This is a genomic window from Roseibium sp. FZY0029 (genome assembly GCF_036350355.1).
Taxonomy (GTDB): domain Bacteria; phylum Pseudomonadota; class Alphaproteobacteria; order Rhizobiales; family Stappiaceae; genus Roseibium.
Genome location: NZ_JAZDVZ010000002.1, coordinates 512,526 through 627,868, shown reverse-complemented (window position 1 = coordinate 627,868; position 115,343 = coordinate 512,526). Strand labels below are relative to the sequence as shown.

Here is a 115,343-nt window from a genome sequence, read left to right as displayed (position 1 = left end):
GGAGGACTTGGTGAGGGAAGCTGGTGTCGCGATGGGAGAGGCGGCGCATCGAAGCAAGTCGGTTGTCCTCCGGCTTTCCTTCCCTGCAGTTCAAACCGGCCACCCACTCCGCCTCATCCTGAGGAGGGCCGATCAGGCCCGTCTCGAAGGATGGGCCACAAGCGCCGGACTATGCTGTCTATCCTAAAGACAGCGCTCCGCGATTTCTCAGTCGCGCGCTGTCTTGAACCGGTATGGTTTCAGGCCGGTCTTGCCGTGGCCTTCGACCAGGAACAGGCCGCCGGACAATGTGTCGGGCTCGATTGCCGTCGGGTCGGCAGGTTGTTTGATGCTGGTGACGATCAGGTGGTCGAGATCCGGGCCGCAGAAGCAGGGCATGGTCGGCTTGTCGACCGGTAGCTTGATGGCAGCTAGCAGGTTTCCGTCCGGGGCAAAGCAGTTCAGCACACCGGCGGAGACGCCCGCGCTCCAGTAATTGCCTTCGGTGTCGACCGTGGCGCCGTCCGGGCGGCCGGTGTCGTTGGTTTGCTGGGCGTAAAGCATCTTCGAGCCAAGTGCTCCGGTCTGCGGATCGAAGCCGTAGCATTCGATCCAGCCGGGGGAGGTGTCGGAGTGGTACATGTAGGTGCCGTCCGGCGTCCAGGCGAGGCCGTTGGAACATTGCAGTTCGTCCCTGATCTCGGCAACGTCGCCGCTGCCGTCCACCCGGTAGAGACCGGCAATCGGCTCGCGCGGCGAGCTTGTGTCCATGGTGCCGACCCAGAACGCTCCATCAGGACCGACCTTGCCGTCGTTCAGCCGTGTGTGCGGCTCGTCCGCCTGCACTTCGGCCAGAAGCTCGCTGGCACCGCTTTCAGGATCAAACAGGATGATCTTGTCCCAGACACTGACAATCAGCCGGTCATCGTCGGTCAGACCGAAGGAGCCGACCTCATTGTCGAAATGCCAGGTGGTGATCTCGCGGCTGGCCCAATCCAGGGACTGGATGGAGCGGCCCTGAATGTCGGCCCAGAGCAAGCGGTTCAGTCTGTCGTCCCAGGTGGGACATTCGGCAAGCTGGTAAGTCGTATTGATGAAACGGGTGATCGTATGTGTCACCGGAGCGGGTTCCTTGAAAAGTCAGGCACTTGAATGGATGCGGACTATACCCGCCAGCGTTGGCTGCGTCGAGACGCTGGAAACAATGGCGGAAATGCGCGTGGTTTGGCTGTGGACCGGCGGGCAGGAGCGTTCAGTTTTCGCCATTGAGGGGAATCGCGGTGCGTCTGACGATCGGCCGGATGGCGAAGGAGGATTTCATCCTGAGGACGCCAGGAAGCTGGGCAAGGTGATCGCGGTGGATACGTTCGAAGTCGATCGGGTCCCGGGCCGAAAGACGCAGGATGTAGTCTGCATCGCCTGCCATCAGGAAACACTCCATGATCTCTCCGGAACGGGCAACAGCGCGTTCGAAATTCTCCAGCGTCTCCTTGGATTGCCCGGTGAGCGATATTTCCACGAAAACGTCCATGTGCCTGCCCAGCTTCCTCTGGTCCAGCAATGCGACGTATTTCTCGATGATACCGGATTCCTCCAGAGCGCGCATACGCCGCAGACAGGCGGATTGCGACAGGCCCACCTTTTCCGCAAGGTCCGCATTGGCAATGCGGCCATCGCTTTGCAGCACGTTGAGGATCTTCTGGTCGAGACGGTCGAGTTTCATTTTGTTGCGCCGCACATAATGCCGGGTTGAAGATAAAAGGTTGCAGGATATTCGATAGAAAATCAAAATCACGCACGATTATTGCGTAAATGTGACCTGCAGTCCCCTGGAACGCAAGCACATTCGACAGAAACAGCGGTAGAATCTGCGCCAATAATAACGCTTCCAGAGGAGACAAGTTATGCGCATTGGTGTGCCGAAAGAAATCAAGAACCATGAATATCGGGTCGGTCTGACCCCGAACAGCGTCGTCGAAATGGTGGCTCACGGCCACGAAGTCGTCGTTGAAACAAATGCCGGTGTCGGCATCGGTGCCAGCGACGCCGATTACGAAGCGGCAGGCGCGAAGATCCTGGCAACTGCCAAGGAAGTCTTCGATGCCGCGAACATGATCGTGAAGGTCAAGGAACCGCAGGCCGTCGAGCGCGCCATGCTGCGTCCGGACCACATTCTCTTCACTTACCTGCACCTGGCGCCGGACGCGGAACAGACCGCCGATCTGGTGAAATCCGGTGCGACCTGCGTTGCATATGAAACCGTTGTCGATGACCGTGGCGGTCTGCCGCTTCTGGTGCCAATGTCCCAGGTTGCAGGCCGCCTGTCGGTGATTGCCGGTGCAAAGGCGCTGGAAAAGGCGCATGGCGGCTCGGGCACGCTTGTGGGCGGTGTTCCGGGTGTGGAGCCTGCCAAGGTTGTCGTGATCGGCGGCGGTGTGGTCGGCTCGCATGCCATCACCATGGCGCTCGGCCTTGGCGCGGATGTCACCGTTCTTGACCGCTCTACTACTGTTCTGGGCAATCTTTCCCAGACGTTCGGTCCGGCTCTGAAGACCGTTTACTCGACCAAGGCTGCGCTGGAAAAGCATGTGCTGGAAGCTGACATGGTGATCGGGGCCGTACTTGTGGCCGGTGCCGCCGCGCCGAAGCTGGTTTCGCGGGAACTGGTCAGCCGCATGAAGCCAGGCTCGGTTCTCGTGGATGTCGCCATCGACCAGGGTGGTTGCTTCGAAACGTCCAAGGCAACGACGCATTCCGAGCCGACCTACATTATTGATGAAGTCGTTCACTATTGCGTTGCCAACATGCCGGGCGCCGTGCCGAAAACCTCCACCTACGCCCTGAACAACGCCACGCTGCCGTTTGCTCTGGCGCTGGCCGACAAGGGCGCGAAGAAAGCGCTGCTCGACGATCCGAACTTCCTGCCGGGCCTCAACGTCATCGGCGGCCAGGTGACCTGTGAAGCGGTCGCAACCGCTCTGGGCTACGCCTACGTCGATCCGAGGGTTGCTCTTGAGCAGGCCAACGAAAGCGCGGCTGCCTGATCAAAGCTTTCCTTCAGACTACGAAAAAAGCCGGTCCCTTGGGCCGGCTTTTTTCTTTCACGTTGTTGCTCCGATTTTAGGCGTCATCGGCAAGCGCAAGGCAGTGTCTTCTGCGAGAGGGCAATTGGAGGAGACATGTAGTTCAGCAGGCTGCGGGATCCCTACCTTTGCAGGGATGGTGCGCATGAGTGGCGTGTACGTCACTTGGAGAAGCTGCTTACGGGCAGCGCACCTTGTAGGGGGTGCCCTGTTCATCCGTGGCTATGCAGTTGCGCGGGGTGGTGACGACGCCGATCAGGCCGCCGCCGACGGCGCCGAGCGCGGCGCCGGCAAGGGTCGCATTCACCGTTGAACCGGCAACAGCGCCAATGGTGGCACCGGTTGCCGCACCGAGACCTGCTCCGATCAGCATTCTGTCCCGTTGACTTTCGGTGTTTGCGCAGCCTGTCAGCACAACGGCGAGACTTGCGGCTGCAAGGACAGATCTCATCCAGAACCCCTTGGCGAAAAAATGCGTCCGGTAAGGGTGGCGATCTATGGTTAACAGTTTCTTACCAAGGCGGGTTTATCCAAGGCAGATCATGAAAGCAAAACGGCCACGCCCTTGAAATGAAGGGCGTGGCCGATGTCAGTCGCAAAGTCTGGTCGCTCCCGTCTGCCGTCAGGCGAGGGACCTGCAGATGTTACGGGCAGGCGACTCGATATGGATTGCCATAGCGGTCGTGTGCAACGCAGTTCTTTGGCGTGGTTGCAGCGCCGATCACGGCACCTCCGGCAGCACCGATGGCGGCACCGGCAAGAACCGGAGCTGCACCGGCACCGGCAGCAGCGCCGACAATGGCACCGGTCGCAGCACCCAGACCGCCGCCAACCAGCGCACGGTCTCTCTGGCTGCTCGATTGACAACCGGCAAGGGCGGCGGCCGCGAGGGCCACCAGCAGGATCTTTTTCATTTCGTAAACCTGTAAAGACCTGATTGCGTCAGGTCAGTTGAAGTCAGGGGCAGGCGACGCGATACGGATTGCCATACCGGTCGTAGGCGACGCAGTTCTTGGGCGTCGTCGCAGAACCGATAATGGCACCGCCTGCTGCACCGATTGCTGCGCCGGCAAGTGCCGGGCCAACACCGTTACCGGCGGCAGCGCCGATTACGGCGCCGGTGGCCGCGCCAAGACCGCCGCCAACAAGCGCGCGGTCCCGTTGACTGTCAGACTGGCACCCTGCCAGAAACGCGGCCGAAGCAGCAATCAGAAGGAGTTTCTTCATAGTTTTCTTCCCAACGGTCTATTACCGAAACGAAAAAGGATAGCCTGCGCTTACGGGCAAGCGACCCGGTAAGGATTGCCGTAGCGGTCGTAAGCGACGCAGTTCTTCGGTGTCGTTGCAGAACCGACGATGGCACCACCTGCCGCACCGATTGCACCACCGACCAGCGCCCCGCCGACATCGCCTGTTGCGGCGGCGCCGACTGCTGCACCCGTTGCTGCGCCAAGACCGCCGCCGACAAGGGCGCGATCACGCTGGCTATCGGACTGGCAGCCCGCCAGGGCAAGGCCAACTGCTGCAAGCAGAACGAGTTTTTTCATGAAATCAGTCTCCCTTTCGGACCGCATCCACGGCGGGTCGAATGTATAAAATCTTGCGAAGCCTAAGCTGCTTTGCACGTTGGGGCAATCTCTGTTTGCCACAGCCGGCCCTTCTTTATCGTGAATCGCAAAAAGAGTTCTTCAACGATGTGAACCAGATAGGGCCGGTTAGGCAAAATTATGACGAGAACGCCTCACCTATTAACTCCTGTGCGAGGCAGTGGTTCCCACGTCACTTTGTCAACGCAGCGAGAAGACCTTTCGTAGATGCATCCTTGGAATCGGGGGAGATTTCTCCCTTGACCATCGGCAGCAAAGCGGTGGCCAGTTCCTTGCCCAGTTCCACGCCCCATTGGTCGAAGGAATTGATCCCCCAGATGACGCCTTCGACAAACACGCGATGTTCGTAAAGGGCAATCAGTCGGCCGAGCGCGAAGGGTGTCAGCTGATCGTAGACCAGGGTTATCGACGGCCTGTCGCCTGGAAAGACCTTGTGCGGTGCCAGGCGGTCCACCTCGCTTGAAGCCATGCCGGAAGCGCTGAGGAGTGCCTTTGCCTCTTCCAGCGTCCGGCCCAGCATCAAGGCTTCGGACTGGGCAAGGCAGTTTGCTACCAGGAGGTCATGATGGTGCTTCAGGTCTTCCTCATGGCCGTTTGCGGCAATCAGAAATTCACAGGGTATGACGGTCGTGCCCTGATGCAGCAGCTGGTAAAACGCATGCTGACCATTGGTGCCAGGTTCACCCCACACCAACGGTCCGGTCTCCTGCGTCACGGGGCTGCCGTCCAGCATCACGCGCTTGCCGTTCGATTCCATGTCAAGTTGTTGCAGGTAGGCAGGCAGGCGCGACAGGCGCTGGTCATAGGGTAGAACGGCGCGTGCGGAATAGCCCAGCACGTCACGGTTCCAGACGCCGACCAAAGCCATCAGCACCGGCAGGTTCTGTTCAAGCGGGGTTTCGGCGAAGTGGGTGTCCATCGCGTGGGCGCCGCACAGGAAGTCGGTGAAGGCATCCGGTCCGATGGCGATCATCAGGGGCAGGCCGATGGCCGACCAGACGGAATACCGTCCGCCGACCCAGTCCCAGAAACCGAAGACACGGGTTTCGTCTATGCCGAAGGCTGCGACCTTATCCAGCGCTGTGGAAACAGCGGCAAAGTGGTCGCCGACCGCGCCTTCACCAAGTGCGCCGGCGATCCATTTGCGCGCGGTCTGCGCGTTCGTCATGGTTTCGATGGTGGTGAAAGTCTTGGAGGCGACAATGATCAGCGTCGTGGCCGGGTCGAGCTTTTCAAGCGTATCGGCAATATGGGCGCCGTCGACGTTCGATACGTAGTGTAGCTCGGGGCCGTCATGGTAAGGGCTCAGGGCAATGGTGGTCATGACCGGTCCGAGATCCGAACCGCCGATGCCGATGTTGACGACATCGGTGAACGCATCCCCGGTGGAAGATGTCAGATCGCCGGAGCGGACTGCTTCGGCAAAATCGGCCATGGCGGCCAGGACTGCCCGCACATCGGGCATCACATCTTCACCGTCGACCAGCACAGGCTGGTCGGACTGGTTGCGCAGCGCTGTGTGCAGAACCGCCCGCTGTTCGGTGCCGTTGATCTTTTCGCCTGCGAACATGGCCGCGCGTTTGCTTTCCACATCCGCGGCGCGGGCAAGGTCAAGCAGCAGGTCGAGCGCCTTGGCGTCGACCCGGGATTTGGAGTAGTCGAGCAACAGGTCATCCGTCCGCGCGGAGAACGTATCGAACCGGCCAGGGTCGGCTGCAAAGAGTTGGCGAAGAGACGTACCCTTCAATTGTTCCGCGTGCTGGTTGAGAGCCTCAAATGCTGCTTCTAGCGCCATGAACAATCCTCTTAAATCGATTTAGCGGCCTGGATACGCGCCCGTTGCGCAGGGCATCCATTAGCATACCCATCCATCGAGCGGGAGAGGAAATTCTGGAGCAGGCGCCGCCGGAAACGCAGTGGAGGTTGTCGGCGGCGGAAGGCGGGTCAATTGGAAATCGGGGCCAGCAATTCAGGCGCGGTGACCAGTTGGCGGACACCGTGGGAATGGTCTTCCTCGAAGACATTGCCTTGTTCCGCCCAGGCATTGAGCGAGTTGATATCCAGCTTGGCGCATTGCGGCTTCACGCTCCAGGTCACTTGCAGCGGGGAGCAGACCGCCTGCGTGTAGCTCGGGCCCGTCGTCGAGCCGATAAAGGTGACGGGTGTGCCCGTTCCCTCCGGCAAGGCCTTGGGCTGGTGCAGGCCATTCACGATGTTGCCGTCATAGGCGAAGTCGAGAAAATTCAGGGCATCGGTATCGTTCACCACCAGGAAGACCTGCGCTTCGACCCGAAGCTGCGGGTTTGCGCAGGCATCGCTCAGGCAGGATCCGAGCCCCTTTCCGGGCGTGGCGTTGCAGGACGTATAGACCCAATGAACTTCAATCGTGTCGCCGGGCTTCACGTCCTTGAAGGCTGAGCTGGCAGGGTCCTTCAGCTCGGCGTCACTCAGCTCGGCGGTTTCGTTACATTGATAGCCGCCATGTTCGCCGTCGCCCGCAAACACGGTAAAGCCCGGGCCTTTGTGTTCGGCATTCGTGTGCGTGTGGATGTTGCACAGGTTCAGTTTGTCGGCGGGTGGTGCAATCGAGACCGAGGATGTGTTCAGGCCTGCGGTCTGCGTGATGTCGCGCGGCGTTTGCGGACCGAAGCCCTGACACAGTTCTTCTGCATGTGCTGGCGCCAGAAAACCAATGCTTGCGACGGCCGCAAATGCCAGTCGGATATGTTTTGCCATGGAAAACTCCTGCTTAGAGGGGAAAGGCAGGTCGAGCGGCGCCCATGGCAGAAAAGCTACACAATGGACGTTTGTTACCAAAGCGCGCTTTTTGCGAACCCGACAATTGGAAAATTTGCTCATGTTGCCAGCGCAGGCAAAGCCGCTATGTGAAAACCTGGCGGAAAACAACGCCAATTTCGCGTTGGTGCGTCGCTGTTTTAAGTGAAATGAAAGTTTCCTGAGGGTAAACCAAATCTATGAGTTCCGAGAACAATTTACATGGTTTGTCCCACCTACTCGACCAGCCGGATGCCGAGGAAGAAGTCCTTGTGGTGGATTTCGACAACCTGTCGGTGATCAACGCAGTCGCGTCAAATGTCAGCGAATGGGGGTTCCGGTTGACCTCTCCGGACGTCGGCGAACTTTATAAGAATATCGGGGTCCGGCCGAAGGACGCGAACAAGCTGTTGAGGGCTCATGTTACGTCCGTCAAAGGCAATGACGCGGCTGTTGTGTTTTCCAAGAGCGAAAAAACCGTCTCGGACAAGCGCCGGGAAAAGCGGAACAATGTCAGCATACCGGTCAAGATCGCAGACTTCGACGGCATTACGGAAATCAGTGGCACGATTGTTGATGCGGGCAAGAACGGTTGTCGGATAACCGCCAAAGGACTGACAGCGCTTCCCGATGAAGTGCTGCTGACAATGAAGAAATTCGACCGGGCGGTCGTCGCCGAATTTGCCTGGCGCAATGATACCTCGGCCGGATTGCGTCTCCTTTGGGACAGGACGCTCGAGCGCGATGACGGTTACGACGAGAGCGACGATGATGTCGAAGTCGATGCCGAAATGGGCGCCGAAGAGAACCAGGACGCCTGACCTGACCCGACCTGAGCAGGCCTCCTCTCACCGGCCCCTGTTCATATCACTTGCCTGAAAGCGATTGCGTTGCGGTGCGGATACCTGGCACCGCATGGAAGGGGCATGTCTTGCGCGCCGGGTTCTGTGAGGCGCCGTCTTTGTTCCACCTGCGTTTGCAAAGGTGATGTTCGATTTTTTAAAAAATAGTGTTTTAGGTTGGAACTTCTTTCTCTCTCGGATGTTCTCACAGTAACCGTCTCATCACCAGAAATACTGATGTTGCCGGCGTGTGGAAAAACTTTGAGAGGATATAACATCATGAAACGGATTATCACCGCTACCGCTATGTCCTTGATGCTGACAACATCAATTTACGCGGCAGAGCAAGTAAAAGAGCTTCAGACGTACAAGTATACGGATGCGGCTTCTACCAGCGAAATTCTTGCTTCTGACCTGATCGGGATGCGTATCTACTCTGTCGAGCAGGATTATGACCGGTTCAACGACGAGTATCAGGCGCGAGCTGATGAAGAAAAAGAATGGGACGACATCGGCGAAGTCGACGATGTCATCCTCAGCTTCGACGGCTCTGTGAAGGCAGTCGTTCTGGGTGTCGGCGGCTTCATCGGAATTGGCGAAAAAGACATCGCCCTGCCGATGGATCAGCTGAAGGTGGTTCGCGAACAGGATGATCCGGACAGCTTCTTCCTGGTGGTCAACGCCAACAAGGACGTTCTGACCAGCGCAGAAGCCTACGAAAACCCGGATCGCTCTTCTGAACCGTCTGAAGCCATGAAGATGGCCGATTCAAACGCTGAAGGTAGCGATGCAAGCCGTCCGATGCTGCCGCGTGCAAACGTTCAGCGCGAAGGCTACAAGGAAGCGGCCATTTCCGAGCTGACTGCGGAAGATCTCCAGGAAGCGCGTGTCTATGACGCCAATGACGAAGACATCGGCGAAATCGACCAGCTTGTGATCTCTGAAGACGGCCAGATCCAGAAGGTGGTCATGGACATCGGTGGCTTCCTGGGTATTGGCGAAAAGCCGGTTGCCATGACGTTCGACGAGCTGCAGATCATCCGTGAAGATGGCGGTGACGACCTGCGCGTCTACGTTGGCGCCACCAAGGAACAGCTTGAAGCTCAGCCGACTTACGAAGCGGCTCAATAATTCAAGCGTCTGGCTGCCTGGGCAAAGCGCTCATGCAGCCAGGCCCTTCGCCCGAACGGGCGACTTCCTAACGGGAGCTGACGTGAAGACGTCTCCTGACAGTTGGTTCGAATACCCTCTTCAGAACGTCGAGACCCCGCAGCCCCGCAACAACCGACCGGAACACGTGCACATCATTTGACCGGCGGCTCATTAAAGGAGAAGCGAAATGAACTGGGATATCATCGAAGGCAATTGGAAACAGGTTAAGGGTAAGGCCCAGGAACAGTGGGGCAAGCTTACCGACGACGATCTGGACCGGATCGAAGGCAATCGCGATCAGCTTGCCGGTAAGATCCAGGAGCTCTACGGCAAGTCGCGCGAAGAAGCAGAGCGCGAAGTCGATGAGTGGGCAAGCCGCCACTAATCGTTGACCAGATGAAAAAGAGCCGGGCGATCCGTCGCCCGGCTCTTTTCGTTTGCGTATGGCATCCGCTGCCGAAAACCTAGATCTTGAGCGCAGCTGCCGCTTTTGCGCGTGCTTCGATCCCGGACCAGTCATTCTCAGCAATTGCCTTGGCGTCTGCAATCCAGGAACCGCCTACGCACAGAACGTTCGGCAGTTTCAGATAGTCCGGGGCCTTGTCGAGGCTGACGCCGCCGGTGGGGCAGAACTTGGCCGCAGCCAGCGGCGAGGAAAGCGACTTGAGATACGACGCGCCGCCAGCCTGTTCGGCCGGGAAGAATTTCAGTCGCTCATAGCCGCGTTCCAGCAGGAACATGACTTCGGAAGCGGTCGCCGCGCCCGGAAGCAGCGGTACGCTGTGCTGGTCGGCAGCATCCAGCAGGTTTGCGGTCGCGCCAGGTGAGACGATGAAACGGGCACCGGCAGAAACGGCGGCGTCATATTGCTTGCCGTCGAGCACGGTGCCTGCACCGACAATCGCGCCTTCCACGTGTTCGTTGACGGCGTTGATCGCTTCCAGGGCATGCGCCGTGCGCAACGTGATCTCGATCGCCGGCAGACCGCCGCGCACCAGGGCTTCTGCCATGGGAACAGCCTTCTTGGGATCTTCAACGATCAGCACCGGGATCACCGGTGCCGCGCACATCACTTTCTCTATTTTTTCAATGTCCTGGGCCATATCGTCTCCACAATCTCTTTTTTGCCGCGTCCGCACCGAAACCAATCGGAGCGGATCGCAAAATCTATCGTGCCAAAATCTTCCTGCCGGTCCGGTTCATCTGGCCGGGACGGCCTGAACCTTACTCACCGAACACATGCGCGCCAGTATCGGCCGTGCCGACAGCACCGCGGAAGGCGGCGAAGAGGTCCCGGCCGGTACCGAAGTGGCTCTCGCTCAGATCTGCTTCGGCCAGCGGACGGGCGTTGAATTCGGCTTCATCAACCAGCACTTCCAGCGTTCCGGCAACCGCGTCGACCCGGATCATGTCGCCGTCGCGGATCTTCGCGATCGGACCGCCGGCGGCGGCTTCCGGGGTGACGTGAATGGCGGCCGGCACCTTGCCGGACGCGCCCGACATGCGGCCGTCGGTGATCAGGGCAACCTTGTGGCCACGGTCCTGAAGGATGCCGAGGCACGGCGTCAGCTTGTGCAGTTCGGGCATGCCGATGGCTTTCGGGCCCTGGAACCGGACCACGGCCGCAACATCGCCGGTCAGTTCCTTGTTGTTGAAAGCGGTCAGGAAGTCGTTCTGGTCGTGGAAGACGCGGGCAGGGGCCTCGATGACATGACGTTCCCTGGCAACCGCCGAGATCTTGATGACGGCCTTGCCCATGTTGCCGGTCAGCATCTTCAGTCCGCCGGTCGGCTGGAAGGCCTTGGAGACAGGTGTCAGCACCGTCTCGTCTCCGGAGGTTTCAGGCACTTCCTCGCGGTGGACATTGCCGTCGGCATCGAGCTTCGCTTCCACTGTGTAGCCCGAAAGGTCGGTGCCGTAGACGGTCTTCACATCCCGGTGCAGGTAGCCTTCGCCCAGCAGTTCGCGGATCAGGAAGGCCAGACCGCCTGCGGCCTGGAAGTGGTTCACGTCGGCCTTGCCGTTCGGATAGACGCGGGCCAGAAGCGGCACAACGTCGGACAGGTCGGAAATATCGTCCCAGGTCAGCTTGATGCCAGCGGCAGCAGCAATCGCCACCAGATGCATGGTGTGGTTGGTGGACCCGCCGGTCGCGTGCAGGCCGACAACACCGTTGACGATCGCCTTTTCGCTGATGACTTCCCCAGCCGGCGTGAACTCGTTGCCGAGCGCGGAAATCGCGATTGCGCGTTTGGCGGCTTCCCGGGTCAGGGCGTCGCGCAAAGGCGTGCCCGGATTGACGAAGGAGGCGCCCGGCATATGCAGGCCCATGATCTCCATCAGCATCTGGTTGGAGTTTGCCGTGCCGTAGAAGGTGCAGGTGCCCGGCGAATGGTAGGCGCGGGATTCACTTTCCAGCAGGGCGTCACGGCCGACTTTGCCTTCGGCGTAGAGCTGGCGGATCTTGGCCTTCTCGTCGTTGGAAATGCCGGTCGGCATCGGGCCGGCCGGGACGAATACGGCCGGCAGGTGGCCGAAAGAGAGGGCGGCGATCGCAAGGCCGGGTACGATCTTGTCGCAGATGCCGAGAAAAACCGCGGCATCGAACATCTGGTGCGACAGGCCGACGGCGGCAGCCATGGCGATCACATCGCGGGAGAACAGTGACAGTTCCATGCCATCCTGGCCCTGGGTGACGCCGTCACACATGGCGGGAACACCGCCGGCCACCTGCGCGACCGCGCCGACATCGTGGGCGGCTTCGCGGATCAAAGCCGGGTAGGTTTCATAGGGCTGATGGGCGGACAGCATGTCGTTGTAGGAGGTGATGATGCCGAGGTTCGGCACAACGTCGCCGGAAAGGGCCTGCTTGTCGGACAGGCCGCAGGCGGCAAAGCCATGTGCAAGGTTGCCGCAGGAAAGGCGTGAGCGCTGCGGGCCCTTTTCGGCGGCCTTGCCGATCCGGTCCAGATATCTTGAGCGGCTGTCGTGACTGCGTTTGACGATCCGTTCGGTGACGTCGCCAATGCGATCCTGGATGGTCATCGTTTCAAATCCTTTGCTAGCCGCGCCGCGGCCTGGCTGGGTCTATGTCCGGTAACATAGGGCATTGCGGCAAGCCTGCCGCTCTCTAATCGATTTAAGAGGCCGGAAACGCGCAAGGCTGGGCCTTGCGCGAGAGGTGTCAGGTGCCGTCGTCTTCGGCCCAGGTGCGGCCGTCGCGCTCCACCAGTGCGATAGAAGCGGACGGGCCCCATGTGCCGGCGGTGTAGCCTTTCGGCGTTTCCTTGGAGGCGGCCCATGCGGCCTGGATCGGATCGATCCATGCCCAGGCGGCGTCGACTTCGTCGCGGCGCATGAACAGGGTCTGGTTGCCGCGGATGACGTCCATGATCAGGCGTTCGTAGGCATCCGGGTTCCGAACCTTGAAGGCTTCGGCAAAGCTCATGTCGAGTGGAACCTGACGCAGGCGCATGCCGCCGGGGCCTGGGTCCTTGATCATGATCTGCATCTGCACGCCTTCGTCCGGCTGCAGGCGAATGATCAGCCGGTTGGCGGTGATGGCGCCGGCTTCCGCGTCGAAGATCGAGTGGGGGATCGGGCGGAACTGGACGACAATTTCCGAGACCCGCTGCGCCAGGCGCTTGCCGGTGCGCAGATAGAAGGGTACGCCCGCCCACCGCCAGTTGGCGATTTCCGCCTTCAGGGCGACGAAGGTTTCCGTGCGGCTTTCGGTGTTGCCAAGTTCTTCCAGATACCCCGGAACCGCGCCACCGGCGGAAGCGCCCGCACGGTACTGGCCGCGCACGGTCAGCTTGTCGATGCTCTGCTCCTCGATCGGTGCAAGCGCCTTCAGAACTTTCAGCTTTTCGTCGCGTACGCTGTCGGCATTCATGCTTTCCGGCGGCTCCATCGCCACCAGGCAAAGGAGCTGAAGAATGTGGTTCTGCACCATGTCACGCAGCGCGCCCGCCGTGTCGTAGTAGCCAGCCCGGCCGCCTGTGCCGAGCGACTCGGCCACGGTGATCTGGACATGGTCGATGTGGGCCGCGTTCCAGAGCGGCTCGAACAAGGCATTGGCGAAGCGCAGGGCCATCAGGTTCTGCACCGTCTCCTTGCCGAGGTAGTGGTCGATACGGAAAATCTGGTCTTCGTTGAAGACAGCGCCGACGGTGTCGTTGAGCGCCCTGGCAGATGCGCCGTCCTTGCCGATGGGCTTTTCCATGACAACGCGGGAATGGTCGTTGACGACACCGATGCGGCCGAGGTTCTCGCAAATCGTGCCGAAGAGGTCCGGACCGACCGCGAGATAGAAGGCGCGGATGACGTCGGGGCGTTCGTCAAGGATGGTTCTCAGGTCTTCGAAGCCTTCGCCGGTCGCAATGTCGATCTTGACGTAGCGCAGGCGCTTCAGGAACTGCTGCAGATGCTCGTCTTCCAGATCCTTGACGTGTTCTTCCAGTGCAGCCTTGGCATAGTCGCGATAGTCGTCGTCCGAGTAGTCCCGCCGGGCGCTGCAGATGATGCGCGCATTTTCCGGCATCTGGCCATCCGCATCACGGTGGTAAAGGGCAGGCAGAAGCTTGCGATGGGCAAGGTCTCCGGAGGCTCCGAAAACGACGAGGTCGAATTCTTCAACTTCAATGACGCGTACCGCCATAAAACATCCCTTCTCACAACTGCCAGTCCGATTGGCCGCTCCAGTCTGGACCGTTTTCGACTGCCTTTTAAATCGATTTAATTCTCTTGTCAGCCCCTCATTTCAGGGCCGACCATTCTTTTTCAAGTTCGCTCCTGCGCGGCAGGTCTGCTCCACGCCGGGAGCAGGTAATGGCCGCAGCCCCGACGGCGAAATCAAGAAGACGATTTAGCTGGTCGGCGTCAAGGGCTGCAAGCGTGTCACGGCTGGTTGCGCCCAGATGCTTCAGTCCGGCAAGGAGGGCCGCCTGGAAGGTGTCGCCCGCGCCGACCGTGTCTTCAACCGCAACCTTGACGCCCGGACGGCTGACTTCAATGTCTCGGGCAAACGCGGTCGCACCGTTACCGCCACGGGTGACGATCACCAGCGAAGCGCCCATGCCGAGCCAGGAACGCGCAATGGTCTCGACAGGCTCGCCCGGCGCGATGAGCGCTAGGTCTTCGTCGGAGACTTTGACGACGTCCGTCAACGGCACGAGACTTTCGGTGTTGCGGCGCCAGAGCGCCATGTCCGGCACCACGGTCGGGCGGATGTTCGGGTCGAAAGAGACCAGCGTGTGGGCGCGCTCGCGTTCGATCAGTGCCTTGAAGGCATCCGAAACCGGCTCGACAAGCGCGGTGTAGGAACCGATGTGCAGAAACAGCGGCGGTTCATCGAAATCAGGCAGATCGTCCACGGTCACCATGCGGTCGGCTGCGTTTTCACCGTAGAACGTATAGGCCGGAGACCCGTGTTCGTCCTTCTGGACGAGGCTCAGGGTCGTCAGGTAGTCGGTCCGCAGGATATAGCGTTCCGAAACACCTTCGCTGCGAAACTTCTGAACCAGACGCTCGCCAAGCGCATCCCTCGAGATGCCACCGAAAAAGGCAGCGTCCTCTTCAAGGCGCGCCAGCCCCATCGCCACATTGAAGGGTGATCCGCCGATACGGGCATCGAAGGAAACACCATCGCCGGAACCGGCTTCTCCAAAGAGGTCGAACAGCGCTTCACCGCAAATCAAAAACATATATGTTCCGGTCTTTCGTCGTTTGTCAGGAGCCGCATCGACGGCGGGCTCATGACTTTATGTCATTTCGCGGCAGCGGCCTTGCAGACCACCGCCTCATCCGAAGGAGGTCCACAAGGCGCCGAACTTGCCGCCCATCCTTCGAGACCAACCTGTCGGTTCTCCTCAGGATGAGGGTGTGAGGGGAGGCGCCGGATGAAGGTGCCTCCCGTTTTTCGTTCGAGGCTTAAGCCGCAATGCTGTCCGGCGGATCCATGGCGCCCGTCATGATAGCCACCGCATCGGACATGGAAAAGTCCGACGGTTTGATGACGCAGGCCCGGCTGCCCAGCCGATGGATGTGAATACGGTCGGCGACCTCGAACACATGGGGCATGTTGTGACTGATCAGCACGATGGGCAAGCCCCTTGCCCTGACATCCTTGATCAGCTCCAGCACGCGCCGGCTTTCCTTGACGCCGAGAGCGGCGGTCGGTTCGTCCATGATCACGACCTTGGACCCGAAGGCGGCCGCTCGTGCCACCGCCACGCCCTGGCGCTGGCCGCCGGAAAGGGTTTCGACGGCCTGGTTGATGTTCTGAATGGTCAGAAGTCCCAGTTCGTTCAGCTTCTCGCGGGCGATCTCTTCCATCTTCTTGCGGTCCAGCTGGCGCAGCCAGGTGCCCCGGAAGCCGGGTTTCTTTATCTCGCGGCCCATGAACATGTTGTCGGTGATCGACAGGGCAGGGGACATGGCCAGGGTCTGGTAGACGGTCTCGATCCCGGCTTCGCGAGCGTCGATGGGCGAGGTGAAATGAACGGGTTTGCCATCCAGCAGGATCTCTCCACCGTCCGGTTGCACCGCGCCGCTGAGCGCCTTGATCAGGGTGGACTTGCCGGCCCCGTTGTCGCCGATCACGGCGAGGATCTCGCCGGGATAGAGTTCGAAATCGGCCCGGTCCATGGCCACGACACGGCCGTAGCGCTTGACCAGTTTACGTGCTTGCAGGACAGGTTCCATCACACAGATACCTTTCTGATCCATTGGTCGATCGCGACCGCACCGATGATGAGAATGCCGATCAGCAGATAGGTCCACTGGGCATCCGCGCCAAGCAGGCGCAGGCTGAGCGTAAACACGCCGACGATGAGCGCACCGAACAGGGTGCCGAGGACGGAGCCGCGACCGCCGAAGAGCGAGATTCCGCCGATCACCACAGCCGTGATGGATTCGATGTTGGCGAGCTGGCCGGTGGTCGGAGAGACCGAACCGATGCGGCCGATCATGGCCCAGCCGGCGAAGGCGCAGATGAGGCCGGACAGCATGTAGACCGAAATCAGCACCTTCTTCACCTGCACGCCCGAAAGCTGTGCTGCCTCCGGATCGTCGCCGACGGCGTAGACATGCCGGCCCCAGGCCGTCTGTCGCAGCGCGTAAGCCAGAACCAGCACCAGAACCACCATGAAGATGACGCCGTAGGTGAAGATCGCGCCGCCCACATTGACCTTGTTGCCGAAGAACTGAAGCAGTGGTGCGACCTCGGCAATTTCCTGCGAGCGGATGGTTTCGTTGGCCGAGTACAGGAAGTTGGTGGCCAGAACGATCTGCCACATTCCGAGCGTCACGATGAAGGGCGGCAGCTTGACGATGGCGACAAGGAAGCCGTTGAGATAGCCGCACAAGGTGCCGCAGATCAGGCCGCAGACGATGGAGATCTCCACCGGCAGACCGTACCGGAAGGTGAACTGCCCCATGACGACGGAGGACAGCACCATGATGGCGCCAACCGACAGGTCGATGCCGGCGGTCAGGATAACGATGCTCTGTGCTGCCGCCACGATGCCGACGATCTGGACCTGCTGCAGGATCAGCGTCAGCGCGAAGGGGGAGAACAGTTTCGATCCGAGCAGAAGCCCGAAAACGACAAGGGAGATTACCAGCACGATCAGCGGAACCAGTGATGGGGTCTGGTGCAGCGTGTGCTGAATTTTGTGCCCGATCCCATGACGTTGGTCATCGAATGAGGCGACGGCCTGCGGTCCGGAGGCGACTGCGGATTCATAATCCGCCGGCCCCTTTGCCGTTTTGCTTTCTAAGGTCATGCCCGTTTAACCTTCTCTACGCCGGTTTTGAAAAAAGGGGCAAGGTTGCCCATGCCCCTTTTGGTCTTGCCTGGAGGTGCCTTAGCCCCAGCAGAGATCCATACCCTTGGCAGTGTCGATGGATTCGACGCCTTCAACCGGCTTGTCGGTCACGAGGGCGACACCCGTGTCGAAGAAATCCTTGCCTTCGGTCGGCGCCGGCTTGGTGCCATTGTCGGCCCAGGCCTTGATGGCCTCGATGCCGAGGGACGCCATCAGCAGCGGATACTGCTGGGAGGTCGCGCCGATGACACCGTCCTTGACGTTCTGGACGCCCGGGCAGCCTCCGTCGACAGAGACGATCAGCACGTCGTTTTCGCGGCCGATCGACTTCAGTGCTTCGTATGCACCAGCGGCAGCCGGTTCGTTGATCGTGTAGACCACATTGACCATCGGATCCTTGGCAAGCAGGTTTTCCATGGCCTTGCGGCCGCCTTCCTCGTTGCCTGCGGTCACGTCGTTGCCGACGATGCGCGGATCGGTTTCGTCACCCCATTTGTTAGGGTCGCCCAGTTCGATGCCGAAGCCCTGCAGGAAACCCTGGTCGCGCAGCACGCCGACGGTCGGCTGGCTGATGCCGAGGTCGAGCATGGCGATCTTGGCATTGGCAGCCTCGTCGCCCAGGCTGGCTGCGGCCCACTGGCCGATAAGCTCACCGGCCTTGAAGTTGTCGGTGGCGAACGTCGCGTCTGCTGCGTCGATGGGGTCGAGCGGCGTATCGAGTGCAATCACCAGAAGGCCGGCGTCGCGGGCCTGCTTGACAGCGGGCACGATGGACGAGGTGTCGGATGCGGTCAGCAGGATGCCCTTGGCGCCGTCGGCAATGCAGGTTTCGATAGCTGCTACCTGGGTTTCATGGTCGCCGTCGACCTTGCCTGCGAAGGACTTCAGCTCGATGCCGAGTTCCTCCGCCTTGGCGGTGGCGCCTTCCTTCATTTTCACGAAGAACGGGTTGGTGTCCGTCTTGGTGATGAGGCAGGCCGAGACATCTGCTGCGGCTGCCGGAGCGGCAGCCATGGCAGCGAGAACGGAACCGGTCGCGAGTAGTTTGCGGATCATTTGCGTTTTTCCTCCCTGGCCAATTCAGGTTGAACGGTTGGGTGTGGCCAGATGTGACCCCAACCGTGCTGCCCGTGCCGGAAAGCTGGCTCGGTCTTCCGAGTTGCCTGCCCCGGCGGGTCCGGTGTCTTTCCCGCCGGTCAGGATTGCTGCCCTGGGCGAGAAATTAAAAAATTGCGGCAGGCTGGCTGCGCCGATTGCACCGGCGTCATGGCCAAAGCTGCCAATTTCGATGTCTGGGGAATGCCGTTTCTCCGGCGCGGCCTTTTCAACGGCCTTTCTCAGTGCGGCGCGGAAGCTTTCCGGGAAGGGGCCGCCAAGGTCGCCGTCGAGAACGACCAGCGGAACATCCAGAAGCGCATACGCCGAGCGCAGGGCAAGCGCGAGCGCATCGGCACAGTCTTCCAGCCATTCGATGTACTTCGGATCACCGGTTTCCACCGCATGCTGAATGTCGGACCGATTGAGTTTCGAGAAATCTGTTGGCGACATGTGCCGGGCAAGAGCCACAAGCGAGGCGCGCGACAGCAGCAGATCCCAGGCGTTGCGCGCTTTCGGGGCGGTGGACAACGTGCTGGGCGGAACGGGAATCATTGCAACGTCGCCGGCGTTGCCGGATACGCCGCGCACGACATCGCCTTTCAGGATCAGGCCGCCGCCGATTGCCGGTCCAAGGAACAGATAAATGAAGTTGTCGTTTTGTCGGCCCAGGCCATAAAATAGTTCGGCCACTGCCGCCGCCGTGCCGTCGTTCTCGCTGAACACGGGCAGGCCGGTGGCTTGCTCAAGGGCTTCGGCAAGATCGAAATCTTCCCACTTCATGAAGTCGGCCTGTGGCAGGCCGAGTTCATGCAGCCAAGCGCCGAGGTTGAACGGTTGTGCCAGGCCGATGCCGGTGATGCGGGACTGGTCTTCCTCACTCAGGTTCTGACGCAGAATATCCAGATCTTCCTTCAGGATTTCCAGCGCCTGCTCGGGAGCCGGCAGGATCATGTCGTGCAGCCGGCGCCCGATGAGCTGGCCGGAGAAATCCATCAGAACCGTTTCCATGTTGGTACGGTCCAGTCGCACGCCGAAGGAATAGGCGCCTCGCGGCGCGAGCCGGAGGATGGTGGCCGGTTGTCCGCGGCTGCCATCGTGGCGCTTGCCCGCTTCGACAATCAGCCCTTCCTCGATGAGATTCTGGATGATGGCGCCAATGGCCGCATTGGTCAGCTGCACCGCACGGGCGAGTTCCGCCTTGGATGCTTCGCCGGCCCGCCGAAGGATCTGAAGTACGATGCGTTCGTTATACCGGCGCAATTGCGCTGAATTCGAACCACGGCCGCTTTTACGCGTGTCCTCCACCGGTGTTGCTCCTCCCCAGGAACTGCCTGCTCTTGTCGGCGGCATCATAATAAATAAGTGTGATGAAATTATTCGTCCAATTGATGCTGCTGTCAATTGCTATTTGTTTTGCAGTGCACGTTTTCCGTATTGTGGCGCGGTAAGTTGCTGCGCAATAACACGAAAAAATTTGGTCTGCCCCGGCAACAAATTTGCGGAAAGTCCCGTAGCGGCAGTTTTTGCTGCCACTTGGGCGCGGCTGCGGATGGCCTTTGGCTTTCCTGTTCTTTCGGGCAGGGTCATCCTACCACAGGTTCGCGAAATCGTTGCCGGAGCTTTCAACATCCGTATTGTCGGGAATGGACGAGAATCGGAGACAAATAATGCCGGCCACACATGACGAAGCGTTTCTTGAACGGGCGATTGCCGCTGGAGCGGGAGAGCGCCCCGCCGATCTGGTTATAAAAAATGTCAGTCTGTTCAGCGTTGTCGACGGATCCACGGTCGAAACGGATATTGCGATCGTCGGTGACAGGATTGTCGGCACGCACGGGCAGTATGAAGCCGCGGAAACCATCGACGGCAGCGGACTTACCGCCGTTCCCGGCTTCATCGACACCCACCTTCATGTGGAATCGTCTCTGGTCACACCGTTCGAGTTTGACCGCTGCGTGCTGCCGCACGGTGTCACCACCGCCATTTGCGATCCGCATGAAATCGCAAATGTGCTGGGTGCCGAAGGGATCCGCTATTTCCTGGACAGTTCACTGGAAACGGTCATGGACCTCCGGGTCAACCTGTCGTCCTGTGTTCCTGCAACGGCTTTCGAAACCGCAGGAGCCTGTCTGGAGATCGAGGACCTGCTGCCGTTCCGCGACCATCCAAGTGTAATTGGCCTTGCGGAATTCATGAATTTTCCAGGTGTGCTTGCGCGCGATCCCAAGGTGCTGGCAAAGCTTGCCGCCTTTCAGGACGGTCATATCGATGGCCATGCGCCTCTGCTTCAGGGCATCGGCCTCAATGGTTATCTGGCGGCAGGCATCCGAACCGACCATGAGGCGACCTCCGCCGAGGAGGCGTTGGAAAAGCTCGCCAAGGGCATGACGATCCTGATGCGCGAAGGGTCCGTCTCCAAGGATCTGGAAGCACTGGCTCCGATCCTGACGCCGGATGTCTCGGCCTTTGTCGCGCTGTGCACGGACGACCGCAATCCGCTCGATATCGCCGAAGAGGGCCATCTCGACAGCATGATCCGCCGCCTGATCGCCAAGGGCATTCGTCCGCTTGATGCCTATCGGGCCGCAAGCTGGTCGGCGGCCAATGCGTTCGGCCTGAAAGACAAGGGGGTGATCGCGCCGGGCAAGCGCGCAGATATCGTGCTGTTGAGCGACTTCGCCGATTGCCGCGTGGCGCAGGTGATCTGCGGCGGCGTTCAGGCGACGGACGAAGTCTTTGCAAAAAGAACCATCGTCCCGCCGGTTGGCCTCGACAGCGTGCATGTCGGCGAGGTCACCGCGTCAATGTTCGACGTTCCGGCGCGCAACAGCGAAGCCGACGTCATCGGCGTGGTACCGGGCAGGATCATCACCGAACACCTGAAGCGCACCCTGCCTGTAACCGGCGGCAAGACGCTGGCCGATCTTGACCAGGATGTGCTGAAGGTCGCCGTTGTCGAACGGCACAAGGGCACGGGCAATATCGGCCTCGGGTTCGTCAATGGTTTCGGCATGAAACAGGGCGCAATTGCTTCGTCCGTCGGCCATGACAGCCACAACATCTGCGTGGTTGGCGCGGATGAAGAGGCGATGGCCCACGCGGTCAACCGGGTGATCGCCATGAAAGGCGGATTTGCGGTTGCCGACAAGGGCGGGGTGAAGGCCGAGCTCGCCCTGCCGCTGGCGGGGCTGATGAGCCTCGAACCGTTCGAAACGGTGAAGGAGATACTGGAGCACCTGCGCGCCGCCGCCAAGGATCTCGGCTGTACGCTTGCCGAACCGTTCCTTCAGGTCGCCTTCCTGCCGTTGCCGGTCATTCCGCATCTGAAGATCACCGATTTTGGCGTCTTCGATGTCAACAAGTTCGAACTGATCGATCAGGGGAGTTGATGCGCGCCTTCAGTACCGGTGCAATCCTGTTCGAAAACGTGCCCACTTCCGTGCGGCTCGCAACGCCAGGACCAAGAGGACAGCTCCGGCAACAAGGGACCAGAGCAGGATCTGGCTGTCGAGAGAGAACCTCTCCAAACTGCGGGTGGGATAGGCAATCTTCGGATTGAGCGGCAGATAAGTGACGTTCAGAGCCCCGTCTGTCTCTCGGATGAGCTCCTGAGGCTTTATCCTGAAATTCAGAGTTTCAACCGGTGCGTCCGCAGGCTTGATTTCAACGACGATTCTTTCATCTTGCCAGGCTGTGATGTTCTTTAAAGTGTTCCGCCTATTGGAACGAAGATGCCTCGAACCATCGTCCCTGTCGTCGATAATGACCAGAACCTTGCCGGGCGTGGTTTCGCCAAAGCCTTTTAAAAGCCAGTACTTCAAGCCGCTGTCGTGGTGGAAGTAAATTGTGATCGCGACAGCGCAGGCCGCAAAAAACAGGATGGCCAGGTTAAGCGCGTGGCTGTCTTCGACCGCTTCTTTCGGGTTATACAAAAGCAACACCTTTTATTCGAGCATCGCACCAGGATATGCATCTAGAAGTAGCATGACGCAATTCCTCAAGACAAAGATCAACGGGCCTGGCTCGCTCCAGCTTTCGGAATGCGCACGTCCCCGTCCTGCCGCTGACGGTCAATACGCACCTGAAGATCACCGATTTCGGCGTCTTCGACGTCAACAAGTTCGAACTGGTGGATCAGGAACGCAGAAACAGGTCTTTAGACGATGATCCTCACTCTTGCTGTTTCCGGATACCGCTCGCTGCGCGACATCGTCTTGCCGCTCGACCGAATCACTCTGGTGACGGGTGCGAACGGCAGCGGCAAATCGAGCCTTTACCGGTCGATCCGTTTGCTGGCGGAAGTCTCGCAAGGCCAGGCGATAGCCTCGCTGGCGGCAGAAGGTGGCCTCAATTCGACGCTTTGGGCCGGACCTGAAGCTTTCTCCCGTGCCATGAAACAGGGCGAGGTGCCGGTTCAGGGAACCGTGCGCAAAGGCGTGGTCAGTCTGAAGCTGGGCTTTGCCGATGAGGACTACGGCTATGCGATAGATCTCGGTCTGCCGGCTGATGCCGGGCGTTCGCTGTTTTCCATGGATCCGGAAATCAAGGCCGAGGCCCTGTGGGCCGGCGAAGCCTTGTCCCGCTCGAACGAGATTGCAGCCAGAAACGGCCCGACGGTACGGGTTCTCAATGCTCAGGGACAGCGCATACCGGTTTTCCAGAACCTTGCCCGCTTCGACAGCATGATGACCCATGCCGCCGACCCGAAAGACGGGCTGGAATTGCTTGTCCTGCGCGAACGCATGCGCGCCTGGCGTTTTTATGATCATCTGCGCACCGACAGGGACGCTCCCGCGCGGTTCCCCAAGATCGGGACACGGACACCTGTTCTGAGCGGGGATGGTGGGGATCTGGCGGCCGCTCTCCAGACCATCCTGGAAATCGGCGATGAGCGCGCGCTGGAAGAGGCAATCGACGATGCATTTCCGGGCGCTACCATCCGGATATCGGTCAATGACGGCTATTTTGAACTGCTGATGCAGCAGAAGGGCCTGTTGCGGGAGCTGCGGGCCAGCGAACTCTCCGACGGCACGCTTCGGTATCTGTTGTTGACTGCGGCGCTGTTATCGCCGCGCCCGGCACCTCTGGTGGTGCTGAACGAGCCTGAGACAAGTCTCCATCCGGCATTGCTGCAGCCTCTTGCCCGTCTGATCGCGCGGGCCGCGGAAAAGACACAGGTGATCGTCGTTTCCCATGCGGAAGAACTGGTGTCGGAGCTATCGGCGGAAGCAGGCTGCATGCGCTACAATCTGCGTAAGGACCTTGGCGAAACGGTTGTGGACAGTGCCGATACACCCCGTTGGAACTGGCCGAAGAGATAAGCCGCCGTCTGGTGGGGTCTTGATAAGTTTCTGATTTGACGGCTCTATTGCCAATTTCCCGAGCAGGCTTATGTTAACGGTATGGTTCTTCGCGCGCAAAAAAATGACCGGGTGTCGTTACGTCGCGAGTTGACGTGAACGGAAGGTTGCGTCATGTCAGGAAAGACCCAAAGAGGTGGCGCCTCATTGGTGGCCGGGCCCTGGAGGAGGACCATTTCGTGCCAAGGATTTAGTCCGGAGCGCGAAATTTCAGGATGAAGGCCCGTCCGCGCACTGAGGCGATAAAGCGCGTTGGAGAACGTAATGACGACTGCGGAGGAGTGGAACGCGGCGTTTAAGCCTCGTCCAGTACACGAGTATCTCGAGACGACCGTTGCTCAGTATGGCGCTCGTCCAGCCTGTGATTTCATGGGCAAGACCTGGAGCTATGCCGAAATCGGTGCCCTCGTCGACAGAACGGCCGCCGGACTGCAGGCAATGGGCGTTGGCCCGGGTGTTCACGTCGGCCTCTGCCTGCCCAACACGCCCTATTACACCATCTTTTACTTCGCGGTTCTGAAGATCGGCGGCACGGTCGCCAACTTCAATCCGCTTTATGTGGAGCGCGAACTGTCGTTCCAGGCGCGTGATGCGGATGTGCGCATCATGGTGACCATGGATCTGAAGGTGATCTATGACAAGGTCGAGGAGGTGCGTAAGGAACGCGTGCTCGACAAGATCATCGTCTGCCCGATGGCCTGGTGTCTGCCGACGATCAAGAAAGTGCTGTTCAGCCTGTTCAAGCGCAAGGAACTGGCCGACATTCCCCATGACGATGCGCATGTCCGTTTCGAGGACCTGCAGACCAAGGGCGATCAGCCAAAGCCGGTCAAGATAGATCCGGCCAACGATGTTGCCGTACTGCAGTACACAGGCGGCACCACCGGCGTTCCCAAGGGGGCCATGCTGACGCACCGAAACCTGTCCGCCAACATCGAGCAGATGCGCTGCGTCTTCGAAAAGGCGCGGCCGGGCGAAGAAAAGATGCTTTGCGTGCTGCCGTTCTTCCACGTTTTCGCGATGACGGTGGCGCAAAATCTGTCGATCATCCTGGGCGCGGAAATGGTGCTGCAACCGCGCTTTGACCTGAAGTCCCTGCTGGACGCGGTCAAGCGCAAGAAGGTGACCCTGTTTCCGGGTGTGCCGACGATCTATACAGCCATCAACAACTCCCCCATGACTGCGAATTACGACCTGACCAGCATCCGGATCTGCCTGTCGGGCGGGGCGCCCTTGCCGGTTGAGGTCAAGGAAAGCTTCGAAAAGATCACGGGCTGTGTTCTGGTGGAGGGCTATGGTCTGACGGAAACGTCGCCCGTTGCCGCGGTCAACCCGCTGGATGAAAGCCGCAGGGCCGGCTCCATTGGCCGGCTGGTTCCGGGAACAAGTGCCCGGTTCGTCAGTATCGAGGACCGCGAGACCGAGGTTACGGCCGGGGAAAAAGGCGAGTTGCTGCTGCACGGTCCACAGGTGATGAAAGGGTACTGGAAGCGGGACGACGCGACCGCAGAAACCATTACCCCGGACGGCTATCTTCACACCGGCGACGTCGGCTATCTGGACGAAGGCGGCTTCATCTATCTGGTCGACCGGATCAAGGACCTGATCCTGTGTTCAGGCTACAATGTCTATCCGCGTGTCATCGAGGAAGCGATCTATCAGCATGAGGCGGTCGATGAGACCATCGTCATTGCCGTGCCGGACGCCTATCGCGGGCAGAGCCCTAAAGCCTTCATCAAGCTGAAGGAAGGCCACTCGCTGACGGCGGACGACATGAAGACCTTCCTGAAAGACCATCTGTCGGCCATCGAGCTGCCTCGAGATTATGAGTTCCGTGACGAGTTGCCGAAAACCATGGTCGGCAAATTGTCGAAGAAGGAACTGGTCGAGGAGGAAGCCCAGAAACGGGCTGAGACGGAGGCAAAGAGCGCCTGAACCGCTGCTGTCTGACTACAGCGGAAGCGCTTCCAAATGGGGCGCTTCCATCAGGCAAGCTCCGCGTGGCGTGGTCTGCTCCCATTGCCGATTGAGGCAATCACTGACATGGTCTGTGACCCGCTTCGGGACCAGTTTGACCCTGCTGGCGTCGATGCGGATTTATGGCACTTGCCTGCCTGATGTGGCGGGCAACCTTCCCTCCTGACCCTCTAGCTGTTGTACCCACGTCCGTCCGAGGCCCTGGCGAGTTTCTGGCCGCGTTTGGCCTCGCGGCGGACCGTATAGATCGAGGCGGCGATGATGACGGCAGCCCCGGCCAGCGTTTCCACACGGGGCCACTGGTGGAACACAAGGGCACCGAAAATGGTGGCGTAGAGAAGCCGGGTGTAGTCGAGGGAGGCGATGGCCGTGGCTTCGCCTGCACGAAACGCCCGGATATTGGCCATCTGGGCGGCCCAGGAGATGATGCCGATACAAATCAGAAGCCCCCATTGTTCCAGCGTCGGGGGCTGCCACGTCATCGCGGCTGGAATGACCATGATCAGCCCGACGCCGAAAGCCTGGTAGGTCAGGATGGTGACCGGGGGATCCGTGCGCGTCAGCAGACGGACCACGATCATCACCATGCCGGCGCAGGCAGCCCCTGCAATGGCGAGCAGCGCATTAGGGTCGACCAGCCCGTCGCCTTGCGGGCGCAGCATGAGGACGACGCCCAGAAAGCCCACAATGGTCGCCCCCCAGCGGTGAACCCCGACCGTTTCTCCCAGAAACCAGATGGCGAAGATCGTCAGGAAGAAGGTCTTGGAGAAGCTGATGGCCGTGGCATCGGCCAGAGGCAGTTCGATGACTGCCGTGAAGCCGCAGAGCATGGCCGTGGTGGCGAACACAATACGGGTGAGTTGCAGCCCGGGACGCTTCGTTACAAGGGAGGTCGGCAGGCCGCTGAGGATCTTTGGAGCAACGATCGCCAGCATGACCACCTGGCGGATCACCAGGATCTGGAACACCGTCAGGTCCTTGCCCAAGAGCTTGATGAGGGTGACCATGATCGAGAACAGAAACGCGGCCAGAAGGATCCACAGGGCGCCGATGGTATTTGACGGAAGGTTTTCCGTCAGGCTTGTCACCTTGCGTCGAAAACGATTGCCGGTTGCCTCGGAAGGTTCCGGCTGTTGAGTGGGCATGTCCATCGTGAATCCTTGCCGAACGGCATGCGGATGCGGCGGCGCGTAGGGGGCCGGGGCACGGGCAAAACTCGGATAAGGCTGTTTGTTGCAGTTGTAACAAGCTTAGCGTTTTTCGCGCAGAAGGAAAGAGGGAGACTGTTTGCCTTTGCACGCAGATGCCCTTTAAACTGCACCCAACCGGGAGGAATTACATGGATAAAATCCAGACGCAGGGCGTGCATCACATCACTCTTGTAGGCGCAGACAGGCAGACATCCATCGATTTCTGGGAAGGTCTGCTGGGAATGCCGTTTGTGTTTGAACAGCCCAATCTGGACGCTGCCGACCAGAGCCATCTGTATTTCGACCCGGGCGATGGCCGCCTCATCACGATCTTCACCAGCGAAGACCGCAAGCCGGATCCGGAGCCGGCTCCGCAGACCATGGGCTGCGTCCACCATCTGGCCCTGGCCGTGTCGCAGGCGACCTTCCGGCAGATTGCCGAGCGGCTTGAGGCGCGTGGCATATCGCACAGCGGTCCGAAGGATCGAGGTTTCATGGATTCCATCTATTTTCGGGATCCGCTCGGGCTGCTGATCGAACTGGCCAGCTACCGCTTCGTGCCGCCGGAAGGCGTCGCCATGGGCGAGGTCATGCTGGAGGCACACAAGATCCGGGTGGCCCGTGGTGACTACAACATCCAGGAAGTTCACCTTGCCGATGCCATCGAGCAACTGACCCGCGACACGAGACGCAGCCTGTCGGACGACCGGAGCCCGAAGAACCCCTACAAAGGATAGAAAGACGGCCTGACGCGGCGGCTTTGCGGAGTTCTTTTTCAGCACTTGCAAATTCGCTTGCGTGCGGACGTGAATCATGATGATGAGCTGCGTCCGGAATCTTGTTTCCAGGCCGGACCGCAACCTCAGTTGCGATCTCCGGCGGGCCATGCAATGCTCGGTGAACAAGGTCGTTTGGGAAAGGTCCCGGCAAGGGGCCCCAGGGTTTTTTTGAATGACAATGGCTAAGAAGGGGCGTCCCCTGGCCGCTGCCGATATTATCGGCTGGCGTGAAATCGTGAGCCTTCCCGAACTGGGCGTCTTCGATATGCGGGCCAAGATCGATACCGGCGCGCGCACATCTGCGCTCCATGCCGAAGAGCAGGAAGTGTTCGAGCGCGATGGCCGGACCTGGGTACGCTTCCGTGTGCCGGCATCGCGTCATCACAGCGATTTCCGGGCCGAAGTTCCGGTGCTGGACGAACGCAACATCAAGAATACGAGTGGTGTTCCGGAGCGGCGGATTGTCATCCGGACGTTACTTCATCTTGGAAAACATCACTGGCATGTGGATGTGTCACTGGCGGACAGATCGAACATGGGGTTCGACATGATCCTCGGCCGGACGGCGATCCGGCGGCACAATGTGCTGGTGCATGCGGGCCGGTCTTTCCTGGCGGGAAAGCCCGCTTTGGCAACAAAACACTAGGCCGCGCGTTTACGCGGCAGAAAACAATCAATCATTGAAAATTCGGTGTCGCAACACCGGCTGGAACGAGGCTGAGACCGAGGGACTTGAACCTATGAAGATTGCTATGATGGCACGGAATCCCGAGCTCTATTCGCACAAGCGCCTGAAGGACGCTGCCGAGGAGCGCGGTCACGAGCTGGAAATCATCAACACGCTGCGCTGCTACATGAACATCGCCTCGCGGCGGCCGGAAATCTACTATAACGGCAGCAAGCTGACCGGCTTCGATGCGGTTATTCCGAGGATCGGTGCGTCTGTCACTTTCTATGGTCTGGCGGTTTTGCGTCAGTTCGAGATGATGGGCGTTTATCCGCTGAATGAATCCGTTGCCATCGGCAGGTCGCGCGACAAGCTGCGATCGATGCAGTTGCTGGCCCGCGACGGCATCGGCCTGCCGGTCACCACCTTTGCCCATGATCCGAAGATGACCGAGGAAGTGCTGGCGACAGCCGGCGGCGCTCCTGTGGTGATCAAGCTTCTGGAAGGCACGCAGGGCATCGGTGTGGTTCTGGCCGATACGGAGCGGTCTGCCAAGTCGGTGATCGAGGCGTTTCGCGGTGCCAATGTGAACATCCTTGTGCAGGAGTTCATCAAGGAAGCGGGCGGCACCGACATCCGCGCACTGGTGGTCGGCGGCAAGGTGATCGCCGCCATGAAGCGGACGGGCGCAGAGGGCGAATTCCGCTCCAACCTGCACCGCGGTGGCAGCGCGGCAGCCATCAAGATCTCTCCCGAGGAACGGTCGACCGCCATTCGCGCGGCAAAGACCATGGGGCTGAACGTTTGCGGTGTCGACATGCTGCGCTCCAATCACGGACCGGTGGTGATGGAGGTCAACTCCTCGCCCGGCCTGGAAGGCGTGGAAAAGGCGACAGGTATTGATGTTGCCGGCAAGATCATCGACTTTATCGCCAAGAATGCCCAGGTTGGCAAAACCAAGACCAAGGGACGCGGTTGAGCACAAAAGTAAAAGCCTTCGAGATCGGCGAGCACAAGATCGCGCCGGGAACACGGCGCACGGTCGACCTTCCGGTCAGCGTGCTGTCCGACCACACGCCCGTGACAATGTCTGTGCATGTTCTGCACGGAAGCAAACCGGGGCCCGTGATGTTCGTCAGCGCGGCGGTTCACGGCGATGAGGTCATCGGCGTGGAGATTGCCCGCCGGGTTTTGAAGGCGCCGCAGCTTGAAATCCAGGAGCTCGACAAGCTCAAGGGCACGCTGATGGTCATCCCGATCGTCAACGCGTTCGGCTTTCTGAATCATTCGCGCTACTTGCCTGACAGGCGCGACCTCAACCGCTCGTTCCCGGGCAGCCTGCGCGGTTCGCTTGCCGGGCGGCTGGCGCATCTGTTCATGAGCGAGATCGTCAACCGCTCGGACTACGGCATCGACCTTCATTCCGCCGCCATTCACCGGACCAACCTGCCGCAGATCCGCGTTTCCCCGTCCAGGGCCGATACGCTGGCGCTGGCGAAAGCCTTCGGCGCTCCGGTCATTCTGACCTCGAAAGTCCGCGAAGGGTCCTTGCGTCAGGCCGGTCATCTGAAGGGAACCGACGTCCTGGTGTTCGAAGCGGGGGAAGGCCTTCGCTTCGATGAAATGGCGATCCGTGCCGGGGTGTCCGGCGTCTTGCGGGTGATGCGCGCCTTGAAGATGCTGGGCGCCAAAGGCATCACGCGGCCAAAGGCACGCTCGATCCTCAGCAAGTCGAGCTACTGGGTCCGTGCCCCTGCAGGCGGTCTTCTGCGGCCTTTCAAATCGGTCGGCGATGTCGTTGAACCGGGCATGCTTCTGGGCATTACGTCGGATCCGTTCGGCGAAAAGGAACGGAACGTTCTGGCCGAGCAAGGCGGTCTGATCGTCGGCAGAACCAATCTGCCGGTGGTCAACGAAGGCGACGGTCTGTTTCACATCGCCGAGTTCAACGAACGCTACGATGCAGAAACCACACTCGACAGCCTCGCTTCCCAATTGGAGGCCGATCCGCTGTTCGATGAGGACGAGATTATCTAGAGACGCTCGGATTCAGGGTTTCTTCGGAGGAAGGGCGGTTTCTGTAACCACCGCCTTGTCCTGAGGAAACACGTTGGTGCTGTCTCCAAGGATTGGCCAAATGCGCCGAGTTTGCCGCCCATCCTTCGAGACGAACCTGTCGGTTCTCCTCAGGATGAGGTTGGGGGGAAGGGTGCCGTCCAGTCTGCGTTTGTTCCAACGAGCGCCTTCAATGTGCTCAATGAATGTGTGCTTTTTGATCCGACGACGTCTCCTCAAACCACCGCCTCATCCTGAGGAAGGCCGAGGGCCCGTCTCGAAGGATGGGCCACAGGTGCCGAATTTGGAGCCTATCTGGGGAGACTATTCTTTACGCAGGTTGAAGCTGGGGATGCACTTGTGACCAGCCTGCTTGCGCCGTCAAAATCGCGGGTATAGCAAACCATGTCAGCACCGACCGCGCACCAGGAAATACAAATGTCCTAAACAGAGTTGCCCAAAGCTCTGGTCACGTCGGCTTTCGGGCATTATGTTGGTGGAAACCGGCGCTCCCGGCGCGTGGATGTTTCCCAAGGGAAAGTCTTCCCAAAAAAGCAGGTCCAGATTCATGAACCAGATGGTCACTCCGAAATTCGGTGTTGGTGCCCCATTGCGCCGCAAGGAAGATGCGCCGCTCATCACGGGCAAGGGCATCTATACGGGCGATTACATGCCGGAAGGATGCCTGCATGGTGTCGTCGTTCGCTCCGCCATGGCGCATGCGCGCATCAGCCTTGGGAACGTGGACGAGATTCGCGAGATGGACGGTGTTCGTCTGGTGCTGACCGGCGCCGAACTCGAAGGCCGGACAATGCCTTGCCAGGCACGTCCGAAACAGATCGACGGCTCCAGTTTCAAAGCGCCCGATCAGCCGGTACTGTGTTCCGATGAAGTGCGTTACGTGGGCGATGCCATCGCCTTCATCGTGGCTGATGATGTCAATTCGGCCAAAAATGCCGCCGAGATGCTGGAAATCGATTATGATCCGCTGGATGTGGTGGTCGGGATCGAAGAGGCCCTGGCACCCGATGCCGTGAAGGTCTGGCCGGAATTCGGGACCAATGTCGCCTTTACCTATGGCCAGGGCGATCAGGCCAAGACCGATGCCGCGTTTGAGAAGGCTGCCAAGGTCGTTTCCATCGATGTGGTCAACAACCGGATCGTTGCCAACTACATGGAGCTGCGCGGCTGTGTTGCCGAGTTCGATGCGGCAAGCGAGCGTTTCAAGCTGACGGTCGGCACCCAGGGCGGTCATGGGCTGCGCGATATTATCTGCGGCATTCTGGATCTCGAAACTGACAGACTGCAGGTGATCACGCCGGAAGTGGGCGGCGGTTTCGGCACCAAGATGTTCTGCTACCGCGAATATCCGCTGAGCATGATCGCAGCCCGTGAACTCGGACAGCCAGTGCGCTGGACCGGGGAGCGCATGGACCACTTCGTCACCGATGCGCATGGGCGCGACAACGTCTCCCACGCGGAACTGGCGCTGGATGCCGACGGCCGGATCCTGGGGCTCAAGGTGCACGTCAAGGCCGCGATGGGCGCTTACCTGCATCAGTTCGGCCCGTTCATTCCTTTTGTCGGAACGTCCATGACCTCCGGCCTTTATGACATCCCGGCCGTCTTTGCGAAGGTCGAAGGCGTCTACATGCACACGGTGCCGACCGATGCCTTCCGCGGTGCGGGCCGACCGGAGGCCGCCTATCTGATCGAACGTCTGATCGAGAAGGCGGGTGAGGAAACCGGCCTTGGCTCCGTGGAAATCCGCAAGCGGAATTTCATCAAGCCCGAGCAGATGCCCTACACGACCCAGACCGGCCGCATGTATGACACCGGCGAGTTTTCCGGGCACCTCCAGAAGGCTCTCGAAGTTGCCGATTGGGACGGCTTCAAGGCCCGGCAGGAAGACAGCGCGAAGAACGGCAAGTATCGCGGGATCGGCATCTGTTCCTATATCGAGGCGTGCGCCTTCCCTGGCAGCGAGGAAGCCACGCTGGAGCTCAACGACAAGGGCACGCTGACGCTGCTGATCGGCACGCAGACCAACGGCCAGGGCCATGCGACGGCCTACAGCCAGGTGATCGCTGAGCAGTTCGGTATTACCATCGAGGACATCACCGTCATCCAGGGGGATACCGACCGGGTGCGCAAGGGCGGCGGCACGGGTGGGTCCCGGTCCATTCCCATCGGCCTGCCGTCCGTTCGCGATGCCGGCATTGCGCTGGTGAAAAAGGTAAAGGAACTGGCCGCCGACCGGCTTGAAGCCGGGATCGAGGATCTTGAACTCGACGCTGGAATGGTGCGAGTGGTCGGGACCGACCAGCAGGTGACACTGGCGGAGATCGCAGCCGGCGCGGGCGAAACCCTGACGGCCCGCGAAGAGGTCAAACAGGCCGAGGCAACCTATCCGAACGGCACGCACATTTGTGAAGTGGAAATCGATCCGGACACCGGTGACGTTGCCATCGTCAACTATGTGATCGTCGATGATTTCGGTGTCACGGTGAACCCGCTTCTTCTGGCTGGTCAGGTGCATGGCGGAGCGGCCTCCGCACTGAGCCAGGCCTTGTGCGAGCAGACGATCTACGATGAAGATGGCCAGCTTCTGACGGCGTCGCTGCTGGATTACCGCATGATCCGCGCGGCCGACCTGCCGGACATTCATTTCGAAACCCGCAATGTCCCCTCGACCACCAATGCCATGGGCATCAAGGGCGCGGGAGAAGCGGGAACCATCGGCGGCTGCGCGTCGATCATGAATGCCGTGCAGAAGGCCCTGAAGGATGGGGCAGGGGTCAGCGAAACAATCGACATGCCGGCAACGCCGTTGCGGGTGTGGGAAGCCATTCAGGCAGCAAAGTAACGAAGACTGAAAAAGGCGCCCTTTCGAGGCGCCTTTATTCTTTCCAAGTGGAAGTTGACACCGGTAAAGCCGGGGTCTCGTGATTGTGTCTGTGGTTTCTTTTAAATAACCGTATGAATAATCCGGTTCTTGCCGCAATCTTGCTGTTCATCGGTGCGCGAGAATCGTAGATCCCCAAGAACAGGACTGTCGCCTGTGTTTCAATCCTTCTTCCCTAGACCGAAGCTGTTTTTCACCTCGGCTTTGCTGTGGACCATCGTAACCGTCGCTTTCTGGTACGGTTTCGCAGATGAGTTGAGCGGTCCGCTCGGCTTCGGTGTTTCCGAGACCGATCCTAAAGAGATCGTGGGGCCAGGGTTTTTCGTTTCGCCAGAATTCATCTGGTTCTACTGTTACTACTTCATCTGTACGGTTCTTTTCGGTGGCTTCTGGTGGGTGTTTGCCAGAAACCATCGCTGGCAGGTCTGGTCCGTCTGGGGATCGTCCGCGATCATCTTCTCGACCTATTATTCGGTGCAGGTGTCGGTCGCCATCAACAACTGGCGCAGGCCGTTCGGCGATACGCTTCAGAACGCGCTGCCAGGCGACAAGGGTGTCACGGCGCTGGACTTCTATTCGCTCATGATTGTGTTCGTGCAAATCGTGGCGTTTCAGGTGGTTCTTTATGTCTTTACCCGGTTTTTCGTGAGCCACTACGTCTTCAGATGGCGTACGGCGATGAACGATTACTATGTCGAAAAGTGGTCCAAGGTTCGCCATATCGAAGGTGCCTCGCAGCGTATCCAGGAAGATACGATGCGTTTTGCCGCGATCATGGAAGGGCTTGGCGTCGCGATGATCGACTCCGTCATGACGTTGATTGCCTTCCTGCCCGTGTTGCTGTCGCTGTCGAGTTACGTCTCCGAACTGCCGATCGTCGGTGCCATTCCGGCCCCGCTGTTCACCGCGGCGATCTTGTGGTCGCTGTTCGGGACGGGTCTGCTGGCGCTCGTCGGTATCAAGCTGCCGGGGCTGGAGTTTCATAACCAGCGCGTCGAGGCGGCCTATCGTAAGGAGCTGGTCTACGGAGAGGACTACGAGCACAGGGCGCAGCCGATCACGCTGGCGGAACTATTTGCCAACGTTCGCAAGAACTATTTCCGGCTCTATCGCCACTACCTCTACTTCAATCTGGCCAGAGGCATCTATCTCCAGGCGGATAACCTGTTCACCTATTTCATTCTCGTTCCCACGATTGTCTCCGGCGCGATCACCTACGGTATCCTGCAACAGATCCTGACCGCCTTCGGCCAGGTGTCGAATTCGTTCCAGTATCTGGTCAACTCCTGGACGACGATCATCGAGCTTCTGTCCATCTACAAACGTCTGAAGGGTTTTGAGGTCTCGATTGCCGAGCACGAGAGAATGTCGCCGGAAGAACTGGCGAGGATCGTGGCGGAAAAAGAATCCCGGCTTTGAGGCTGAAGTTCGGGCGCGGAACGCCCCACATGAAGAATTGCCGCCGGTCTTTTGAGCGTGCGGCAAATTTCCTGCAAGTGGGCTTGCCGTAAGCCTCGTTTGATCAAATACTGTAGGCCCTTCACCTCATTCCCGCCTACGCGCATCCTGTACGCGGGACAATTCTTGATCCACTGCACTCGAAGGGCCAGTCGCACTGGTTCTTCCCACGGTTTTTGGACCGGTACACCGTGGGATTTATCTTTGAAAAGCCGGGCCTGGAAGTTGTCATGGCGTTCTTGAGCCAGAAGTCCCGTTTCTCCGGACCTCCGGCGCCCACCGGGATGACCCGGCAGGCACCTCTTATCGGAATATCCCTGAAAGTTGCGTCCACCATGGTGTTTTTCGTCATGGCAACGGCGCTGAAGATCGCGGCCGAGACGGTGCCTATCGGCGAACTGGTGTTCGCACGCAATTTCTTCGGTCTGTTTCCGGTACTGATCATGGTGGCGATGCGCCGGGAGCTGGGGCTTGCCTTCAGAACGGCCAATCCGCTTGGGCATCTTACCCGGGCGTCCGTCGGGCTGACGGCAATGGTCTGTGGCTTCACCGCGCTCTCGCTGTTGCCTCTGCCGGATGCGACGGCCATCGGCTTTGCCTCGCCGCTTTTCGTGGTGGTGCTGGCGTTCTTTCTTCTTGGCGAAAAAGTGCGGGTCTACCGCTGGAGCGCAGTCTGTGTCGGCTTTGTCGGCATTCTGGTGGTGCTGTCGCCGCACCTTGGGGATGCGGAACTGGACAACGATTCGATGATCGGTGCGTTGATCGGCCTTACCGGTGCGGGCTTTGCGGCACTTGCCATGATCACCGTGCGCAAATTGTGCGAGACGGAGCGCACGTCGACCATCGTGACCTGGTTCGCCGGCATGTCTTCCATTTTGTCACTGCTCACCCTGCCGCTCGGGCTTTTGCTGCCCGGACAGGCCTGGATCGTGCCGGATCTGCCGACAGCCGGGTTGCTTCTGCTGATCGGTCTTGCCGGTGGTGTCGGCCAGATCCTGCTCACGCAGAGCTACCGTTACGCCGACGCCTCAACCATTGCCCCATTCGACTATGTCAACATGCTGTGGGCGATCATTGTCGGCTGGGTGGTGTTCAATGAAACACCGCTGCCTGCGGTGGTGGTCGGGGCGCTGATCGTGATTGCCGCGGGTATCTTCGTCATATACCGCGAACACAAGCTCGGTCTGGACCGCACCAAGGCCCGCCGGGCGTCTTCGCCTTCGCGTTCGTGAGGAGGGAGAGACAAGAGGGCAGGCGACGCTGCCTTTCCTGAGTCATTCCGGACAAATGAGGCGAAGCCGAGCGCTGATCCGGAATCCAGACTTATTTCGCGCCTTTGGCGCGGCATTACGCGAAGAGAAAAGAGTTCGCTCCGCTCACGCTGATGCGCTGGATTCCGGATCTGCGCGCAGCTTCACCGCGCTTGTCCTGAATGACGGCGAATACGGGTGGTTTCTTAATTCAGCCTTACTGCGGCTTGTACTCGAACCGCTCGACTGCGCTCTTGGTGCCGTCCTTGAAGATGAGCTGCACGTTGATCGACTGGGCCGAACCGGCGGGAAGTTCCAGGTAGGGTTTGTCTTTGAGCACGACGTTCGGGTTGTCGGGGTCGCAGGCGTCCAGCTGCCATTCCTGATCAATCGGGCCATCGTTCAGCCCGTAGAAGACATAGTCGATGCCGCATTTCCAGGATTCCAGGTGGGTGAAATAGATTAGCTCCTGGCCCTGCCAGTCGCGGAAGGACACCCAGTTGGCCTTGGTCAGATCCAGGATCTGCTTGATCTGCTCAGGCGGCATGCCTTGCGCGGATGCGGTGGTGCTGAGAGGCGCAAGAGCAAGGCTCAGGCAAAGCGCTGCGGATTTAATGAGTTTCATGGAAATTGTCCGGGTCTGGCCTTAGAAGGCCTTGAAGGTAATGATGGTCTTGGTGTCCTGAATACCGTCGATCGGGTGGACCTTCTCGTTCACGAAATGGCCGATGTCAGAACCATCCTCGACATAGAATTTCACCAGAAGATCGTAATCGCCGGAGGTGGAATAGACTTCGGATGCAATTTCCGCGTCGGCAATTGCATCGGCAACCTGATAGGTCTTGCCCAACTGGCATTTGATCATCACGAAAAACGGTACCATGGGATGCTCCGGGCAGTTGGTGTTTGAAGTGGGTGAGCGTGTCACCAGAACCGTTCACCGGACCGTTCGGTTTCGAAAAAAGGCCGGGCGACAGATTCACGAAAAGCAGACTAGGACATCGCCCATCTCCTTGCGCCAGTCAATTGCGGAGTAGCTGCCCTGCACAGGCCGGGTCTTGCAATCGCGCTGCCAGCTTGTTAGCAGTGCAAACATCTCATGGGGGTGCCCGGCCATCCAGGACCGGGCTGAGAGGCCGCCTGCCAACTCCTTGAACCTGATCCGGCTGATACCGGCGGAGGGATTTGAGATCATGATGCACGAACCATTTTCCACAACACGTCCTATCCGGAAGACCGGCAACGGGCTTTCTTTAAAAGGAGAGCCGTCATGAGCTTGTCCGTTGCCGCATCCACGCAGGCGCTCAGCGCCGAATTGGTCTTCTCCCTTCTGGAACGGGTCCGGCAGAAAGCACCGCGCGTTCACACCATCACCAATGCCGTTGCGCAGAGCTTCACCGCCAATGTGCTGCTGGCGCTCGGTGCCGTCCCCTCCATGACCATCGCGCGGGAGGAAGTTGCCGCCTTTGCTGGCGGCGCCGATGCACTTCTGGTGAACCTCGGCACGCTCGACGAGGAACGCCGCTTGGCCATTCCGCTTGCCATGGACGCTGCAAGGAAGGCCGGCCGGCCGATTTGTGTTGATCCGGTTTTCGTCAACCGGTCGCCCGTGCGCTGCGCCTATGCGCGTGAGCTTTTGGACCTGAAGCCGGATCTGGTGCGGCTCAATTCGGAAGAACTTGCCGCCCTCCTGCCGGAAAGGGCGGATGTCGATGCGTTGATCGAGGCCGGAACGGTGTTTGCCGTCACGGGGCCGGAAGACAGGATCGAAAGCCGCGGCGAGGATTTTCTGTTGCGCAACGGCGATCCGCTGATGTCCCGCGTGACGGCCACCGGCTGCGCCGGGGGGGCGGTTCTGGCTGCGTTCCTGAGCGTCGAAAACGACCGGGCGCTGGCAGCGGCCTGCGGGCTGTCCGTCTTCAACATTGCCGGTGAAATTGCCGCCGGCCGAGCAGGCGGGCCGGGTAGTCTGGTGCCGGAATTGCTCGACGCGCTTTATTCCCTGACCGACCGCGACATTGAAGCCCGTCTCAAAACCGGCTGACGCGCGCTAGTCGTCCATCTTCTCCAGGAGGCTCTCATGACCGCAATCGCGGTGACCATTGCAGGATCGGATTCCGGCGGCGGAGCCGGGATTCAGGCCGATCTCAAGACCTTTTCCGCCAATGGTGTCTATGGCGCCAGCGTCATTGCGGCGCTCACCGCGCAGAACACGCTGGGTGTCAGCGCCATTCACGATGTGCCGCCGGACTTCATACGGGCCCAGATGACGGCAGTTTTCACCGACCTTGCCGTCAAGGCAACCAAGATCGGTATGCTGTCGCGCGTCGATACGATTGAGGCGGTGGCGGAAGGGTTGCAGACGCTTGAGACGGGCAAAGTGGTGCTCGACCCGGTGATGGTGGCCGCGTCCGGGGATCCCCTGTTGGCGGACAGTGCCGTGGACACCTTGATCAGCCTGTTGCTGCCACTGGCCGACATCGTGACGCCGAACCTGCATGAAGCCGCACGCATGTTGCAGGGCGATGTGGCGGCTGACGAAACTCAGATGCACGAGCAGGCTGAGCGGCTGCTCGGCCTTGGAGCCAACGCGGTTCTGCTCAAGGGCGGGCACGGGGCCGGCGAGCAAAGTGCTGACCTTCTGCTCGACCGTGAAGGCAATGCGATCTGGCTCCGGTCCGACAGGGTCAAAACCGACAACACGCACGGCACCGGTTGCACGCTGTCATCGGCCGTTGCCGCTGGCCTCGCCAAGGGGCAGGACATGGAAGCGGCTGTACGGTCTGCCAAATCCTATATTCAGGCCGCAATCGCTGCCGCCGATGAATTGCACATCGGCAGTGGTCACGGCCCTGTTCATCATTTCCACGCGTTCTGGAGCAAGTGAGATGACCCGTCAGCCAAAGACCGAAACTGGACGGATGAGCCGACGCCAACTTCTGGGGGCTTCCGCAGCCGCCGGAGCCAGTGCATTGGCCACCCCAGCGCTGGCGCAGGAGCAGGCGACGCTGGAATGGAAGATGGTGACATCCTGGCCGAAGAACCTGCCGGGGCCCGGGATGACCGCACAGCGTATTGCGGACAGGATCGAGCTGATGTCCGGCGGCCGACTGCGCGTCCGGCTTTTTGCCGCCGGTGAATTGGTGCCGGCTCTGGGCGTGTTCGAGGCAGTTTCCGCGGGCACGGCGCAGATGGCGCATACGGCCTCGTTTTTCTGGCAGGGCAAGATCCCGGCCTCGGTCTATTTCACCGCGATCCCTTTCGGCCTGCTGCCGCATGAACACATCACCTGGATTGAGCAGGGGGGCGGCCAGGCGCTTTGGGACGAGCTTTATGCCCCCTTCGGACTGCGCCCGGTCATGGCCGGCAACACCGGCGTCCAGATGGGGGGCTGGTTCAAGCGCGAGATCAACACGCTGGACGATCTCAAGGGGCTGAAGATCCGCATGCCGGGGCTTGGTGGCGAGGTGATGCGCAGGCTCGGGGCAACGCCTATCAGTCTGCCACCCGGCGAGCTGTTCCAGGCGCTGGACAGCGGGGTGCTGGATGCCACGGAATTCCTGGGGCCATGGTCGGACCGCGCGATGGGTTTCCAGAAAGCTGCCAAGTCCTACTACACGCCCGGGTTTCATGAGCCGAACGGTACCGGCGAAGCGATCTTCAACAAGGTCGCGCTGGAAGGTCTGCCGGAAGACCTTCGCGCGATCATTCTGGAAGCCTGCAAAGCCGAAAACGGCCGGTCGCTTGCCGAAAGCGATTGGGAAAATGCGGGCGCGCTGCAGCTGTTGCAGGAGGAAGACGGCGTCGTTGTCCGTCCCTATCCGGATGATGTGCTGGAGGCGCTGCGAGTGACCTCCGCCGAGGTGCTGGCGGAATTCGCGAGCAAGGATGCGCTCAGCCAGAGGATCTACGACAGTCACCTGGCTGCCCGGGCCCGTCTGGCTCCCTGGAGCGACGTTGCCATGCGCAAGTTCATGGAAGCCCGGGACGGTTAGACCTGCCGCCGGCTGCGGATTGCATCATGGCAACGTCCGCAGACGGTCTCTTTGCGAAACCTTGCAACCGACCGGTTCGGGGTTTGAATCCGCTGGGCTGGTAATGGACCGTTTCCAAGCGAAACGAAGGCGCCATCCGCCGGGAAACTTCCTGACAAAATGAGTTTTTAAGGCCGGAAACCGCGAGCATGCATACGGCCCGTCCGGTTTCCGCATGGAAAGCTGATTGGTGTTTTTACCAAGGAATACCAAGGGATTTGTCCTACAAGCCATCCACATTCCGTTGCGAGATCTGTGGCAAAGCCGCAACGATTCAATGCTAAATTACGTTATCGGAAACTGACATTCTGACTGCCTGTTTTTTGGGCAAATGTTTGAAAGTGTGTCGGTTCGATAACGAACACACTTTGAACTTGTCTGTTTTGAAGAGTTTCGAAGCTCCCGATAGCATTTGCGACAAAAAATGGCGCGTATTTCGCATTGCAGCATGAAAAATTGCCCGCCGGACTGACGTAATTATTCGGTTGAAACGATCCGCGTTCTCCTAAAATCCTGTCTCAGTTAGTCATGAAACATCCGGGGGCCAGGGGATGGGAGGAAACTTAATGCCGTGGGTAAACAAGAAATCAGTTCTACTTGCTTCTACAGCTGTGGTTCTATCAATGGTTGCAAATTCAGCGTTCGCAGGCGGGTTCGCGCTGAGAGAACAGAGCTCGTATTTTCAGGGCATGTCATTTGCCGGGTATGGGACGTCCGGCGGCTCGATTTCTTCGATGTACTGGAACCCCGCGTCGCTTATCGGCGCTCAGCAGGGCCTGACCATCGAAGCACATAATACGGGGCTCTTTCCGAGCTCAGACATCAACGGAACGTTGTCAGGCGGGTTCCTCGGCACGTCTTCGGTCGGCAGTGGTGATATTGCGTCCGATGCCTATATTCCAGCTTCCTACGCAGCCTACAGGCTGAACGACAAGCTGATTTTCGGTGTTGGTATCAACGCACCCTTCGGCTTGTCGACCAAACCGGAGCAGAACTGGGCGGCGCAGTTCTATTCGCGTTCGTCTTCCGTGTTCTCGTTGAACGTTAACCCGTCTGTCGCGCTTCAGATCAACGACATGTTCGCGATCGCAATCGGTATCCAGGCTCAATACCTGGATGTGTCGCTGAAGTCCGCCGACGCCACGTCCGGTGCGGGCTTCCCCCGTTCCAACCAGATTTCCGGTGATGATATCGGCTTTGGTGTGACGGCCGGTCTGACGGTGCGGCCGTTCGAAGGTACGGAAATAGGCCTCGGTTATCGATCCGGCGTTGGTCATGATCTTGACGGCGACCTGTTTGCCGGTGGTGTCACGACCGCAATCAGCCTGGGCGTTGTCACGCCGGACATGATCAACCTGTCCGCGAAACAGAAGATCACGGACAAGATCCGCGTTCTCGGAACGGTTGAATGGACTAACTGGAGCCGGTTGAAGTCACCACGGGCCATCAACGATGCGACGGGAACGACGGCTACTGTCCTGAACTTCAATTATGATGATGGCTGGTTCTTCTCGCTGGGCGGCGAATACGACTTCAACGACAAGCTGACCTTCCGGGGTGGTGTCGGCTACGAAATCTCGCCAATCGACGAAAAGATCCGCTCCACGCGTCTGCCTGACAATAACCGTTGGTGGCTATCGGCTGGTGCCAGCTACACCTTCAACGAGCACCTGGCGTTTGATCTCGGCTACACGCATATCATTCCGGAATCGACCGATATTAACATCGATTCCAATCACCAGGACTACAACGCGGCATTCGGTACCTATTCGGGGGATGTCGACAGCAGCGTCAACATCATCTCCGCCGCGTTGCGTTACAAATTCTGATTAGACTGGTACGCAGTTTGTGAAAGGCCAGGGCAAATGCTCCGGCCTTTTGCTATTTCGCCGGCTTTAAAAGGCTGCCGGATAGAGCCCGCCGTCCATCAGGATGTTCTGGCCGGTGATGTAGCCGGCGTGGCGGGAGCACAGGAACGCACAGGTCTGGCCGAATTCCTCTGCCGTGCCGAAGCGTCTCGCCGGAATTTCGGCAGCCTGTGCCGCGCGAACATCCTCGACGCTTTTTCCGCTCTGCTGCGCGGCGCGCTCAAAGCCGCCCTTCAGCCTGTCGGTGTCCATCTTGCCGGGCAGAAGGTTGTTGACTGTTACACCATGGGGCGCCAGCTGACGGCAGACACCGGCCAGGAACGCCGTGAGACCCGCTCGTGCTCCGCTGGACAGATCAAGCCCTTCGATCGGCATCTTCACCGAAAGCGAGGTGATGTTGACGATCCGGCCGAAACCGCGGTCCTTCATTCCCGGAACGACCGCCTGGATGAGCTCGATGGGGGTGACGAAGTTCTGCACCACGCCTTCCAGAAGTGCCTCACGGTCCAGCTCGGAATAGTCGCGCCGGGGCGGGCCACCATTGTTGTTGACCAGGATATCGGGGTTCGGGCAGGCGGTCAGAAGCTGCTCCTGACCTTCTCTGGTGGAGACATCGGCTGCGATCGCGGCAACGCTCACGCCATAGAGGTTCTGAAGCTGCGAGCGGGTTTCTTCCAGAACCGTTTCGTTGCGCCCGTTCAGGACGATGTCGCATCCGGCTTCCGCCAGCGCTTGCGCGCAGCCCTTGCCGAGGCCGCGGCTCGACGCACAGATGATTGCCTTTTTGCCCTTGAGGCCGAGGTCCATGAGCGATCTCCTTGCTGCAATTTGGATAGGCTTTGTGGCTGGCAAAACCGGGTGCTGTCAAATGCCCACAGGCCGGCGGAAGAGCAGCCGGTAACCGGCAGGTACTGGCGAACCGGCAGGAGGGCTGAGCGTCGCTTTTTTTTCCGGAAACCGCCGACGTTAATCATTAGGCTTGAAAACAACCGCTACCGGGGAAGTCCTGCCATTTGTCATAATAGTGATACTTGAATCGCGTCTAAAGCGCTCCAAAGGGAATTTGGAGAAGTGCTATGTCTACCGCTGAGGCATCGCGGCATTACCGGGCCTTGTTTATTTCCGACGTCCATCTTGGCACGCGCGGTTGTCAGGCGGAGATGCTGCTGGATTTTCTGAAGGATAATGAAGCCGAGACCATCTATCTGGTCGGCGACATTGCCGATGGCTGGCGTCTGAGGCGGTCGTGGTACTGGCCACAGCTTCACAACGACGTCGTGCAGAAAATCTTGCGCAAGGGGCGTAAGGGCGCGCGCATCATCTACATTCCGGGAAATCACGACGAGTTTCTGCGCAGTTTCCTCGGTACCCATTTCGGCGGTGTCGAAGTGACCGACAGCATCGTTCACGAGGCCGCCAACGGCAAACGCTATCTGGTCATACACGGCGATCAGTTCGATGTGGTGATCCGCCATGCCAAGTGGCTGGCGTTCTTTGGCGACAAGGCCTATGTCACCGCGCTCGGCATCAACACCTGGGTCAACATGCTGCGCCGCCGTCTTGGGCTGACCTACTGGTCGCTGTCCGCCTGGGCCAAACTCAAGGTCAAGAATGCGGTGAGTTTCATCGGCCGTTTCGAAGAGGCTCTGTCCGACGAGGCACGCCGGCAAGGTGTCGATGGGGTCATCTGCGGTCATATTCACCATGCTGCGGATCGTGATCTGGATGGCATTCACTACATCAACACGGGTGACTGGGTGGAAAGCTGCACTGCTGTTGCCGAGCACCACGATGGAACATTTGAGGTGATCCGATGGGTGGACCGTACCCAGGTGGAGGCCGTGCCGGCGAAAGCCAAGGAAGCGCCGGTCGCCGCATGAGTTCCATTCTGATTGTGACGGATGCCTGGCATCCCCAGATAAACGGTGTGGTTCGCTCATTGGAGCGGACGGCCGAGGAACTGGAAAAGATCGGCGTGCGGGTGGAATTCCTGACCCCTCAGGAATTCACAACCTTGCCATGTCCGACCTATCCGGAAATCCGGCTGTCGCTAACCCACCGGGGCATCGTGCGCCGCAAGATCGAGGATTACGGCTGCGAGCATCTGCACATTGCAACGGAAGGCCCGCTCGGCATTCTGGCAGCAAGCGTGGCCAAGAAGACAAGGCGCCCCTTCACCACCAGCTACCACACCCGGTTTCCGGAGTATGTGTCAGCCCGCTTGCCGGTTCCGCTGACCTGGTCCTACAGCTGGCTGCGCCGGTTTCACAATTCCGGCTGCGGCTGCATGGTTGCAACGCGGTCGCTGGAGCAGGATCTGCGCGACCGCGGCTTTACCAACCTCATGCGCTGGTCGCGCGGGGTCGATGAACAGCAGTTCAAGCCCTATGAAGGCTCCGTGCTGCCTGCCGATCTGCCGCGTCCGGTGTTCATGTATGTCGGCCGGGTTGCGATCGAAAAGAACATCAAGGCCTTTCTGGATCTAGACCTGCCGGGATCGAAGGTGGTGGTTGGGGACGGTCCCCAGCTCGACAATCTGCGCCGGGAGTATCCGGCAGTGCATTTCACCGGGTCGAAGGTGGGCGAGGATCTGGCAAGGCACTATTCCGACGCGGATGTCTTCGTCTTTCCGTCTCTCACAGATACCTTCGGCAACGTGATGCTGGAGGCGCTGGCCTGCGGCGTACCGGTTGCCGCTTTCCCGGTGATGGGGCCGCTCGACGTCATCAGTGATACGGGCGCGGGTGTTCTGTCCGAAGATTTGCGCGAGGCGGCAGAAGCGGCGCTCGATATCCCGCGTGACCATTGCCGGGCGATTGCCATGAACTACACCTGGGCGGCCAGCGCTCGACAGTTCCTGGACAATTGCATTGAGGCGCAGGATATTTTCAACGGCCGTTCGGTGCAGGGAAACGCTGCCGAATAAAGCGGTGCATCGCGTGTTTGCAGGCCTGCTGTGGGCCCGTACGCGAAATTGACACCAAGACAAGTTCCTGCTGGAACTGCCTGCTCTCCTGTGAAAACACTTGTATGAAGACCCTGACCCGAAGCAGGCCCGGTGCGATGCTCCGTGACCTGAGGCGGCCGGGTTACCGTGCAATGGTTTGATGTTTAGAGCGAGTTCCGATGACGACACCACAATCGCAGCCTGTGCTTGACGCTGGATCGAAGATGGACGGGGAAACCGTTTTCATCGAGGATGTTGAAGCTGCGGCAGAGCGGATCCGGGCCGAGGCGCTGGTGACACCGCTGCTGCGCCATCCCTTGCTCGACGAGATAACCGGCGCCACAGTCGTCCTCAAACCGGAAAACCTGCAACGCAGCGGATCGTTCAAGTTTCGCGGCGCCTTCAACCGCCTAAGCCTCATACCGGAGGCAGACCGTCCCAAGGGTGTGGTTGCCTGTTCGTCCGGAAACCATGCGCAGGGCGTTGCTGCAAGTGCGCAGTTGCTGGGCATGCCGGCAACCATTGTCATGCCGTCCGACGCTCCAAGGATCAAGCTGGAGCGGACACGCGGCTACGGGGCGAGCGTCATCACCTATGACCGGGAAACAGAGGACCGCGATGCAATTGCAGGAGACCTGTGTTCCGAGTCCGGAGCGACATTTGTCCATCCCTACAATGACATCGGTGTGATCGCGGGGCAGGGCACTGTCGGGCTGGAAATGGCAGCTCAGGCAGCTGCGCTGGGCCTTCACCTGGACGATGTGCTGGCCTGTACCGGCGGCGGTGGCTTGTCCAGCGGCATTGCGCTGGCGCTGGAGAGCAAATCGCCCGGTACCGTCTTTCATACGGCTGAGCCGGCCCTGTTTGACGATTACAAGCGTTCACTGGAGGCTGGCGAGCGGTTGTCGAACCCGGTCAAGACCGGGTCCATCTGCGATGCGCTTCTGTCGGATTCGCCGGGCGGTATCGGGTTTTCGATCCTCCAACGGGTTGCAGGCGAAGGCGTTACCGTCACTGATGAGGAAGCCCTGGCGGCCGTGGCTTTCGCCTTTACCGAATTGAAGCTTGTCGTGGAGCCGGGAGGCGCGGTTGCATTGGCTGCCTTGCTGGCCGGAAAGCTTCCTTTCAGGGGCAAGACCGTTGGTATTGTGCTGACTGGCGGAAACATAGATCCACAGATGCTGATGACGGCACTTTCCCGTTAACGCGCCCTTAGGGCCTATTCGCTAGAGCGGGGGCTACAAGCATGGTTTGCCGACGCCGGGTGGAGAGACCATCCGGTGCGGCGGTCTGTTTGTCTTTTCGTCGGGACGACGTGAACGGAATTGCTGAAAATCGAATTGCAGCGCGCATTGCCGGCAACGGTGCTGCGTCTTCTCCTTTCATCAGCTGGTCATAGCCAGTGTCCCCGATGCATCAAGCATGGCGCGGTTCGCCGTCTTTTGCCTTTCAAAAGTCTGAAGAGGCTTGGAAAAGGCCTGACGACACACGCTGAAATGGGTAGGGATCCCGTGCCTTTTCATTGGTAAGGCCCGGCGGTCCGGCAACTGTAAAGCGATCAGCTCATGAGGCCGGCCAGCCGGTCTTCAGCGTGCTGTTCCAAGGGGCATTCATGCAGACTAATACCTTGAAAGATCGGCTGAAGTTTTTCCGTTACACGGATGAGGATCGGACGTTGGCGCAGTCTGTCTGGCCGGCGATCAAGGATGCCTTGCCGAAGATTCTGGACCAGTTCTATGCGCATGTGAAAACGGTTCCGCATCTGGCAGCGCTTGTCGGCGATCAGCAGGCCCGACTGGTGAACGCACAGATGAGCCACTGGGAAGGCCTGTTCGCAAAAGGCCCCACTGAAGCCTATCTGGAACGCGCTGTGAAGATCGGCCTTACCCATGAACGGATCGGTCTCGATCCAAGCTGGTATATCGGCGGCTATTCCTTCGCCCTGACGCAGCTCACTGAGATGATCCTGACAAAGCGCTTCATGTCATCAGCCAAGCGCCTGCAGGCTGTTCAGGTGATGACGAAGCTGGTCATGCTCGACATGGATGTGGCGGTCTCCACCTATCACGAGAAGATGGTGACCGATGCTGTCGGTCGGGAGACCGAATTGAAGGCTGCCATTCAGGAATTTAAGGAAGTGCTCGGCGGTACCGTCGGCACGCTCGGCACGGCGTCCGAACAGCTTGAGGCGTCCTCAGGCAGTCTGCGCCAGGAGACCGGCGCCATTGGCGAACGCATGATCAAGATGGACAACACTTCCGCAGAGACGGCAAGCGGTGTGCAGTCCAGCGCGACGGCAACGGAAGAGATGTCCGCATCGATCCTCGAGATTGGCCGCCAGGCGGAGCAGTCGCGCGAAATGGCCATAAAGGCCGTGGCAGGTGCACGCAGCACCAACGATTCCGTCACGAAGCTTGCCGGCTTTGCGGACCAGGTCGGGTCGGTGATCGGTCTTATCTCGGAAATCGCGGCACAGACCAACCTGCTGGCGCTGAACGCCACCATTGAAGCGGCCCGTGCCGGTGAAATGGGACGCGGATTTGCGGTCGTTGCCGCAGAAGTCAAGGAACTTGCCAGCCAGACGACCAAGGCAACAGAAGAAATCACCGAGCAGGTCGCCAGCATCCAGCAGGCCACGAAGCAGTCTGTTCAGGATATCGACGGCATCACGTCGATCATCGGCGCGCTGTCCGAAATTGCGACCGGTATTGCATCGGCCGTGGAACAGCAGGCGGCAGCAACCGCCGAAATTTCCTCCAACGTGCAGATCGCTGCCCAGGGCACTCAGGCCTTTACTGATGAGATCACGGCCGTGCGCGGGTCGGTTGAAAACGTCGAAGGGGCCGTTGTCACCATTCAGGACATGTCGACGGCGCTGAAGGATCAGGCCGGTCAGCTTGGCCTGCAAGCGGAACAATTCTTCGCAAAGATAAACTCCCGGCACTGAGACCTGGCCGGCACACCGCTGTGGTTCGCCGTCTGATTGTTGTCCCGGCCTTGTGCCGGGACTTGGTCACTTCTATCCAGACGCCTTGGTGCCCTGATCCGGAACTCAGCTTTGCTGCGTCCGGGATGATTTCTTGAGGAGGGGCAACGCGAGCGCAGTGACGGAGCTTTGCCCGAGCCGCCTCCATGATTATTTCCTCTCCATCGTTATCCCGGGTGAGTGCAGCGCGAGCCGGGATCGGGGAGGCTGTGATCCCTCTGGTCACGAGCCTTATTCTCTTCGGCACCGGTTCAAAGCCTGACGCTTTGGAGGGGCGTGCGGGGGACTTACGCTGGCCGACGACATAAAAAAGGCGCCGCAAAGGGCGCCTTTTCGAATTTCCTGTCAGATCGACCTTAGTTGAAAAGGGCCTGACGCTCGGCTTCGGAGAGCTGCTTCAGCGGGTCTTCGCCATCTTCCTCGGCGACTTCCTCGGTCAGTTCCCATTCCGCATCGGCTTCAGCTTCGTCTGCGGTATCGCCGACTTCGCTGTCGAACAGCCGTTCGATGGCAGCTTCGTCCAGCGTAGCGTCCGGATCTGCACCGGCAAGTTCGGTTTCGTCTTCTTCTTCCTCGGCTGCGGGAGCGGAGGCAAACATGTCGTCGATTGCAGCAGCATCCATGGGCTCATCGCCGCCGGCCATAATGTCATCGACATCGGCCTCGGTTGCCATGATGGCATCGACATCGGCTTCGCTGGCATGAGTTGGAGCTTCAGGCGCTCCCTCATCCGCACCGGTTTCCTTCAGCGCGGCGTCGAACACGTCGTCGCTGACGGACATCAGTTCGTCGACGTTGGTCTGTGAAACGCCACCAGAAAGCTGCGGACCGTTCAGGAGATGCGCATCGGGGCGGTTGTCGACAGGACCGGCCGTTGCATCGGCGTCCATTTCCTGGATGCCCCAGATGTTGATCATCAGGTTGATGCGGCTTTCAAGGTAGCGCAGCACCTGGACCACCTTGTTCGTCCGCTGGCCGGTCAGATCCTGGAAGGAGCAGGCCATGAAGATTTCGGTCGCCTTGGCATCGATGTCGTCGCAGATCGCATCCTCGGCGCCGTTCTCGCGCAGCACCCAGGCCTTCTCCTGGATCTGCTCGGCAGCTTCCAGGATCGATTGAGTCGCCCCTTCGGTCTGGGTGACGATGGCATCGAGTTCGTGAGAGGCGTCTACAAAGCGATTGCTTTCCTCGCCTTCCGCCTTGATGTTGGCAATCTCCGCCTTGGTGCGCTCTATAGCCTCGTGCATGTCTGCAATGTCGAGACGGATCTTGTCGAGGTCCGGCACCTTGCGTTGCCGGGTCATCATTTTTTCCAGCCGACCAATCGCAGTCAGAATTTCGGTGGTTTCCGGTGTCTTGTTGCGATTGAGGAATTCTTTCAGGAACCTGCGCCCGCGATCGGACTCCATCAGGGTCTGTTCGAGAGTCTGATATTCGGCTTCGCCGATCAGCTCCGGCTGTTCCTGTGCTGCTGCCGCTTTCATGTGGACGCGATTCTCAACTTGCCTAAGGGTCGTTTATTGCCGTAACACGGACAACTTCGCCCCTAAGGTAAGGCGGAAATCGTTAACATCCTTTTAGGGCGATCCCGCGCCCGGTATCCCATGTCACTCGACCGTTCCAGCATCGGCAACCGTGTCTCGGCCCTGTTCGCCAGCCATTTCTTTGGCGTTGGCCTGTTTCTGCCGTTTATTCCGGTGGTGCTCGGGTTTCGCGGGCTGACAGCCGCCGAAATCGGATTTGTTCTGGGGATAGGCACGATTGCCCGGATCGCGGCAAGCCCGCTTCTGTCGAATCTCTCCGACCGCACCGGCCAGCGCCGTCTGTCGATCCTGATCTATTCTCTGGCGGCCGCGACCTTCATCGGGCTTTATTTCCTTCCCTTGGGGCTAGTGTTCCTTTCCATCGCCGTGATCGGCTACATGGTCATGAATGCGCCAGTGGTGCCGCTCAGCGATGCCTATGCGTTGGATGTTCAGCGCAATACCGGGGCCGATTATGCGCGGATGCGGCTTTGGGGCTCGGCCGGTTTTGTGGTCGCCAGCATTGTCGGTGGTTCGCTGGCCGCGGAGGGCACGTCCTGGCTCATCGTGGTTGCCGTTGGGCTGGCTTCGCTCGCAACGGGAGCCGTTGCCATGTCATTGCCCCGCCAGAAGCGGCGTGAAGCGCGCGCCGGGTCGGGTGACGAGACTGTCTCTGGAGCGGACGACGACGACAAGGACACGCCCTTCAAAAGCGTCTGGTTCTGGCCATTGCTAGTGGTGCTCGGTCTTTATCAGGCAAGCCATTCTGCTTTCTATGGTTTCGGCACGCTTTATTGGCAGGCCATGGACGTTCCGGATTTCGCCATCGGTCTTTTGTGGGCAACAGGCGTTGCGGCCGAAATCGCCCTGTTCACGGTTGCCGGAAAGCTGGCGCAACGGTTCGATCCGCCGCTCTTCCTGCTCGCTGCCGGCGCGGCGGCCACCGTGCGGTGGCTGCTGTTTCCCTTCGCCGATACGATTCCTGCCATGGCTGCTCTTCAGACATTGCACGGGCTTTCTTTCGGGGCGGCGCATCTTGGGGCTGTGGCAATTCTTGCGCGGGTCGTGCCCAGCCGTTGGGCGGGAACGGGGCAGGGGCTTCTGGCAACGTCCGTCGGCATTCAGATGGCGATCGGTCTCAGCATTTCCGGTGCCATTTACGAGATCAATCCGGACTGGCCCTTTTTCGTGATGTCGGTGGTCGCGGCAATCGGTACGCTGCTGACACTCGCCATGACGCCGATGCTGCGAAAGCGGATGGCGGTAGGCTAACACTGAAACAGACTGGGAATCGCCGCTGGCCAGACCAACAAAAAACGCCGGTCCCTGATCATGGGAACCGGCGTTTTTTGGTTTTTCGTCAGGCGGCTACCTTACCCCCACAGCTCCGGCTCAGGCGGGAAAAGGGTGCTGCCTTCGAACTTCAGGCCCGGTGACCGGTCTTCGGCCAGAAGCAGTGGCCCGTCGAGATCGACGAAATCCGCCTTCTGGGCAATCAGCACCGCCGGTGCCATGGCCAGAGACGTACCAAGCATGCAGCCAACCATGATCTTCAGATCCTGGGCGCGCGCATCTTCGAAAAGCTTCAGTGCGGCCGTCAGGCCGCCAGCCTTGTCGAGCTTGATGTTGACCGCGTCATACTTCGCGCGCAGTCCGTCGATGCTCTTGCCCGGATGAAGGCTTTCGTCGGCGCAGATCACTACACGGCGCTCCAGCCCCGCCAGAAGGCCGTCATTCTTCGAAGGCAGCGGCTGCTCGATCAGGGCAACGCCCGCGGCTTCACAGGCGGCCATATTGGTCTCGAAGCAGCTTTCGTCCCAGGCTTCGTTGGCGTCAACGATCAGTGTGCTGTCGGGGGCGGCAAGGCGCACGGCTGCAATCCGCTCGTCGTCACCAGGACCTGCAAGCTTGATCTTCAAGAGCGGACGATGCGCTGCGGCGCGGGTCTTTTCGGCCATCTTGTCCGGCGTATCGACGCTGATCGTGAAAGCAGTTGTGACGGGTTTCAACGGGCCGACACCGGCGATGTCCGTCGCTGCTCGGCCCGACCGCTTGGCTTCCAGATCCCACAGGGCGCAATCGACGGCATTGCGGGCCGCTCCGGCGGGCATGGCCTCCAGAAGCTGTTCCCGGCTGAGGCCGTCTTTCAAAAGGGGCGCGATTTCCTCGATCTGCGTCTGCACGGTTTCAAGCGACTCGCCGTAACGCGGATAGGGCACGCTTTCGCCATGGCCCGTCGCGGTGCCGTCGCTCAGGGTGACGACGACCACCTGGGCATGGGTGCGGGTCTCGCGGGAGATCTTGAAACCTCCCGCGATTTCGAAGCGCTGAGCCTCGATGCTGACCTCAAGGCTCATGGCGCACCGAATTCCGCCGAAACCTTGTCGACGATGGCTTCCATGCCGTAGCGCACCGGATCGGTTGCGGGCAGGCCGTGCTTTTCGCCGATCTTGGCCAGATACGCGAGGGCTTCGTCGTCATCGAGTGCGGTCGTATTGACCGCAATGCCGACGCAGCGGATGTCCGGATTGGTCAGCTTGCCGCAGGCGATCGTCATGTCGATGACCTGCTGGATCGTCGGCAGCGGGGTTTCGACACCGCGCATCTTGGTGCGGGTCGGTTCGTGGCAGACGATGAAGCCGTCCGGCTGGGAGCCGTGCAGAAGACCGAGTGTGACCCCGGCGAAGGACGGGTGGAACAGGGACCCCTGGCCCTCAATGATCTGCCAGTGATCGGGATCTGTCTCGGGAGAGATCCATTCGGCGGCGCCGGAAATGAAGTCGGCAATCACCGCGTCGAGCGCGACGCCGCGGCCGGAAATGAACACGCCGGTCTGGCCGGTGGCGCAGAAAGTGCTGGAGTAGCCGCGGTCGTTCATGGCCTTGTCCATGGCAAGGGCGGTGTATTTCTTGCCGACGGAGCAATCGGTGCCGACGGCCAGAATGCGCTTGCCTGCGCGTTTGGTGCCTTTGCCGGTGGCAAACGCCATGTCGCTGTGGCGCACGTCGTGAAGCTGGCGGCCGTTGCGCTCGGCGGCTTCCTTGATCGCCGGCACACTTGCAAGGCGCACGTGCAGGCCGGAGGCCACGTCCATACCTGCGTCGAGAGCTTCAACGACGGATTCGACCCAATGTTCCGGCAAACGTCCACCGGCGTTCACCGCACCGATGATGAACGTCTTGGCGCCGGCTTCCGCCCCCTCTGCAATCGACATGTCGGTGAGGCCGGTGTCGGCGGCGCAGCCCGGCATGCGGACCTGGCCCAGGCACCAGTCCTTGCGCCAGTCTACAATGCCAATGGCGGTCTTGGCGGCAAGGGCATCGGGAACATCACCGAGAAACAACAGGTAAGGACGTGCAATTTCCATGGATAGAGCTTTCAAGTGGCTGCTGGAGGGGTTACCAACTTCATGGTGAATGACGGTTGGTATTGAACTTCTCCATCAGGTATACGGGGGATGGTGAACCAGCGGCAAGAGGGCAGCCAGCCGGAATGGCATTCTTGGAAAAAAACATCGCGCCGAAATCGGCTCTGGAGGCAGATGGGCCTGATGAACAGTACCTTGCCCTTTCCGGTGACTGGACCGTCAGCACCATTGCCGACGCCGAAAGAGAGCTAACCGGCCTCACCCTCGACAAGAAACGGCTCACCTGCATCGATGTGTCCAAGATCGAACACCTGGACACCAGCGGCGCCTGGCTGATCCACCGCACCCGCGGACGTCTTGAATTCGAGGGTCGCAAGGTTGGACTGACCGGTGTTTCCCCCGTCCGAAAGACCCTGTTCGAAGAGATCGAAAACCACCATCCGCCAAGCTGGAAGCCGGATCGGGACGGGTTTTCCGTTGCAGGTTTTCTGGAAGCCACCGGCCGGCAGATGGTCGATGTTTACCAGGATGCTCTGGCGATGCTGCATATTCTGGGCTCGCTCGGCCTGGTCTTGTCGACGGTTCTGCTGCAGCCCAAGCGCCTGCGCAGTATCTCGATCGCAGTTCAGTTCGACCGGAGCTGCATCGGCGCGGTGCCGATTGTCGCACTGATGAGTTTTCTGATCGGGGCCATCATCTCGCAACAGGGTGGCTTCTACCTGAGACAATTTGGCGCCGATATCTTCGTGGTCGACCTTGCCGGAATTCTGGTGCTCAGGGAAATCGGGGTGATTCTGACCGCCATCATGGTGGCAGGCCGCTCGGGGTCCGCCTTCACGGCAGAGCTGGGGGCCATGCGCATGCAGGAGGAAGTCGATGCGCTGCATGTGATCGGCCTCAGCGTGACCGAAGTGCTGGTGTTGCCGCGCATTCTGGCGCTGATGATTGCGCTGCCGATCCTGACCTTCATTTCCGACGTCTCGGCCCTTTTCGGATCGGGAATCGTGACCTGGGCCTATCTCGACATTCCGCCCGCAGCCTTCCTGACCCAATTGCAGGCAGCCATCACCATCAATACGCTGGTCGTCGGCCTTGTGAAGGCGCCTTTCATGGCGCTGATCGTCGGCCTGATTGCCTGTGTGGAAGGATTGAAAGTCGAAGGTTCATCCGAATCTCTTGGCCGCCACACCACCATGTCGGTGGTGAAAGCCATTTTTCTTGTCATCGTGGTGGATGGTTTCTTCGCCATGTTCTTTGCCGCGATTGGAGTTTGACCAACCGATGACGCAAAGCCAAGGCGCGGCGCCCGCAAAAGAGATCGCCGAGACGGGAGAGGGGGCGGACAATGTTCTGTCCGTTCGCGATATTACTGTCGGGTTCGGTTCCAAGATCATCCTGCAGGATCTCGATCTTGATGTGCGCCGGGGCGAGGTGCTGGGGTTCGTGGGCGGATCGGGGACCGGCAAGTCGGTCCTGATGCGCACAATCCTGGGCCTGACGCCGCGGAGAAGCGGAAAGATCTCTGTATTCGGGCACGATCTGTCGACCGCAACCGCGAAGGAGCGCACGGCCATCGAGCGCCGCTGGGGGGTGCTTTTTCAGCAGGGCGCCCTGTTTTCGTCGCTGTCGGTCAAGCAGAACATTCAGGTGCCCATGCGGGAGCACCTCAAGCTTTCTCCGCAGTTGATGGACGAGCTCGCGACCTTGAAGCTGGAGCTTGTCGGCTTGCCGCAAGATGCTGCAGACAAGCTTCCGTCAGAGCTTTCCGGGGGCATGATCAAACGGGCCAGCCTGGCCCGTGCCCTTGCACTCGACCCGGATTTGGTGTTTCTGGACGAACCGACGTCCGGACTTGATCCGATCGGGGCGGCGGCCTTTGATTCGCTTATTGCAAATCTCAGTTCGACCCTCGGACTGACCGTTTATATGGTCACCCATGATCTTGATAGTTTGCATTCTATCTGCGATCGAATTGCTGTTCTTGGGAAAAAGCGGGTTCTGGCCATCGGAACGATGGACGATATGATGAAAAATGATGATCCCTGGATTAAATCTTACTTCAGGGGTGAACGTGCCCTGCGCCGAGCATAGGTTGGACTGAATGGAAACCCGCGCGAACTATATCCTGATCGGCGCCTTCATGGTGGCAGTCCTGATCGGTGCGTTCGGCTTTGTGTATTGGCTCGCCGTAACTGCGGACTCCAGGCAGAATGTTGAACTGAAGATTGTCTATCCCGGGCCTGTGACGGGTCTTCCCGTGGGCGGGCAGGTGCTGTTCAACGGCATCAAGGTGGGCGATGTGAAATCTCTGGACTTCGCGCCGGGCGATCCGACCAAGGTGGTGGCGACAATCGGCATCAAGCCCTCCACACCTTTGCGCGAGGACACCAAGGCAACGCTGAATTTCACAGGCCTGACGGGCGTCGCTTACGTCGATCTTAGCGGCGGGTCGTCCGAATCGCCTCTTCTGCTCAGCTCTAATGGCGGTCAGGACGAGGACAAGGTTCCGGTCATCTACGCCGAACGGTCCTTCTTCGACGATATCGTCGATGGTGCCCGCGATGTGCTGAAGCGTGCGGATTCGACCATGAAGACGGTCGATGACCTGCTCAAGGACAACGGCCCGGCGATCACCGAGATCGTCAACAACGCCGAGACGTTTTCCGCAGCACTTGCGGCCAATTCCGATGGCGTGAAGGATTTCATGGCCAGCATCGGCAAGGCATCCGAGGCATTCTCCAGCCTGTCCGCCCGTCTTGAGACGCTGGTGCAGGAAGGCGAGCGCATTCTGGCAGCCGTGCCGTCCGACAAGGTGACCGAGATTGTCGATGACCTGTCGAAATTTTCCGCAAGTCTCGGCAAGGCCAGCAGCGACATCGATCTCCTGATGGCTGACGCCCAGAGCGCGGCGAAGGAATTGCAGACCTTCACGGTGAACCTAAACGAGGGGCTGGACCGTGTTCACAGGATCGTTGGCGCCGTCAATCCTGAAGATGTCCAGAAAGTGGTGCAAGGGGCTGCGGCGCTTGGCGAGGTGCTGCAGAAGCGCACCGGGGACATCGACAAGCTGATCAGTTCCACCAGCGAAACCATGCAGAACGTAAATGCGGTGGTGGAAAACATCAGGAACCAGGAAGGCGCGATCAAGGATATCGTGCAGGGCGGGCGTGAGGTCGTGGTCAAGGTGGACGCCATCATGACGCGCGGCGTGGAAATCGCCGCTGCCATCGATCCGCTCAAGGTTGAAGAAGTGGTTGCCAATGTCGGCACCTTCACCGACAACCTCAACGCATCGCTGGGCAAGGTCGACGAGCTCGTGGCCAGTGTCGATCCGGAAAAGGTCAGCAAGGCCGTCGACAACGTTTCCAGCATCATCGACAACTTCAACAATCAGCAAAGCCAGATCAACGAGATCATCGCGTCTACCAAGTCCACCGTTCAGAACTTCGAGGCCGTATCGGCAACGGTTCGTGGCCAGGATGATCGGATCGCGGCGCTGATCACCGATGTTCAGGCGGCTGCGGAGCGCTTTGCGACGACGCTCCAGACCGCGAACGACCTGATGAAGGCCGTGGATCCGGAAAAGGTCGCGAATATCGTCGGTTCCGTCGAGACGGCGACCGCCGGTCTTGCAAACCCGGAAGACGGCATTCCGGCCATCCTGGAAAGCGCCCGCAAGGCAGCCGACAACGTTCAGAAGATGACGGAAGATCTCTCCAAGCGGACACCTGACGTCGACCAGATCATCACCGATGCCAAACAGATGACCGCGACGCTGAATTCCACCTCTGTTCGTGTCGAAAGCCTGGTGGAGAAGGTTTCCACCATGGTGGATGGCGACGGCGAGGGCCTGATCAAGGAAGCAACGCTGGCGGCGCAGGCGATCCGCAAGGTTGCGGTTGCGTTTGAAAGCCGGGCGGATGCAATCGCGGGCGGGCTTTCCAAGTTTGCGACGCAGGGCTCAGCCGATTTTGCTGCGGCACTGGCGCAGGTCAACCGGACACTGATCTCGATCCAGCGGGCGGCGGAAAGCTTTGAACGCAGTCCGAACCGGGTGATCTTCGGGGGTGAGGATGTGCCGACCTATAACGGCGGGCGGCGCCGGTGAGACTGAATGTGCAGAGGCAGGGGCGTATGACGAAGGCAACCACTGACATGACCCGCCGGGGCGTCTTGACCGCTCTCGGGCTCGGCGTGCTTGTGTCCGGATGCGCCAGTTCCGCGCCTTCGGCCTACTACAGCATCGGTGCGGCCGATGTCGGTGGCCTGCAGGGCCGCTCCAGTCGCGTCCAGGTTCTGGTAGCTGCCCCCCGGGCACTGAAGGCGCTGGATACCAGTTACATTGCCGTTGTCGACAAGGGCCCTGTCTACACCTACTTCCCGGATTCTGCCTGGGCGGATTCGCTGCCAAATGTGGTTCAGTTGAAACTGGTCGAAACCCTCCAGAACACCAACCGCCTGCGCGGTGTCGGTCTGCCGGGCGACGGGCTTTTGATCGACTATCAGCTGCAGACCGAAATCCGCGCTTTCGAACTTCAGCTCGCCGGTGCCAATCGCGGCGTCGTCGAAATTTCGGCCCGCATCGTCAACGACCGCAATGGACGAACGGTCGCCAACAAGGTCTTCCGCGCGGAAACCACTTCCGGAAGTACATCTGTCGACAAGGCGGTCGAGGCCATGAATGCGTCGGCTGACCGCGTGTTTGCCGAAATGGCTGCCTGGACGTTGCAGAACGTCTGACACCGTTACCCCTGACATGAGCAAGCACGTAGCCTTGCCCCTGGCACCTCCGGCTTTGAAGGCGAAGGGGAGCATTTCTCATCATCTGCCTGACCGGTGTTGCGCAAAAACCAGTGCCCTGAAAAAATTCGTTGCCGTCTTCCCTATCTGGGGGCAATGAAAAAAACAGCGGCCTGCTAGTCAGGTGGCCGAAGGTCAACGTGGGGCGAGACATGACGAGAGTTGCCGGTTCCGTCTGGTGCAAGGCTGGTGCCTTGCTTTTCATTTTGCTGCTGGGGGCTATTACCATGCCCTTTGCAAAGGCAGCCGACTTCAGGCTGCGGCCTGATCTCGAACCGCACCTGAGAAGCCTCAAGCTTATTTATCCCCCGGAAGGACCTCATAGTGTCCTGGCGCAGCTTCCAATCGTGGACGACGGAGAGGCTGGGCAGATCAATCAGTATGTGCTCCATCCAGCCGATCCTGACGTGGGGACGCATGTGATCGAGATTTCAGGTCCGATTGCAAAGGGAGATGCTGGCAAATTATCTGCCTTTCTGGACGCTATCGACGGCCCGTCAGTCCGATACCTTGTTTTCAACAGCCCTGGAGGCGATTTCCTCGAAGGGTTCAAGATCGCTGACAAGATCCGGTACAATCTTGAAAGTCAGGATCCGAACATCGGCGGTGTCTTCGTGCTGAAGAACTCCAGATGTCTGTCTGCCTGTGCTCTGGCGTTCTCACTCTCCGTGGACATGGTGTCTCCCTTTGCCAACGATGCCAGATATGTCGAAAAAGGCGCAGAGCTCGGCTTTCACATGGCGTATCTGGCAGGAGATCAGGGGGCGCAGGTCGAACGCATCGACAAGATCCTCGCCTTTGGCTACCAGGTGACCGAGCGTTACAGCAAGCTGATCGGATTCAATATCAATCCTCCTGAACTGATGATGGAGGCCTTGAAGCATTCGACGGCTGACAGCTTCTTCTATCTGCGCGGTGGAATTAACACCTGGAACCTCGGCTTTTCACCCGTTTCCAACGAAGCTGAAGCAAATCTTGTTCATGTGGGGGATGGCGTCGACTATGACGCCAACGAAGTCTGCAACACCGTCAATGTGGCAGGGCGATCCTTCAAGGCCTATTACGAGGTCGCCGACCTGTTTCAGTTTATGAACTCCGACTTCACCCTTTCGGACTTGAAGTCTCTGAAGGGCAGAACGGCAACCCTATATACGGACGCGTTCTCTTGCCAACTATCGATGACGCCAGAGGGCGCCTTGTCGGTTGCGCTGTGGCGCGGCAAACCTCTTTGCCTGCAACAGGGCCCCGGTAACGAGGAAGTCAACGGTGCGCTGCAGGGCTGGTGTGCGTCCAGGAAAGTCATTTCAGCGCCTGTAACGCTGGGTCTGATGGGGAACGTCCTAGGGTGCTCGGACAACCGGCTTGTTTCCTCAAGCGGATGGCTGTCAGAAAACGGTGGCCCTTCCGGCCGGGTGAAAAGCAATGTGAATTTCCGCTCCAGCCCCGATGTGGGAGGGCAGGTACTGGGCATGTTGCCTGCCGGGGCCACGCTGTCCCTGACTGGTTGCATGATCCGTGGAGACAAGGTCGGCATCTGGTACCAGGGGCAGTTTGAAGGGCAAATCGGCTGGGTCAGCGCGCGCTATGTATCGCCGAACCTTTACTACGAAGCCGGTGAGTTCCTGCCGATCACGCGCCGGGTGAAGCCTTCCTGGAGCGAGGTCCAGGAACAATAGCCGGATCAGCCTGTTGCAAGTGCCTTGCCGTATCTTGCCGGCGGGCAGCCAACATGGCGGGTGAAGGCTGTGCTGAAGGCGCTGGTGGAGCCATAGCCGGTCCGGCTGGATATCTCGCCGATGCTGTGAAGGCCTGATCGCAGCATGTGCTTTGCAAGTGTCATGCGCCAGTTGAGCAGATAACTCATTGGCGGCAGGCCGACGATGCGGTTGAAGCGGGTGAAGAACGCGGAGCGGGAAAGGCCGGCTTCGCCTGCCAGCGTCCGGATCGACCAGGCCTCATGCGGAGCGCTGTGCATCGCGCGCAGGGCTGGCGCAACCCGTGCGTCCGCCAGGCCACTGAGAAGGCCCTTGGAGGCCGCAGGCTGAATGGTGGACCGGAAGGCCTCGATCAGGAGGACCTGCAACAAGTTTTCCAGAACAACATCTCTTGCCGGACGATTGGCACGTGCCTCGTCGCGCACCAGGGCGGCCAGAGAGGCCAGGCGGTCTTCGCCGCGCACCACCACCATATCCGGCAGGAGAGAAACCAGAAGTTCGGCGTCCGGACTGCCGAAGCTGCAATGGCCAACCAGTTGCTGAACCTCAGGAGGCGTTTCATGCGGGGCCGCCATACCAATGCGCACAACGCCATCTTCACCGTACACCGGTTGGCTCAAGTGGCCCGGAGGCGGTGGCGGTTCGAGGCTGGAGACAGTCAGCCCGCCGACGGCAGGAAGCAGAGCAAAGTCTCCCGCCGACAAGATGACCGGTTCTTTTCCATCCACTTCCAGCTTCAGCCGCCCCATAAGCACGAGGCAATAGAACGCTTCGTTGATGTCGTCCCGCCGTAGCCGGAAGGGGCCGGCAGCCTCCGCGAGTTTCGAAAAGGGGGCCCTTGGCCGCAAAAGCGTGATCACCTCGGACAGTGGATCTGCCATTTCGGACTTTCGATAAATAAACTGAGATTATCCATGATAGAAAGTTTTGTCTGTTGTGTCGATATGGGGAGCATCAAACAACAGGAGACTTTGTCATGAAGACCATCATGATCACCGGATGTTCCTCCGGCTTCGGCCTGGAAACGGCGCGGCATTTTCTGAGTGAAGGCTGGCAGGTGGTTGCGACTATGCGCAAGCTGGACGCCACTTTGCTGCCGGCCTCCGAGCGGATTCGCATCCTGCCACTGGACGTGACGGACCGCACCAGCATCGCCGAGGCAGTGGCCGCTGCCGGGCCGGTGGATGTGCTGGTCAACAATGCAGGCGTTGGCTGGTTGTCGCCTTTTGAAGCCACATCGGAAGACGTGGTGCGCAGGATATTCGACACCAATACCTTCGGGACCTTCGAGATGATCCGTGCGGTGCTGCCGCAGATGCGGGAAAAGGGCGAGGGCGTTATCATCAACGTGTCGTCGAGCGTTACGCTGAAGTCTCTGCCGCTGTTGCCGGTCTATACCGCCAGCAAGGCGGCCGTGAACGCCTATACGGATTGTCTGGCTCTGGAACTTGCGCCGCTTGGCATCCGTGTTCAACTGGTCCTGCCGGGCCGCGCACCTTCGACCAGCTTTGGAAGCAACGCACGGGCGCTGATGGCGGACGCACAGGAAGCGCCTGCGGCCTACAAACCGTTTGTCGAGGACGTGATGAGCGCCTTCATGGCAGAGGCTTCCGGGGAACTGACCCGTTCGGAAGATGTGGTGAAAGCCATCTGGCGGGCGGTCACCGATCCGTCCTGTCCCGCTCATCTGCCTGCCGGCAACGATGCCGAAGCGCTTGTCGCCTGAAAGGCGATCTGCCGGGCGGCTTGAGTGCCGCCCGGCAGACCTATTCGGTTATAGCTTTCCAGATGCCGGGCCGAATGACAGGACCTCAGATGAGGGCGAGCGACAGCAGTGGAACGGCGATCAAGAGCGCCAGACGCAGGATGTCGGCCAGCCAGAACGGCATGATGCCGGCAAACATCGTCCGCAGCGGCACGTCGGTCAGCACCGAGCGCAGCACGAAGACGTTGAGGCCGATTGGTGGTGAGATCAGGCTGATTTCGGTGACCACCACCACGATGATACCAAACCAGATCAGCACCATCTCCGGATTGGCCAGCAGACCGCTCCCGAAGTCGAGCGAGCTGACCAGCGGAAAGAAGACCGGCACTGTCAGCAGGATCATCGACAGGCTTTCCAGCACCGCTCCCAGCACCACGTAGATCAGCACCAGAACCAGAATCACCACATAGGCGTTGACGTCGAGCGACTGAACGAAGGTCAGAAGCGCGTCGGGGACGCCGGCATAGCTGATGAAATTGGAAAAGACTTCCGCGCCGATGATGATCGCAAAGATCATGGCGGTGGTCCGAGCGCAGTTGATCGCAGCCGTGTAGAGCTTTTCGAAGGTCAGGCCACCGGACACCAGCGCGATCACGAAGGAGGTCGCCGCGCCGATGCCGGCTGCTTCCGTCGGGGTGAAAAAGCCACCGTAAATCCCGATCATGATGACGGCGAACAGGCCGACGACCGCCGCAACGCCCCAGACATCCCGCTTTTCGAGCTTCATGTCTTCAGACGCCTCGGGCGCCAGTTCGGGCTTCAGCCGAACGGTTACATAGATGGCAGCGAGATAGAACAGGACGCCAAGAAGACCCGGAATGATGCCGGCAATGAAGAGCTTGCCGATATCGGCCTCGGTGAGCAGCCCGTAGATGATCAGGATGACGGAGGGCGGGATCAGGATGCCGAGCGTCCCACCGGCCGCGATGGAGCCGGTTGCCAGGCTGTCGGCATAGCCCGCCTTGCGCATGGACGGCATGGCGACCTTCGACATGGTGGCCGCTGTCGCCAGAGACGAGCCGCAGACGGCGGAAAAGCCGCCGCAGGCGACAATTGCCGCCATTGCAAGGCCGCCGCGCATGCGGTGAAGCATGTGGTGAGCAGTGGAGAACAGCGACTGGCTGACGCCTGAGATGGTCAGGAGGTTGCCCATCAGGATGAACAGCGGGATCACCGACAGGGTGAAGGACAGGCCTGTCTCGAAAGCGGCATTGCCGAGCAGATTGAGCGCCGCGTTCCAGTTGCGAAGCACTGCGAACCCTGCCGTGCCGACGATGATCATGGCAATGGCAATGGGAACGCGCAGCAGCACAAGGGCAAACAGCGCAATGAAACCGATCAGAGCTTCAAGCATAATCAATACTCACTGGTTTCAGGCCTTTTCACGGAACCGTCTGACCGCGAAAACGATGGCGGCGAGGGCGGAAAGCGCGAAGGAGGCAGCGCCCAGCCAGCCGATCAGCGAGAGCGGGATCTGAAGGGAATCCGTCACTTGTCCGCGGCGGTCCATCTTTTCGGCATGTTCAAACAGCTTGTAGGCGATCAGTGCCAGAACGCCGACGGTACACACGGCGGCAACCAGGGTGCCGAACCGCTTGAGGAAGGTGCTCTTGAGCCCGTCCAGCAGTTCCACCTCGATGTGCTCGCCGGCGGCCGTTGTCAGCGGCAGCGCGAGGAAGATCAGAGTGGCCAGCAGAATCTCTGTCAGCTCATAAGCGCCGTTGACGGGGCTGTTGAAAGCATAGCGTGCGACGACGTCGACGCAGGTGAGCCCGATCAGTCCGGCCAGCACGAGTAAACAGGCCAGACCAAGCAGGAAACCGGCACCTCGCCGGATCGTATCGATCCGGCGAGGTGCCTGGCCATTTTGTTCGGCAGACATGTTTAGTGCTTGATGCCGGTTTTGTCGCGGAACTCGGCAAGCGCCGCTGTGCCGTCGAAGCCGGTTTCGGCAACGGCTGCCGCCCAAGCGGCCTCGTGCTTGGCTGCAAGGTCTTTCACAGCCTCCAGAACCGGTGAGGACGCGTCGTATACCTCGATGTCCTTGTCGGCGATGAAGGAGGCTGCACGTGCGTCAGCACCATCCCAGACGTTTCCGGCCATTTCGGCAAGGGCCTCACCGGAGATTTTCTCGATGGCCGCCTGATCTTCTTCCGACAGGCCGTCCCAGATGTCTTCGTTCATGACCATGAACCAGGAGGTGTTGTAGAAACCACCCGGAAGACGCATGGAGTATTTGGTGTAGTCGGTCAGGTTGAACGCCTGCAGAGCTTCCATCGGGAAGGTGACACCGTCGATAACGCCGCGCGACAGCTTTTCATAAACTTCGCCCGGGCCCATGAACTGGGTGATGATGTCGAGGTCCTGAGACAGGTCCGCGATATAGCCGCCCGGCGTGCGGATCTTCAGGCCCGCAAAATCTTCAGGCTTTTCGATCTTGCGCTGGTTGTTGTGGAACATGCCCGGGCCATGCACCCAAAGGCCGAGCAATTTGGTGCCCTTGTGCTCGCTTTGTGCGTCCAGCGTGCCGCCATAGACGTCCCAATAGGCCTTGGAGCCTTCGACGGCGGTGTCAGCGATGAACGAGAACTGGCCGATGCGCGAGCGCAGGAAGCGGTCATCGCGGGTAAAGGAATGCAGCCCGTAGGTGATGTCGACGATGCCTTCCGCGGCAAGGTCGAAATGCTCCGGCGGAGAACCAACCGGCTTGGGCAGGATGCGCACGGTTACACGGCCATCGGTAACCTTGGCGACTTCCTCGGCCCAGGGCTCCATCACCTCGGTCACGAGCGGATGCTTCGGCGGCAGCCAGGACGACATCACCAACTCGTCCGCTGATGCACTGGCGATGAAACCTGTCAACGCGGAAGCGGCGACGCCTACCAATATGGAAAGACACTTCAACTGTTTCACGATTTTCTCCTCCCCTCCATTTCATGAAGGCCGTTTCTGCCGGTATGATCCCGGACTTGAAACAAGATACCAAACATAGTTACATATGAAACAAAATAGTTACACATGAAACCAAGTCAATCGTAAAATCGTGCTAACGAGCTAACCGAACCTGTTGAGTGCCGATGCCAAAGCTGACCGAACCGGAAACCGACACCAAAGAAGTCATTGGGATTGAAAGCGAAACGCCGGACGCTCCACTGCCGGACTTTGAACTGGAATCGTTTTTTCCATACCAGGTACGTGTATTTTATTCCGATGTTACACGAGCCCTCTCGGCGGTATATCAACGGGATTACGGCATGATGCCGGCCGAATGGCGCACGATGGCCATCCTGGGATCTGCCTCCGGCGGGCTTCAGGCAAGCGAAATCGTCTCCCGCTCCAGCATGGACAAGGTGGTGGTCAGCCGAGCCGTGAAACGCATGGAAGAACGAGGCTTTCTGACGCGGGAAAGCAACGAGGCCGACGGGCGCAGCTTCCTGTTGCAGCTTTCCGATGACGGGCGGGCCGCCTTTGAGGATCTGGCCCCCAAGCTGAAAGCTGTCGAACAGAAAATGCTCAGTGGCCTATCAGCTCAGGAAATCGAGGGATTTCTCGCGATTACACGGCGGATCCGGGAGAACCTGGCGGACGAGCTGCAAGGGGTGATCGATTGAACGGACGGTCTGGTCTTGCATGATCATGCAGAACCGTGAGGGAACGCACCCAGCGCATCGTGTGAACCAGCGGATTTTCACTGCTTGGGAGAACCCACTCTCGCTCTGCAAATGAGTGGGCGCCGGGTCTCGCGATGCTCGCCCGGGGCTGACGCGTTGGCAGAGCGTTTGAAGGGATCACCAAAGTGACTGATAGCATTCAGTCAAAATGGTGCCGAGGGTCAATAAGATGCGGGGAGGGGCCATCAAAGAGTGCTGGCGAAATCCAGCCTTCCTGCGACAGAATAAAAAAGGCGGCCCGTGGCCGCCTTTTTCGTGTCTGTTTACCGGCTCTTAGTCGAGGCGGCCGCTGGCGTGGGCCAGCATGGTGTAGACCTTGCCGGTGTCCGACGTCAGGTAAGTCTGGCCGAGCATGTTGTCGCGGTCATTGCGCGACACCTGGGCCAGTAGCTGTTCGAAGTCGGCCACGTAGCGTTCCACAGCGGTGCGGAACTCCGGATCGCGCGCGTATTTCTGACGGATTTCGTCAAACGTCTGCTGACCCTGCAGCGTGTAGAGGCGGCGGGTGAACACGTGACGCTCGCCATTGCGGTAGCGGTTCCACAGATCAACGAAGGTTTCGTGATCGATGGCGCGGGCAATGTCGACCGAAAGCGAGTTCAGGCTTTCTACCGTGTGCAGCGGCGTGCGGCTCATGTCCGTGTCGGAACCGGCGTCGTCGTCGCGCGAGGCGCGGCGCAGCAGGTCTGCGACCCAGCCCTTGCCACCGGAACTCGTGTTTTCGGCAGCGGCAGGCTGCTGACGGCGCGTGTTGACCGGAGCCGGACGCGGCTCGCTGGCCGGAGCACTCTGCTGACGCGCAGGGGCCGCCGGAGCGTAGGTCACCGTTGGTGCCGGCTGCTGCTGCGGGGCAGGAGCGGCGCTTGCCGCTACTGCCTGTGCCTGCGGCCGGGAGATGTCCAGAGCGTTGGACTGCTTGGCAACAATCTCGGAGAGTTCCGTCAGAGCGCGGATCTGCTCGTTGACCACCTTGCGCAGCGCCGCGGAAGATTCTTCTGCTTCTTCCGGCAGGTTCAGGACGCCCTGTTTCAGTTCGCCGCGGGTTGCTTCCAGCTCGCGGTGAACTTCGCGGGCAACATCACGCATCCGGGCGGCCGCATCGTTGAAGCGATCAGAGGCTTCGGTGACGGTGCGGGTCATCTCGGCGATGATGTCGTCCTGTGCGGAGCGGATCGCGTCGCGGGCCTTCTGGCCCTCCATGCCTGCCGTCAGGCGCATGGATTCGAACTGCTCGGACACCTGCTTGGACGCAGCTTCAGCCGCCGCGGACAGCATGTTGGCTGCATCGCGTGCCTTGTCGTCTGCCGTTTCCAGCGTTTCCGACAGGGTCTTGGTGAAGGAGCGCATAAGCGTGTCGACGGCTTCGGTCTTGGCCAGAAGCGTGTCGGCAACTTCCTCGATCGCGGTCCGGCGCTCGGAGACACGGCTCTCGACGGAGCGGTTGGTGTCCTCCAGGTGACGGGCTGCCTTGGTCAGTTCCTCGGACTGGTCGCCGAAGCGGCCGGTGAGGTTCTTGATATCCGCCAGGGTGGTATCCGTCACATCGCGCAGGTTCGCGACCTGCTCGGTGATGAGAGCCGTGGTGGAATTGGTTTCCGAGACTGCCCGGTCAACGGCAGAGCGGAACTCGCCGGCGCGGCGGGCGAGGTTGCCCTCCACTTCGTTGAGGTTCTCGCCAGCAGTCGCCACGATACCCTGCAGGTTGGTGTTGGACGTCTCGATCTTGTTGAGGATCTCGGTAACGTCCGCTTCCAGGCGCCGCTTGGTGTCGGTGAGAAGGGTGGTTGCCTGTTCGCTGCGCTCGTTGATGCTGGCGACGATGCGGTCGCCGGCTTCCACCAGCGAGCGGGTGGCGTCGAGGCCGGTGTGGGCGAAGGTGTCGGTGACATCGCGGCCCTTGACCGTGATGGCTTCGAGGATCGCCGTGTGGACCTCGGACAGGCGTCCGGTGAGGTCGTTGGCCCGCAGTTCGATGGCGTTGATGAGTTCGTTACCATCGGTGCCGACGATCTTGGCCAGTTCGCCGGAACGGGCGCCGAAGGCCTCGTTGAGGGCGGTTGCCTTGTCGAGCAGTTCGTTGGCGACCTCGTTGCCGCGACCGACCAGAAGATCTGCCGCTTCGGTAACGGCGCTGTTGACGCGGGCACGAACCATGCCGGCTTCGCTCGACATCTGGCCGCGGATTTCCTCCAGCGTTTTTGCCAGCGTCATGCGGGCCTGCTCGCTTTCGGCGGACAGGTTGCCGGAGATCTCGGCAATCAGGCCGGAGAGCTCGTTGCGGACCTTTTCGCTTTCGCCGGTCAGGGAACCGGAGAATTCTGCCAGCGTGCCGGCATAGAGCGTACGGGCCTTTTCGCTTTCAGCGGCCATGGCACGGGCGGCATCGCCAACCGCGCTGAGGACCAGTTCGCGGATCTTGCCGCTTTCACCCGACATTGCGCCGGTTGCCTGGTTCATTGCGGAGGTGACAGCGTCTGCTGCCTTCTGGCTTTCGCCTACCAAAACGCCGCGGGCTTCGCCAACGGAGCCCAGAACGATCTGGCGCATGCGGTCGCCTTCGCCGGAGAGCTTCTCCGTTGCCTGGGTGAGGGCGCTGTCGACGATCTCGACGGTGCGGTTGCGCTCGTCGGAGAGGGTCTGGACGGCGGCAGTGACCGCTTCCTGAACCACGTCGCGCAGGCGCGTGCTTTCGGTGGAGAGCGTTGCTCCGGCTTCGGAGATCACGGCCGTGAGAATGTCACGGGCGCGCTCGCTTTCGCCGGTGAGCGTGCCGGAAATGCTTTCCAGGCGCTCATTGAGCAGCGTTTCGAGCTGGGTGGCACGGCTGTCGAGGGTTTCTGCAACCTCGAACACCTTGGCGCCCAGGGAGACGTTGATCTCGGCGATGCGTTCGGACAGGGATTCCGTCAGTTGCTCGCTCTGCTTGCCCAGAACGCTGCCGGCTTCCGCCAGACGGTTGTCGAGGGCAGAGGTCATCTCGTCCTGACCGTCGACAAAGGCCTTGGCGATTTCCTTGGTCCGGGAAATCAGGGTTTCGGAGATCTGGCGGGCCCGGGCGTCGAGGGTCTCGTCGATCCGGTCGGTGCCGCTGGTCATGGAGGCAGAGATCAGCTCGGCCTTGTCGGCCATTGCAGACGTCGCAGTGTCGACGCGCTCCGACAGGGACTGACCGATTTCCTCGGCGCGTTCGGCAAGCGTGTTGCCGGCCGCTTCGATCCGCTGACCAAGCTGCAGCGTGATGGCGTCGGAGCGATCCGCAAGCACATCGGTGATGTTGCGGGTCTTTTCCTCCAGTGCATCGCTGATGCCGGTGGTGCGGTTCTCGATGGCGTCGGACAGGATCTGCGTGCGGGCTTCCAGGGTTGCTTCGAAGGCCGCGGTCCGCTGATCCAGCGTCAGGTCCAGAGTGTTGATGTGGCTGCCGAGAGAGGCGTCCATCGTGGAGATACGCTCGCTGAGCGAACTGTCCATCGACGACAGGCGCTGCTCAAGCGAGGTGTCCAGCGTGCTGATGCGATCGGTCAGGGTCGCATCCATCAGGGAGTAGCGCTGTTCAAGCGAGGCATCCATGGTGCCGATCCGCTCCCCAAGGGTTGCGTCCATGGTCGTGAAACGGTGCTCCAGAGAGCTGTCCATGGTGGCGATACGGTCGGACAAGGTCGTGTCGATGGAGGTGTAACGCTGCTCGAGCGTTGCATCCATGGCCGCGATCCGCTCGCTCAGGCTCGTATCGATTGCCGTGTAGCGCTGCTCGAGCGATGCGTCCATGGCCGAGATGCGGTCGTTCAGGGTTGCATCGATTGCGGAGTAGCGCTGGTCGAGCGACGCATCCATGGCCGCGATGCGGTTGCCCAGGGAGGCGTCCATGGAGTCGATCCGGGTCGCGAAGGTCGTGTCCAGCGTGGACAGGCGGGAATCCAGTGCTTCGGACAAGAGCAGCGTCTTGGTATCGAAGGCGTCGATCAGCTGGCCACCGCGATCGGTGACGATGGTTTCCAGTTCGGAAAGGCGGCTGGACAGACCATCCTGCAGCGCCTGGCCGCGGACTTCCAGGGTTTCGGCAATCTTGCCGCTGATCTGGTTGATGTCTCCGGCAACGCGGTCGCCGCGGCTGCCGATAAGTTCGGCAAGCTGAGTTCCGGTTTCGGCTAGTTTCTGGGTAAGCGCGCCGGTCTGGTCGCCGAGGCTGGCGGAGAACTCGCCGGAAACGCTTTCCAGGGCTTCCCGGAAGCCGATGGTCTGCTGTTCCAGGACGGTGGCCATCTCGTTGCTGCGGGCGGCCAGACGTTCGTCCAGCTCGCTGCCGTTGATGGAGATGGCGGTGTAGATCCGCTCGGAGATATTGTCGAGTTTCTCTGCCAGCTCACCACCGCGAACGGAGATGGTCTGGGTGAGGGAGCCTGCAGTCTCGTCAAGCTTGGAGGCGATTTCACCACCGCGCAGCGACAGATCGACCACGATGCTTTCGCCGGTACCGCGCAGGATTTCCGCAACTTCCGTGGACCGGCTGGAGAGGGTTTCGACGATTTCCGCACCCCGGATGGAGATGGTGTCGGTGACCGCCTGGCCTTTTTCGGAAATGCTCTCGACAACGCGGTTGCCCGTTTCGGCAAGGGACTCGTCCAGCGTGGTGACGCGGTTGTCGACAGTGGCCACCAGTTCCTCGGTGCGCGAGGTGATGGTGTCGATGAGACGGCCGGAGGTGAGCGACAGGTTGGCGTTGATTTCCTCGCCGCGCGCTGTGATGACGTCGCCGACGTTGGTGCCGGTGGTTTCCAGGGTGACCCGGAACTCGTCCGCCTTTTCGCTCAAGGTGTTGATCACCGAGTTGCTGGACGATGCCAGGGTCTCGTTGATCGCCGTGCTGCGTTCGGACAGGGTTTCCACGAAGGTATTCGCCGTATTGGCGAAGCGTTCGTTGACCTCGTTGCCGCGCGCCGTGAGCGTTTCCCACATGGTGGCGCCGGTCTCTGCCAGGCTGTCGACCAGGTCGTTGCCGGTGGAGGAGAGGCGGGCAACATAGTCTTCGGCACGGACGGTGAGGCTGTCGACCAGTTCGTTGCCGGAGGCATTCAGCGTAGCGCCCAGGGACTCGATGCGGCTGTCGACGGTGGAGGTCAGTTCTTCGACACGGCTGTTGACCGCGTCGATCATGCGCTGCGTCGCATGGTCCACGGTGCTGCCGAGTTCGCCGGAGGTGCTGGAAAGCTGTGAGGCAAAGCTCTCGTGGGCACCGGCGATGGTCTCGCGGACGCGCTCGGCGTTCATGACGATGGACTCGCGCTGGCTGATCAGCTCGTCGATCAGAGCGCGGATCTTCAGTTCGTTGTCATTATAGGAGCGTTCCAGCGAAGACACTTCGTTATGGACGAGGACTTCCAGCTCGCTGGCGCGTGCGATCGCGCGTTCGATGCCGTCGCCCATGGCCGCGACTTCGCGGCGGATGGCCTGGCCAACGCTGAGGATGCTTTCCTTCGCCATGTCTTCCGGCTCGGCCAGACGCAGGGCGACTTCCGTCATGCCCCGGGCGACGATGCGCATTTCCTGCGCGCGCCAGATCATCATGGCCATGACGAAGAAGAAGATGATGGGGACGACAATGCCGACGACGGCCAGGATCATTTCCGGAGAGCCGATCAGGGTCTGGGGATCGGTCAGCGATCCGACCTTGTCGGAAAACGCGGTCATGAAAAGGCTGCTGCCGAGCGCGGCCCACAGGGCGCTGAGGGCAAGGGCGCCCCAGAACGGCGCGGACGAGGGACGGCGCTGCAAGGAATAGATCAGGTTGCCGATGTTCCGGCGGTCATCGTTGGCTGCGGGCGGGCGTCCGCCGCGGCCACGGCGCCTGGACTGGCGCTGTTCTTCGCGCTGGGACTGGCCGCGCGTTTCCCCCTGGGACCGGCGTGCCGGTTCCGCCTGGGCAGGGCTGGCCTCTGCCGCGGAGGTTGTTTCTGTGGTATCCGGGCCGCCGAAATCGAGTTTCAGGGCTTCTTCAACTGCTGAGAGAGCCGCTTCTGCCGGATCTTTCGCCTTTGTCGGATTTGCCATTTAGGGTCGCCTCACATCCGTACTCATTACACACCGGTAAACGCGCAGAGCTGCTGGCGCAGCTCTTTACAGTTATCTACCGGATGCGTCCTCGTTGCGGGCGCTGCTCAACTGTGGCAACGCCGCAAAACCTGTTCGTGAGGGAGGGCCGCCGCTGACCGACCGTGAACTTTCCGTTCGACGGTACACTCCCCACCTTGCCGCATCAGTAACTGTAATGGCACAATCTCTCCTAACGAACAAGAAACGGCAATAGCGTGAGTCACTTAGGGGGCGGATTGGATGCCGGATTCAAAGCAGGTTGACGCATCGTCAGATGCGGAAAAAACAGACTTGGAAGTTACGCTCAAAGCGGGAAATCTGACGGCGGCGCAAAAGCGTTGGTTGCAAAAGGGGCTTGAACAGGCTGGCGGCAAGCTGCCTCTGTTCGATGACAACGGCCGGGAAATTCCGGCCCGCACAATTCGTGCCTGCATCGAAGCGGGGTGGGCAGAGCCTTGGTTTTCCAACCCAATCAAGCCCGACTGGCTGGTTTGCAAGCTCACGCCCGCCGCTATCGACGCGCTCACCGCAAGTCAAAAAGTCAAAAAAAGTTAACGCCGAATCAGGTCGTTAAAATTTTAGCGATTCAGGAAATTGGCGGAAACGCAAGGACTTTCTTAATCCTGTTTCGTAACCTGCGTTAAAACGCATTAACCATGAAATCAATTTTTTGGGGACATGGCCCGAAAGGGAGGGTTTGAGCGACCGGTTTAACCGGGTGTTTGGGCTTCGGGCTCATTGTTGGAGCTCTACAGCTTGCGGCTGGGTGCCGTCAGGCAGGTAAAGAGTAACGTGGAGCACCCTTATGGCCCCTTCATCCATGGCCCGCGTCGCCGGACGCGCCGGTCCGGAGGCACCGATCGATCTGGTGCAACTGGCGACAAACACGCTCGGCAATCGGGATCTTGAAGTGCAGGTCCTGCATCTGTTCAAGTCGCAGTCCATCTCGACGCTGGAGCGGTTGAAGCAGGAAACCGACAACGCCGTTCGGCTTGACCTGGTGCACACGCTCAAAGGGTCTGCCCGCGCCATCGGTGCGGAACGGGTTGCGATTGTCTGCGAAAATCTTGAAGGCAAGATGCGCTCCAGCACGGATACGGCAACCGAAGGCCTGATTGCGGCGGTTGATGAGGCAAACCGTTATATCCGGGACCTTCTGGAAGGTTGACAGACAGTTCCCCGGCGAGAATGGGGAGAGGCAGATTGCCGCGCGGAAATGGCACGGTCCTTGACCTTTCGCCGTAAATCTTTATGTCGTGCTTCGAAGATCTGCAAATTCAGGCTTGGACGCGACATATGCCGAAAATCACATTTGTAAACGCTGATGGAAACCGGACCGACGTTGAGGCTGCCGAAGGCTCGACCGTGATGGAAAACGCCATCAAGAACATGGTTCAGGGTATCGAAGCGGAATGCGGCGGCGCTTGCGCCTGCGCAACCTGCCACGTCTATGTTGACGAAGCCTGGAGCAGCAAGACCGGCTCTCCGGAGCCGATGGAAGAGGACATGCTCGACTTCGCCTACGATGTGAAGCCGACCTCGCGCCTGTCCTGCCAGATCAAGGTGACTTCCGATCTCGACGGCCTTGTGGTGCATGTGCCTGAGCGGCAGGCCTGATCAGGTCAGTTCTGACAAGATTTCAAACAAAACGCCCGCCGGATCACTCCGGCGGGCGTTTTGTTTTGTCCAGGTAGAGATCACTCTGCAGGTTGGGCAGAAGGCTTGCGGTACCAGAAATCGACCTCGCGGCCTTCTTCCGGATTGCTCGGGATCAGTGTTGCCAGCACGAGGCTGACCACCGCCATGGCGGCACCGGCCAGGAAGACAGCGGCCGGGGACACCAGCCAGATGAGGCCGAAGGCCACCGGAATGAACACCGCGGCGATGTGATTGATGGTAAAGGCAACACCGGCGGTGGGTGCAATGTCGGCCGGATCAGCGATCTTCTGGAAGTAGGTCTTGATCGCAATTGCAATGGCGAAGAAGGCGTGGTCGATCACATACAGGCTGGCTGCCAGCGTCGCGTTGGTGACGAAGGCATAGCAGACGAACACCAGGATCAGGCCGATATATTCCAGAACCAGCGCCTTGCGCTCGCCGAAGCGGACGATCAGCCTGCCGATCTTGGGCGCCAGCACCATGTTGAAGGCGCCATTCAGAAGGAACAGCCCAGCGACCTCATGCACGTCATAGCCGAACCGTTCCACCATCAGGAAGCCGGCGAAAACCGTGAAGATCTGCCGGCGGGCACCTGCCATGAAGGTGAGGGCGTAATAGAGCCAATAGCGTTTTCTGAGGATCAGCTTCTTGTGCTGCGGCACGCCTTCGCGGAAATGCGGGTAGGCGAAGATCAGAAACACGAGGACAGCAAGTGTCAGACCGCCGGCAATGGCAAATACCACCGTGAACGACAGCTCGAACATCTTCCAGGCGACGAAGATGACACCATAGGCGATCAACTGGGCGAAAGCGCCGACAGACAGGATCTTGCCCATGCTGGCGGCGGCCGTTGCCTTTGGCAGCCATTGCAGCGACAGCGATTGCGCCATCGTCTCGTAGTAGTGGAAGCCGATCGACATGATGAGTGTCGTTACGTAAAAGCCGAAGGCGGTCGGGAAATATCCCGTGACGGCGACACCGACACCCAGGAGCAGCAACGAGACATAGGCCAGCGTCTGCTCGCGCATCATCAGCAGAAGATAGACCGCGAGGAAACTCAGGAAGCCCGGGATTTCCCGGATCGATTGCTGGATGCCGATCTCCCGGCCGGTGAAATCCAGCTCCTGAACGGCAAAGTTGTTCATCAGGTTCCACCAGGCAGCAAAGGAGAGCTGCATGGCACCTGCCATGATCATCAGGAGAACCACTGGCGACCGCCAGCCGGTCGCCTCGTTCGGATGGGCATTCTGCGTGAAGTAAGACATTCTGTGGCCGTGGGAAATTGATAGCGTTCGGCAGTGTTAAGAGCCGTTTCTAACGCCAATTGTATCTTGCGTGTTAGCGCTGTTTTGTCATGAGATGTTTCCGAAACGCCAAAATCCAGATGATAAGATCGTCGCAGGCCAGCGAGGTCGCGAAATTATCTCTGTGGCTCGTGATTTCGTAAAGGGGAGGCTTCAAGCATTGCCGGAGGTGACTGACCGCAGAACTCTTCCTGTCCAATTTCGAAGTGAAGGTATACGATCCCGCGCATGAGCATTCATCCCGAACTTGCCGAGTTTCCGAGAGAGGCGGTCGCTGCACCGATCATCGGTTATGCGCGCACTCAGCTTCAGGGCCGGAGCAATGGATGGCATGCCCATGATGCCGCGCAGCTTTTTCATGTGATCCGGGGATCGATTGCCATCGACACAGACATGGGTACCTACTTTGTGCCGCCCGAACGTGCCGTCTGGCTGCCGCCCAGGGTCAGTCACCAGACCCGGTATCTCACCGATACCGAACTGCGCTTCATCTACGTGCAGTATGACTACACGCGGGATTTGCCGCAAACGCCGCAGGTGATGCAGGTAACGACCCTGTTGAGGGCGCTTATCCTGGAGTTCATGTCCTACCCGCGGTCGGAAACGGACAAGGGCCCGGCGGCACGGATTGCCGCGGTTATCCTGGATCAGCTGAAGATGCTGCCGGTCGCCCCGCTGCAATTGCCGATGCCGCAGGATGCCCGGCTGCGCGACCTGTGCGAAGGGGTAGTGCGGTGCCCGGCGCATATTCCCTCGCTGAGCGAGGCTGCGGACCGCTGTGCGACGTCCGTTCGCTCGTTCGAGCGGCGGATCAAGGCGGAGACCGGCCTCAGCTACCGGACCTGGTGCCGGCAGGTGAAGCTGTTCCGGGCGCTCGAGCTGCTTGCCTCCGGGCGCAGCGTCTCCGACGTCTCTCACAAGCTTGGCTACGAGGGTCCGAGTGCTTTTGTTTCTACCTTCAAAAAGGCTTTTGGTGTCACTCCCGGCCGCTATTTCGACGGTGTCGAGGCGGATTGATCCTTGTCATGGCAGACCGGGTCGACCGGGCGCAAAACAGGATCACCTGCTTTTTGGGGAGACAAAAGATGTTCAAGAAAATCCTCGTTCCCGTTGATCCTGCCGAAACCGGCTTCGCCGCGGAAGCGCTCGCCCAAGCCTCGCAATTTGCCCGCGACTACGGCTCCAAGATCCACCTGATGGCTGTTTGCCCGGAGGTTCAGAGCTTCGTTGCAAGCCAGCTTCCGGAAGGCTGGCAGAAGCGGGAATTCGAGGAAACCTCGAAAATCCTCGACAAGATCGCCGGAGATCTTGACGTTCCCGAAGGCACCGTCGATCTGACTGTCCGCATGGGCTCGGTCTATCATGAGGTGATCGAGGAAGCGGAACGGGCAAACTGCGATCTGGTGCTCATGACATCGCACAAGCCGGGCCTTTCGACTTATTTCATCGGCTCGAACGCCGCTCACATCGTGCGGCACGCGCCGTGCTCGGTCATGGTGCTACGCGCCGGGTAAGCGAACAGCCCAAGGGAGGCGCGGAGCGGACCGTTGCCCGCGTTTGGCGCGCAACCTCAGCCTTCACAGGGCTGGATGCGTGACCTTCGGCACTTTCTGCCAGGCGCATCCCACGGCTTTGCTTTATCTGGCCAGTTCCTTCATGGCCTCTGTCAGCCCCTCGACTGTCATGGGGAACATGCGGCCCTCCATCAGTTCATGCAGCATCTGGATGGAATGGGTATAGTGCCAGTGTTCCTGCCGGACCGGGTTCAGCCAGACTGCGCTCTTGTAAAGCCCGGTGATCCGCTGCATCCAGTCGGCCCCGGCTTCTTCGTTCCAGTGCTCCACGGAGCCGCCGGGGTAGGCAATCTCGTAGGGACTCATCGAGGCGTCGCCGACAAAGATGATCTTGTAGTCGGCGGGATACTTGTGCAGCACGTCCATCGTTGGCATGCGCTCGGTGTGGCGGCGGCGGTTTTCCTTCCAGACATATTCGTACAGGCAGTTGTGGAAGTAGAAATGCTCCATCACCTTGAATTCGGACCGGGCGGCTGAAAACAGTTCCTCGCAGACCCGGATGTGATCGTCCATCGAGCCGCCAATGTCGAAGAACAGCAGCACCTTCACCGCATTGTGCCGCTCCGGGCGCATCTTGATGTCCAGAAGGCCCTTGTGGGCGGTGGCGCGGATCGTGTCGTCGAGATCCAGTTCTTCAGCGGCGCCCGTGCGCGCGAAGTTGCGCAGCCGTTTCAGAGCCACCTGGATGTTGCGCGTGCCGAGCAACTGGGTGTCGTCAAGATCCTTGAACTCGCGTTTGTCCCAGACCTTGACCGCGCGCCGGTGCCGGCTTTCGTGCTGGCCGATGCGTACGCCTTCCGGATTGTAGCCATAGGCACCAAAAGGGGATGTGCCGGCAGTGCCGATCCATTTGTTGCCGCCCTGGTGGCGCTTCTGCTGTTCCTTCAGGCGTTCGCGCAAGGTTTCCATCAGCTTTTCAAAGCCACCGAGCGCCTCGATCTGCGCCTTTTCCTCTTCGCTCAGGTGTTTTTCCGCCAAACGGCGCAACCACTCTTCCGGAATATCGGTGGTCGGCACCTCGCTCATGAGGTCGAGCCCCTTGAAGACATGGCCGAAGACGCGGTCGAACTTGTCCAGGTTGCTCTCGTCCTTCACCAGGGTGAGACGGGCAAGATAATAGAAATCCTCGACACTCTTTTCCGCCAGATCCTTATCCAGCGCTTCCATGAGCGTCAGATATTCGCGGAGCGAGACCGGAATGCCGGCCGATTTCAGTTCGGTGAAGAAGGTAATGAACATGATGCGAAAGGTAAGTTCCCGGCAGTTGCCTGTCGAGGGTCAAAAAGGACGCCAGGCGAGGCATTTTTGAACCGCCTTGCCGATAGCCCGCAAGGGGGCCGTCATCTTCCAGGATCTCGAGGCGACGAGGGCGTCGTGGCGCTGTTTCAACTGATCGAGTTCGGCTTGCAGTTGCCTGACTTTTGCCTGCTGCGCAGTTGCTGTTTGGGCATGTCGGGCGGCATTGCCCGCATGACGGCGGCTTTCAGACCTGAGGTGGTTGATCAGGTATTCATTGCAACCGGTCTGGAAAGCCTGCCTTTCCGCCGGATCGGCGAACCTTTGCACCAACGCTGCCAATTCGTCGTGTCTTTCAGTCAGTGACATGTCCTTACGGTGCACGGCGGAAGGCTTGATACATTGGACCGTGGGCCTGGTTGCAAAGGTGAAGTCCGTGCGCGCCAGGAACTTCCGCCACATGAAGAGGTCCGTCCAGAAGTCCGGTCGGGCCGGGCTCCAGCCGACGTCGAGCGACCGGTAGGCCTCGAGTGAATAACCGACCGTGGACGGGCCGAAGAAGTTCCATCTGGTTTCAAGCATCTTGCGGCGTGTGTCGGCGTCTGAAAGGTCTCCGATGTAAACCGTGAAAGCGCCGTTGGGCATAATTTCGGCCTGAAGCAGATTGCCGAAGTCACAGGTCTGTAGCAGGCGGTCGAGTTCGGAAAGATGTTCGGGAAACCAGATATCGTCATCGCCGATCTGGGCCACATATCTGCCGCTTGCTTGCAGAAGCGCCGTGTGCCTGTGCGCCTCGCCGTGCCTTTCGCCCTTGGGAAAGGAAAAAACACGGATCCTGTCGTCATCCGTTGCCAGCTTCTCCGCCACCTCAACGGTTTCTAGAGGCGCGCCATCGCAAACGATGAACAGTTCGAAGTCCTGCAGCGACTGGCTCAGAACGCTGTCGACCGCAAATGAAAGCAGCGCGGGCGGTCGGTTGACCGGCAGTAGGACAGTAAAGCGCGGCTGGGTCACGGCAAACCTGCAAGGGCTCTCAGTTCGGCAATACGTCTGACGATCAGCGCTCCTTCTGCCGCAGAGGACTTCGGAGGAGGTCCACCCTTCAAATGCGCCACAAAAGCTTCCAGTTCCGCAAGGAGGGGCATTTTTGTGCCGACCTCGATCTGCTGCGGTTTCCCGCTGTCCTCTCTCGGGGCAAAAAGAATACGGTCATCATAGGATGCTGCCAGTTGGGCAACCGCCTTGCTGCCGATCACGACGACGGAACGTGTAGGGGATGGATGGAGCGACGAAATCTCCATTGTAACGGTGAGCGGTTCGCCATCATTTTGAAGACGGGCGATCATGTCCTCGCCGCCCATGCCCGGGATCTGGGAAATGGCCGAACAAGCCTTCGGCAGCGTTCCCAGAATTTCCAGGGCAATAGAGAGGTCATGGGGTATCAGGATCCAGAGACTGTCAACATCCTGATGCGGATTGCCCCAGCCGAGGCGATAGGTGCGCAGGGCTTCGATCTGACCAAGTTCGCCAGACTTTGCCAGTTCTGCAAGTTTCAAAATGCCGGGGTGGTAACGCCATTTGTCCATGACGAAAAGGCGTTCTTTGAGTGTACCGGCAAGCTCTTGCGCCGCCCGCGCGTCGTTGGTGAGCGGCTTTTCACAGAAAATCGGACGGTTCCGGGGCGCAAGTGCCTCGAGGCAGGCACCGTGACGCACAGTCGGCGGCGCAACGATATAGCCCGCGCAGTCGGGAAGAGCGGCAGAGCTGTCGCACACCGAAGCGGCTCCAGCGTCAAGCGCTGCTTGCCGGCTGTCCCTACCCGGTACGGCCACATGAACTTCTACGCCCAGACTGCGCAAATCGCGGAAGATGAGTTTCCCCCATCGGCCAAACCCGACCAAACCGACATCAGTCATGATATTGCCCGATCATCGATAGCGGGAAAGGGCAGGGCGCCCTGTCATCAGGCATTGGCGTCCAAATAGAATTTATCAAGCATCTGCGCATAGCTGTCGGCTGTTCTGTCGCGAGCGGAAAGAACCGGGTCCTTCGTCGGCCAAGCCAGGTTCAGTTCCGGACTATCGTATTTGCAGCCGAGATCATCCGTCGGGTCGAAGTAGGTGGATACCGAATAAAGGTGTGTCGAGGCTTCGGGGTAATAGAACCCGTGGCACACACCCGGTGGGATGGAAACGGCACGTCTGTGTGCTTCGGTGAGATCCAGAATTTCCGATGTTCCGAACGTAGGGCTGTCACGGCGAATGTCATGCAGGCCAAGCAGCATTCTGCCGGCCAGAATCATCAGATAATCGTAGTGATCCTTGTGCACATGAACGCCGCGCAGGGTGTCCGCTCTTGAGGTGACGATGTTCCACTGGATCGATCTGAAATCGGTGAGCCACGTTTCCCGGTAAATCTCGGTGAAACTGCCACGCTCATCAATGTGGGCAACAAGGTCATGGACAATCACGCCCTCAATTGACGTTTCTCGGGTATCCATCGAATTGTCTGACCCCAGCAGCCGTTTCACCTTCGCCTAATTCGAGCCCCATCCAGACCCTGCGCCAGACTAACAGGTTTCTCCGGGATGTGGAGGTCGGGGGCCTGAAATTGCGCGTGAAGGCCTGTTTGGTGCCTAAGGCTGCTGCCGCGCGTGCCGGACGCAGAAGAACCGGGCAGCTTCGTCTGAAAGCCTCAGAAGCTGATCCTGGCGCCAAGGCGAACCGATGCCGAAAGGGTATCGGCGCTGTCGTAGCCGCCTTCTATGCCGGCGAGGAACCGGGTGCCATCGTTCACCTGCCACACGGCATCGGCAGCCGCAAAACCCCGGAGTACTGCATCGTCTCTGTCAACGGAAAGGTTCAAGGCAGCTCCTTGCAGGGTGCCTTCGACGCTGTCGTTCAGCGTGAAGATGCCATCGATACCTGCTTTCGCACCAAGATAAAGCGTTCCGCTGGTCTGGATGATGGGAGCATGATCGTAGGTGGCCTGAGCGCGCAGTTCCAGAACGTGCAACGAGCGGTCGGAAACGGAGAGGCCTGTCACTTCTTCCGCGGCGCTGCCGGTTTGCCAGAGACCGGAATAACGCACCCGTGCGCTGGGGGTAATGGTGCCGCCGGGCAGGGTATAGGTGTGGCCGAGACGGGCGGATGGCGTCACGTAGACGTAGTCATAGTCGATGGAGAGATCCTGCAAGCCGCCGACAACCATATTGTTGAGAACGGTGACGTCTTCATCGCTTTTGAGGTAACCGCCAAGAAGAGTGAATTGGGCAAAGGTCGCCTGCCAGGACCGGGTGACATAACCACCTGCGTGGATGCTGTAACTGGAGGCCGAGTGAATGTCGCCGTCGCTGGTTGTTCTGCCGAAGGTGAAACCACTCGCAAGACCGGCGGCAAGCCCTTCAGCGAATGTTTTTTCAGCCCCGGCGCTGAGGCCGCCAAAGGCGTGATCAAAGCCATCGCTTCCCTGGCGAGAAAGAACACCACCAAGTGGCGTGGCCCAAATCGATGTGGAATTTTCCTGGTCAGGAGCCGGACCGCTGGTTGCGACGAAGGACGTTCCGCTCAGTCGATTGAGGTCCATCTGCTGTTCGATGCTGCCGGTGACGGCCCGTGTCATCGCGTTGAAAGTCTGACCGGCCGTGTCCAACCTGAAATCCTCCGGATTGAGGATGGTGACCGTATTGCCGTTGGTCGAAGAGGCGAAACCCGCCGTGGTCAGCGTTCCCGGGACACCGCTAAAGGTCAGGATTGCGGTTCGCCCCGCGGCGTAGTTCAGGGTCGCGGTTGTCGGATCGGTGAAAGTCAGCACACCTTGAAGAATGGTGCCTTCGTTCAACGCAACTGTTGCACCAGATCCGTCGACATAGATAGAGGACCCGTTCGTGCTGTAGATGCTTCCGGAGTTGGTGATCGTGACATTGTCGCCGTCAACAGCGATGCCATGCCCGACGTCGTCATGATTTCCGGAAATCGTGCCGGTGTTACGAAGCGTGCCACTGTTGGAAATGGTGACATCGTCGCCGTTGGATTCGATCGGGTTGGCATCCTCCCCGGAAACGCTGATCGTGCCCGAGTTGGTGATGGTCGCACGGTCACCATCGTTGTCGATGCCGTCTGCCAGCCTGCCGGACATGGTCATGACGCCGGTGTTGATCAGGGTGACATCGTCGCCATCGCTGTCGAACCCGTCTGCGTCCTCACCGGACGTCGCGATCGTTCCGGCGTTGGTGATCTTCGCGTTGTCTTCGTCCGTGTCGATGGCATAGGCGTCGTCGCCAGTCGTGGTGATCGTGCCCGAGTTGAAAACAGTCGGCCGGTCTCCCTCGGCGTTGATGCCATAGGCAGCTTCGCCGGTGGTGGAGATCATGCCGGAGTTGGTGATGTCGGAACCTGCACCAAGGGAGAAAATGGCGTCGGATTCCTTGCCCGTCGTGGTGATTGTGCCCGAGTTGGTGACAGTGAAGTCGTCCCCGTCGCCAGCAATGCCGAAGGCGCGGCTGCCTGTGGTAGCAATGGACCCGCTGTTGTGAACTGTGGCGTCATCATCATTCGAGCCGATACCGGCAAGGTTCGGCGTGCCGGTGGTCGTCTTGGTAACGGTGATGGTGCCGTTGTTGGTTGCCGTCTGATCGACATTGTCCAGGACGATGCCGTCCTGATTGGTCACGTCGATCTTGCCACCGCTTTCGACCGTTCCGGTGTCACCGACATCCGACAATGTCTGTGTTGTGGTGACTGTGCTGCCCGCGGCCACGGTAACGTCACTGGCTAAAGCCTCGCCCGAAGCGAGCAGGGCCATTGCGCCACTGCAAAGCAGTAATCCCTTGAGTGGGTGGCAAAACGAAAAGCGGATTTCTGCTGGGGGCGACAACGGCCTATCGCTGCACAAGTTAGCGTCTCACCTGATTATTTCTGTTTTTTTCGTTCGAAACGCTACGGCGGCTTCCGAAGAAACATTAATGATCAAGACGTGTATGTGCCGTCGGTAGAAATAGCAATTGGCTTGATCGCACTGTGCGCAGAACTTTGCCGTGTACTATTTTAAATCTAAACTTTAAGACTTGCCGGACGGGTCTTCTTTTTTGGCGAACGAGACCAGTTCTCCCATGAAATCGGAAATGGTGGGGCCGGTGCCGGCCACAAAGGGTGCTGGTCTGCACACGGCAATTGCGGCAATGCCGATGCGGGCTGTGAGCAGCCCGTTGACCACGCCTTCGCCCAGGCGGGCGGAAAGCCGGGCTGCCAGCCCGTGGCCCAGTACCTGCGACGCGAGGCTGTCGCCCGCGGCCATGCCGCCGGTCACCGCCAGATGTGCCATCACGTGTTTGGCAAGCCGCAGGAAGCCAAGCGTTCCGGGCCGCCCGCCATAGAGGGCGGACAAGCGCCGGATCGTCCGGAGGTTTTCAAACAGGACCGCCAGCAGATCGACAAGGGCTCTCGGGCTGACGGCCGTGACGATGGAGACGCGCTTTGCGCTGTTCATTACGATGCGCCGCGCTTCAAGGTCGAGCGGGCCGAGGAGGTCGCGCTCGGCCAGTTTGACCAGGTCGCGGCCGTCGATCACTTCCCGCATATGCCCGGCGAGGGCCTTGCGGCCCTGGGCGGTTTCAGGACGGTCCTTGTAGAGCGCGAGCAGCTCCTTCAGGCCGGCTGTTGCTGCCTTTGCGTCGTCCGCATCGGCGGCGCTCTGCAGCCCGTCGCGCAGATGGTCGATGCGGCCAAGGCGCATGAGTCCGGCAATTTCGCGGACAACCATTCCCAGCAAGCCAAGGGCCGCCAGTGCGGCAAGGGCAACGCCCAGCCAGCCAAGCCAGTCGGTCCGGGCAAAGAGATCCCGTATCAGACTGTCGACCGCAAGCCCAACGGCCAGCGACACGAGGCCCGACAGGCCGATCATCATCCACTTGCCGAAGCGAAATCCGGATCTGGGCGTGCTGGCGGCGCGGGGAAGGCGTGGCTCTTCCTCGTCGACAAAGGCCTGGGTTATCAGGGCTTCGCCGGAGCCGGGGATCCGCGTGTCGTCATCTGTCATCCGCACCTTGGCATCGTCGAGCCGAAAGGCAGCCGGTTTGCGATGGGACGGGGGCAGGGAACCGGTCATGCCAGGCGATCTCCGATCAGGAATTCAAGGGCGCGGTCAAGCCGGATATGCGGCAGTGACAATGTCAGGCCTTCGGCGGTCTTGTCGAGCTCCGGGGGGCGGAATCGCAGGAACTGAAGATCAGCCTGAGCGGTTTGAAAACTTGCTCGAAGCGCTTCAGAAACTGATTCAGCTTGTCCAAAAAGTGATTCAGGATCGTCCGGCAAGTCACCGGGAAACATGGCGATTTCGGTCTTGCCATCGTAGGTGTCGCCGTTCAGCCGTTCCCCAGGCAATGGCGTGCCGAGGATGGCGGGAAGGGCTTCGCCGCAATGTTTGACCGTCGCCTCGCGCGTTGCCCGGACGGCGGCCATGGCGAGAACCTCGACCTCGGCCCCCTTGAATGTCGCGCGTTCCTCGGCCCGCGCAACCAGCCGCTTCAGGATCAGTTCCAGCCGGTCATGGTCCGATCTGTGCAGGTGGTCTGCCTTGGTCGCCGCGAACAGGATGCGGTCGATCCGGCGTGACAGGATAGAAGACAGCCAACTTCGTTTGCCGGGACGGAAGGCCCCCAGAACTTCGGTGAGCGCTGTTTCCAGATCCGCGATTGCGTGCGGGCCCGCGTTCAGGGCATGCAGCACATCGACAAGCACGATCTGACGGTCGAGGCGTGCGAAGTGGTTTCGAAAGAACGGCCGCACCACGTGGGTCTTGTAGGCCTCGTACCGCCGCTCCATCATCGCGCGCAAGGTACCGGCTCTGGCGGGGGAGGTATCTGCGGGAATGTCCAATGGGGCAAAGGTCAGGGCCGGGGAGCCGTCCAGATCGCCCGGCATCAGGAAGCGGCCAGGAGGAAGCATCGACAGGGCGTGGGCATCCGCGCGACAGGCCGCCAGATAGGTCTTGAAGCTTGCCGAAAGTTCCTGTGCCGCCGGTTCGCTTTCCTGCCCGTTGGCATCCGTGGCCGCGAGGATCTTCAGAAACGGTTCGGCAATCTCCGCCCGATTGTCTGCCCGGGCGCGCCGCATCGCTTCGGCGGAAAAGGTGGCGTAATCCTTGCCGAGCAGGGGCAGGTCCAGCAGCCATTCGCCGGGATAGTCGATCAGGTCGAGATGCAGGCGGCCGGGACCGAGCTTGCGGTAGAAGTAGGAGGCACTTTCGTAATCGATCGTCAGGCGCAGTTCTGAGACCTGACGGGTCGACTCCGGCCAGATCCGCTCTCCGACAAGGGCGCGCACATGCGCCTCGTAATCAAAGCGAGGCACTGCATCATCCGGTTGCGGTTGAAGCCTTGCGCCGGTCATCCGGTGGCCGGAGGCAGCGCTGAACAGCGGCAGGCGGCCGCCGTGAACGAGATTATGCACAAGCGCGGTGAGGAAAACGGTCTTGCCCGCTCGCGCAAGTCCGGTCACGCCCAGCCGGACACTTGGCACTGCCAGATCGGTTGCCGCATCGGCAAGGTTGGCCAGTGTCAGCCGGGTTTCTTCTGCAAGTGTCGTCAATGGGTTCACAAAGGCCTCCAGCGCGTTCATGTAGGCGCGGGCGAGGCCAAGTGCAATCCGGATTTAAGTCCGAAGCCCTAGCCGGTCTCGCCCTTCAGGTCTCGCGGTTTGACGAAACGCTCCAGATGTCCGGTCTTGGGCTGCAGCTCCGACCAGTCGGCAATATCGAAATCAATCACCGCAAGAGCACCGGTCGGAAATTTTTCCTGGATGTCGGTAAGCGCACCGGAAGATTCCGTGCCAATCAGGTCCAGCGCCGTGTCCTGGGTGGCGGGGTTGTGACCGATGACCATGAGGTTCTGCGCACGGCCGCCGTAGCGACGGATCAAACCAGCATAGTTGTCTTCGCTTTGCTGGTAGAGGTCGGACACCAGGTGGATCTGGGTTTCCTGCGTAAGCGTGGGCAGAAGGCGGGCCAGGGTCTCTCGCGTACGCTGCGCGGTGGAACACAGGATCTGGTTCGGCTTCAGGCCCTGTTCCTGCATATAGCGGGCCATCTTGAGGGATGCGGTTTTGCCGCGGCTGTTCAAAGGCCGGTCAATATCGGCCAGGTTCGGATCGCCCCAGTCTGATTTCGCATGTCTGAACAAAAGGAGCCGCATCGTCTTTCCCGGTTCTGTGGATGTTGGAGACGTGCCGGCGCACAAGGGCCGGACTGCCGGTCAGTTCTGGTTGGCAAGCGCCATGGTGAAGGCGGTGACAGCCGGTCCGATCTCCACCTCTTGAGTCGGCAGCGTGTATGACAGCCACAATGTATAGTCCGATGTGGCACCGGAAAAGTACCACAAGGTTTCGCACAGGCTCGTCGGTGTCCAGCTGCGTGTCCGGAACGATATGCCGGAAGCACCGGCTCCGGTCAGCTTGATCGGCTCAAAGCCGGCCGCCTTGTAATTTCGGGAGAAGGTCAGGGCTTCACGGCGGCCGGTGCCCTGAAGATGCTTGCGCAGGACTGCGGTTATGCCGTCACGGCCCGTGTAGATGCATCCCGCCTGGCTGACGGCGTCGCCTTCCATCACCTTGATGCGGTAGTAGTCGCCTATCATGTCGGGGCAGCGCAGGCCGGTGAAATGACGCAATCCGCCGACATCGCTTTGCCAGCCAGCATCTTTTTCCGGTGGCACCTGTGCGTAAGCAGACCCGCCCGCGGCGATAGGCAGCGCGAACATTGCCAGCACTAGAAGGGTGGCGGCCTGTTTCGCCAAGTCAGTCTCCTCGTCACCCGATCCCGGTCGATCCGTTTTTCCGTTCGAAGGCCCGGACTTCAGGACCGTTCCCGGCGTGCCATGAACGCCAGGCGTTCGAACAGATGCACGTCCTGCTCGTTCTTCAACAGCGCGCCGTGCAGCGGCGGTATCAGTTTGGAGCTATCTTGTTGACGAAGGGTTTCGGGGTCGATGTCTTCGTTCAAAAGCAGCTTGATCCAGTCGATCAGCTCGGAGGTGGATGGCTTCTTCTTCAGTCCCGGAACGTCACGAACATCATAGAACAGACGCAGGGCTTCCGACAGCAGCCTTTGCTTGATGCCCGGGAAATGCACCTCGACGATCTCCGTCATGGTGTCGGCATCGGGAAACTTGATGAAATGGAAGAAACACCGGCGCAGGAAAGCGTCGGGCAGGTCCTTCTCGTTGTTGGACGTGATGATGACGATCGGGCGCTGCTTGGCGCGTACGGTTTCACCGGTCTCATAGACATGGAACTCCATGCGGTCGAGTTCCAGGAGAAGATCGTTCGGAAATTCTATATCGGCCTTGTCGACCTCATCGATCAGCAGAACCGGCCTCTGCGCAGAATCGAATGCTTCCCAGAGCTTGCCCTTGCGGATGTAGTTGTTGATGTCCTTCACGCGCTCGTCGCCGAGCTGGCTGTCGCGCAGGCGTGAAACAGCATCGTATTCATAAAGGCCCTGCTGAGCCTTTGTCGTGGATTTGACATGCCATTCGATCAGCGGGGCTTTCAGGGCTGCAGCAACCTGTTCGGCAAGTACGGTCTTGCCGGTGCCGGGTTCTCCCTTGATCAGCAACGGCCGCTCCAGGGCGACCGCGGCATTGACCGCAACCCGCAGATCTTCCGTGGCGATATAGCTTTCAGTTCCTTCGAAGCGCATTTGGCCGTCCGTTTTTCCTCAATCGGGCGCAAGGTGGCAGGCCGCGCGCGGCTGTGCAAGCCCGTAAAAGGCAGGAGTGCCGGGGCGCGGCAATTTTGAACCTCTCTTGCCGGGTTGCGCGGTAGTTTTTGCCTGTTGGGTCATGACCTGCCGGGTTGGTTTTTCCGCTTTCGGCACAAGAAGTCTGCCTAAGTATCTGAAATATAGCGAAAATGAATGATTTTCCCAAACTGGCACGGCCTTTGCGGAGGAAGGCCGATCATGGGCGCAAGCCCGCGTCGCAGTGCCCGATCTATAAAGAGGACCGAAAATGGGTATTTATGGGGCTATCAACTCGGCTGTCTCAGGACTGGCTGCGCAGGCTAAGGCTCTCGAAAATATTTCCGGTAACGTCGCAAACTCGCAGACGACCGGTTACAAACGGCTCGACACCACATTCTCCGATCTGGTGTCCGGTGGCGGGTCCAAGCAGGCTCAACAGGTGTCCGGAACCACCTTCGCCACATCTCGTGCCACCAACACCGTGCAGGGCGATATCACGTCGGTCGACGTCGACACCTACATGGCCATCAATGGCCCGGGCTATTTTGTCGTGACCAAGGCGTCCGATGTCGTCGATGGCTCGACCACCTTTGCTGACGAAACCTACTACACCCGCGCGGGCGACTTCGAGCGCGACAAGGAAGGTTATCTGATCAACAGCTCCGGCTACTACCTGCAGGGCTTCCCGCTGGATCCCAATACCGGCAACGCGATCGGCGACAATCCGACGGTGATCCAGATCGAGAACCAGCCTTTGGCCGCCTCTGCCACCACGACAGTTGATTACCAGGCCAACCTGCCGCGTGTTCCGGCTACCAACGACTACGATGGTGCTGATGAAACCACGGCTCTGCTGAACGCCACCGTCGGTGCCGGCAACGTTGCTGTCGCGAACGAAGCGGACTTCCTGAACAGCTCCATTTCCGGTGGGTCCATCACGATCTATAACCAGAACGGCACGGCGATGCCCGTCGAAGTTCGTTATGCCAAGACCGCGAACTATGATGCCGGTCCCCCCGTCGTGGAAGATGCCTGGACGATGTATATCGGTACCGGCGGCGATGCGACCGATGCCTGGTACGATGTGGGTACGATCCAGTTTGACGATACCGGCGAGATGACCACCCTGACGGCCGGTGCCATGACCGGTTCAGCGGTGAACGGCTCAGGTGACGGTTTTACCATTTCCTCGCTCACCATTGGCGGTACCACTGCGGCGAACGTTGAATTTTCCTTCGCCGACGGGTCCCTGACCCAGTATTCCGACAAGGATGGCAGGGCCAGCTCCGTGTCGCTGGACCAGGACGGTTTCCCGGCAGGTGAACTGACTGGCGTCGCCGTGGATGCTTCCGGCCGCGTGATTGCCAGCTATTCCAACAACCAGCAGCGCCCCGTTTACCAGATCCCGCTCGCGACGTTCCAGGCCGAACAGGACCTGCAGCGCGTTGACGGTGCCGCGTTTGCGGCAACCGCCGGATCGGGCGACGCGGATCTTTCCGGCGGCGGGCAGATCCTTGCCAAGAAGGTGGAACTCTCCAACGCCGATATTGCTGACGAGTTTTCCAAGCTGATCATCACCCAGCAGGCCTATTCCGCAAACTCGAGGATCGTCACGTCCGCGGACGAGATGCTCGATGATGCCTTGAATATGGTCCGGTAATCCCGCCCTGGCCGGCGGGGTCTTTACCCGCCGGCCGGCCTGGCCTTGTCGCGTAGTACGAAGGAGAAGCCGCCATGGGTCTTACAAGCGCCCTCAATACCGCGGTTTTCGGAATCACCTATAATCAGCGTCAGCTGGACGTTACCGCGTCCAACATCGCGAACGCGGATACGGCCGGCTATTCCAAAAAGACAATTTCGGCGAATGTCTATTTCGACGGAAACGGCAATGTTGCCGGGCTGAACGCAACTGAAGTGCGCCGGATCGTCAACGAGCAGATCCAGTCCGACTATTTCAACTCACTCGCCGACACCAGTTATTCCCGCCAGATCGCGGATTTTACCGATCGGCTGGACGATATTTTCGGCACCATCGATGACAAGAGCTCCTTGTCATCGCTTGCTGGCAAACTGTCTACCGCCCTTTCCAGCCTGGTGAACGATCCGGGCAATTATGCCATTCAAAAGGATGTGGTCTCGGCCGCGGAAGCTTTTGCCCGGGAGATCAACTCGTCCTATGCGCAGATCGCGGACCTGCGTCAGGAAGCGGACAACGCACTGGCTTCGCAGACAGACAGCGTGAATGGTCTGCTCTCAAGCATCGAAGACATCGACGAAGCCATCCAGAGCGCGACCCAGTCCGGGGTTTCGACTGCGGACATGGAAGACGAGCGCGACCGGCTGATCGAGCAGCTGTCCGGTTATCTCGATATCGATGTTTCCAAGAACGACAACAATTCGATTGCCATCCGCACCGCAGGCGGCAACCAGCTCTACGCTGACGGCAAGGCCTCGACACTGACCTTCAATGCCACGCACCTGCTTCAGCCGGGCCAGGCCGGCAACTCGGTGATGGTGAGAACACCGGGTGGCACCCAGTATGATCTCATCGCGTCGTCGAAATCCGGTTCAATGCTGGCGACCGCTGAACTTCGCGACGATATTCTGGTCGAGGCCCAGACACAGCTCGACACGATCGCTGCCGAACTCTCACTTGCCTTTTCCAATGTGGATGTTGAAAGCACGGCTGCGACGGTCGGACTGGACAGCGGTTTCGATCTCGATGTGTCCGCGCTTCAACCGGGCAATACGATCACGCTGGATTATACCGACAGCAGCGGCAATCCGCAGACCGTCACGCTGGTGGCCGTGGACGATCCCACCTTGCTGCCACTGGACGATTCCGCGACTGCCAATCCGGGCGATACCGTCTTCGGTATCGATATTTCCAGCGGCGTTCCGGCAACCTATATCACCAACATCACCGCGGCGCTGTCCGGGACCGGCCTTCTGGTCAGCAACGACGGATCGGACAACCTGCGCGTTCTCGGCGACAACACAGCGCCGACCAGCGTCGAGAGCCTGAGCGCGAATGTCACCGTGACGGCCAATTCCGATCAGGGGCTGGGGCTTGCGATCTTCGTCGACCAGCGGGTCGGAACAGACCTCTTCACCGATGCGCTTGAAGGCGGTGGTCAGCGGCTCGGCTATGCGTCCGGGATCAGCGTTAATCCGGATCTACTGGCCGACAGTGCGCTTCTGGTGAATTACCAGACCACGCCAACACCGAACACATCCAATGATCCGGCACGGGCCAAGTACCTGTCGGATGCGCTTAGTGTGGGTACCAAACATTATGATCCGGGTTCGGGGATCGGCAGCGCGTCGACCCCGTTCCAGGGGACGCTGGTGGACTACGTCAACCAGACAGTCGCGTTTCAGGGCAACCAGGCGGAAGACGCAGCCACATATGCGGATTCCAAGGAGGCGCTGACCATGAATCTCGCCATTCGCTACGAGCAGAGCTACTCGGTCGATCTCGACGCCGAACTGGCCTTCATGGTTCAGCTTGAAAACGCCTATGCGGCCAATGCCCGCGTCATGCAGACCATCAAGGATCTCTTCGAAGAGCTCCTGAACATCGTTTAAGGTTGGGTGCGTTATGGCAGTTTCGAATATCACCACCTCCCGGACTTATCTGACCCGCCAGCTCGGCGAGCTCAACGATATGCTGGCAAGCAAGACCACACAGCTTGCCAGAGGCAAGGTCGGCACAACCTACGGCGAGGTGGGCGACCGCCGGCTTCTGGATATTCAGCTGACCCAGAAGGTCAGCATGATCGAGAGCTATCAGGACACGATCACTATTGCCAATCTGCACCTGAAAACGTCCACCATGTCGCTGGAACGCCTGGAGGACATCCGTCAGGATGCGAAATCCGCGCTCGACACCAACGACTTCGTGCTTCAGGACGACGGGCAGACCCAGACCCAGTCTCGCGCCAAATTGCTGCTGAACGAAGCGCTGAACATCCTGAACACGGAAGTCGCCGGATTTTACGTCTTCGGCGGCACGGATGCCGTTCAGGATCCCGTTGCCAGGATCGACGACATTCTGGACGGAGCAAACGGTCGTGACGGGCTGAGAACGGTCATGAGCGAGTATTCCGAGGCGAATCTCGGGGCAGGCAACAACGGCCGCATGACGACCTCAGCGCTGACCACAAATTATGCGGGCGCGGTGCCGACCGATTCCACCTTCACCATCGCGGAAGATGGGGCGCATGATTTCGGCTTCGACATCGCTTCGGTTGCATCGACCCTGACCAATGTTTCCATTACCGGGCCTTCGGCGACGGACCCGGACAGTTTCGATGTGCAGTTTACCGGGCAACCGGAACTGGGCGAGACCATCACGGTGGAGCTTTCCCTGCCACCCGACCACAGCGAGACGATCTCCATAGAGCTGACGGCTGCCAACAGCACCGCTGAAGAGGGCACGTTTGCAATCGGGAGCGATCTTGAGGAAACCGCGCAGAACCTGCGTGATGCGCTGACGGCGGAGATCGAACATCAGGCGCAGACGACCCTTCGCTCGGTGTCCGACGAATGGGCGGCGGAAGAGTTCTTCAAGACTTTCGGCGGCGAGGAGCCGCAGCGTGTCGACGGGCCGCCGTTCGACAGTGCAACCGCACTGACCGGCGGCGGATCGACGACTGTCGCCTGGTACACCGGCCGCAATACGCCAACGGACGATCCGCGCACGGACAAGAACGCGGTGATCGACAGCAATCTCACGGTTCAATACGGCATTCGGGCCAACGAGAAGCCGCTGCAGGAACTGGTCCAGTCTCTGGCGGCGTTTATTGCCGCGGATTTTTCCGGCGGCACGACGATTGACGAAGAATACTACAACACGCTGTCGACAAATCTGCGCACCACCTTGCAGCCCCCCGGTGTCGATCAGTCGGGGATCACCGACATTGCCACGGACATCGCCATCACGCACCGGACGGTTTCGTTGACCGACGAGCGGCATGTGCAGATGAAAAGCAGCTATCAGGGCACGATCGCGGATATCGAAGGCATCGACCGGGATCAGGTTGCGGCCGAGATCCTGCAATTGCAGACCAATATCGAGGTTTCCTACCGGGCCTCGTCGATCGTGTTCAATCTGACCCTGTCCGATTACCTGTAAGATCTCCCAATCTCGCTTTCCCTCCGCAGGCGTTTTGCGCCTGCGGATACACGCGCCTTTGTGTCGGGCGGCGAAAAGTCTTGAAATATCCCGCCTTTGGGGGAACACTCTTTCTGTCGCTTTTGTCCCGGCCGATCTCTAAATGGCGTCCACAGCCAGCCTGACCCGGGCAGGACGGTTTTGGCGACGGCCTGAATTTTTCTATTCCTTTTCCAAGAAAACACCGCGGCACACCGCGTAAAGATCGACACCATGGGAGGGAGAGCCGATGTGTCATGTATTCGCCGGACAGGATCCGGAACGCTACGCCAGCCAGACCCGGCGGTTGCGGCTCAACGGACAGAGCACGAGTATCCGTCTGGAAAATTCCTTCTGGGCGATTCTGGATCAGATCGCCGCTTCGGAAGGGGTGACGACGCCTCATTTCATCTCGACGCTTCATTCCGAAGTGATCGAATTGCGGGGGGAGCCGAAGAACTTCACCTCGCTGTTGCGCTGCGCCTGTCTGAAGTTCCTTGAGATTTCGTCGAACCAGCATGCGGCTTCGATTGCCGCGGAATGATATTTTGCATTGCAACGCAAGTTTTGCCGCTCGCAGTATAAGCATACTACCCAGGCGATAGTTGCCACGCGCTACGCTTCACTCATGCCAATTCAAGCAGAGCGGAGTAACGCGTGGCGAAAGCAATTCATTCCATGATCCGTGTTCTGGACGAACACAGGTCTCTTTCCTTTTATGAAAAAGCATTCGGACTGACCGTAGCGGATCGTCTGGATTTCCCCGATTTTACCCTGATCTACCTGAGCAACAGCGAGTCCGGCTTCGAGCTGGAACTGACGGTCAACAAGGGGCGGACGGAGCCCTATGACCTTGGCGACGGCTATGGCCATCTGGCGTTCAGCGTCGATGATCTCGACAGCGAGCACGCACGGTTCGAAGCCGCAGGTCTCAATCCACGAAAACTGGTCGATTTCGCTCCCGGGGGAGACGTCATTGCGCGCTTCTTCTTCGTTGCGGATCCCGATGGCTATCAGATCGAGGTGCTTCAGCGCGGCGGTCGATACGAGTGACTTGAATGGGAGGAGAGCATGAAAACCGAAAACAGTCCGAGAGGTTTGACCAGACGGCAGCTTCTGGCCCGGGCGACGGCGGCAGGAGCCGCCTTCGTCACCGGATCGGGATTTCTGGCGGCCAGGGACGGAGCCTGGGCGACGGAGCTGAGCGCGCTCAAGCCGGACAGCTTTGCCACGCTGGTGCAGATGGCACGGGACATCTATCCGCATGACCACGTCGGCGACGAATATTACGTCATCGCCGTCAAGGGATACGACACGCCCGACCTTGCCGAGGATATCGAAGCCGGTATCGAGGCTCTGAATGGAGCAGCCCAGGGGAGAGGGCATGCCTCCTATCTCGCAATCGGTTGGGAGCGCGACAGAGCCGATCTGCTGCGGTCGATGGAGGACAGCCCGTTCTTTCAACGGATCAGGGGCGGTCTCGTGACCGGTCTCTACAATCAGAAAGCGGTCTGGCCGTTGTTTGGTTACGAGGGAGCTTCCTACGAGTTGGGTGGCTACATCGACCGGGGCTTCAATGACATCAACTGGCTTTGAGCCTGAGGGAGGAAACCATGGCTGCACCTTTTGACCTGAATGACGACACGGTTGTCGTTGTGATCGGAACAGGCGCCGGCGGCGGTGTGCTTGCCAACGAACTGGCGCAGAAAGGCGTGAGTGTCGTGGCTCTGGAGGCGGGCGGACGCTACCTGCCGGAGGACTATGTCAACGACGAATGGGAAAGTTTCGGGCAACTTGCCTGGGTCGATCCCAGAACCACATCGGGCGACTGGCGGGTTGCCAAGGACTTTTCCGGACTGCCGGCCTGGATCGTCAAGGCTGTTGGCGGCACCACCGTTCACTGGGCGGGGGCCTCGATCCGCTTCCAGCCGCATGAATGGAAGGCAAAGACGTCTTACGGCAACGTTCAGGGTGCCAACCTGCTCGACTGGCCGATCGATGCGGAGGAAATGGACCCCTGGTACACCCTTGCCGAAACCAAGCTGGGTGTGACGCGCACAGGTGGCCGCGCAGGGTTGCCGGGCAACAACAATTATCTGGTTTTCGAGAAAGGTGCCAAGGCGCTCGGTTACAAGGAAGTCCACACGGGCCGGATGGCCATCAACTCTGGCGACTATGACGAGCGTATCTCCTGTCAGCAGACAGGCTTCTGTTTTCAAGGGTGCAAATGGGGAGCGAAGTGGTCGGCCGCCTACACGGACATTCCCCGCGGCGAGGCAACCGGAAATCTGGAAGTTCGCGACCACGCCCATGTCGCGCGCATTCTTCATGACGACACAGGCAAGGTGACCGGGGTCGAGTATTTCGACAAGGACGGCAATCTGCAGCTTCAGAAAGCCCGTGTCGTGTGCGTTGCCGGCAACTCGTTCGAGAGTCCGAGGCTCTTGCTGAATTCTGCATCTTCCATGTTCCCGGATGGTCTTGCCAACAGCTCTGGTCAGGTGGGACGCAACTACATGCGCCACACCACAGGGTCGGTCTATGCCATTTTCGACAAACCCGTGAAGATGTGGCGCGGAACCACCATGGCCGGCATCATTCAGGATGAGGCCCGTCACGATCCGTCACGTGGCTTCGTCGGGGGCTATGAGCTGGAAACCCTCTCGCTTGGACTGCCGTTCATGGCAGCTTTTCTCGACCCGGGCGGATGGGGCCGGGAGTTCACCAGTGCGCTCGACGGCTATGAAAACATGGCCGGGATGTGGATCGTCGGCGAGGACATGCCTCAGGAAACGAACCGCGTCACGCTCAATCATGATGTGAAGGACAAATTCGGCCTGCCAGTTGCGAATGTTCACTTCGACGATCATCCCAATGACGTCGCCATGCGCAATCACGCCTATAAACAGGGAATAGCCATCTATGAGGCAGTTGGGGCGACCCGGACCTTCCCGACACCGCCATACCCGTCGACCCACAATCTGGGCACCAACCGGATGTCGGAAAACCCTCGCGACGGCGTGGTCAATCGCTGGGGGCAGACCCACGATATAGCCAATCTATTCGTGTCGGACGGGTCCCAGTTTACCACGGGCGCTTCTGAAAACCCGACCCTGACGATCGTTGCGCTGGCAATCCGTCAGGCCGATCACATCGCCCGGGAAATGAGTACAGGCAATCTGTAGTCATGCGCAGGCGGCCTTCGGGACGGTTCCGCTTTCCAGGCCGAACGTCTCGGGGGCTGAAGGCATTGCCTGCGCTCACTTCAGCGCAGGCCGTTCAGGACGTGCTTCATGTCTCATGGCTGCAATTCCTGCCCGCAGCTTGAGGACCCGCTGATCCCCGGCGGAGACTTCCTCCGTTTCCACCGGGGGAGGGCAGGCTGACGTTGCAGTCAAGAGAAAGGCCGCCAAGGTTACCCTGGCGGCCTTTCTTGATGTCTGATCGTATTTTCTGAGGCTGTTCTATAACCGGGCTTGCCGGGATCAGGACCTCAGACCCTCGGCGATCGAGCGATTGATGCTGATGAGGGTATCGAGCTTTTTATCATCGTCAGTCGTCATGACTGCGATGGTCTGCTTGAACACGAATATGCCGAGCGTGGCGATATTGTTCTTGATGTCCTGAGGCAGTTCGCTTTCAGCACTGGTCGCGGATGTTACGAGAATTGTCCAGAGCTTGCGATTGTACACCAGGGCGTCATCTTTTTCCGCAAGAGAGGAATTTGCCCATTCATCCTTGATCAACTGAAGCCGGGCTGCGGCCTTCATCAGCAGATTCGCTTCCAGCTCCCTCGGTGACATCGCCACCTGGCTTGTTTTCTGGTAAGCCTGCGCTGCCTGTTTGTACATGACTGATCAGCGTCCCTTCATACTCGATGAGCTTACGTGCTTCTTTCAGTGCTTTATAGAAGGCGCCGGTTAGTATGGCGTTACTAATCCTGGTGACAAAAGGAATTGTACTCGGCGCGGCCTTCACTATGTCATTGACGAGGCTGAAGTAACTCTCCTGTATCTTCTCCAAGTCAGTTGACAGATACATCAGCTGGACAGCCAGGTAGACCCGTTTCGCTGGTGTATCCGCAGTGGCCGGCGTGAGAATGTCCTTTTCTCGCAGAATGGGAGCCTGGCCTTCGATAAAAAGGCGAGTGCGCTGATTGTCATTGGTGATGACACTTTCCCCAATGATAATTCGCTCGCCCGGTTTCAACTCGACCTTGAGCGCCATTCCGTGACCTCCACGCAGAAGTATCGCCATGAAACGTTAACGAAACCGTTAACGATTTGCCCCCGATACCTTAATGATAAACGCCTCCGGTGTTAACCGAACAGGCTCAAGACGCTCTGATCTGCCTGGTTGGCGAGAGACAGAGCCGTCGAAGAAAGCTGCTGACGGGTTTGCAGCGCAAGCATGTTAGCACCTTCTTCATTCATGTCAGCAATTGTCAGGTGGCCTGCGCCAACCTCCAGCGTGTTGATCAGATTTTGTGTGAAGTCGGTTCGGATTTCCACAGTCGAAAGCGCCGTGCCCATGGACCGGGCCGCGTTGCGAAGCTCATCGAGCGCCGCGTTGATGGCCTGCAGCGTTCGATCGATATCCGTATCCGACTTGAATTCGGAGGCGGCGGCCGTCAACGACACGATCCCCGACGTTGATCCGAGCGTCGTCCTGTTGAAATCGCTGTTGCTGCTGGAAATGTCGAACGAGACTTCGCCGATAAGGCTGATGCTGCCGCCGGAGAAGGTCGCATCCAGACCCTTCACGTTGTTGATGAAGGTCACGAGATCGCTGACCGTGGTTTCTTCATCAATCTCCAGCGAAGCCGGCTCGAAGCCGTTGCCGTCAGTGATCGTGATCGTGTCGCCAGCCTGGAACCCACCTGAGGTGATCAGTGTCGCCGTAGAACTGAGAGGAGACACCGTCATCGTGGTCGTGGTGCCGCCGGTGTCGCCACCGTCCGTCGCCGCGCCGCCGCCGGTGTTGTCCTTGGAGATATAGAGAGCGTTGTCGAGACCGGACGTGATCGTGATGGAATCCGTCGCTTCGTCAAAAGTCGCACTAACGCCGTTGAGATCGTTCAGCGCATCCACGTAATCCTGCACCGTGGTGATGTCGGTGCCGACCGTCAGGTTTGTGGTGCCGGAGGAATCGGTGATGCTGATAACGTTGCCGGTCGCCCAGTCGGCCAGATCCGTCAGGTTCGACGAGGCCTGCATTCCCGACAGGGAAATGGTGGTCGTGCCGCTGTAGAGGTTGAAGGACGATGTACCGGTGCCGCCTGCATCGAGATCATCCAGATTGAGCCCGTCATCCAGAGAGGTGTCGGTAAAGTCGACCGGGTTGACGGTGAGGTTCGAGGTGCTGTCCTCGTTGAAGATAACTTCAAGCTCGTTACCGGCGCCGGCAAGAAGGTTCTTGCCCTTGTAGCTGGAGTCCCGTGCCATGTCTTCGATCTGTTCCAGCAGATCGTTGTACTGGCTGGTGAACAGCTTGCGTTCATACTCGCTGGACGTCTGCAAGGCCTGGTTCGCGATGGCCTTTGCCGATTCCACCAGCTTGGTGATCGATGTGATGCCCTTGTCCGCGGCGCGGATCGTCTGCACCGCCTGGCCCATGTTGTCCAGAAGGTTGGACAGATCGCTTGCCCTGTCGTTGAGCGATTGCGCCGTGAAATAGGAGTTCGGATTATCGAGCGCTGTGTTGACCTTCAAACCCGTTGCCAGGCGTGTTTGCGTGATCGATTGCAAATCAGCCGTCTGTTTCAGCGACAGGAGATTGTCCCGGACAGCACTGGAGAGAACAATATCAGGCATCAGACTTCACCGCTTTCCCTATTCAGGTCTCGCCAAAGGCATCATGCAGCTATTCCAAGTCGAGCATGCACCTTTGTCGTAAAACTAAATGGAAAGTTAATCGCTGATGCACGTATTAACGTCTCGTAAATAAAAGTTACCAAAAGCTTTCTTTTAAAGCATTGATTTTTAACGATAAAAAATTTCGCCTTCTGACAGTAATTCAGGCCTGAAACGAAAACGGCGGACCAGTGGCCCGCCGTTTCCGTTGCTTGTTGGTGAGTCGTGCGTCCGACTGATTCTCTTTGAATTAGAAGAGGGATAGCACCGTCTGGTCCGCCTGAGAGGCGAAGGACAGAGAGGTGGAGGCAAGCTGCTGACGGGTCTGAAGGGCCAGCAGGTTTGCGCCTTCCTCGTTCGTATCGGCCAGGGTCAAAAGACCAGCACCTTCCTGCAGAGTATTGATCAAGGTCTTCGTGAAGTCTTGCCTGATCTCTACAGTGGAGAGGTTGGTACCGAATTCGGACGCCTGGGACCGCAGGTTGGACAGGCTGGTGTTCAACCGGTCAATGACACGGTTGATGTCACTGTCTGTCGCAAACCCGCTGTCGGAAATCGCGGAGAGCGTGATTCCGTCGGCATCCGCAGCAAAGCCGGAGCTGTTGAAGTCGGTGTTGTCGCTGGTCAGGGCTAAGTCTGTTTCGGACGTGATGGTGATCTTGCCCGAGCCGGTGTCGAAGTTTGCGGTGACACCGTTGAAGTCGTTGATGAAGTTTTCCAGGTCGTCAACAGTGCTGTCGTCTTCGATCTCGAAGGAGCCGAGTTCATAGCCGTTGCCGTCGGTCAGTGTCAGCGTGTCGCCGACAGAGAACGAACCAGATTCGATCAGCGAGTCGGTTGTAGACGTGAAGGCCGTGGCGTCGACGCTAGAACCCGTCAGAACAGTCGTTGTCGAATTGTTGCTGATGTAGAAGTCTTCATCCGAGTAGATGTTAAGTTCGCCGGTGTTATTGTCATAATCGGCGCGTACGCCGGCAATGGCATTGAGACCATCAAGGAGGTCCTGAACCGTTGCACCACCGGACACACCGCTCGTACCGGAGACAACGGCCGGAGTGGTCGCGGTGTTGTCGATGAAGCTGAGGGAGCTCGTGGTGGAGGCAACCAAAGTTGAGTCAACGAGTGTTGAGCTGGTGTTCAGAGCCGAACCGCCGGCATCCTGCAGGGTGAGGGTCGCTTTGCCACCCCGAAGCTGCAGGGTTGTGGAGGATCCCACACCTTCTGCCAGGTCGGAAAGGTTCAGACCGGTGGAGAGAGCGGTGTCGGTGTAGTCAACCGCTTCAATGGTCAGCTTGGACGTTGCATCTTCGTTGAAGATCGTGGTCAGGTCGTTACCGTCGCCGGCAAGCAGGTTCTTGCCTTTATACGAGCTGTCCTTGGCAACATCTTCGATCTGTTCCAGAAGGGCGTTGTACTGTGCTGCGTAGGTCTTACGCTCATACTGGCTCTGGGTCTGCAGCGCCTGGTTGGCTTTCGCCTTCGCGGTTTCGACCAGATCCGTGATGGTCTGAATGCCTTTGTCCGCAGATTTGATTGTCTGCAGGGACTGGCCCATGTCGTCCAGCAGGGTGCTGAGATCGCCTGCGCGGGAGTTCAAGCCGGACGCCGTGAAGAAGCTGTTCGGATTGTCCAGCGCAGAGTTGACCTTCATGCCGGTTGCCAGCTTGTTCTGGACGCCCGACATCAGGTCTGCAGTAGATTGAAGTGTGAGGAGGTTTTGCCGCACGGCGGCTGACAGCGTAATGTCACGCATCGGTTTATCCCTTTCCTGGGTCAAATTTCAACTGCTCTTCCTGAGCAGGTTGGGACCGATCATCAGGCGTTAACCTTAATCAATGGTTAAGCGCCTGAAAAATAGGGTTATCAGCACGTTAATGTCCTTCGACCCCTTGTCTGATGTGGCAGGGAGATCGTCTTGCTGGCCCACAAGAGGGGACCGAAAAGTATCACTGTCGTTTTCGCGAAAGGAGCGGTGTCGAAGTCGACCGCCGGCGGAAAAAGCACGGAATCCAGCGGGCTTTGTCCAGGCCGCATCCCAGTGGCTATAGCAATCGAAAAAAAAATCAAATCTCGCTTTCAAGCCTGCGAAAGCAGACGAAGGCCAGTTGCTCAGATGTCTGGATGAACTTTTTAGGCAACACTCCCGTCAGGAAGTTTGCGCAGACTGCAAGCGGGGCTTTCGTCTGCCTGCGCTGGGATCTTAACGGTTGGCCATGCTGAATACGTAGGTGTTCTGGAAGGACAGGGCGGTCTCTAGCCGGGGAGATGAAGGGAACCGTATTTGCGCCGGTCGGCGGGCTCTATCATCAGGGCGAGGTGCCACGCACGTTTCTCCTACCTGAAATGAGAAAAGCGGGCCGGAGCCCGCTTTCCAATGTCGTCTTAACCGGAGTTTCTGGCTTAGAAGAGACGCAGAACGTTCTGGTCTGCCTGCGCTGCGAAGGACAGCGAGGTAGAAGCCAGGCTCTGACGAGTCTGCAGGGCCAGGAGGTTCGCACCTTCTTCGTTGGTGTCGGCCAGCGTCAGCTTGCCTGCACCTTCTTCCAGCGTGTTGATCAGGTTCTTGGTGAAGTCCTGACGGTTTTCAACGATGGAGAGGTTGGTACCGAAGGACGACGCCTGGGTTCTCAGGTTGCCAAGAGCTGTGTTCAAGCGGTCAACGACCCGATTGATGTCGCTGTCAGTCGCAAACCCGCTGTCGGAAATCGCCGCGATATTGATCCCGTCAGTATCCGCCGCAAAGCCGGAGCTTGCGAAGTCCGTGTTGTCACTGGTCAGCGACAGGTCGGTTTCGGACGTGATGGTGATCTTGCCCGAGCCGGTGTCGAAGTTTGCGGTGACGCCGTTGAAGTCGTTGATGAAGTTTTCCAGGTCGTCAACAGTGCTGTCGTCTTCGATCTCGAAGGAGCCGAGTTCATAGCCGTTGCCGTCGGTCAGTGTCAGCGTGTCGCCGACAGAGAACGAACCAGATTCGATCAGCGAGTCGGTTGTAGACGTGAAGGCCGTGGCGTCGACGCTAGAACCCGTCAGAACAGTCGTTGTCGAATTGTTGCTGATGTAGAAGTCTTCATCCGAGTAGATGCTGAGCTCGCCGGTGTCATTGTCGAATTCGGCGCGTACGCCGGCAATGGCATTGAGACCATCAACGAGATCCTGGACCGTTGCACCACCGGACACGCCGCTCGTACCGGAGATAACGGCCGGAGTGGTCGCGGTGTTGTCGACGAAGCTGAGGGAGCTCGTGGTAGAAGCAACCAGCGTGGACTCGGAGAGAGTAGAGCTGGTGTTCAGAGTGGAACCGCCTGCATCCTGCAGCGTGATGGTTGCTTTGCCGCCCTGAAGCTGCAAGGTTGAGGAAGCACCTTCGCCTTCTGCCAGGTCGGAAAGATTCAGACCGGTGGAGAGAGCGGTGTCGGTGTAGTCAACGGCTTCAATGTCGAGCTTCGATGTGGAGTCTTCGTTGAAGATGGTTCTCAGGTCGTTGCCTTCACCTGCGAGCAGGTTCTTGCCTTTATAACCGGAGTCCTTCGCCAGATCTTCGATCTGCGTCAGCAGGTCGTTGTACTGAGCAGCAAACTGCTTGCGTTCATACTGGCTCTGGGTCTGCAGGGCCTGGTTGGCCTTTGCTTTTGCAGATTCAACAAGCTTCGTGATGCTCTGAATACCCTGATCGGCTGCCTTCAGGGTCTGCGTGGACTGGCCCATGTCGTCCAGAAGCGTGGACAGGTCGTTTGCACGGGAGGTCAGGCCGGAAGCAGTGAAGAAGCTGTTCGGATTGTCCAGAGCGGAGTTCACTTTTTTACCGGTCGCCAGTTTGTTCTGGACGTCCGACATGAACTGTGCGGTGGACTGAAGGGTGTTCAGGTTTGCGCGAACTGCGCTGGACAGAGTAATGTCGCCCATAATGTTTCCTTTCTAGGAGTACAAGATACTCGGACCCTTCCTGGGTCGAGGAACATCTATCGGCAGTTTCTTGTAACAACTTCTAAACAAAGATGGTTAGCGTGAATTAACCTTAACAGCACCCTAAGCCGAGCAACTAAAATCATTGCCAGAATGAGTTGAGCGAATTGTTTTTAAAGAACTATTTCGGTCTTGCAAAAGTTCTTAACGGTGCAGATTGAATGCTTGGCGGTTGTGTTTGAAAAAGACCTTCTGCGATGGAAATTTGCCTGAAGAGAGACCGCCGGTCTGAAAGCTGATGGATCTGTTAACCCGCGCTCGAAACGAGGGCTATGGCAGCGCTGACATTGCGGGGCAACCAAGGGCGAAAGGCGGGAAGCTGTTTAAGTGAAGACGAGCAGATTTGCAGAAGCGGTTTGCCGGCAGGCTTTCAAGAGAGCGTCTTGCGGGACGCGTCATGTAGCGAGTTATGTCGGCCAGGTTCTTTTGGGCAAGCCTGGCAGGGAAGGTGACACGGGGGCGCGCGAAGGAAGACACGCAACTTTGCTAGGCTAGAGAAACTGGAGACAGACCCCGCAAGCAAATCACCGAAGAAGATGAATGGGGCTTAGCTGGAACCGGAAGGTGGAGACGATGGCGAGCAGCGGTGTGCCGAAGGCGCAGCCAAAAGGTGTCGCATGCCGGAAAGGGAATGGGCGCAGGAAGCTGCGTCTTGTCAGATGACGCGCTGCACCGGTTCCGTCGGGGGCTGGCTCTGTTGCGATTGGATGGACTCGTTGTATGCCCGCAGCCGCAAAAGGGTTTCGGCCGGGATCTGACGGACGACCTGACCGGTTTCGGTGTTGGTCGCGACGTAGACCAATGCGTCATATTCCGGATCGATGATATTCTGGCGTTCGACCGAAGAAGAAAAGCGATCACCCAGCGAACGCTGCTCGCGTTCGTTGTTCGCAGTGCGCTGTCCATTTTGCGTCTCTGTCGACGGCCTGACGGTCTCCTCGACCGGAAGGTCCGTATCAACAGATGGAGCGTTGCGCTCCGGAGCCCGCGTAACCGGCGTGATCGCCGTATATGTCGGCGATGGCGGCCGGGCCAATCCCGTGTCCAACATCTTTTCCTCCGGGTGACTAACAACTTTTACCCGATAGACAGAGAAAAGTAACGTAAGGGAATGAATCCTCCGTTAACGGAATGATTAGACTTTTAGGGATTGCGATCTATGCGGTTGTTGCCGTTCCTGATTCGTTGCTGTTGGCAGATTTAGCCTCAGCAATCGGCAACCGGATGAGCTTAGGGAGCCCATCAAATACACGAAAAGCTCCCGATGAGGGAGCCTTTCTTTAAGCACCGCATTACTTCGATCTTCTTACAGCCTGACCGAAATCTTTACAGCGACTGATTGACGGCGATGCCGCGGGCAGACTGAGGACCGACCGGTGCGGAACCGTTGCGTCCATATGTTGTCGGCGCATTGGCGTTTTTCGCGCCGGCCGCCTTGGCAACACTTGCGACGATGTTGCTGGCAACTTCCCTCGCGGTTGAAAGCACTGCCAGATTGATGCGCAGAACCGGCTGGAACTCGGCGTGCTGCCTGCGGAGTGACTGGGTGGAGGCAGGGGACAGATTACCCAGGGCCACAGCGTGTTCCTTGGCGGTCATCATGCCGCGCGTGTACTCATGGATCAGCCGGGCCTTGTCCGGCTGAAGTTCGCCGGCTTCGCGGAGCTTGCCAGCCCTGACCAGGTCGGTCTCCATTTCGATAACGGACAAGAGGGCTTCCATTGTGCCGGAAAGGGCGGAGCAGAACTGCTCGGCTTCCTGCTGGCTGGTGGGCCGGTCCAGTGAAAACGGAAAGGTGGAGGCGTTGGGTTGTGCGGTCATCTTGACCCCTCTTGCAATGCGAGCAATTCACGTTCCACGCTGTCGGCAAGGCCGATGCCGCCGCTCGCGGCGATGTTGCGTGCATATTCGTCGACCAGAAGGCTCTGCCAGGCATCCGCCCCGTGGCCCTTGCCCCAGGTGCCGCCATTCTCAAGGCCAGTGAACATGTTCTGGAGCATGGTGTTCAGGAAAACCGCCTCGAACTCCTCGGCTGCCTCGCGAACCCGGGTCTTGTTTGTCCGGTCAACGCCGCGCAGCGTGTCCAACGGGCTTTGTTGAAAGGACTTCGGAGAAACCAGCTCGGCCATCAGAGCACCTCGATATCGGCCTGGAGGGCGCCTGCGGCCTTGATGGCCTGCAGGATGGAGATCATGTCACGCGGACCGATGCCCAGGGCGTTCAGCCCGTCGACAAGCTGTTTCAGCGTGACGGTCTGCGGAACGATGGCGAGTTTGGAGCCTTCCTCGTCAACGCTCACGTCGGAGCGCGGCACCACGGCAGTCTGGCCATTGGCGAAAGGCAGAGGCTGAGAGACCTGCGGAGATTCGGCGATGGTCACGGTCAGGTTGCCCTGGGCAACGGCGACCATGGACACTTTCACATCCTGGCCCATGACGATGATGCCGGAATTCTCGTCGATGACGATCCGGGCGGCCAGATCCGGCTCGACGATCAACTGTTCGATATCTGTCAGAAGGTCGACGATGTTGCCGTCATATTGCTGGGGCAGGTCGATGCGCACGGTGGCCGGGTCGAGAGGCTCGGCCGTCGGCATGCCGATCAGTTCGTTGACGGACAGGGCAATGCGCCGCGCTGTCGTCAGATCCGGATTGCGCAGGGCGAGGCGGAGCGTGGTCAGGGATGCCAGTTTGAAATCCAGCTCGCGTTCCACCAGGCCGCCGTTTGCGATGCGACCTGCGGTCGGGACACCGCGGACGACGGACGCGGCATCTGCCTGAGCGGAAAAACCGCCGATGGCGATCGAGCCCTGAGCGATGGCGTAGACCTCACCGTCTGCGCCGACCAGCGGCGTGACCAGAAGCGTGCCACCCTGGAGGGATTCAGAATCGCCAAGCGCACTAACGTTGACGTCGATCCGGGTGCCCTGAGTGGAGAAGGGCGGCAGGTTGGCGGTCACCATGACGGCGGCGACGGTGTTGGTATTGAGGTCGATATTGCGGGTGTTGACGCCGAGGCGTTCCAGCATGGCCTGCAAGCTCTGCTGGGTGAAAGGCGAGTTGTTGAGCGAGTCACCGGTTCCGTTCAGGCCGACCACAAGGCCGTAGCCGATGAGCTGGTTTTCGCGAATGCCTTCGAAATCGGCGATGTCCTTGATGCGGGACGCGGCCTGGGCCGGCGCCATCAAGGCCGTTGCAGCAACTGCGGCGGCAGCCCCCAGAAGTGCCAGCCGCTTGAACCCTCTGCAGATCATGTCACCAACTTGTTGCATTACCGATCTGGCCCGTCTTTGTGTTTCCGGCGCGGGGCCGGGAGACAATTTTCTGAGATGCGCAATGCGAGAGCCGTGCCACTTTTTGAAAAGCGGTGGTTCTTTGCATCAAAGTGACGGAATTCTGCGCCCTTTGCTGGTATGATGGCGAGTATGTTCACGTAAAACTGTCGTTTGGGGTTAAAGAAATGCACCTGCCGGTCGGCAAATATTGCCTCACCCCTAAGGACTCATTTACCCTTCCCGGCAGAATCTGACGGGCTGAGCCGCTCCATACGCCAGAATGACCGTCAGACCGACCGAAAGATCGATCATGCGTATTACAGGCAATAAACCCATTACCGGCGTTCAGGGCCGCGGTGCCAAGAAGAGTGTCTCATCTGGCGGCAACCAGTTCGCACCGGATCTGGGGGGAGAGGTCTCGCAGTCTTCCCAGACCGCAGGCGGCGCGTCCATTCAGGGCATGGATGCCTTGCTGGCTCTGCAGGAGGTGGACGACCGCGCCGAGCGCCGGTCCCGGGCCACAAAGCATGGACACAATCTGCTCGACACGCTGGAATCCGTGCGTGCCGATTTGCTCGCCGGGCATGTGTCGGAAGACAGGCTGGAACTGCTCGCCAGGCAGGTTTCCAAACGCCAGTCGAGCGGCGATCCTGAGATCGATTCGGTGCTGGAGGAGATCGAATTGCGGGTCAAAGTCGAGCTCGCAAAGCTTGGGCGATTCCAGGACTAAGAGGACTCTAAAACGGTCAAAATTTGCCATCTTAATGATCAAAAATTACGCAACGTCTTGAAAGGTATAAACTTTCTTTGATGCCATTTTTCGCAAATGAACCGTTGTCGGTTGAAGGAACGGTCTATATATTGCGCCCGGCATAACGGTAATCCGGAGCTATCGATGACGGTAGAAATTGAGTCTGAATATCGACCCTCGGAAGACGAGCCGTTCATGAACGACAGGCAGCGCGAATACTTTCGCAACAAGCTGCTTGTGTGGAAAGAAGAGATCCTGAAGGAAAGCAAGGAAACCCTCGCCAATCTTCAGGAGGAAAGCCAGAACCATCCTGACTTTGCCGACCGTGCGTCATCCGAAACAGACCGCTCCATTGAACTGCGTGCCAGGGACCGTCAGCGGAAACTGATTTCGAAGATCGATGATGCGTTGGAACGCATTACAGACGGAAGCTATGGCTATTGCGAAGAGACCGGCGAGCCGATCTCTCTTCGGCGCCTCGAGGCGCGCCCGATCGCAACTTTGTCGATCGAGGCTCAGGAAGCCCACGAGCGTCGGGAAAAAGTGTATCGCGACGACTGATTTCCAGAAACGGCCGGTTTGCCGCACAGACGGCAGATCCGTAACGACTTTCAAGACCTTCCCCTCGCGGGAAGGTTTTTTTATGGTCAGCGAGCTCAAGCCCCGAGCCGGCAATCCCACACCACCTAATCCTGGGGAGGGCCTTCAGGTCCGTCTCGAGGGATGGGCAGTACACTCAGAAGCATGCGGCCCAACTTTCGAGACAGCGCGCAATGCACTTCCTCAGGATAAGGTTTTGGGAGTGTCGCCTGCTCGTTAAAGCAGGCTCACGTCAGTCGAGGACGTTCAAAGCGTGATCCGGTAACGGGCGAAACCATCTGCGCCGTCACCCGCCGGTTCAATCCTGACCCCTTCCACCGAGGCAGCGTGCTGCGTGCCGCCTGGGCCGGTTTCGAACAGGACGGTGGTATCCGGCATGGATTTGAATGACCAGTTGGCGTCTGCCGACGGGTTGATCGTGCCTTGTTCGACGATGTAGCGCACCAGAACGTCGCGGTTGGTGTCCGGGCCGACAAAGATGACGACATCGTCGTTGATGCCCGGGAAATTGCCGCCGCCGCCTGCGCGGTAGTTGTTGGTTGCGACCACGAATGTGGCATCCGGTTCGATCGGTGCGCCGTCAAACTGCAGATTGACGATGCGGCTCGCGTCCGGATTGATGACTTCACCCTTGGAGTCATATTTCGACGGCTGGCTCAGATCGATCTGATAGGTGACACCGTCGATCACATCGAAATTGTAGCTTGGAAACTCCGGGTTGATCAGCGTCTGGTCGGCTTTGCCCGGCTCGATTTGCTGGAAAATTCCGGCAGAGCGCTCCAGCCATTCCTTGACCGTGCTGCCCTTGATGGCGACCGCGCGAACGGTGTTCGGATAAAGATACAGATCGGCCACGTTCTTGATGGCGACATCGCCGACCGGAACGTCGGTGTAATAGTCGGGGCCGCCGCGACCTCCGGCCTTGAAGGGGGCTGCGGCCGAGAGCACCGGCAGGCCTTCCCACTCGGTGCCCTTCAGCATCTGTTCGATGTACCAGATCTGCGCCTTGGACACGATCTGGACGCTCGGGTCGTCCGCAACCAGGGCAAAATAGGAATGAAGCGGTGCGGATGTCTTGCCGACGGGCCGGCGGACATAGGCAAGGGTTGCCTCGTGGTCTTCCTGCACGGCGTCGAGCACATTCTGCTGGCTCTCCACCAGAGGCGTTACGGTGCGGCCGTCCTTTTCGTAGATCGGGCGTGCTTCGGTCATGAAATTGGCGACACGCCAGCCGTTGCCATCACGCTCGATCATCAGGTCGATCACGCCCAGATGCGATCCCCAGAAACCGCCCATGGCGGCCGGTTTGCCGAACAGGGTGCCTTTTTCGCTGTCGACACCCGGCACACCCTCAAATTGCGGGCCCGGGAAAACCAGATGCTGGTGACCGGTAAAGACGGCGTCGATGCCGTCGACACCGGCAAGGTGCAGCGAGGCGTTTTCCATTCCTTCGGAGTAGTCGTTGGCGTCAATCCCCGAGTGGGAGAGGGCGATCACAAGGTCGCAGCCCTGTTCGCGCATTTCCGGGACGAAGGCCTTGGCGGTCTCTACGATGTCGCGCGCATTGGCGTTGCCTTCCAGATGGCGGCGGTCCCAGTTCATGATCTGCGGCGGCACAAACCCGATGAAGCCGATCTTGATCGGGTAGGTCTTTCCGGCACCGTCCGTGACCTGCTTTTCGACGATCACATAGGGTTTCAGGAACAAGGCGTCGTCGCGCGGATTGCCCGCAAGCGTGCTTCCCTTGACGAGGTTTGCGCAGACAACGGGAAAATTGGCACCGGCCAGCACTTTCATCATGAAGTCCAGGCCGTAGTTGAATTCATGGTTGCCGAGCGTTGCCGCGTCGAAATCAAGAACGTTCATGCCCTTGATCACGGGGTGCAGGTCGCCTTCGTGCATACCGCGTTCATAGGCGATATAGTCCCCCATGGGGTTGCCTTGCAGGAAGTCGCCATTGTCCACCAGGACGGAATTGGTCGCCTCGTTTCGGATGTCGCGGATCAGTGTGGCAGTGCGGGCAAGTCCTGCGGTATCGACCGGTTTGTCGCTGTAGTAGTCGTAAGGGAACACATGAACATGGAGGTCGGTGGTCTCCATCAGGCGCAGGTGCGCCGTGCCTTCCTGGGCCAAAACGGAATAGGGGTGAAGCGCAGCCGTGAAGCCTGTTGCCGCTGCGCCCATCAGGAGCGTGCGCCGGGAAATCGAAAAGTCTTTGAAAGTGGACATCGGTTGGCTCCTGTTCGGCTACTCTAGGGTTTGTGTCGTTGTTGCCCGGTGGGAACAGCGCATGGCATGCTCGCAGCCGCCAGCGCCCGCTGTGCAGCATGTGTCCGCATCCAACGGTATTGGTCCGCAAGGGTTACACCCGTGTGACAGAAATTGCTGCCCGGATCGGCAGTTTTGTCAAGCTGGATTGTGAGTGGTCAACGCGGGTTTATTCGCTGATCTGGCCAGCCATGACCGAGATCGTTTCCACGTAGACGCTGGCCTTGTTCCATTGTTTGAGAACGTTGTAATTGGCCGTGCCGGGGGCCCAGCCCTGGCCGCGCCGCCAGCCTTTCTGAGCCAGGTAGTTTGCGGTGGAAGCCAGCACATCCGGGATGGAGCGGATCAGATCCTTGCGGCCATCGCGGTCATAGTCGACTGCATAGCGCACATAGCTGGTAGCGAGAAACTGGGTCTGGCCGAGTTCTCCGGCCCAAGCGCCCTTCATTTCCGCCGGCTGCATGTCCCGCCGCTGAACGATCGTCAGCGCGGCAACCAGTTCCGCGGTGAAGAAATCGGACCGGCGGCAATCATAGGCCAGTGTTGCGAGAGACTGCAGAACCGGCATATTGCCGGAGAAACTGCCGTAGTTGGTTTCAAGGCCCCAGATCGCAAGCAGGATGGGCGCTGGTACGCCGTATTTCTTTTCAATGCCCCGGAAGATGCGGGCGTAGGTCTTGCCGAGTTGCTTGCCACGCCGGATCATCGCGTTGTTGACCCGCTTGGCATAGAACTGGTTGAAGCTGAGCTTGAAGGATTTCTGGTTGCGGTCCAGCGAGACGACCTTCTTGCTGTATTTCACGTTCTTGAGAGACGATTCCACGACCCTTTGCTTGAGGCCGTAGCTTTGAGAATTTGCGATGAAAGCCTGTTTCCAGGCCTCAAAACCGCCCGGTCCGTTGCCGCATGAGGCACTCCAGGCGGAGGGTGCGGAAAGAAGAACAAATCCAAAGACGACTGCTGAAAGAAGGCGCATCGAAACCCCGTTGTGCCAATAAGAAGGTTGTCACCATTCTATCTGAAAAACCGCTAGCGTCATCCGCTAGATAGACGAAAATCGGCCCCGGCGGTGGACAAATCTAGCGCCGGTCTTTGCCTTGCACCGTGAAATCAGGGCGTGTGCCGGATGAAATGGCTGTGAGAGGGTGCTCCGGGGTCAAGTGTGCCGGCGCTGTCGAAGTCGCTGTCGGCGTTGAATTCGATTTTCGGCAGAGTTTCGAAACGGGCAATCGTTTCCCGGTGGCGATCGATCTCGTGTTGAAGGCGTGTTTCCAGGTCTTCCTTTGCCGCCCCTTTGTGATAGCCGTGCACTCCGTGAACGATCCGGGGCACCAGAACACTGAAGCCCAGATAGCGCAGGGTGTAGGCCATCGGCCATAGCAGCATCTGAATGTCGCCTTCCTTGCCGTTGTGGGCGCTTTCGCTGGCCTTGGATCCGGTCGTGACGCAGAAAAGCACCGGCTTGCCCCTGAAGTGTCCGGTGTCGAAACGGTTGGAGGTGTCGTGCAGGCCGCCGTTGGTCAGAACACGCTCGCACCAGCCTTTCAAAATGGCGGGCGGTGCGAACCACCAGACCGGAAAATGGAACACGATCCGGTCCGCCTTGCGCAGCTTTTCGACTTCGTTGGCAATAACCGCAGGAAGGTTTCCGGTTCTGGAGGCGGCTTCCTGGGTTTTCAGGACGTCGTAGGGATCGGTAACGATGTCCGCTGCGTAGTGTTCGGCCCGTTCCGCCGGATCGAAACCGAGCTGATAGAGGTCGGACCAAAGCACCTCTTCCCCTTCGGCCTGGCAGGCGGCTTCGGTTGCACGCGCCCAGGCGGCGTTGAAGGAGGTTTCAGCAGGATGGGCAAGAACGATCAGGGTGGTGGTCACGCGATTGGACTTTCCGGAAAGGGTAACAAAACACGCAAAAGTTCTAACCGGTCTTCTCCGGTCTGGAAATGAGAACGGGCACGATGCTCGGGGAGCGAGACATCGTGCCCGTCATCAGCCGGTCCTGAGGCGCTTCTAGAACACGCCGCAGATTTCGGCCGGGGGACTGAGAAAGGCTAGGGATCAGAACGGCAGCAGGATATCCAGGACCTGGTTGCCGACCCGGGGCTGTTGAACGTCGGTAATCTGGCCGCGGCCGCCATACCCGATCCGCGCTTCGGCGATCTGCTCGCTGGCGATGCGGTTGTCGGACGTGATGTCTTCAGGCCTGACGATACCGGCGACGATCAGCTCGCGGACTTCGAAGTTCACGCGGACTTCCTGCCGGCCTTCGATCACCATGTTGCCGTTCGGCAGAACCTGGGTCACCACGGCGGCGACTGTGGTCTGCAGGGTTTCGTTGCGGTCCACACTGCCGTCTCCGGAGAAGCTGGAGTCGCTGTTGACGTTGGCCAGATCGCTGGCAGCGGAACTTGCGGGCAGGAAGATGGTGTCGATCGCTGTGCCAAGAGCACCGCCGACGCCAGCGCCGCTGGATTCGCTGCGTTTACGCTCCGTCTTGTTCTCGATCTCGGCCTGGTCGTCGATGGTAACGACAACGGTCAGGATGTCGCCAACCTGGCTGGCGCGCTGATCCTTGAAGAAGGCACGGCTGCCGGACTGCCACAGCGAGTTGGGATTGTAATGGGCCTGCTGCGGTTCGGGCATCGGCATCTGCACCGGCCGGTAGCCCGGGGTGGTGGTCGGATCCTGAATGGCATTCAGGGCGGGTTGCTGGCCGACGTTCGCCAGTTTGTCGGCGGTGCCGCACCCTGCAGCGAGGGTGGAAAGGGCGATGCTTGCCAGCAGGTGTCTGGGAAATGTGCTCAGCATTTAATTTTTCTCGCTGTCCAAGCTTGCGACAATCGGATTGGTGGCGTGAACGCGTACCTGGCCGCGTGAGGTGATCGTCGCCGGCACGATGCGCCGTGATTGCAGGTTCATGACATCGATCACGTCGCCCTTGGCACCGGTATCCATGGCCTGGGCCCGCGAGGTCAGTTTCATGCCCGGCATGACGTATGTCACCGTGATCTTCTCGCCGCGCTCGATCAGGATCGGGCGCTGAAGGTCGTTGCGGGACAGCGGGGCATTTGCACGCAAGGTTGTGCGGGCCTGCTTGCCGACGATGTCTTCGACCTCGGTGAGGGCACCTGCCGGCACCTTGGTGCGGGCTTCGCGAATGATGTTCAGGTCTTCTTCGCGGACAATGTCGCCGCGGCGCACGGGCTGCACCAGAACCAGCACATCGACCATCTCGGTGGCAACACCTGTCAGGGTGAGCGGTTCGGTGCCGACTTCGACCGCCACGGTTGCCTGGATCGTGAAGCGGCCATTTGACTGGTTCCACTCAACCCGGTCGATCCGGATCGGGTCGTGGACCTTCGGATCGGCGAGAACCTCGTCAGGAGCCTGCAGCAGGCGGATGTCGAGGCGCTCGGAGTCGAGGCCGGCATTGCGTTCCGCCAGGGCCTTGCGGGCAAGACCTGCGAGCTGGTCATGGTTCAGCCGTGTTGCCCCCCGATAGACGACGACAGTTCTCAGCCCGTCGGTGCCTGCGGTTTCCAGTCCGGCCGCGCGAGCACGCTCGGCAACGACATCCGCTGGCACATTGCCGGAAGTCCCCATGTCAGGAGACCGGAACAGCGGCTTGGATGCCAGAAGACCGGCATTGGAGTAGAAGTCGCCAACGGTCACGATGTCCGACAGGGTCATGACCTGCGACCGCAGGACCGGCTTTTCGTCCGCCGCGGCGGGCAGGGCCAGCAAGCTCGCCAGCAACAGTCCGGATGCAGCTTTCAGCAGATGTCTCATCATCGTCTCAAGCCTCGGTCTTAGCGGAGGTTGGTGGTGGTGGAATACATCTCGTCGGCGGCCTGGATGATCTGTGAGTTCATCTCGTAGGCGCGCTGAGCGGAAATCAGGTCGGCGATTTCCGTGACTGCATCCACGTTGGCCATTTCCAGGAAGTACTGCTGCACTGTGCCGTAGCTCTCGTCGCCCGGATTGCTCGTTTCCGGTGCGCCGCTGGCGTCGGTCTCCAGGTAGAGGTTGTCGCCGATGGCTTCGAGACCGGCCTTGTTGACGAAGCGGGCAAGCTGGATCTGGCCGAGCTGCACCGTGTTGCCGGCCTGGTCGACGCCCTGAACGACACCGGTGTTGGATATGGTGACGTCCTTCACCGCTTGCGGAATGTTGATGCCCGGATTGACGGTGTAACCGTCAATGGTCACGAGCTGTCCATTGGCATCGCGCTCGAACGACCCGTCGCGGGTGTAGGCCGTCGTTCCATCCGGCATGTCGATCTGGAAGAAGCCTTCGCCGCGGATGGCCAGATCCAGTTCCTTGCCGGTCTGTTCCAGAGAGCCCTGGGACATGATGCGGCCGGTGGCCGCGATCTTGACGCCGGAGCCGATCTGGATACCGGTCGGGACGATGGTGCCGGAGTCGGACGTTTCCGTGCCCATGCGCCGGAGGTTCTGGTAGAGCAGGTCCTGGAAGTCGGCACGCTGTTTCTTGAAACCCGTCGTCCGCATGTTGGCGACGTTGTTCGAGATGACTTCGACGTTCAGTTCCTGGGCCTTCATGCCAGTTGCGGCGATATGAAGTGCTTTCATGGTAGTGATCCCTTAGAGGCTCTTAGGCCTGCAGCTTGCCGAGGGTGGAGATCGCCTGCTGGCGCAGCTCATCCAGGTCTTTCACGATCTTGGCCGTGGAGTCGTAGGCGCGTGTCACTTCGATGAGGCGCGTGACTTCCGTGATGCCGTAGACGTTTGACCCTTCGACGGCGCCCTGGACCATCCGGACTTCCTGGGCCGGTATCGGGTTTTCACCCTTGAACATCGTGTTGCCGATCTTCTCCAGGGTCCGCGGGTCTTCGAAATCGACGACCTTGATGCGGCCCCGAATGCCCAGGCGTGTCGAGATCGTGCCGTCCTGGGCGATCTCGACGCGGCCGTCATCGGCGTTGAAGGAGATCGGTCCCTGGTCCGTCATGACCGGGCTGCCATCCGCGGAAATCAACTGCCCGGTCGAGTCGAGCCGGAACGCGCCGCTGCGCGTATAGGCTTCGGTGCCGTCGGGCATCTGCACAGCAAAAAAACCATCGCTGTTGAGCGACAGGTCGAATTCATTACCCGTCATCTTGATCGGACCATGCGTGAAGTCGGTCCGCGTCGTGAACATGTCGACGTAGGAAATGGCGCGGTCCTGCGGCTCAAATACCGAGCCGTCTGCCACTGGCATGATGTATTCCGCAAAATGCAGATTCTGCGACTTGAACCCGGATGTATTGATGTTCGCCATGTTGTTGGCGATCACATCCAGATGGTTCCGCAGGATCGATTGCCTTGATAAGGCAACTAGTTGAGCGTTCTCCATAGTGAACGGTTCCCTTCGTGCTCCCCGAGTAAGCCGGCTGATCTCCCCAGATCCGCTGGCTCGTTAAGGTTAATGCACGAGGCGTGCCAGTTTTTAAATCCTTGGGAAATCTGGGTAAAAAACAAATGGGGCGGGTGCATGCGGCAAGAGATTCCGGCAGAAGTTAACCACTTGGCAATTTTTGCCCGGTGACTCGCGTTAATGGCTCGGTAACCATTCGTTAACCATTAACTCTTTAGTAATAAATAAGCGCGCGCGAGCGCCTGCAGATCGGAGTGCGGAATGACGGATGAAAATGCCGCAGCCGGAGAAGACGGCGAGGATGGAGCTGAAGCTGGCGGCGGTGGCCGCAAGAAGAAGCTGATCCTGTTCGGCGGCATCGGTCTGGTGGTTCTGCTGGCCGCGGGCGGGGCGGGTTATTACTTTCTGATGGGATCGAGCGCCCCGGCGCCGGTTCCAGGAGATACCGAGGCGCCGCAGGAAGTGCAAAAGCCGGTGGTCTTCTACGATCTGCCGGAAATGACAGTGAATTTGGCGACGGAAGGGCGCACGACCTATCTGAAGGTCCGGATTGCTCTGGAAGTCGAGAACCGCGCGATGATCGATCAGATCCAGCCGTATCTGCCCAGGATCCTGGACGCATTTCAGATCTATCTGCGCGAGCTTCGCCCCGCGGACCTGGAAGGGTCTGCCGGTTTGTTCCGCCTGAAGGAAGAATTGCTCAGACGGATCAATCTGTCGGTCTATCCGGCGAAAGTTGAAGGGGTGCTGTTCAAGGAAATCCTTGTCCAGTGACTTTATAGATGGCTGATATCGACGACGATGACGACCTGTCCGAAGAGGACATGGCCGATGCCTGGGGAGCCGCTCTTGCAGAGCAGGGCGCCGGCAGCGACGACGACGAAGATCTCGCCGCGGCGTGGGGTGCTGCTCTAGAGGAGCAGGGCGCCGGCAGCTCCGACGACATGGCGGCCCAGTGGGCGGCCATGATCGATGACAGTGAGCCGGATCTGGAAAACGCCACGCGCGGTGCCGACCGTGTCCTGAACCAGGAAGAAATCGACAACCTCCTCGGCTTCAACATCGAGGACACGATCGCGGGCGACCAGAGCGGCATCCGCGCACTGATCAACTCGGCGATGGTCTCCTACGAGCGTCTGCCGATGCTCGAAATCGTGTTCGACCGTCTGGTGCGTCTGACGACCACCTCCTTGCGCAACTTCACGTCCGACAACGTGGAAGTGTCGCTCGATTCCATCAGCTCGGTCCGTTTCGGCGATTACCTGAATTCCATTCCGCTGCCGGCCATTCTCGGTGTCTTCAAGGCCGAGGAATGGGACGGTTTCGGTCTGATAACCGTTGAATCCAGCCTGATCTATTCGATCATCGACGTGCTTCTGGGCGGCGGGCGCGGCACCTCCGCGGTGCGTGTAGAAGGCCGGCCTTACACAACGATCGAAACCGGTCTGGTCCAGCAGATGGTGGCGCTCATCCTTCAGGACGCCGAGCACGCCTTCGCGCCGTTGTCGCCGGTGCACTTCAACCTGGAACGTCTGGAGACGAACCCGCGCTTTGCCGCGATCTCCCGGCCCGCCAACGCCGCCATTCTCGTCGAACTCAGAATCGACATGGAAGACCGGGGCGGGTCCGTCGAAATCATGATGCCCTATGCAACGCTGGAGCCGATCCGCGATCTGCTGCTGCAAATGTTCATGGGGGAAAAATTCGGCCGGGACCCGATCTGGGAAGGCCATCTGGCGACCGAAATTCACGCTGCCGAAGTCGAGGTCGATGCGGTTCTCTACGAGACCTACCTGCCGCTCGGGCGGGTACTCAGCCTGGATG

At 59.5% G+C, this 115,343-nt stretch carries 103 protein-coding genes and 1 riboswitch (1 of these 104 only partly in view); of the genes, 46 read left to right on the top strand and 57 right to left on the bottom strand.

Annotated elements, in window-relative coordinates; all coding sequences use genetic code 11:
• Positions 1-207: 207 nt before the first annotated feature.
• Together V1T76_RS07430 and V1T76_RS07425 are read right to left on the bottom strand one after the other, a co-directional pair.
• The gene (locus V1T76_RS07430; RefSeq protein ID WP_330560004.1) at positions 208-1,098 is read right to left on the bottom strand and encodes an SMP-30/gluconolactonase/LRE family protein; all 891 of its coding nucleotides are present in this window, start codon (positions 1,096-1,098) and stop codon (positions 208-210) included.
• Between the two features lie 133 nt (positions 1,099-1,231).
• Positions 1,232-1,702, bottom strand: a complete 471-nt coding sequence (locus tag V1T76_RS07425; protein WP_330560003.1) for an Lrp/AsnC family transcriptional regulator — start codon at positions 1,700-1,702, stop codon at positions 1,232-1,234.
• 181 nt (positions 1,703-1,883) lie between these two features.
• Between V1T76_RS07425 and ald the strand changes: the two genes are divergently transcribed.
• Complete coding sequence (gene ald, locus V1T76_RS07420) at positions 1,884-3,023, top strand: alanine dehydrogenase (RefSeq protein ID WP_330560002.1); 1,140 nt, start codon at positions 1,884-1,886, stop codon at positions 3,021-3,023.
• A 217-nt stretch (positions 3,024-3,240) separates the two neighbouring features.
• Here ald and V1T76_RS07415 read toward each other — a convergent pair whose 3' ends face one another.
• From V1T76_RS07415 to V1T76_RS07390, 6 genes are all read right to left on the bottom strand, one after another.
• A complete protein-coding gene (locus V1T76_RS07415) occupies positions 3,241-3,513 on the bottom strand; it encodes a glycine zipper domain-containing protein (RefSeq protein WP_330560000.1) in 273 nt (90 codons plus the stop codon).
• Positions 3,514-3,706: 193 nt separating this feature from the next.
• Positions 3,707-3,976, bottom strand: a complete 270-nt coding sequence (locus V1T76_RS07410) for a lipoprotein (protein ID WP_006932813.1) — start codon at positions 3,974-3,976, stop codon at positions 3,707-3,709.
• Between the two features lie 43 nt (positions 3,977-4,019).
• Positions 4,020-4,289 (bottom strand): glycine zipper domain-containing protein, encoded by a 270-nt coding sequence (locus V1T76_RS07405; RefSeq protein ID WP_023000609.1) that lies wholly within the window; start codon positions 4,287-4,289, stop codon positions 4,020-4,022.
• 50 nt (positions 4,290-4,339) lie between these two features.
• The gene (locus tag V1T76_RS07400; RefSeq protein WP_330559999.1) at positions 4,340-4,609 is read right to left on the bottom strand and encodes a glycine zipper domain-containing protein; all 270 of its coding nucleotides are present in this window, start codon (positions 4,607-4,609) and stop codon (positions 4,340-4,342) included.
• Positions 4,610-4,841: 232 nt separating this feature from the next.
• On the bottom strand, positions 4,842-6,464 hold the full coding sequence (pgi, locus tag V1T76_RS07395; RefSeq protein ID WP_330559997.1) for a glucose-6-phosphate isomerase: 1,623 nt from the start codon (positions 6,462-6,464) through the stop codon (positions 4,842-4,844).
• Between the two features lie 149 nt (positions 6,465-6,613).
• Positions 6,614-7,405, bottom strand: coding sequence for a delta-class carbonic anhydrase (locus V1T76_RS07390; protein ID WP_330559996.1), 792 nt, complete (start codon positions 7,403-7,405; stop codon positions 6,614-6,616).
• A 266-nt stretch (positions 7,406-7,671) separates the two neighbouring features.
• Between V1T76_RS07390 and V1T76_RS07385 the strand changes: the two genes are divergently transcribed.
• From V1T76_RS07385 to V1T76_RS07375, 3 genes are all read left to right on the top strand, one after another.
• Positions 7,672-8,265 (top strand): PilZ domain-containing protein, encoded by a 594-nt coding sequence (locus V1T76_RS07385; RefSeq protein WP_330559995.1) that lies wholly within the window; start codon positions 7,672-7,674, stop codon positions 8,263-8,265.
• Positions 8,266-8,565: 300 nt separating this feature from the next.
• Entirely contained in the window at positions 8,566-9,417 is an 852-nt protein-coding gene (locus tag V1T76_RS07380) for a PRC-barrel domain-containing protein (RefSeq protein WP_330559994.1), read from the top strand.
• Positions 9,418-9,625: 208 nt separating this feature from the next.
• Positions 9,626-9,823 carry a CsbD family protein gene (locus tag V1T76_RS07375; protein ID WP_330559993.1) on the top strand — a complete coding sequence of 66 codons (198 nt, stop codon included), beginning with the start codon at positions 9,626-9,628 and terminating at the stop codon, positions 9,821-9,823.
• 79 nt (positions 9,824-9,902) lie between these two features.
• On the opposite strand, the gene eda is transcribed toward V1T76_RS07375, so the two are convergent.
• The 9 genes from eda to V1T76_RS07330 form a co-directional block, all read right to left on the bottom strand.
• On the bottom strand, positions 9,903-10,541 hold the full coding sequence (gene eda / locus V1T76_RS07370) for a bifunctional 4-hydroxy-2-oxoglutarate aldolase/2-dehydro-3-deoxy-phosphogluconate aldolase (RefSeq protein ID WP_330559992.1): 639 nt from the start codon (positions 10,539-10,541) through the stop codon (positions 9,903-9,905).
• A 121-nt stretch (positions 10,542-10,662) separates the two neighbouring features.
• Positions 10,663-12,483 (bottom strand): phosphogluconate dehydratase, encoded by a 1,821-nt coding sequence (gene edd / locus V1T76_RS07365; protein WP_330559990.1) that lies wholly within the window; start codon positions 12,481-12,483, stop codon positions 10,663-10,665.
• A 139-nt stretch (positions 12,484-12,622) separates the two neighbouring features.
• Positions 12,623-14,098, bottom strand: coding sequence for a glucose-6-phosphate dehydrogenase (gene zwf / locus V1T76_RS07360; RefSeq protein WP_330559989.1), 1,476 nt, complete (start codon positions 14,096-14,098; stop codon positions 12,623-12,625).
• 97 nt (positions 14,099-14,195) lie between these two features.
• Positions 14,196-15,143, bottom strand: coding sequence for a carbohydrate kinase family protein (locus tag V1T76_RS07355; RefSeq protein WP_330559988.1), 948 nt, complete (start codon positions 15,141-15,143; stop codon positions 14,196-14,198).
• Between the two features lie 226 nt (positions 15,144-15,369).
• Positions 15,370-16,167: an ATP-binding cassette domain-containing protein gene (locus V1T76_RS07350; RefSeq protein WP_330559986.1), complete on the bottom strand. Its 798-nt coding sequence runs from the start codon at positions 16,165-16,167 to the stop codon at positions 15,370-15,372.
• Positions 16,143-17,225, bottom strand: a complete 1,083-nt coding sequence (locus V1T76_RS07345; protein ID WP_330559985.1) for an ABC transporter permease — start codon at positions 17,223-17,225, stop codon at positions 16,143-16,145. The genes V1T76_RS07350 and V1T76_RS07345 overlap by 25 nt, the downstream gene beginning before the upstream one ends.
• A gap of 81 nt (positions 17,226-17,306) precedes the next feature.
• The gene (locus tag V1T76_RS07340; RefSeq protein WP_006932791.1) at positions 17,307-18,323 is read right to left on the bottom strand and encodes a sugar ABC transporter substrate-binding protein; all 1,017 of its coding nucleotides are present in this window, start codon (positions 18,321-18,323) and stop codon (positions 17,307-17,309) included.
• Between the two features lie 24 nt (positions 18,324-18,347).
• A complete protein-coding gene (locus tag V1T76_RS07335; RefSeq protein WP_330559984.1) occupies positions 18,348-19,670 on the bottom strand; it encodes an ROK family transcriptional regulator in 1,323 nt (440 codons plus the stop codon).
• 99 nt (positions 19,671-19,769) lie between these two features.
• A complete protein-coding gene (locus V1T76_RS07330) occupies positions 19,770-19,952 on the bottom strand; it encodes a hypothetical protein (protein WP_330559983.1) in 183 nt (60 codons plus the stop codon).
• Between the two features lie 80 nt (positions 19,953-20,032).
• Between V1T76_RS07330 and ade the strand changes: the two genes are divergently transcribed.
• Positions 20,033-21,754 (top strand): adenine deaminase, encoded by a 1,722-nt coding sequence (gene ade, locus V1T76_RS07325; protein ID WP_330559982.1) that lies wholly within the window; start codon positions 20,033-20,035, stop codon positions 21,752-21,754.
• Positions 21,755-21,763: 9 nt separating this feature from the next.
• On the opposite strand, the gene V1T76_RS07320 is transcribed toward ade, so the two are convergent.
• Entirely contained in the window at positions 21,764-22,306 is a 543-nt protein-coding gene (locus V1T76_RS07320) for a hypothetical protein (RefSeq protein ID WP_330559980.1), read from the bottom strand.
• A gap of 222 nt (positions 22,307-22,528) precedes the next feature.
• On the opposite strand from V1T76_RS07320, the gene V1T76_RS07315 reads away from it, so the two are divergent.
• Both V1T76_RS07315 and V1T76_RS07310 read left to right on the top strand, forming a co-directional pair.
• Positions 22,529-23,686, top strand: coding sequence for an AAA family ATPase (locus V1T76_RS07315; protein WP_330559979.1), 1,158 nt, complete (start codon positions 22,529-22,531; stop codon positions 23,684-23,686).
• Positions 23,687-23,989: 303 nt separating this feature from the next.
• Entirely contained in the window at positions 23,990-25,660 is a 1,671-nt protein-coding gene (locus V1T76_RS07310; RefSeq protein WP_330559978.1) for a long-chain-fatty-acid--CoA ligase, read from the top strand.
• A 212-nt stretch (positions 25,661-25,872) separates the two neighbouring features.
• Here the strand turns inward: V1T76_RS07310 and V1T76_RS07305 are convergent, their stop codons facing one another.
• Entirely contained in the window at positions 25,873-26,847 is a 975-nt protein-coding gene (locus V1T76_RS07305) for a DMT family transporter (protein ID WP_330559977.1), read from the bottom strand.
• A 194-nt stretch (positions 26,848-27,041) separates the two neighbouring features.
• On the opposite strand from V1T76_RS07305, the gene V1T76_RS07300 reads away from it, so the two are divergent.
• The 7 genes from V1T76_RS07300 to V1T76_RS07270 all read left to right on the top strand — a co-directional run bounded on the left by V1T76_RS07300 (position 27,042) and on the right by V1T76_RS07270 (position 35,988).
• Positions 27,042-27,629, top strand: coding sequence for a VOC family protein (locus tag V1T76_RS07300; protein WP_330559976.1), 588 nt, complete (start codon positions 27,042-27,044; stop codon positions 27,627-27,629).
• A 214-nt stretch (positions 27,630-27,843) separates the two neighbouring features.
• Positions 27,844-28,317, top strand: a complete 474-nt coding sequence (locus V1T76_RS07295; RefSeq protein WP_208984212.1) for an ATP-dependent zinc protease family protein — start codon at positions 27,844-27,846, stop codon at positions 28,315-28,317.
• Between the two features lie 94 nt (positions 28,318-28,411).
• Positions 28,412-29,317 (top strand): 30S ribosomal protein S6--L-glutamate ligase, encoded by a 906-nt coding sequence (rimK, locus tag V1T76_RS07290; protein ID WP_006932769.1) that lies wholly within the window; start codon positions 28,412-28,414, stop codon positions 29,315-29,317.
• Entirely contained in the window at positions 29,314-30,375 is a 1,062-nt protein-coding gene (locus tag V1T76_RS07285) for a succinylglutamate desuccinylase/aspartoacylase family protein (RefSeq protein ID WP_330559975.1), read from the top strand. The genes rimK and V1T76_RS07285 overlap by 4 nt, the downstream gene beginning before the upstream one ends.
• A 586-nt stretch (positions 30,376-30,961) precedes the next feature.
• Positions 30,962-33,259: a xanthine dehydrogenase family protein molybdopterin-binding subunit gene (locus tag V1T76_RS07280; RefSeq protein WP_330559974.1), complete on the top strand. Its 2,298-nt coding sequence runs from the start codon at positions 30,962-30,964 to the stop codon at positions 33,257-33,259.
• Between the two features lie 195 nt (positions 33,260-33,454).
• Positions 33,455-34,717: a peptide antibiotic transporter SbmA gene (gene sbmA, locus V1T76_RS07275; RefSeq protein WP_330559972.1), complete on the top strand. Its 1,263-nt coding sequence runs from the start codon at positions 33,455-33,457 to the stop codon at positions 34,715-34,717.
• 269 nt (positions 34,718-34,986) lie between these two features.
• Positions 34,987-35,988: a DMT family transporter gene (locus V1T76_RS07270; RefSeq protein ID WP_330559971.1), complete on the top strand. Its 1,002-nt coding sequence runs from the start codon at positions 34,987-34,989 to the stop codon at positions 35,986-35,988.
• A gap of 235 nt (positions 35,989-36,223) precedes the next feature.
• Here V1T76_RS07270 and V1T76_RS07265 read toward each other — a convergent pair whose 3' ends face one another.
• Entirely contained in the window at positions 36,224-36,631 is a 408-nt protein-coding gene (locus V1T76_RS07265; RefSeq protein ID WP_330559969.1) for a hypothetical protein, read from the bottom strand.
• Between the two features lie 21 nt (positions 36,632-36,652).
• Positions 36,653-36,889 (bottom strand): Lrp/AsnC ligand binding domain-containing protein, encoded by a 237-nt coding sequence (locus V1T76_RS07260; protein WP_040439407.1) that lies wholly within the window; start codon positions 36,887-36,889, stop codon positions 36,653-36,655.
• 208 nt (positions 36,890-37,097) lie between these two features.
• Positions 37,098-37,208, top strand: a riboswitch (TPP riboswitch).
• Positions 37,209-37,276: 68 nt separating this feature from the next.
• Here V1T76_RS07260 and V1T76_RS07255 point away from each other — a divergent pair.
• From V1T76_RS07255 to V1T76_RS07240, 4 genes are all read left to right on the top strand, one after another.
• Positions 37,277-38,050, top strand: a complete 774-nt coding sequence (locus V1T76_RS07255; protein ID WP_330559967.1) for a hydroxyethylthiazole kinase — start codon at positions 37,277-37,279, stop codon at positions 38,048-38,050.
• Positions 38,051-38,086: 36 nt separating this feature from the next.
• Positions 38,087-38,893: a bifunctional hydroxymethylpyrimidine kinase/phosphomethylpyrimidine kinase gene (thiD, locus tag V1T76_RS07250; protein WP_330559966.1), complete on the top strand. Its 807-nt coding sequence runs from the start codon at positions 38,087-38,089 to the stop codon at positions 38,891-38,893.
• A 1-nt stretch (position 38,894) separates the two neighbouring features.
• The gene (locus V1T76_RS07245) at positions 38,895-40,001 is read left to right on the top strand and encodes a TRAP transporter substrate-binding protein (RefSeq protein WP_330559965.1); all 1,107 of its coding nucleotides are present in this window, start codon (positions 38,895-38,897) and stop codon (positions 39,999-40,001) included.
• 662 nt (positions 40,002-40,663) lie between these two features.
• A complete protein-coding gene (locus V1T76_RS07240) occupies positions 40,664-41,869 on the top strand; it encodes an OmpP1/FadL family transporter (protein ID WP_330559964.1) in 1,206 nt (401 codons plus the stop codon).
• A 66-nt stretch (positions 41,870-41,935) separates the two neighbouring features.
• Here the strand turns inward: V1T76_RS07240 and V1T76_RS07235 are convergent, their stop codons facing one another.
• On the bottom strand, positions 41,936-42,715 hold the full coding sequence (locus V1T76_RS07235) for an SDR family oxidoreductase (protein WP_330559963.1): 780 nt from the start codon (positions 42,713-42,715) through the stop codon (positions 41,936-41,938).
• A 269-nt stretch (positions 42,716-42,984) separates the two neighbouring features.
• Between V1T76_RS07235 and V1T76_RS07230 the strand changes: the two genes are divergently transcribed.
• The 4 genes from V1T76_RS07230 (at position 42,985) to V1T76_RS07215 (ending at position 47,802) form a co-directional block, all read left to right on the top strand.
• A complete protein-coding gene (locus V1T76_RS07230) occupies positions 42,985-43,788 on the top strand; it encodes a UDP-2,3-diacylglucosamine diphosphatase (protein WP_330559962.1) in 804 nt (267 codons plus the stop codon).
• The gene (locus V1T76_RS07225; RefSeq protein WP_330559961.1) at positions 43,785-44,834 is read left to right on the top strand and encodes a glycosyltransferase family 4 protein; all 1,050 of its coding nucleotides are present in this window, start codon (positions 43,785-43,787) and stop codon (positions 44,832-44,834) included. The genes V1T76_RS07230 and V1T76_RS07225 overlap by 4 nt, the downstream gene beginning before the upstream one ends.
• A gap of 200 nt (positions 44,835-45,034) precedes the next feature.
• Entirely contained in the window at positions 45,035-46,060 is a 1,026-nt protein-coding gene (locus tag V1T76_RS07220) for a threonine ammonia-lyase (protein ID WP_330559960.1), read from the top strand.
• Between the two features lie 407 nt (positions 46,061-46,467).
• Positions 46,468-47,802, top strand: a complete 1,335-nt coding sequence (locus V1T76_RS07215) for a globin-coupled sensor protein (RefSeq protein WP_330559959.1) — start codon at positions 46,468-46,470, stop codon at positions 47,800-47,802.
• 395 nt (positions 47,803-48,197) lie between these two features.
• On the opposite strand, the gene V1T76_RS07210 is transcribed toward V1T76_RS07215, so the two are convergent.
• On the bottom strand, positions 48,198-49,325 hold the full coding sequence (locus V1T76_RS07210) for a protein phosphatase CheZ (protein WP_330559957.1): 1,128 nt from the start codon (positions 49,323-49,325) through the stop codon (positions 48,198-48,200).
• Positions 49,326-49,445: 120 nt separating this feature from the next.
• Between V1T76_RS07210 and V1T76_RS07205 the strand changes: the two genes are divergently transcribed.
• Positions 49,446-50,636 carry an MFS transporter gene (locus V1T76_RS07205; RefSeq protein WP_330559956.1) on the top strand — a complete coding sequence of 397 codons (1,191 nt, stop codon included), beginning with the start codon at positions 49,446-49,448 and terminating at the stop codon, positions 50,634-50,636.
• Between the two features lie 101 nt (positions 50,637-50,737).
• On the opposite strand, the gene dgcA is transcribed toward V1T76_RS07205, so the two are convergent.
• Positions 50,738-51,721, bottom strand: coding sequence for an N-acetyl-D-Glu racemase DgcA (dgcA, locus tag V1T76_RS07200; RefSeq protein ID WP_330559955.1), 984 nt, complete (start codon positions 51,719-51,721; stop codon positions 50,738-50,740).
• On the bottom strand, positions 51,718-52,731 hold the full coding sequence (gene dgcN, locus V1T76_RS07195; protein WP_330559954.1) for an N-acetyltransferase DgcN: 1,014 nt from the start codon (positions 52,729-52,731) through the stop codon (positions 51,718-51,720). Before dgcN ends, dgcA begins: the two co-directional genes overlap by 4 nt.
• A 125-nt stretch (positions 52,732-52,856) precedes the next feature.
• Between dgcN and V1T76_RS07190 the strand changes: the two genes are divergently transcribed.
• The 5 genes from V1T76_RS07190 to V1T76_RS07170 all read left to right on the top strand — a co-directional run bounded on the left by V1T76_RS07190 (position 52,857) and on the right by V1T76_RS07170 (position 59,207).
• A complete protein-coding gene (locus tag V1T76_RS07190) occupies positions 52,857-54,005 on the top strand; it encodes an ABC transporter permease (protein WP_330559952.1) in 1,149 nt (382 codons plus the stop codon).
• Positions 54,006-54,012: 7 nt separating this feature from the next.
• The gene (locus tag V1T76_RS07185) at positions 54,013-54,822 is read left to right on the top strand and encodes an ABC transporter ATP-binding protein (protein WP_330559950.1); all 810 of its coding nucleotides are present in this window, start codon (positions 54,013-54,015) and stop codon (positions 54,820-54,822) included.
• A gap of 10 nt (positions 54,823-54,832) precedes the next feature.
• Complete coding sequence (locus tag V1T76_RS07180) at positions 54,833-56,839, top strand: MlaD family protein (protein WP_330559949.1); 2,007 nt, start codon at positions 54,833-54,835, stop codon at positions 56,837-56,839.
• Positions 56,840-56,865: 26 nt separating this feature from the next.
• Positions 56,866-57,471 (top strand): ABC-type transport auxiliary lipoprotein family protein, encoded by a 606-nt coding sequence (locus V1T76_RS07175; protein ID WP_330559948.1) that lies wholly within the window; start codon positions 56,866-56,868, stop codon positions 57,469-57,471.
• A 212-nt stretch (positions 57,472-57,683) separates the two neighbouring features.
• Positions 57,684-59,207 carry an SH3 domain-containing protein gene (locus V1T76_RS07170; protein ID WP_330559947.1) on the top strand — a complete coding sequence of 508 codons (1,524 nt, stop codon included), beginning with the start codon at positions 57,684-57,686 and terminating at the stop codon, positions 59,205-59,207.
• Between the two features lie 5 nt (positions 59,208-59,212).
• Here V1T76_RS07170 and V1T76_RS07165 read toward each other — a convergent pair whose 3' ends face one another.
• Positions 59,213-60,127, bottom strand: a complete 915-nt coding sequence (locus V1T76_RS07165) for an AraC family transcriptional regulator (RefSeq protein WP_330559946.1) — start codon at positions 60,125-60,127, stop codon at positions 59,213-59,215.
• A 95-nt stretch (positions 60,128-60,222) separates the two neighbouring features.
• On the opposite strand from V1T76_RS07165, the gene V1T76_RS07160 reads away from it, so the two are divergent.
• Positions 60,223-60,972 (top strand): SDR family oxidoreductase, encoded by a 750-nt coding sequence (locus tag V1T76_RS07160; RefSeq protein WP_330559945.1) that lies wholly within the window; start codon positions 60,223-60,225, stop codon positions 60,970-60,972.
• Positions 60,973-61,057: 85 nt separating this feature from the next.
• Here V1T76_RS07160 and V1T76_RS07155 read toward each other — a convergent pair whose 3' ends face one another.
• From V1T76_RS07155 to V1T76_RS07145, 3 genes are read right to left on the bottom strand one after another with little or no spacing between them, the layout of a single operon-like run.
• On the bottom strand, positions 61,058-62,365 hold the full coding sequence (locus tag V1T76_RS07155) for a TRAP transporter large permease (RefSeq protein WP_330559944.1): 1,308 nt from the start codon (positions 62,363-62,365) through the stop codon (positions 61,058-61,060).
• An 18-nt stretch (positions 62,366-62,383) separates the two neighbouring features.
• Positions 62,384-62,893 (bottom strand): TRAP transporter small permease, encoded by a 510-nt coding sequence (locus V1T76_RS07150; RefSeq protein ID WP_330559943.1) that lies wholly within the window; start codon positions 62,891-62,893, stop codon positions 62,384-62,386.
• A gap of 2 nt (positions 62,894-62,895) precedes the next feature.
• On the bottom strand, positions 62,896-63,924 hold the full coding sequence (locus V1T76_RS07145) for a TRAP transporter substrate-binding protein (RefSeq protein WP_330559942.1): 1,029 nt from the start codon (positions 63,922-63,924) through the stop codon (positions 62,896-62,898).
• A gap of 341 nt (positions 63,925-64,265) precedes the next feature.
• Here V1T76_RS07145 and V1T76_RS07140 point away from each other — a divergent pair, with 341 nt between their 5' ends.
• Complete coding sequence (locus V1T76_RS07140) at positions 64,266-64,622, top strand: MarR family winged helix-turn-helix transcriptional regulator (RefSeq protein WP_330559941.1); 357 nt, start codon at positions 64,266-64,268, stop codon at positions 64,620-64,622.
• Positions 64,623-64,955: 333 nt separating this feature from the next.
• On the opposite strand, the gene V1T76_RS07135 is transcribed toward V1T76_RS07140, so the two are convergent.
• Complete coding sequence (locus tag V1T76_RS07135) at positions 64,956-70,730, bottom strand: antitoxin (RefSeq protein ID WP_330559939.1); 5,775 nt, start codon at positions 70,728-70,730, stop codon at positions 64,956-64,958.
• Between the two features lie 282 nt (positions 70,731-71,012).
• On the opposite strand from V1T76_RS07135, the gene V1T76_RS07130 reads away from it, so the two are divergent.
• From V1T76_RS07130 to V1T76_RS07120, 3 genes are all read left to right on the top strand, one after another.
• Entirely contained in the window at positions 71,013-71,327 is a 315-nt protein-coding gene (locus V1T76_RS07130; RefSeq protein ID WP_330559938.1) for a hypothetical protein, read from the top strand.
• 250 nt (positions 71,328-71,577) lie between these two features.
• Complete coding sequence (locus tag V1T76_RS07125) at positions 71,578-71,940, top strand: Hpt domain-containing protein (protein WP_330559937.1); 363 nt, start codon at positions 71,578-71,580, stop codon at positions 71,938-71,940.
• A gap of 128 nt (positions 71,941-72,068) precedes the next feature.
• Complete coding sequence (locus V1T76_RS07120) at positions 72,069-72,389, top strand: 2Fe-2S iron-sulfur cluster-binding protein (RefSeq protein ID WP_330559935.1); 321 nt, start codon at positions 72,069-72,071, stop codon at positions 72,387-72,389.
• A gap of 80 nt (positions 72,390-72,469) precedes the next feature.
• On the opposite strand, the gene V1T76_RS07115 is transcribed toward V1T76_RS07120, so the two are convergent.
• Positions 72,470-73,696 (bottom strand): MFS transporter, encoded by a 1,227-nt coding sequence (locus V1T76_RS07115; RefSeq protein WP_330559934.1) that lies wholly within the window; start codon positions 73,694-73,696, stop codon positions 72,470-72,472.
• Between the two features lie 267 nt (positions 73,697-73,963).
• Here V1T76_RS07115 and V1T76_RS07110 point away from each other — a divergent pair, with 267 nt between their 5' ends.
• Together V1T76_RS07110 and V1T76_RS07105 are read left to right on the top strand one after the other, a co-directional pair.
• Complete coding sequence (locus tag V1T76_RS07110) at positions 73,964-74,752, top strand: AraC family transcriptional regulator (RefSeq protein ID WP_330559933.1); 789 nt, start codon at positions 73,964-73,966, stop codon at positions 74,750-74,752.
• 68 nt (positions 74,753-74,820) lie between these two features.
• Positions 74,821-75,249, top strand: coding sequence for a universal stress protein (locus tag V1T76_RS07105; RefSeq protein WP_330559932.1), 429 nt, complete (start codon positions 74,821-74,823; stop codon positions 75,247-75,249).
• Positions 75,250-75,372: 123 nt separating this feature from the next.
• Here V1T76_RS07105 and V1T76_RS07100 read toward each other — a convergent pair whose 3' ends face one another.
• The 10 genes from V1T76_RS07100 to V1T76_RS07055 form a co-directional block, all read right to left on the bottom strand.
• The gene (locus V1T76_RS07100; RefSeq protein WP_006932715.1) at positions 75,373-76,548 is read right to left on the bottom strand and encodes a vWA domain-containing protein; all 1,176 of its coding nucleotides are present in this window, start codon (positions 76,546-76,548) and stop codon (positions 75,373-75,375) included.
• Between the two features lie 39 nt (positions 76,549-76,587).
• Positions 76,588-77,559 carry a glycosyltransferase family 2 protein gene (locus V1T76_RS07095; protein ID WP_330559930.1) on the bottom strand — a complete coding sequence of 324 codons (972 nt, stop codon included), beginning with the start codon at positions 77,557-77,559 and terminating at the stop codon, positions 76,588-76,590.
• The gene (locus V1T76_RS07090) at positions 77,556-78,461 is read right to left on the bottom strand and encodes a Gfo/Idh/MocA family protein (protein WP_330559928.1); all 906 of its coding nucleotides are present in this window, start codon (positions 78,459-78,461) and stop codon (positions 77,556-77,558) included. Before V1T76_RS07090 ends, V1T76_RS07095 begins: the two co-directional genes overlap by 4 nt.
• A 47-nt stretch (positions 78,462-78,508) precedes the next feature.
• Positions 78,509-79,045, bottom strand: coding sequence for a dTDP-4-dehydrorhamnose 3,5-epimerase family protein (locus tag V1T76_RS07085; RefSeq protein WP_330559927.1), 537 nt, complete (start codon positions 79,043-79,045; stop codon positions 78,509-78,511).
• A gap of 194 nt (positions 79,046-79,239) precedes the next feature.
• Positions 79,240-81,348 carry an autotransporter outer membrane beta-barrel domain-containing protein gene (locus V1T76_RS07080; RefSeq protein ID WP_330559926.1) on the bottom strand — a complete coding sequence of 703 codons (2,109 nt, stop codon included), beginning with the start codon at positions 81,346-81,348 and terminating at the stop codon, positions 79,240-79,242.
• Between the two features lie 255 nt (positions 81,349-81,603).
• Positions 81,604-82,650, bottom strand: a complete 1,047-nt coding sequence (locus V1T76_RS07075; RefSeq protein ID WP_330559924.1) for a YcjF family protein — start codon at positions 82,648-82,650, stop codon at positions 81,604-81,606.
• On the bottom strand, positions 82,647-84,161 hold the full coding sequence (locus V1T76_RS07070; protein WP_442970090.1) for a YcjX family protein: 1,515 nt from the start codon (positions 84,159-84,161) through the stop codon (positions 82,647-82,649). The genes V1T76_RS07075 and V1T76_RS07070 overlap by 4 nt, the downstream gene beginning before the upstream one ends.
• A gap of 47 nt (positions 84,162-84,208) precedes the next feature.
• Positions 84,209-84,733, bottom strand: coding sequence for a SixA phosphatase family protein (locus tag V1T76_RS07065; protein ID WP_330559921.1), 525 nt, complete (start codon positions 84,731-84,733; stop codon positions 84,209-84,211).
• A 60-nt stretch (positions 84,734-84,793) separates the two neighbouring features.
• Positions 84,794-85,333, bottom strand: a complete 540-nt coding sequence (locus V1T76_RS07060) for a hypothetical protein (protein ID WP_330559920.1) — start codon at positions 85,331-85,333, stop codon at positions 84,794-84,796.
• Positions 85,334-85,392: 59 nt separating this feature from the next.
• Positions 85,393-86,238 (bottom strand): AAA family ATPase, encoded by an 846-nt coding sequence (locus tag V1T76_RS07055; RefSeq protein WP_330559919.1) that lies wholly within the window; start codon positions 86,236-86,238, stop codon positions 85,393-85,395.
• A 310-nt stretch (positions 86,239-86,548) separates the two neighbouring features.
• On the opposite strand from V1T76_RS07055, the gene V1T76_RS07050 reads away from it, so the two are divergent.
• From V1T76_RS07050 to V1T76_RS07020, 7 genes are all read left to right on the top strand, one after another.
• Positions 86,549-87,940: a flagellar hook protein FlgE gene (locus tag V1T76_RS07050; RefSeq protein ID WP_330559918.1), complete on the top strand. Its 1,392-nt coding sequence runs from the start codon at positions 86,549-86,551 to the stop codon at positions 87,938-87,940.
• A gap of 74 nt (positions 87,941-88,014) precedes the next feature.
• Entirely contained in the window at positions 88,015-89,868 is a 1,854-nt protein-coding gene (flgK, locus tag V1T76_RS07045) for a flagellar hook-associated protein FlgK (protein ID WP_330559917.1), read from the top strand.
• Positions 89,869-89,881: 13 nt separating this feature from the next.
• Positions 89,882-91,417, top strand: coding sequence for a flagellar protein (locus V1T76_RS07040; RefSeq protein ID WP_330559916.1), 1,536 nt, complete (start codon positions 89,882-89,884; stop codon positions 91,415-91,417).
• 268 nt (positions 91,418-91,685) lie between these two features.
• A complete protein-coding gene (locus V1T76_RS07035) occupies positions 91,686-91,979 on the top strand; it encodes a ribbon-helix-helix domain-containing protein (protein WP_006932702.1) in 294 nt (97 codons plus the stop codon).
• A 113-nt stretch (positions 91,980-92,092) separates the two neighbouring features.
• Entirely contained in the window at positions 92,093-92,488 is a 396-nt protein-coding gene (locus tag V1T76_RS07030; RefSeq protein ID WP_330559915.1) for a VOC family protein, read from the top strand.
• 18 nt (positions 92,489-92,506) lie between these two features.
• Positions 92,507-93,031 (top strand): Twin-arginine translocation pathway signal, encoded by a 525-nt coding sequence (locus tag V1T76_RS07025; RefSeq protein WP_330559914.1) that lies wholly within the window; start codon positions 92,507-92,509, stop codon positions 93,029-93,031.
• 17 nt (positions 93,032-93,048) lie between these two features.
• Positions 93,049-94,620, top strand: a complete 1,572-nt coding sequence (locus V1T76_RS07020; protein WP_330559912.1) for a GMC family oxidoreductase — start codon at positions 93,049-93,051, stop codon at positions 94,618-94,620.
• Between the two features lie 300 nt (positions 94,621-94,920).
• Here the strand turns inward: V1T76_RS07020 and flaF are convergent, their stop codons facing one another.
• The 9 genes from flaF to V1T76_RS06975 form a co-directional block, all read right to left on the bottom strand.
• The gene (gene flaF / locus V1T76_RS07015; RefSeq protein ID WP_330559911.1) at positions 94,921-95,238 is read right to left on the bottom strand and encodes a flagellar biosynthesis regulator FlaF; all 318 of its coding nucleotides are present in this window, start codon (positions 95,236-95,238) and stop codon (positions 94,921-94,923) included.
• Positions 95,168-95,662, bottom strand: coding sequence for a flagellar biosynthesis repressor FlbT (gene flbT, locus V1T76_RS07010; RefSeq protein ID WP_006932693.1), 495 nt, complete (start codon positions 95,660-95,662; stop codon positions 95,168-95,170). Before flbT ends, flaF begins: the two co-directional genes overlap by 71 nt.
• Before the next feature lie 92 nt (positions 95,663-95,754).
• Complete coding sequence (locus tag V1T76_RS07005) at positions 95,755-97,248, bottom strand: flagellin N-terminal helical domain-containing protein (protein WP_330559910.1); 1,494 nt, start codon at positions 97,246-97,248, stop codon at positions 95,755-95,757.
• Between the two features lie 289 nt (positions 97,249-97,537).
• Positions 97,538-99,040 (bottom strand): flagellin N-terminal helical domain-containing protein, encoded by a 1,503-nt coding sequence (locus V1T76_RS07000; RefSeq protein ID WP_330559908.1) that lies wholly within the window; start codon positions 99,038-99,040, stop codon positions 97,538-97,540.
• Positions 99,041-99,687: 647 nt separating this feature from the next.
• Positions 99,688-101,190: a flagellin N-terminal helical domain-containing protein gene (locus tag V1T76_RS06995; protein ID WP_330559907.1), complete on the bottom strand. Its 1,503-nt coding sequence runs from the start codon at positions 101,188-101,190 to the stop codon at positions 99,688-99,690.
• 715 nt (positions 101,191-101,905) lie between these two features.
• Positions 101,906-102,301, bottom strand: coding sequence for a hypothetical protein (locus V1T76_RS06990; protein ID WP_330559905.1), 396 nt, complete (start codon positions 102,299-102,301; stop codon positions 101,906-101,908).
• Between the two features lie 275 nt (positions 102,302-102,576).
• Positions 102,577-103,071: a flagellar protein FlgN gene (locus V1T76_RS06985; RefSeq protein ID WP_330559903.1), complete on the bottom strand. Its 495-nt coding sequence runs from the start codon at positions 103,069-103,071 to the stop codon at positions 102,577-102,579.
• The gene (locus V1T76_RS06980) at positions 103,068-103,379 is read right to left on the bottom strand and encodes a rod-binding protein (protein ID WP_330559902.1); all 312 of its coding nucleotides are present in this window, start codon (positions 103,377-103,379) and stop codon (positions 103,068-103,070) included. The genes V1T76_RS06985 and V1T76_RS06980 overlap by 4 nt, the downstream gene beginning before the upstream one ends.
• Positions 103,379-104,503, bottom strand: coding sequence for a flagellar basal body P-ring protein FlgI (locus V1T76_RS06975; RefSeq protein ID WP_442970096.1), 1,125 nt, complete (start codon positions 104,501-104,503; stop codon positions 103,379-103,381). The genes V1T76_RS06980 and V1T76_RS06975 overlap by 1 nt, the downstream gene beginning before the upstream one ends.
• Before the next feature lie 331 nt (positions 104,504-104,834).
• Between V1T76_RS06975 and V1T76_RS06970 the strand changes: the two genes are divergently transcribed.
• Together V1T76_RS06970 and dksA are read left to right on the top strand one after the other, a co-directional pair.
• A complete protein-coding gene (locus tag V1T76_RS06970; protein ID WP_040439388.1) occupies positions 104,835-105,254 on the top strand; it encodes a flagellar assembly protein FliX in 420 nt (139 codons plus the stop codon).
• A 165-nt stretch (positions 105,255-105,419) separates the two neighbouring features.
• Positions 105,420-105,836 (top strand): RNA polymerase-binding protein DksA, encoded by a 417-nt coding sequence (gene dksA, locus V1T76_RS06965; RefSeq protein ID WP_006932683.1) that lies wholly within the window; start codon positions 105,420-105,422, stop codon positions 105,834-105,836.
• Between the two features lie 285 nt (positions 105,837-106,121).
• On the opposite strand, the gene V1T76_RS06960 is transcribed toward dksA, so the two are convergent.
• From V1T76_RS06960 to flgF, 7 genes are all read right to left on the bottom strand, one after another.
• Positions 106,122-108,104 (bottom strand): bifunctional 2',3'-cyclic-nucleotide 2'-phosphodiesterase/3'-nucleotidase, encoded by a 1,983-nt coding sequence (locus tag V1T76_RS06960; RefSeq protein WP_330559900.1) that lies wholly within the window; start codon positions 108,102-108,104, stop codon positions 106,122-106,124.
• Between the two features lie 208 nt (positions 108,105-108,312).
• Positions 108,313-109,119: a lytic murein transglycosylase gene (locus V1T76_RS06955; protein ID WP_330559898.1), complete on the bottom strand. Its 807-nt coding sequence runs from the start codon at positions 109,117-109,119 to the stop codon at positions 108,313-108,315.
• Between the two features lie 134 nt (positions 109,120-109,253).
• Positions 109,254-110,018: an NAD(P)H-dependent oxidoreductase gene (locus V1T76_RS06950; protein ID WP_330559897.1), complete on the bottom strand. Its 765-nt coding sequence runs from the start codon at positions 110,016-110,018 to the stop codon at positions 109,254-109,256.
• Positions 110,019-110,201: 183 nt separating this feature from the next.
• Positions 110,202-110,951 (bottom strand): flagellar basal body L-ring protein FlgH, encoded by a 750-nt coding sequence (flgH, locus tag V1T76_RS06945; protein WP_006932678.1) that lies wholly within the window; start codon positions 110,949-110,951, stop codon positions 110,202-110,204.
• Complete coding sequence (gene flgA / locus V1T76_RS06940) at positions 110,952-111,935, bottom strand: flagellar basal body P-ring formation chaperone FlgA (protein WP_330559896.1); 984 nt, start codon at positions 111,933-111,935, stop codon at positions 110,952-110,954.
• 17 nt (positions 111,936-111,952) lie between these two features.
• Positions 111,953-112,735 carry a flagellar basal-body rod protein FlgG gene (flgG, locus tag V1T76_RS06935; RefSeq protein WP_330559894.1) on the bottom strand — a complete coding sequence of 261 codons (783 nt, stop codon included), beginning with the start codon at positions 112,733-112,735 and terminating at the stop codon, positions 111,953-111,955.
• 22 nt (positions 112,736-112,757) lie between these two features.
• On the bottom strand, positions 112,758-113,498 hold the full coding sequence (gene flgF, locus V1T76_RS06930) for a flagellar basal-body rod protein FlgF (RefSeq protein ID WP_330559893.1): 741 nt from the start codon (positions 113,496-113,498) through the stop codon (positions 112,758-112,760).
• A 282-nt stretch (positions 113,499-113,780) separates the two neighbouring features.
• Here flgF and V1T76_RS06925 point away from each other — a divergent pair, with 282 nt between their 5' ends.
• The gene (locus V1T76_RS06925) at positions 113,781-114,293 is read left to right on the top strand and encodes a flagellar basal body-associated FliL family protein (protein ID WP_330559892.1); all 513 of its coding nucleotides are present in this window, start codon (positions 113,781-113,783) and stop codon (positions 114,291-114,293) included.
• A gap of 50 nt (positions 114,294-114,343) precedes the next feature.
• Positions 114,344-115,343: the 5' portion of a flagellar motor switch protein FliM gene (fliM, locus tag V1T76_RS06920; protein WP_229597946.1), read on the top strand. The gene runs 197 nt beyond the window's last position; the window shows 1,000 of its 1,197 coding nt (coding positions 1-1,000); it begins with the start codon at positions 114,344-114,346; the stop codon falls past the right edge of the window.

Coding starts and splice junctions, on each gene's coding strand:
- V1T76_RS07235 (WP_330559963.1), bottom strand. CDS start 42,715: ATGGACCTCGGCCTCAAGGGCAAAAAGGCAATCATCTGTGCGTCGAGC.
- V1T76_RS07355 (WP_330559988.1), bottom strand. CDS start 15,143: ATGTTTTTGATTTGCGGTGAAGCGCTGTTCGACCTCTTTGGAGAAGCC.
- V1T76_RS07080 (WP_330559926.1), bottom strand. CDS start 81,348: ATGGCCCTGCTCGCTTCGGGCGAGGCTTTAGCCAGTGACGTTACCGTG.
- V1T76_RS07150 (WP_330559943.1), bottom strand. CDS start 62,893: ATGTCTGCCGAACAAAATGGCCAGGCACCTCGCCGGATCGATACGATC.
- V1T76_RS07000 (WP_330559908.1), bottom strand. CDS start 99,040: ATGCGTGACATTACGCTGTCAGCCGCCGTGCGGCAAAACCTCCTCACA.
- ade (WP_330559982.1), top strand. CDS start 20,033: ATGCCGGCCACACATGACGAAGCGTTTCTTGAACGGGCGATTGCCGCT.
- V1T76_RS07005 (WP_330559910.1), bottom strand. CDS start 97,248: ATGCCTGATATTGTTCTCTCCAGTGCTGTCCGGGACAATCTCCTGTCG.
- V1T76_RS07115 (WP_330559934.1), bottom strand. CDS start 73,696: ATGTCTTACTTCACGCAGAATGCCCATCCGAACGAGGCGACCGGCTGG.
- flgA (WP_330559896.1), bottom strand. CDS start 111,935: ATGATGAGACATCTGCTGAAAGCTGCATCCGGACTGTTGCTGGCGAGC.
- V1T76_RS06955 (WP_330559898.1), bottom strand. CDS start 109,119: ATGCGCCTTCTTTCAGCAGTCGTCTTTGGATTTGTTCTTCTTTCCGCA.
- V1T76_RS07260 (WP_040439407.1), bottom strand. CDS start 36,889: ATGGTACCGTTTTTCGTGATGATCAAATGCCAGTTGGGCAAGACCTAT.
- V1T76_RS07380 (WP_330559994.1), top strand. CDS start 8,566: ATGAAACGGATTATCACCGCTACCGCTATGTCCTTGATGCTGACAACA.
- V1T76_RS07350 (WP_330559986.1), bottom strand. CDS start 16,167: ATGGATCAGAAAGGTATCTGTGTGATGGAACCTGTCCTGCAAGCACGT.
- V1T76_RS07105 (WP_330559932.1), top strand. CDS start 74,821: ATGTTCAAGAAAATCCTCGTTCCCGTTGATCCTGCCGAAACCGGCTTC.
- V1T76_RS07265 (WP_330559969.1), bottom strand. CDS start 36,631: ATGAAACTCATTAAATCCGCAGCGCTTTGCCTGAGCCTTGCTCTTGCG.
- V1T76_RS07255 (WP_330559967.1), top strand. CDS start 37,277: ATGAGCTTGTCCGTTGCCGCATCCACGCAGGCGCTCAGCGCCGAATTG.
- V1T76_RS07180 (WP_330559949.1), top strand. CDS start 54,833: ATGGAAACCCGCGCGAACTATATCCTGATCGGCGCCTTCATGGTGGCA.
- V1T76_RS07035 (WP_006932702.1), top strand. CDS start 91,686: ATGTGTCATGTATTCGCCGGACAGGATCCGGAACGCTACGCCAGCCAG.
- V1T76_RS07310 (WP_330559978.1), top strand. CDS start 23,990: ATGACGACTGCGGAGGAGTGGAACGCGGCGTTTAAGCCTCGTCCAGTA.
- V1T76_RS07295 (WP_208984212.1), top strand. CDS start 27,844: ATGACAATGGCTAAGAAGGGGCGTCCCCTGGCCGCTGCCGATATTATC.
- V1T76_RS07155 (WP_330559944.1), bottom strand. CDS start 62,365: ATGCTTGAAGCTCTGATCGGTTTCATTGCGCTGTTTGCCCTTGTGCTG.
- flgF (WP_330559893.1), bottom strand. CDS start 113,498: ATGGAGAACGCTCAACTAGTTGCCTTATCAAGGCAATCGATCCTGCGG.
- V1T76_RS07185 (WP_330559950.1), top strand. CDS start 54,013: ATGACGCAAAGCCAAGGCGCGGCGCCCGCAAAAGAGATCGCCGAGACG.
- V1T76_RS07270 (WP_330559971.1), top strand. CDS start 34,987: ATGGCGTTCTTGAGCCAGAAGTCCCGTTTCTCCGGACCTCCGGCGCCC.
- V1T76_RS07315 (WP_330559979.1), top strand. CDS start 22,529: ATGATCCTCACTCTTGCTGTTTCCGGATACCGCTCGCTGCGCGACATC.
- V1T76_RS07300 (WP_330559976.1), top strand. CDS start 27,042: ATGGATAAAATCCAGACGCAGGGCGTGCATCACATCACTCTTGTAGGC.
- edd (WP_330559990.1), bottom strand. CDS start 12,483: ATGACCATCCAGGATCGCATTGGCGACGTCACCGAACGGATCGTCAAA.
- V1T76_RS07120 (WP_330559935.1), top strand. CDS start 72,069: ATGCCGAAAATCACATTTGTAAACGCTGATGGAAACCGGACCGACGTT.
- V1T76_RS07225 (WP_330559961.1), top strand. CDS start 43,785: ATGAGTTCCATTCTGATTGTGACGGATGCCTGGCATCCCCAGATAAAC.
- V1T76_RS07410 (WP_006932813.1), bottom strand. CDS start 3,976: ATGAAAAAGATCCTGCTGGTGGCCCTCGCGGCCGCCGCCCTTGCCGGT.
- V1T76_RS07070 (WP_442970090.1), bottom strand. CDS start 84,161: ATGAACGCGCTGGAGGCCTTTGTGAACCCATTGACGACACTTGCAGAA.
- V1T76_RS07390 (WP_330559996.1), bottom strand. CDS start 7,405: ATGGCAAAACATATCCGACTGGCATTTGCGGCCGTCGCAAGCATTGGT.
- V1T76_RS07400 (WP_330559999.1), bottom strand. CDS start 4,609: ATGAAAAAACTCGTTCTGCTTGCAGCAGTTGGCCTTGCCCTGGCGGGC.
- V1T76_RS07405 (WP_023000609.1), bottom strand. CDS start 4,289: ATGAAGAAACTCCTTCTGATTGCTGCTTCGGCCGCGTTTCTGGCAGGG.
- flaF (WP_330559911.1), bottom strand. CDS start 95,238: ATGTCACCGAGGGAGCTGGAAGCGAATCTGCTGATGAAGGCCGCAGCC.
- V1T76_RS07160 (WP_330559945.1), top strand. CDS start 60,223: ATGAAGACCATCATGATCACCGGATGTTCCTCCGGCTTCGGCCTGGAA.
- V1T76_RS07090 (WP_330559928.1), bottom strand. CDS start 78,461: ATGACTGATGTCGGTTTGGTCGGGTTTGGCCGATGGGGGAAACTCATC.
- V1T76_RS07340 (WP_006932791.1), bottom strand. CDS start 18,323: ATGATCCGCAAACTACTCGCGACCGGTTCCGTTCTCGCTGCCATGGCT.
- V1T76_RS07065 (WP_330559921.1), bottom strand. CDS start 84,733: ATGCGGCTCCTTTTGTTCAGACATGCGAAATCAGACTGGGGCGATCCG.
- V1T76_RS07330 (WP_330559983.1), bottom strand. CDS start 19,952: ATGACCCTGCCCGAAAGAACAGGAAAGCCAAAGGCCATCCGCAGCCGC.
- thiD (WP_330559966.1), top strand. CDS start 38,087: ATGACCGCAATCGCGGTGACCATTGCAGGATCGGATTCCGGCGGCGGA.
- V1T76_RS07280 (WP_330559974.1), top strand. CDS start 30,962: ATGAACCAGATGGTCACTCCGAAATTCGGTGTTGGTGCCCCATTGCGC.
- flgK (WP_330559917.1), top strand. CDS start 88,015: ATGGGTCTTACAAGCGCCCTCAATACCGCGGTTTTCGGAATCACCTAT.
- dgcA (WP_330559955.1), bottom strand. CDS start 51,721: ATGAGCCTTGAGGTCAGCATCGAGGCTCAGCGCTTCGAAATCGCGGGA.
- V1T76_RS06970 (WP_040439388.1), top strand. CDS start 104,835: ATGCGTATTACAGGCAATAAACCCATTACCGGCGTTCAGGGCCGCGGT.
- V1T76_RS07130 (WP_330559938.1), top strand. CDS start 71,013: ATGCCGGATTCAAAGCAGGTTGACGCATCGTCAGATGCGGAAAAAACA.
- V1T76_RS07100 (WP_006932715.1), bottom strand. CDS start 76,548: ATGTTCATTACCTTCTTCACCGAACTGAAATCGGCCGGCATTCCGGTC.
- V1T76_RS07375 (WP_330559993.1), top strand. CDS start 9,626: ATGAACTGGGATATCATCGAAGGCAATTGGAAACAGGTTAAGGGTAAG.
- V1T76_RS07050 (WP_330559918.1), top strand. CDS start 86,549: ATGGGTATTTATGGGGCTATCAACTCGGCTGTCTCAGGACTGGCTGCG.
- V1T76_RS07055 (WP_330559919.1), bottom strand. CDS start 86,238: ATGCGCTTCGAAGGAACTGAAAGCTATATCGCCACGGAAGATCTGCGG.
- eda (WP_330559992.1), bottom strand. CDS start 10,541: ATGGCCCAGGACATTGAAAAAATAGAGAAAGTGATGTGCGCGGCACCG.
- V1T76_RS07230 (WP_330559962.1), top strand. CDS start 42,985: ATGTCTACCGCTGAGGCATCGCGGCATTACCGGGCCTTGTTTATTTCC.
- V1T76_RS07245 (WP_330559965.1), top strand. CDS start 38,895: ATGACCCGTCAGCCAAAGACCGAAACTGGACGGATGAGCCGACGCCAA.
- V1T76_RS07110 (WP_330559933.1), top strand. CDS start 73,964: ATGAGCATTCATCCCGAACTTGCCGAGTTTCCGAGAGAGGCGGTCGCT.
- V1T76_RS07240 (WP_330559964.1), top strand. CDS start 40,664: ATGGTTGCAAATTCAGCGTTCGCAGGCGGGTTCGCGCTGAGAGAACAG.
- rimK (WP_006932769.1), top strand. CDS start 28,412: ATGAAGATTGCTATGATGGCACGGAATCCCGAGCTCTATTCGCACAAG.
- V1T76_RS07425 (WP_330560003.1), bottom strand. CDS start 1,702: ATGAAACTCGACCGTCTCGACCAGAAGATCCTCAACGTGCTGCAAAGC.
- V1T76_RS07075 (WP_330559924.1), bottom strand. CDS start 82,650: ATGACCGGTTCCCTGCCCCCGTCCCATCGCAAACCGGCTGCCTTTCGG.
- V1T76_RS07190 (WP_330559952.1), top strand. CDS start 52,857: ATGGCATTCTTGGAAAAAAACATCGCGCCGAAATCGGCTCTGGAGGCA.
- V1T76_RS07170 (WP_330559947.1), top strand. CDS start 57,684: ATGACGAGAGTTGCCGGTTCCGTCTGGTGCAAGGCTGGTGCCTTGCTT.
- V1T76_RS07125 (WP_330559937.1), top strand. CDS start 71,578: ATGGCCCCTTCATCCATGGCCCGCGTCGCCGGACGCGCCGGTCCGGAG.
- V1T76_RS07215 (WP_330559959.1), top strand. CDS start 46,468: ATGCAGACTAATACCTTGAAAGATCGGCTGAAGTTTTTCCGTTACACG.
- V1T76_RS07210 (WP_330559957.1), bottom strand. CDS start 49,325: ATGAAAGCGGCAGCAGCACAGGAACAGCCGGAGCTGATCGGCGAAGCC.
- V1T76_RS06990 (WP_330559905.1), bottom strand. CDS start 102,301: ATGTTGGACACGGGATTGGCCCGGCCGCCATCGCCGACATATACGGCG.
- V1T76_RS07165 (WP_330559946.1), bottom strand. CDS start 60,127: ATGGCAGATCCACTGTCCGAGGTGATCACGCTTTTGCGGCCAAGGGCC.
- flbT (WP_006932693.1), bottom strand. CDS start 95,662: ATGGCGCTCAAGGTCGAGTTGAAACCGGGCGAGCGAATTATCATTGGG.
- V1T76_RS06925 (WP_330559892.1), top strand. CDS start 113,781: ATGACGGATGAAAATGCCGCAGCCGGAGAAGACGGCGAGGATGGAGCT.
- flgG (WP_330559894.1), bottom strand. CDS start 112,735: ATGAAAGCACTTCATATCGCCGCAACTGGCATGAAGGCCCAGGAACTG.
- dgcN (WP_330559954.1), bottom strand. CDS start 52,731: ATGGAAATTGCACGTCCTTACCTGTTGTTTCTCGGTGATGTTCCCGAT.
- V1T76_RS07305 (WP_330559977.1), bottom strand. CDS start 26,847: ATGCCCACTCAACAGCCGGAACCTTCCGAGGCAACCGGCAATCGTTTT.
- ald (WP_330560002.1), top strand. CDS start 1,884: ATGCGCATTGGTGTGCCGAAAGAAATCAAGAACCATGAATATCGGGTC.
- pgi (WP_330559997.1), bottom strand. CDS start 6,464: ATGGCGCTAGAAGCAGCATTTGAGGCTCTCAACCAGCACGCGGAACAA.
- V1T76_RS06960 (WP_330559900.1), bottom strand. CDS start 108,104: ATGTCCACTTTCAAAGACTTTTCGATTTCCCGGCGCACGCTCCTGATG.
- dksA (WP_006932683.1), top strand. CDS start 105,420: ATGACGGTAGAAATTGAGTCTGAATATCGACCCTCGGAAGACGAGCCG.
- zwf (WP_330559989.1), bottom strand. CDS start 14,098: ATGGCGGTACGCGTCATTGAAGTTGAAGAATTCGACCTCGTCGTTTTC.
- V1T76_RS07345 (WP_330559985.1), bottom strand. CDS start 17,225: ATGACCTTAGAAAGCAAAACGGCAAAGGGGCCGGCGGATTATGAATCC.
- V1T76_RS07135 (WP_330559939.1), bottom strand. CDS start 70,730: ATGGCAAATCCGACAAAGGCGAAAGATCCGGCAGAAGCGGCTCTCTCA.
- V1T76_RS07205 (WP_330559956.1), top strand. CDS start 49,446: ATGTCACTCGACCGTTCCAGCATCGGCAACCGTGTCTCGGCCCTGTTC.
- V1T76_RS06975 (WP_442970096.1), bottom strand. CDS start 104,503: ATGATCTGCAGAGGGTTCAAGCGGCTGGCACTTCTGGGGGCTGCCGCC.
- V1T76_RS07175 (WP_330559948.1), top strand. CDS start 56,866: ATGACGAAGGCAACCACTGACATGACCCGCCGGGGCGTCTTGACCGCT.
- V1T76_RS07040 (WP_330559916.1), top strand. CDS start 89,882: ATGGCAGTTTCGAATATCACCACCTCCCGGACTTATCTGACCCGCCAG.
- V1T76_RS06980 (WP_330559902.1), bottom strand. CDS start 103,379: ATGGCCGAGCTGGTTTCTCCGAAGTCCTTTCAACAAAGCCCGTTGGAC.
- V1T76_RS07020 (WP_330559912.1), top strand. CDS start 93,049: ATGGCTGCACCTTTTGACCTGAATGACGACACGGTTGTCGTTGTGATC.
- V1T76_RS06985 (WP_330559903.1), bottom strand. CDS start 103,071: ATGACCGCACAACCCAACGCCTCCACCTTTCCGTTTTCACTGGACCGG.
- V1T76_RS07140 (WP_330559941.1), top strand. CDS start 64,266: ATGATGCCGGCCGAATGGCGCACGATGGCCATCCTGGGATCTGCCTCC.
- V1T76_RS07025 (WP_330559914.1), top strand. CDS start 92,507: ATGAAAACCGAAAACAGTCCGAGAGGTTTGACCAGACGGCAGCTTCTG.
- V1T76_RS07415 (WP_330560000.1), bottom strand. CDS start 3,513: ATGAGATCTGTCCTTGCAGCCGCAAGTCTCGCCGTTGTGCTGACAGGC.
- V1T76_RS07085 (WP_330559927.1), bottom strand. CDS start 79,045: ATGGATACCCGAGAAACGTCAATTGAGGGCGTGATTGTCCATGACCTT.
- V1T76_RS07220 (WP_330559960.1), top strand. CDS start 45,035: ATGACGACACCACAATCGCAGCCTGTGCTTGACGCTGGATCGAAGATG.
- V1T76_RS06995 (WP_330559907.1), bottom strand. CDS start 101,190: ATGGGCGACATTACTCTGTCCAGCGCAGTTCGCGCAAACCTGAACACC.
- flgH (WP_006932678.1), bottom strand. CDS start 110,951: ATGCTGAGCACATTTCCCAGACACCTGCTGGCAAGCATCGCCCTTTCC.